103 protein-coding genes, 9 tRNA genes, 1 rRNA gene, 1 pseudogene and 2 riboswitches (2 of these 116 only partly in view) are annotated in these 95,029 nt (G+C 43.3%); of the genes and pseudogenes, 89 read left to right on the top strand and 25 right to left on the bottom strand.

The features are described from left to right. From ANCC_RS15315 to ANCC_RS15245, 15 genes are all read left to right on the top strand, one after another. Positions 1 to 2,309: ribosomal RNA gene (locus ANCC_RS15315) — 23S ribosomal RNA — on the top strand (it extends 587 nt beyond the left edge of the window). A gap of 150 nt (positions 2,310 to 2,459) precedes the next feature. Then, positions 2,460 to 2,532 (top strand) — tRNA-Asn (locus tag ANCC_RS15310). 33 nt (positions 2,533 to 2,565) lie between these two features. Beyond that, a tRNA-Glu gene (locus tag ANCC_RS15305) sits at positions 2,566 to 2,637 on the top strand. A gap of 16 nt (positions 2,638 to 2,653) precedes the next feature. After that, positions 2,654 to 2,726 (top strand) — tRNA-Thr (locus ANCC_RS15300). Between the two features lie 34 nt (positions 2,727 to 2,760). Beyond that, a tRNA-Ile gene (locus ANCC_RS15295) sits at positions 2,761 to 2,834 on the top strand. Between the two features lie 19 nt (positions 2,835 to 2,853). Further along, positions 2,854 to 2,927, top strand: a tRNA-Asp gene (locus ANCC_RS15290). A 33-nt stretch (positions 2,928 to 2,960) separates the two neighbouring features. Then, positions 2,961 to 3,033: transfer RNA gene (locus ANCC_RS15285), tRNA-Val, on the top strand. A 24-nt stretch (positions 3,034 to 3,057) separates the two neighbouring features. Further along, positions 3,058 to 3,144: transfer RNA gene (locus tag ANCC_RS15280), tRNA-Leu, on the top strand. Positions 3,145 to 3,180: 36 nt separating this feature from the next. After that, positions 3,181 to 3,254 (top strand) — tRNA-Arg (locus tag ANCC_RS15275). 218 nt (positions 3,255 to 3,472) lie between these two features. After that, positions 3,473 to 4,147 (top strand): C40 family peptidase, encoded by a 675-nt coding sequence (locus tag ANCC_RS15270; RefSeq protein WP_006566400.1) that lies wholly within the window; start codon positions 3,473 to 3,475, stop codon positions 4,145 to 4,147. Positions 4,148 to 4,224: 77 nt separating this feature from the next. Next, positions 4,225 to 4,812 carry an NAD(P)H-dependent oxidoreductase gene (locus tag ANCC_RS15265; protein ID WP_006566399.1) on the top strand — a complete coding sequence of 196 codons (588 nt, stop codon included), beginning with the start codon at positions 4,225 to 4,227 and terminating at the stop codon, positions 4,810 to 4,812. Positions 4,813 to 4,925: 113 nt separating this feature from the next. Continuing rightward, positions 4,926 to 5,651: an ABC transporter ATP-binding protein gene (locus tag ANCC_RS15260; protein ID WP_006566398.1), complete on the top strand. Its 726-nt coding sequence runs from the start codon at positions 4,926 to 4,928 to the stop codon at positions 5,649 to 5,651. Between the two features lie 12 nt (positions 5,652 to 5,663). Further along, positions 5,664 to 6,587 (top strand): SufB/SufD family protein, encoded by a 924-nt coding sequence (locus ANCC_RS15255; RefSeq protein ID WP_006566397.1) that lies wholly within the window; start codon positions 5,664 to 5,666, stop codon positions 6,585 to 6,587. A gap of 40 nt (positions 6,588 to 6,627) precedes the next feature. Continuing rightward, a complete protein-coding gene (locus tag ANCC_RS15250; protein WP_006566396.1) occupies positions 6,628 to 6,999 on the top strand; it encodes a metal-dependent transcriptional regulator in 372 nt (123 codons plus the stop codon). Between the two features lie 59 nt (positions 7,000 to 7,058). Next, positions 7,059 to 7,823: an SDR family NAD(P)-dependent oxidoreductase gene (locus ANCC_RS15245; RefSeq protein WP_039946466.1), complete on the top strand. Its 765-nt coding sequence runs from the start codon at positions 7,059 to 7,061 to the stop codon at positions 7,821 to 7,823. 87 nt (positions 7,824 to 7,910) lie between these two features. On the opposite strand, the gene ANCC_RS15240 is transcribed toward ANCC_RS15245, so the two are convergent. Next, positions 7,911 to 8,843, bottom strand: coding sequence for a GGDEF domain-containing protein (locus ANCC_RS15240; protein WP_006566394.1), 933 nt, complete (start codon positions 8,841 to 8,843; stop codon positions 7,911 to 7,913). 212 nt (positions 8,844 to 9,055) lie between these two features. Further along, positions 9,056 to 9,661, bottom strand: coding sequence for a recombinase family protein (locus tag ANCC_RS15235; RefSeq protein WP_022260958.1), 606 nt, complete (start codon positions 9,659 to 9,661; stop codon positions 9,056 to 9,058). Between the two features lie 167 nt (positions 9,662 to 9,828). Between ANCC_RS15235 and ANCC_RS15230 the strand changes: the two genes are divergently transcribed. After that, the gene (locus ANCC_RS15230) at positions 9,829 to 10,650 is read left to right on the top strand and encodes a formamidopyrimidine-DNA glycosylase (RefSeq protein ID WP_006566391.1); all 822 of its coding nucleotides are present in this window, start codon (positions 9,829 to 9,831) and stop codon (positions 10,648 to 10,650) included. 77 nt (positions 10,651 to 10,727) lie between these two features. Here ANCC_RS15230 and ANCC_RS15225 read toward each other — a convergent pair whose 3' ends face one another. After that, positions 10,728 to 11,615 carry a DegV family protein gene (locus tag ANCC_RS15225; RefSeq protein ID WP_039946463.1) on the bottom strand — a complete coding sequence of 296 codons (888 nt, stop codon included), beginning with the start codon at positions 11,613 to 11,615 and terminating at the stop codon, positions 10,728 to 10,730. Between the two features lie 243 nt (positions 11,616 to 11,858). Here ANCC_RS15225 and ANCC_RS15220 point away from each other — a divergent pair, with 243 nt between their 5' ends. The 19 genes from ANCC_RS15220 to ANCC_RS15130 all read left to right on the top strand — a co-directional run bounded on the left by ANCC_RS15220 (position 11,859) and on the right by ANCC_RS15130 (position 30,240). Next, positions 11,859 to 12,530: a C40 family peptidase gene (locus ANCC_RS15220; RefSeq protein ID WP_006566389.1), complete on the top strand. Its 672-nt coding sequence runs from the start codon at positions 11,859 to 11,861 to the stop codon at positions 12,528 to 12,530. A gap of 291 nt (positions 12,531 to 12,821) precedes the next feature. Continuing rightward, entirely contained in the window at positions 12,822 to 14,777 is a 1,956-nt protein-coding gene (locus ANCC_RS15215) for a BglG family transcription antiterminator (RefSeq protein ID WP_006566388.1), read from the top strand. A 39-nt stretch (positions 14,778 to 14,816) separates the two neighbouring features. Beyond that, complete coding sequence (locus tag ANCC_RS15210) at positions 14,817 to 15,701, top strand: class II fructose-bisphosphate aldolase (protein ID WP_006566387.1); 885 nt, start codon at positions 14,817 to 14,819, stop codon at positions 15,699 to 15,701. Between the two features lie 27 nt (positions 15,702 to 15,728). Further along, on the top strand, positions 15,729 to 16,196 hold the full coding sequence (locus ANCC_RS15205) for a PTS sugar transporter subunit IIA (RefSeq protein WP_006566386.1): 468 nt from the start codon (positions 15,729 to 15,731) through the stop codon (positions 16,194 to 16,196). Positions 16,197 to 16,213: 17 nt separating this feature from the next. After that, positions 16,214 to 16,519 carry a PTS fructose transporter subunit IIB gene (locus ANCC_RS15200; protein ID WP_006566385.1) on the top strand — a complete coding sequence of 102 codons (306 nt, stop codon included), beginning with the start codon at positions 16,214 to 16,216 and terminating at the stop codon, positions 16,517 to 16,519. Positions 16,520 to 16,557: 38 nt separating this feature from the next. After that, positions 16,558 to 17,607: a PTS fructose transporter subunit IIC gene (locus ANCC_RS15195; RefSeq protein ID WP_006566384.1), complete on the top strand. Its 1,050-nt coding sequence runs from the start codon at positions 16,558 to 16,560 to the stop codon at positions 17,605 to 17,607. 30 nt (positions 17,608 to 17,637) lie between these two features. Further along, positions 17,638 to 18,552: a cupin domain-containing protein gene (locus ANCC_RS15190; RefSeq protein WP_006566383.1), complete on the top strand. Its 915-nt coding sequence runs from the start codon at positions 17,638 to 17,640 to the stop codon at positions 18,550 to 18,552. 159 nt (positions 18,553 to 18,711) lie between these two features. Next, a complete protein-coding gene (locus ANCC_RS15185) occupies positions 18,712 to 19,380 on the top strand; it encodes an HAD family hydrolase (protein WP_006566382.1) in 669 nt (222 codons plus the stop codon). Continuing rightward, the gene (gene rpiB, locus ANCC_RS15180) at positions 19,377 to 19,826 is read left to right on the top strand and encodes a ribose 5-phosphate isomerase B (RefSeq protein WP_006566381.1); all 450 of its coding nucleotides are present in this window, start codon (positions 19,377 to 19,379) and stop codon (positions 19,824 to 19,826) included. Before ANCC_RS15185 ends, rpiB begins: the two co-directional genes overlap by 4 nt. Positions 19,827 to 19,856: 30 nt before the next feature. Further along, the gene (locus ANCC_RS15175) at positions 19,857 to 20,714 is read left to right on the top strand and encodes a sugar phosphate isomerase/epimerase family protein (protein ID WP_118476244.1); all 858 of its coding nucleotides are present in this window, start codon (positions 19,857 to 19,859) and stop codon (positions 20,712 to 20,714) included. Positions 20,715 to 20,726: 12 nt separating this feature from the next. Further along, complete coding sequence (locus tag ANCC_RS15170) at positions 20,727 to 21,725, top strand: dihydroxyacetone kinase subunit DhaK (protein ID WP_182483068.1); 999 nt, start codon at positions 20,727 to 20,729, stop codon at positions 21,723 to 21,725. Between the two features lie 121 nt (positions 21,726 to 21,846). After that, positions 21,847 to 22,488 (top strand): dihydroxyacetone kinase subunit DhaL, encoded by a 642-nt coding sequence (dhaL, locus tag ANCC_RS15165; RefSeq protein ID WP_039946393.1) that lies wholly within the window; start codon positions 21,847 to 21,849, stop codon positions 22,486 to 22,488. Between the two features lie 225 nt (positions 22,489 to 22,713). Continuing rightward, the gene (locus tag ANCC_RS15160) at positions 22,714 to 23,142 is read left to right on the top strand and encodes a hypothetical protein (RefSeq protein WP_039946391.1); all 429 of its coding nucleotides are present in this window, start codon (positions 22,714 to 22,716) and stop codon (positions 23,140 to 23,142) included. An 88-nt stretch (positions 23,143 to 23,230) separates the two neighbouring features. After that, positions 23,231 to 23,395, top strand: a complete 165-nt coding sequence (locus tag ANCC_RS15155) for a FeoB-associated Cys-rich membrane protein (RefSeq protein WP_006566377.1) — start codon at positions 23,231 to 23,233, stop codon at positions 23,393 to 23,395. Between the two features lie 411 nt (positions 23,396 to 23,806). Continuing rightward, on the top strand, positions 23,807 to 25,417 hold the full coding sequence (locus ANCC_RS15150; RefSeq protein ID WP_006566375.1) for a CTP synthase: 1,611 nt from the start codon (positions 23,807 to 23,809) through the stop codon (positions 25,415 to 25,417). Positions 25,418 to 25,434: 17 nt separating this feature from the next. Continuing rightward, positions 25,435 to 26,115: a TIGR00266 family protein gene (locus tag ANCC_RS15145; protein ID WP_006566374.1), complete on the top strand. Its 681-nt coding sequence runs from the start codon at positions 25,435 to 25,437 to the stop codon at positions 26,113 to 26,115. A gap of 194 nt (positions 26,116 to 26,309) precedes the next feature. Continuing rightward, positions 26,310 to 27,563 carry a zinc-binding dehydrogenase gene (locus ANCC_RS15140; protein ID WP_039946388.1) on the top strand — a complete coding sequence of 418 codons (1,254 nt, stop codon included), beginning with the start codon at positions 26,310 to 26,312 and terminating at the stop codon, positions 27,561 to 27,563. Between the two features lie 21 nt (positions 27,564 to 27,584). Next, positions 27,585 to 28,349: a DeoR/GlpR family DNA-binding transcription regulator gene (locus ANCC_RS15135; RefSeq protein ID WP_006566372.1), complete on the top strand. Its 765-nt coding sequence runs from the start codon at positions 27,585 to 27,587 to the stop codon at positions 28,347 to 28,349. Positions 28,350 to 28,386: 37 nt separating this feature from the next. After that, positions 28,387 to 30,240: a PTS mannitol transporter subunit IICBA gene (locus ANCC_RS15130; RefSeq protein WP_006566371.1), complete on the top strand. Its 1,854-nt coding sequence runs from the start codon at positions 28,387 to 28,389 to the stop codon at positions 30,238 to 30,240. A gap of 60 nt (positions 30,241 to 30,300) precedes the next feature. Here ANCC_RS15130 and ANCC_RS15125 read toward each other — a convergent pair whose 3' ends face one another. Continuing rightward, positions 30,301 to 31,080 carry a class I SAM-dependent methyltransferase gene (locus ANCC_RS15125; RefSeq protein WP_006566370.1) on the bottom strand — a complete coding sequence of 260 codons (780 nt, stop codon included), beginning with the start codon at positions 31,078 to 31,080 and terminating at the stop codon, positions 30,301 to 30,303. A gap of 179 nt (positions 31,081 to 31,259) precedes the next feature. On the opposite strand from ANCC_RS15125, the gene ANCC_RS15120 reads away from it, so the two are divergent. The 11 genes from ANCC_RS15120 (at position 31,260) to ANCC_RS15070 (ending at position 43,301) form a co-directional block, all read left to right on the top strand. Then, the gene (locus ANCC_RS15120; RefSeq protein ID WP_006566369.1) at positions 31,260 to 32,513 is read left to right on the top strand and encodes a zinc-binding dehydrogenase; all 1,254 of its coding nucleotides are present in this window, start codon (positions 31,260 to 31,262) and stop codon (positions 32,511 to 32,513) included. 3 nt (positions 32,514 to 32,516) lie between these two features. Further along, positions 32,517 to 33,299: a DeoR/GlpR family DNA-binding transcription regulator gene (locus ANCC_RS15115; protein ID WP_006566368.1), complete on the top strand. Its 783-nt coding sequence runs from the start codon at positions 32,517 to 32,519 to the stop codon at positions 33,297 to 33,299. A 322-nt stretch (positions 33,300 to 33,621) separates the two neighbouring features. Then, complete coding sequence (locus ANCC_RS15110; RefSeq protein WP_006566366.1) at positions 33,622 to 35,046, top strand: PTS transporter subunit EIIC; 1,425 nt, start codon at positions 33,622 to 33,624, stop codon at positions 35,044 to 35,046. A 63-nt stretch (positions 35,047 to 35,109) separates the two neighbouring features. Then, complete coding sequence (locus ANCC_RS15105) at positions 35,110 to 37,188, top strand: BglG family transcription antiterminator (RefSeq protein WP_006566365.1); 2,079 nt, start codon at positions 35,110 to 35,112, stop codon at positions 37,186 to 37,188. Positions 37,189 to 37,199: 11 nt separating this feature from the next. Further along, on the top strand, positions 37,200 to 37,643 hold the full coding sequence (locus ANCC_RS15100; RefSeq protein WP_006566364.1) for a PTS mannitol transporter subunit IIA: 444 nt from the start codon (positions 37,200 to 37,202) through the stop codon (positions 37,641 to 37,643). A gap of 19 nt (positions 37,644 to 37,662) precedes the next feature. Then, entirely contained in the window at positions 37,663 to 38,817 is a 1,155-nt protein-coding gene (locus ANCC_RS15095; protein WP_009290929.1) for a mannitol-1-phosphate 5-dehydrogenase, read from the top strand. Between the two features lies 1 nt (position 38,818). Next, positions 38,819 to 39,445, top strand: coding sequence for a 3-hexulose-6-phosphate synthase (gene hxlA, locus ANCC_RS15090; RefSeq protein ID WP_006566362.1), 627 nt, complete (start codon positions 38,819 to 38,821; stop codon positions 39,443 to 39,445). Between the two features lie 29 nt (positions 39,446 to 39,474). Beyond that, positions 39,475 to 40,035, top strand: a complete 561-nt coding sequence (gene hxlB / locus ANCC_RS15085; protein WP_006566361.1) for a 6-phospho-3-hexuloisomerase — start codon at positions 39,475 to 39,477, stop codon at positions 40,033 to 40,035. A 91-nt stretch (positions 40,036 to 40,126) separates the two neighbouring features. Further along, a complete protein-coding gene (locus ANCC_RS15080) occupies positions 40,127 to 41,281 on the top strand; it encodes a mannitol dehydrogenase family protein (RefSeq protein WP_006566360.1) in 1,155 nt (384 codons plus the stop codon). 134 nt (positions 41,282 to 41,415) lie between these two features. Further along, positions 41,416 to 42,834 (top strand): NAD(P)/FAD-dependent oxidoreductase, encoded by a 1,419-nt coding sequence (locus ANCC_RS15075; RefSeq protein WP_006566359.1) that lies wholly within the window; start codon positions 41,416 to 41,418, stop codon positions 42,832 to 42,834. Then, entirely contained in the window at positions 42,831 to 43,301 is a 471-nt protein-coding gene (locus ANCC_RS15070; protein WP_006566358.1) for a VOC family protein, read from the top strand. Before ANCC_RS15075 ends, ANCC_RS15070 begins: the two co-directional genes overlap by 4 nt. A gap of 11 nt (positions 43,302 to 43,312) precedes the next feature. On the opposite strand, the gene ANCC_RS15065 is transcribed toward ANCC_RS15070, so the two are convergent. Continuing rightward, entirely contained in the window at positions 43,313 to 43,855 is a 543-nt protein-coding gene (locus ANCC_RS15065) for a helix-turn-helix domain-containing protein (protein ID WP_006566357.1), read from the bottom strand. A 140-nt stretch (positions 43,856 to 43,995) separates the two neighbouring features. Between ANCC_RS15065 and ANCC_RS15060 the strand changes: the two genes are divergently transcribed. Both ANCC_RS15060 and ANCC_RS18015 read left to right on the top strand, forming a co-directional pair. Then, a complete protein-coding gene (locus ANCC_RS15060; protein ID WP_009290933.1) occupies positions 43,996 to 44,577 on the top strand; it encodes a LysE family transporter in 582 nt (193 codons plus the stop codon). 230 nt (positions 44,578 to 44,807) lie between these two features. Further along, positions 44,808 to 46,219: pseudogene (locus tag ANCC_RS18015) on the top strand (MATE family efflux transporter). Positions 46,220 to 46,247: 28 nt separating this feature from the next. Here ANCC_RS18015 and ANCC_RS15050 read toward each other — a convergent pair. Then, complete coding sequence (locus tag ANCC_RS15050; protein WP_006566353.1) at positions 46,248 to 47,153, bottom strand: PHP domain-containing protein; 906 nt, start codon at positions 47,151 to 47,153, stop codon at positions 46,248 to 46,250. A 116-nt stretch (positions 47,154 to 47,269) separates the two neighbouring features. Between ANCC_RS15050 and ANCC_RS15045 the strand changes: the two genes are divergently transcribed. After that, on the top strand, positions 47,270 to 47,620 hold the full coding sequence (locus ANCC_RS15045; protein ID WP_006566352.1) for an Hpt domain-containing protein: 351 nt from the start codon (positions 47,270 to 47,272) through the stop codon (positions 47,618 to 47,620). 15 nt (positions 47,621 to 47,635) lie between these two features. Then, positions 47,636 to 49,087: a GGDEF domain-containing response regulator gene (locus ANCC_RS15040; RefSeq protein WP_006566351.1), complete on the top strand. Its 1,452-nt coding sequence runs from the start codon at positions 47,636 to 47,638 to the stop codon at positions 49,085 to 49,087. A 65-nt stretch (positions 49,088 to 49,152) separates the two neighbouring features. On the opposite strand, the gene ANCC_RS15035 is transcribed toward ANCC_RS15040, so the two are convergent. Together ANCC_RS15035 and ANCC_RS15030 are read right to left on the bottom strand one after the other, a co-directional pair. Then, positions 49,153 to 49,953: an ABC transporter permease gene (locus tag ANCC_RS15035; protein WP_006566350.1), complete on the bottom strand. Its 801-nt coding sequence runs from the start codon at positions 49,951 to 49,953 to the stop codon at positions 49,153 to 49,155. Then, positions 49,946 to 50,707: an ABC transporter ATP-binding protein gene (locus ANCC_RS15030; protein WP_022260948.1), complete on the bottom strand. Its 762-nt coding sequence runs from the start codon at positions 50,705 to 50,707 to the stop codon at positions 49,946 to 49,948. The genes ANCC_RS15035 and ANCC_RS15030 overlap by 8 nt, the downstream gene beginning before the upstream one ends. Positions 50,708 to 50,838: 131 nt before the next feature. Continuing rightward, positions 50,839 to 50,926: riboswitch (cyclic di-GMP riboswitch) on the top strand. 179 nt (positions 50,927 to 51,105) lie between these two features. Beyond that, a riboswitch (cyclic di-GMP riboswitch) is annotated at positions 51,106 to 51,193 on the top strand. Positions 51,194 to 51,292: 99 nt separating this feature from the next. Between ANCC_RS15030 and ANCC_RS15025 the strand changes: the two genes are divergently transcribed. Together ANCC_RS15025 and sfsA are read left to right on the top strand one after the other, a co-directional pair. Further along, positions 51,293 to 52,084 (top strand): anthrax toxin lethal factor-related metalloendopeptidase, encoded by a 792-nt coding sequence (locus ANCC_RS15025; protein WP_006566348.1) that lies wholly within the window; start codon positions 51,293 to 51,295, stop codon positions 52,082 to 52,084. A gap of 147 nt (positions 52,085 to 52,231) precedes the next feature. Continuing rightward, positions 52,232 to 52,927, top strand: a complete 696-nt coding sequence (gene sfsA / locus ANCC_RS15020) for a DNA/RNA nuclease SfsA (protein WP_006566347.1) — start codon at positions 52,232 to 52,234, stop codon at positions 52,925 to 52,927. Positions 52,928 to 52,995: 68 nt separating this feature from the next. Here the strand turns inward: sfsA and ANCC_RS15015 are convergent, their stop codons facing one another. Both ANCC_RS15015 and ANCC_RS15010 read right to left on the bottom strand, forming a co-directional pair. After that, the gene (locus ANCC_RS15015; protein WP_083774636.1) at positions 52,996 to 54,414 is read right to left on the bottom strand and encodes an MFS transporter; all 1,419 of its coding nucleotides are present in this window, start codon (positions 54,412 to 54,414) and stop codon (positions 52,996 to 52,998) included. Beyond that, positions 54,356 to 55,006 (bottom strand): TetR/AcrR family transcriptional regulator, encoded by a 651-nt coding sequence (locus tag ANCC_RS15010; RefSeq protein ID WP_006566345.1) that lies wholly within the window; start codon positions 55,004 to 55,006, stop codon positions 54,356 to 54,358. The genes ANCC_RS15015 and ANCC_RS15010 overlap by 59 nt, the downstream gene beginning before the upstream one ends. Before the next feature lie 150 nt (positions 55,007 to 55,156). Between ANCC_RS15010 and clpB the strand changes: the two genes are divergently transcribed. Next, on the top strand, positions 55,157 to 57,739 hold the full coding sequence (clpB, locus tag ANCC_RS15005) for an ATP-dependent chaperone ClpB (protein ID WP_039946381.1): 2,583 nt from the start codon (positions 55,157 to 55,159) through the stop codon (positions 57,737 to 57,739). Positions 57,740 to 57,997: 258 nt separating this feature from the next. On the opposite strand, the gene ANCC_RS15000 is transcribed toward clpB, so the two are convergent. Both ANCC_RS15000 and ANCC_RS14995 read right to left on the bottom strand, forming a co-directional pair. Continuing rightward, positions 57,998 to 58,807, bottom strand: coding sequence for an HAD family hydrolase (locus ANCC_RS15000; protein WP_006566343.1), 810 nt, complete (start codon positions 58,805 to 58,807; stop codon positions 57,998 to 58,000). Positions 58,808 to 58,906: 99 nt separating this feature from the next. Then, entirely contained in the window at positions 58,907 to 59,392 is a 486-nt protein-coding gene (locus ANCC_RS14995; RefSeq protein ID WP_006566342.1) for a peptidylprolyl isomerase, read from the bottom strand. Between the two features lie 174 nt (positions 59,393 to 59,566). Between ANCC_RS14995 and mltG the strand changes: the two genes are divergently transcribed. Further along, positions 59,567 to 60,427 carry an endolytic transglycosylase MltG gene (mltG, locus tag ANCC_RS14990; RefSeq protein ID WP_233458291.1) on the top strand — a complete coding sequence of 287 codons (861 nt, stop codon included), beginning with the start codon at positions 59,567 to 59,569 and terminating at the stop codon, positions 60,425 to 60,427. A 272-nt stretch (positions 60,428 to 60,699) separates the two neighbouring features. After that, entirely contained in the window at positions 60,700 to 64,224 is a 3,525-nt protein-coding gene (gene nifJ, locus ANCC_RS14985) for a pyruvate:ferredoxin (flavodoxin) oxidoreductase (RefSeq protein ID WP_006566340.1), read from the top strand. A 66-nt stretch (positions 64,225 to 64,290) separates the two neighbouring features. Here nifJ and ANCC_RS14980 read toward each other — a convergent pair whose 3' ends face one another. From ANCC_RS14980 to ANCC_RS14960, 5 genes are read right to left on the bottom strand one after another with little or no spacing between them, the layout of a single operon-like run. Then, entirely contained in the window at positions 64,291 to 65,151 is an 861-nt protein-coding gene (locus tag ANCC_RS14980) for a MurR/RpiR family transcriptional regulator (RefSeq protein ID WP_006566339.1), read from the bottom strand. A gap of 45 nt (positions 65,152 to 65,196) precedes the next feature. Further along, positions 65,197 to 65,835: a dihydroxyacetone kinase subunit DhaL gene (gene dhaL / locus ANCC_RS14975; RefSeq protein ID WP_039946379.1), complete on the bottom strand. Its 639-nt coding sequence runs from the start codon at positions 65,833 to 65,835 to the stop codon at positions 65,197 to 65,199. A gap of 23 nt (positions 65,836 to 65,858) precedes the next feature. Continuing rightward, a complete protein-coding gene (locus ANCC_RS14970; protein ID WP_006566337.1) occupies positions 65,859 to 66,914 on the bottom strand; it encodes a dihydroxyacetone kinase subunit DhaK in 1,056 nt (351 codons plus the stop codon). A gap of 12 nt (positions 66,915 to 66,926) precedes the next feature. Continuing rightward, positions 66,927 to 67,784, bottom strand: a complete 858-nt coding sequence (locus tag ANCC_RS14965; RefSeq protein ID WP_006566336.1) for a sugar phosphate isomerase/epimerase family protein — start codon at positions 67,782 to 67,784, stop codon at positions 66,927 to 66,929. A 15-nt stretch (positions 67,785 to 67,799) separates the two neighbouring features. Beyond that, on the bottom strand, positions 67,800 to 68,996 hold the full coding sequence (locus ANCC_RS14960; RefSeq protein WP_006566335.1) for a cupin domain-containing protein: 1,197 nt from the start codon (positions 68,994 to 68,996) through the stop codon (positions 67,800 to 67,802). 305 nt (positions 68,997 to 69,301) lie between these two features. Here ANCC_RS14960 and ANCC_RS14955 point away from each other — a divergent pair, with 305 nt between their 5' ends. From ANCC_RS14955 to ANCC_RS14920, 8 genes are all read left to right on the top strand, one after another. Further along, positions 69,302 to 70,180 (top strand): ketose-bisphosphate aldolase, encoded by an 879-nt coding sequence (locus ANCC_RS14955; protein WP_006566333.1) that lies wholly within the window; start codon positions 69,302 to 69,304, stop codon positions 70,178 to 70,180. A 22-nt stretch (positions 70,181 to 70,202) separates the two neighbouring features. Next, positions 70,203 to 70,652, top strand: a complete 450-nt coding sequence (locus tag ANCC_RS14950) for a PTS sugar transporter subunit IIA (protein ID WP_006566332.1) — start codon at positions 70,203 to 70,205, stop codon at positions 70,650 to 70,652. 13 nt (positions 70,653 to 70,665) lie between these two features. Continuing rightward, entirely contained in the window at positions 70,666 to 70,971 is a 306-nt protein-coding gene (locus tag ANCC_RS14945; RefSeq protein WP_039946376.1) for a PTS fructose transporter subunit IIB, read from the top strand. 25 nt (positions 70,972 to 70,996) lie between these two features. Next, positions 70,997 to 72,079: a PTS fructose transporter subunit IIC gene (locus ANCC_RS14940; protein ID WP_006566330.1), complete on the top strand. Its 1,083-nt coding sequence runs from the start codon at positions 70,997 to 70,999 to the stop codon at positions 72,077 to 72,079. 120 nt (positions 72,080 to 72,199) lie between these two features. Next, positions 72,200 to 73,840 carry a Na/Pi cotransporter family protein gene (locus ANCC_RS14935; protein WP_006566329.1) on the top strand — a complete coding sequence of 547 codons (1,641 nt, stop codon included), beginning with the start codon at positions 72,200 to 72,202 and terminating at the stop codon, positions 73,838 to 73,840. Positions 73,841 to 73,932: 92 nt separating this feature from the next. Next, positions 73,933 to 74,589: a ribulose-phosphate 3-epimerase gene (gene rpe, locus ANCC_RS14930; RefSeq protein WP_006566328.1), complete on the top strand. Its 657-nt coding sequence runs from the start codon at positions 73,933 to 73,935 to the stop codon at positions 74,587 to 74,589. A gap of 2 nt (positions 74,590 to 74,591) precedes the next feature. After that, the gene (locus tag ANCC_RS14925) at positions 74,592 to 75,413 is read left to right on the top strand and encodes an Mrp/NBP35 family ATP-binding protein (protein WP_009290949.1); all 822 of its coding nucleotides are present in this window, start codon (positions 74,592 to 74,594) and stop codon (positions 75,411 to 75,413) included. A 320-nt stretch (positions 75,414 to 75,733) separates the two neighbouring features. Continuing rightward, positions 75,734 to 76,147: a 3D domain-containing protein gene (locus tag ANCC_RS14920; protein WP_006566326.1), complete on the top strand. Its 414-nt coding sequence runs from the start codon at positions 75,734 to 75,736 to the stop codon at positions 76,145 to 76,147. A 78-nt stretch (positions 76,148 to 76,225) separates the two neighbouring features. On the opposite strand, the gene ANCC_RS14915 is transcribed toward ANCC_RS14920, so the two are convergent. The 5 genes from ANCC_RS14915 to ANCC_RS14895 form a co-directional block, all read right to left on the bottom strand. Next, complete coding sequence (locus ANCC_RS14915; RefSeq protein WP_006566325.1) at positions 76,226 to 77,140, bottom strand: nucleotidyltransferase family protein; 915 nt, start codon at positions 77,138 to 77,140, stop codon at positions 76,226 to 76,228. A gap of 873 nt (positions 77,141 to 78,013) precedes the next feature. Further along, positions 78,014 to 79,270 (bottom strand): tyrosine-type recombinase/integrase, encoded by a 1,257-nt coding sequence (locus tag ANCC_RS14910; protein ID WP_022261348.1) that lies wholly within the window; start codon positions 79,268 to 79,270, stop codon positions 78,014 to 78,016. A 158-nt stretch (positions 79,271 to 79,428) separates the two neighbouring features. Beyond that, on the bottom strand, positions 79,429 to 80,391 hold the full coding sequence (locus tag ANCC_RS14905; RefSeq protein WP_022261347.1) for an Abi family protein: 963 nt from the start codon (positions 80,389 to 80,391) through the stop codon (positions 79,429 to 79,431). 189 nt (positions 80,392 to 80,580) lie between these two features. Continuing rightward, a complete protein-coding gene (locus ANCC_RS14900) occupies positions 80,581 to 81,441 on the bottom strand; it encodes a hypothetical protein (protein WP_006566322.1) in 861 nt (286 codons plus the stop codon). Between the two features lie 65 nt (positions 81,442 to 81,506). After that, the gene (locus ANCC_RS14895) at positions 81,507 to 82,136 is read right to left on the bottom strand and encodes a LexA family protein (RefSeq protein ID WP_006566321.1); all 630 of its coding nucleotides are present in this window, start codon (positions 82,134 to 82,136) and stop codon (positions 81,507 to 81,509) included. A gap of 149 nt (positions 82,137 to 82,285) precedes the next feature. Between ANCC_RS14895 and ANCC_RS14890 the strand changes: the two genes are divergently transcribed. From ANCC_RS14890 to ANCC_RS14880, 3 genes are read left to right on the top strand one after another with little or no spacing between them, the layout of a single operon-like run. Beyond that, positions 82,286 to 82,513, top strand: a complete 228-nt coding sequence (locus ANCC_RS14890) for a helix-turn-helix domain-containing protein (RefSeq protein ID WP_225103759.1) — start codon at positions 82,286 to 82,288, stop codon at positions 82,511 to 82,513. Between the two features lie 14 nt (positions 82,514 to 82,527). Continuing rightward, positions 82,528 to 83,226, top strand: coding sequence for an ORF6C domain-containing protein (locus ANCC_RS14885; protein WP_006566319.1), 699 nt, complete (start codon positions 82,528 to 82,530; stop codon positions 83,224 to 83,226). Between the two features lie 23 nt (positions 83,227 to 83,249). Further along, on the top strand, positions 83,250 to 83,663 hold the full coding sequence (locus ANCC_RS14880; RefSeq protein WP_006566318.1) for a hypothetical protein: 414 nt from the start codon (positions 83,250 to 83,252) through the stop codon (positions 83,661 to 83,663). Here ANCC_RS14880 and ANCC_RS14875 read toward each other — a convergent pair. Continuing rightward, positions 83,620 to 83,877, bottom strand: a complete 258-nt coding sequence (locus ANCC_RS14875) for a hypothetical protein (RefSeq protein ID WP_039946371.1) — start codon at positions 83,875 to 83,877, stop codon at positions 83,620 to 83,622. The two genes, ANCC_RS14880 and ANCC_RS14875, sit on opposite strands and share 44 nt — an antisense overlap. 140 nt (positions 83,878 to 84,017) lie before the next feature. Here ANCC_RS14875 and ANCC_RS14870 point away from each other — a divergent pair, with 140 nt between their 5' ends. Continuing rightward, the gene (locus ANCC_RS14870; protein WP_006566317.1) at positions 84,018 to 84,242 is read left to right on the top strand and encodes a hypothetical protein; all 225 of its coding nucleotides are present in this window, start codon (positions 84,018 to 84,020) and stop codon (positions 84,240 to 84,242) included. Between the two features lie 125 nt (positions 84,243 to 84,367). After that, the gene (locus ANCC_RS14865) at positions 84,368 to 84,529 is read left to right on the top strand and encodes a hypothetical protein (RefSeq protein ID WP_006566315.1); all 162 of its coding nucleotides are present in this window, start codon (positions 84,368 to 84,370) and stop codon (positions 84,527 to 84,529) included. Here ANCC_RS14865 and ANCC_RS18075 read toward each other — a convergent pair. Then, on the bottom strand, positions 84,516 to 84,719 hold the full coding sequence (locus ANCC_RS18075) for a KTSC domain-containing protein (RefSeq protein WP_083774635.1): 204 nt from the start codon (positions 84,717 to 84,719) through the stop codon (positions 84,516 to 84,518). The two genes, ANCC_RS14865 and ANCC_RS18075, sit on opposite strands and share 14 nt — an antisense overlap. A 93-nt stretch (positions 84,720 to 84,812) precedes the next feature. Between ANCC_RS18075 and ANCC_RS14855 the strand changes: the two genes are divergently transcribed. The 15 genes from ANCC_RS14855 to ANCC_RS14785 all read left to right on the top strand — a co-directional run bounded on the left by ANCC_RS14855 (position 84,813) and on the right by ANCC_RS14785 (position 91,265). Next, on the top strand, positions 84,813 to 84,977 hold the full coding sequence (locus tag ANCC_RS14855) for a hypothetical protein (RefSeq protein WP_006566314.1): 165 nt from the start codon (positions 84,813 to 84,815) through the stop codon (positions 84,975 to 84,977). Positions 84,978 to 85,024: 47 nt separating this feature from the next. Further along, positions 85,025 to 85,324, top strand: coding sequence for a hypothetical protein (locus ANCC_RS14850; RefSeq protein WP_006566313.1), 300 nt, complete (start codon positions 85,025 to 85,027; stop codon positions 85,322 to 85,324). Continuing rightward, positions 85,311 to 85,541, top strand: a complete 231-nt coding sequence (locus ANCC_RS14845) for a hypothetical protein (protein ID WP_006566312.1) — start codon at positions 85,311 to 85,313, stop codon at positions 85,539 to 85,541. Before ANCC_RS14850 ends, ANCC_RS14845 begins: the two co-directional genes overlap by 14 nt. A gap of 1 nt (position 85,542) precedes the next feature. After that, positions 85,543 to 86,118, top strand: a complete 576-nt coding sequence (locus tag ANCC_RS14840) for a Sak single strand annealing protein (protein WP_006566311.1) — start codon at positions 85,543 to 85,545, stop codon at positions 86,116 to 86,118. A 3-nt stretch (positions 86,119 to 86,121) separates the two neighbouring features. After that, on the top strand, positions 86,122 to 86,691 hold the full coding sequence (locus ANCC_RS14835; RefSeq protein ID WP_006566310.1) for a hypothetical protein: 570 nt from the start codon (positions 86,122 to 86,124) through the stop codon (positions 86,689 to 86,691). Next, positions 86,669 to 86,950 carry a hypothetical protein gene (locus ANCC_RS14830; RefSeq protein WP_022261338.1) on the top strand — a complete coding sequence of 94 codons (282 nt, stop codon included), beginning with the start codon at positions 86,669 to 86,671 and terminating at the stop codon, positions 86,948 to 86,950. The genes ANCC_RS14835 and ANCC_RS14830 overlap by 23 nt, the downstream gene beginning before the upstream one ends. After that, on the top strand, positions 86,941 to 87,300 hold the full coding sequence (locus tag ANCC_RS14825; RefSeq protein WP_006566308.1) for a putative PDDEXK endonuclease: 360 nt from the start codon (positions 86,941 to 86,943) through the stop codon (positions 87,298 to 87,300). The genes ANCC_RS14830 and ANCC_RS14825 overlap by 10 nt, the downstream gene beginning before the upstream one ends. Further along, positions 87,275 to 88,042, top strand: a complete 768-nt coding sequence (locus ANCC_RS14820) for an HNH endonuclease (RefSeq protein WP_006566307.1) — start codon at positions 87,275 to 87,277, stop codon at positions 88,040 to 88,042. Before ANCC_RS14825 ends, ANCC_RS14820 begins: the two co-directional genes overlap by 26 nt. Next, positions 88,035 to 88,826 carry a hypothetical protein gene (locus ANCC_RS14815; protein ID WP_006566306.1) on the top strand — a complete coding sequence of 264 codons (792 nt, stop codon included), beginning with the start codon at positions 88,035 to 88,037 and terminating at the stop codon, positions 88,824 to 88,826. Before ANCC_RS14820 ends, ANCC_RS14815 begins: the two co-directional genes overlap by 8 nt. 3 nt (positions 88,827 to 88,829) lie before the next feature. Continuing rightward, a complete protein-coding gene (locus ANCC_RS14810) occupies positions 88,830 to 89,243 on the top strand; it encodes a hypothetical protein (RefSeq protein WP_006566305.1) in 414 nt (137 codons plus the stop codon). A gap of 149 nt (positions 89,244 to 89,392) precedes the next feature. Further along, the gene (locus tag ANCC_RS14805) at positions 89,393 to 89,851 is read left to right on the top strand and encodes a transposase (RefSeq protein ID WP_006566303.1); all 459 of its coding nucleotides are present in this window, start codon (positions 89,393 to 89,395) and stop codon (positions 89,849 to 89,851) included. A 25-nt stretch (positions 89,852 to 89,876) separates the two neighbouring features. After that, positions 89,877 to 90,065, top strand: a complete 189-nt coding sequence (locus ANCC_RS14800) for a hypothetical protein (RefSeq protein WP_039946367.1) — start codon at positions 89,877 to 89,879, stop codon at positions 90,063 to 90,065. A 96-nt stretch (positions 90,066 to 90,161) separates the two neighbouring features. Beyond that, entirely contained in the window at positions 90,162 to 90,518 is a 357-nt protein-coding gene (locus ANCC_RS14795; protein WP_006566301.1) for a DUF3310 domain-containing protein, read from the top strand. 23 nt (positions 90,519 to 90,541) lie between these two features. Beyond that, complete coding sequence (locus tag ANCC_RS14790; protein ID WP_006566300.1) at positions 90,542 to 91,018, top strand: hypothetical protein; 477 nt, start codon at positions 90,542 to 90,544, stop codon at positions 91,016 to 91,018. A 67-nt stretch (positions 91,019 to 91,085) separates the two neighbouring features. After that, entirely contained in the window at positions 91,086 to 91,265 is a 180-nt protein-coding gene (locus ANCC_RS14785) for a hypothetical protein (protein ID WP_039946363.1), read from the top strand. 13 nt (positions 91,266 to 91,278) lie between these two features. On the opposite strand, the gene ANCC_RS14780 is transcribed toward ANCC_RS14785, so the two are convergent. After that, positions 91,279 to 91,572, bottom strand: a complete 294-nt coding sequence (locus ANCC_RS14780) for a hypothetical protein (protein ID WP_006566298.1) — start codon at positions 91,570 to 91,572, stop codon at positions 91,279 to 91,281. A gap of 101 nt (positions 91,573 to 91,673) precedes the next feature. Between ANCC_RS14780 and ANCC_RS14775 the strand changes: the two genes are divergently transcribed. The 6 genes from ANCC_RS14775 to ANCC_RS14750 form a co-directional block, all read left to right on the top strand. Beyond that, positions 91,674 to 92,690 (top strand): nucleoid-associated protein, encoded by a 1,017-nt coding sequence (locus tag ANCC_RS14775; RefSeq protein ID WP_182483069.1) that lies wholly within the window; start codon positions 91,674 to 91,676, stop codon positions 92,688 to 92,690. Between the two features lie 12 nt (positions 92,691 to 92,702). Further along, positions 92,703 to 92,990 carry a hypothetical protein gene (locus ANCC_RS14770; RefSeq protein WP_006566296.1) on the top strand — a complete coding sequence of 96 codons (288 nt, stop codon included), beginning with the start codon at positions 92,703 to 92,705 and terminating at the stop codon, positions 92,988 to 92,990. Then, positions 92,977 to 93,459, top strand: a complete 483-nt coding sequence (locus ANCC_RS14765; protein WP_006566295.1) for a hypothetical protein — start codon at positions 92,977 to 92,979, stop codon at positions 93,457 to 93,459. The genes ANCC_RS14770 and ANCC_RS14765 overlap by 14 nt, the downstream gene beginning before the upstream one ends. 547 nt (positions 93,460 to 94,006) lie before the next feature. Then, positions 94,007 to 94,090: transfer RNA gene (locus tag ANCC_RS14760), tRNA-Ser, on the top strand. A 20-nt stretch (positions 94,091 to 94,110) separates the two neighbouring features. Further along, positions 94,111 to 94,575 (top strand): hypothetical protein, encoded by a 465-nt coding sequence (locus ANCC_RS14755; protein ID WP_006566293.1) that lies wholly within the window; start codon positions 94,111 to 94,113, stop codon positions 94,573 to 94,575. Then, positions 94,572 to 95,029: the 5' portion of a macro domain-containing protein gene (locus ANCC_RS14750; RefSeq protein ID WP_006566292.1), read on the top strand. It continues 136 nt past the right edge of the window; only the first 458 of its 594 coding nucleotides appear in the window; it begins with the start codon at positions 94,572 to 94,574; its stop codon lies beyond the right edge, outside the window. The genes ANCC_RS14755 and ANCC_RS14750 overlap by 4 nt, the downstream gene beginning before the upstream one ends.

Below are 95,029 nucleotides of genomic sequence, written 5' to 3'. Positions count from 1 at the left end.
TGCGTACTTTTTGTAGAACGGTCCGGCGAGTTGCCCGTACTGGCAAGGTTAAGGACTTAAGGTCCGGAGCCGAAGTGAAAGCAAGCGTTAAGAGCGCGAAAATAGTCAGTGAGGGCAGACCCGAAACCGGGTGACCTATCCATGTCCAGGTTGAAGCTTCCGTAAGAGGAAGTGGAGGACCGAACCCACATCCGTTGAAAAGGGTGGGGATGAGGTGTGGATAGCGGAGAAATTCCAATCGAACCCGGAGATAGCTGGTTCTCCTCGAAATAGCTTTAGGGCTAGCCTCATCAAAGTCTGCTGGAGGTAGAGCACTGAATTGTCTAGGGGGCGTCAAAGCTTACCAAAACATATCAAACTCCGAATGCCAGCCAGATGATTGATGGGAGTCAGACTGTACGAGATAAGTTGGACAGTCGAAAGGGAAACAGCCCAGACCACCAGCTAAGGTCCCAAAGTACGTGTTAAGTGGAAAAGGATGTGGGATTTCAAAGACAACTAGGACGTTGGCTTAGAAGCAGCCATACATTGAAAGAGTGCGTAATAGCTCACTAGTCGAGAGATCCTGCGCCGAAAATGTCCGGGGCTAAAACACGACACCGAAGCTGTGGAATGTAGGAATACATTGGTAGAGGAGCATTGTAAGCGGGATGAAGCCATACCGTAAGGAGTGGTGGACTGCTTAGAAGAGAGAATGCCGGAATGAGTAGCGAGAGGAAGGTGAGAATCCTTCCGGCCGAATATCTAAGGTTTCCAGAGTAAAGCTGATCTGCTCTGGGTAAGTCGGGACCTAAGGCGAGGGCGAGAGCCGTAGTCGATGGATAACTGGTTGAAATTCCAGTACCACATAAAAACAGAACTGTGGGGACACAGAAGGGAAATGGGAGCCAGGAATGGAAACACTGGTGCAAGCGAAGTAGCCGTATGGGAGGCAAATCCCTCATGCAAGGCAAAGGCGTTACGCGGACCGAACAAAAGTAGGGAAGCCCAGGCCCCCAGCTGTCAAGAAAAGCCGCTATTGTTTTTTATGTGCCCGTACCGTAAACCGACACAGGTGGATGAGGAGAGAATCCTAAGGCCGACGGGAGAAGTGTTGTTAAGGAACTCGGCAAAATGACTCCGTAACTTCGGGAGAAGGAGTGCCATAGTGATATGGCCGCAGAGAATTGGCCCAAGCAACTGTTTAGCAAAAACACAGGTCTATGCAAAACCGCAAGGTGAAGTATATGGGCTGACGCCTGCCCGGTGCTGGAAGGTTAAGGGGAGGGCTTAGCGCATTAGCGCGAAGGTCTGAACTTAAGCCCCAGTAAACGGCGGCCGTAACTATAACGGTCCTAAGGTAGCGAAATTCCTTGTCGGGTAAGTTCCGACCCGCACGAAAGGCGTAATGATTTGGGCACTGTCTCAACAACACACCCGGTGAAATTGAAATACCAGTGAAGATGCTGGTTACCTGCGCCAGGACGGAAAGACCCCATGGAGCTTTACTCCAGCTTGATACTGGGATTCGGTACTGCATGTACAGGATAGGTGGGAGACTGAGAATTAAGGACGCCAGTCCTTAAGGAGTCACTGTTGGGATACCACCCTTGCAGTATTGGATTTCTAACCAACAGCCATGATCTGGTTGGGGGACAATGTCAGGTGGGGAGTTTGACTGGGGCGGTCGCCTCCGAAAGGGTATCGGAGGCGCTCAAAGGTCTTCTCAGAATGGACGGAAACCATTCGCAGAGTGCAAAGGCAGAAGAAGGCTTGACTGTGACACCGACGGGTGGAGCAGGTACGAAAGTAGGACTTAGTGATCCGGTGGTATAACGTGGGATTGCCATCGCTCAACGGATAAAAGCTACCCTGGGGATAACAGGCTTATCACTCCCAAGAGTTCACATCGACGGAGTGGTTTGGCACCTCGATGTCGGCTCATCGCATCCTGGAGCTGTAGCAGGTTCCAAGGGTTGGGCTGTTCGCCCATTAAAGCGGTACGCGAGCTGGGTTCAGAACGTCGTGAGACAGTTCGGTCCCTATCCGGCGCAGGCGGAGGAAATTTGATAGGAGCTGTCCTTAGTACGAGAGGACCGGGATGGACGGACCACTGGTGGATCTGTTGTATTACCAAATGCATAGCAGAGTAGCCAAGTCTGGAAGGGATAAACGCTGAAGGCATCTAAGCGTGAAGCCCCCCTAAAGATAAGATTTCCCATAGAGTAATCTAGTAAGACCCCTTGAAGACGACGAGGTAGATAGGGCAGAGGTGGAAGTGCGGCAACGTATGGAGCTGACTGTTACTAATCGGTCGAGGCTTTAACCAAGGAAAGGTAAGGAAGAAAGTTTGATGGAACGTTCTGTATGTAGTTTTGAAGGTATACCCACAGGGCATCCCGTATTACATGTCCTACGGACGATATGCTTTGCATTACAAGGTATATTTCAAAAGAAAAAGGAAAGAATAAAAAGAATGATCCTCGATAGCTCAGTTGGTAGAGCGCACGGCTGTTAACCGTGTTGTCGCTGGTTCGAGCCCAGCTCGGGGAGTTTAGTAAGACCGTGAAGCGGTCAAAGAAACAAGGCTCCATGGTCAAGTGGTTAAGACACCGCCCTTTCACGGCGGTAACACGGGTTCAAATCCCGTTGGAGTCATTCAGCTTCATATTTCGCCGTTGTGGCTCAATTGGCAGAGCAGCTGATTTGTAATCAGCAGGTTACCGGTTCAAGTCCGGTCAACGGCTTCATACACTTGGACGTTAAGTGGTGAGAAGATAAGGACCTTTAGCTCAGTTGGTTAGAGCAATCGGCTCATAACCGATCGGTCCGGGGTTCGAGTCCCCGAGGGTCCATTTGTATACAGTTATTTTTGGCCCGGTGGCTCAGCTGGTTAGAGCGCCGCCCTGTCACGGCGGAGGTCGTGGGTTCGAACCCCATCCGGGTCGTCTCTTTTATTTAAAAAGAGTATTTTTATATTTGGGATCATAGCTCAGCTGGGAGAGCATCTGCCTTACAAGCAGAGGGTCATAGGTTCGAGCCCTATTGGTCCCATTTTGAGAGAATTTCTCTCAGAATGCCGTTGTGGCGGAACTGGCAGACGCACAGGACTTAAAATCCTGCGGGACTTATACTCCCGTACCGGTTCGATTCCGGTCAACGGCATTGAGCACTTATTAAAAGTGCTGCTTAATTTCATATGTGGGCGTAGCTCAGCTGGATAGAGCGTCTGGCTACGGACCAGAAGGTCGGGAGTTCGAATCTTCTCGCCCACGTAAAACCCTTATAAATCATTGATTTATAAGGGTTTTTTGTGCAGTATTATTTATTATAAAAGTTCGGAAAAAATGACGGAAAAATACCTATTTTGTATGATGAGAGGTTTACTTTACAGAAATGTTGTGGTATAATTCATAACTGTGAATGAAATGTAACAATACTGTAATAAACATAAAATTAATATAAAATATCGAAGTAGGAAGGTAACATCTTTATGAAGTCAATATTAAAAAAGACAGCAATATGTCTGCTCGTCTTTTCTATGATCATTACATCAGGATTGGCAGCTCCGAAAAAAGAAGTTCATGCAGCACAGGGTACATACGGCGGACGGATATGGAAATCATGGGTAAAACTGAGAAAGTCCAAATCTAAAAAATCGAAGGTGATCCGTAAAATTTCAAAAGGAGAACCTGTGCAGGTTCATTATACGAGCGGGAAATGGAGAAAGGTTACATACAAAGGCAAGACAGGATTTGTCCTGAAAAAATATGTGTATATTAACACAAATGCTCCTGAACTGTCAGGAAGCCAAGAAGAAAAAGGACAGACAGTGGCAGCCTTTGCCCAGCGTTTTGTAGGAAACCCATATGTATGGGGAGGAACAAATTTAAACAGCGGTGCCGACTGCTCTGGTTTTGTCGGAGGAGTATACCGTTCCTTCGGATATAAGCTTCCGAGAACGTCTTCGGACCTCAGAAAAGCGGGCAGAAAGGTATCTTATAAAAACAAGCAGCCTGGAGATCTGATTTGTTACAGCGGCCATGTAGCCATGTACATAGGCAACGGTAAGATCGTCCATGCCAGCACAAGAAAAACAGGGATTAAGATTTCTCCGAGAGCCAACTACAGAAAAGTAGTAGCCGTGAGGAGAATCGTAAGAGAATAGATCAAACAAAATGTGCAAGAGAAATCCTGCACATTTTTTTTCATGTTCTCATAATGTTTTGATAGAAGGAGGAGCGTATGAAATCAATCTTATTTGTCAATGGATGTATCAGAGGAGAAGAATCCAGGACATTGCTGATGGCCAGACGATTTCTTGACTGTCTGAGAGGGAAATATGAGATCACAGAGGTGAACGGCCTTTGTCTGCCGCTGGACCGTGAGGCACTAAAAAAGAGGGACCGTCTGGCAGCTCAGGGGAATTGGGATGATCCGGTGTTTGATGAGGCCAGGACATTTCTGGAGGCGGATATCGTTGTGCTTGCGGCTCCGTTCTGGGAAGGAACATTTCCGGCTGCCGTACACGCTTATATTGAACAGATCTGTGTCACAGGTCTGACGTTTGGATACAGGGAGGACGGAACCGCAGAAGGTTACGGAAAGGCAAAGAGAGCCATATTCTTTTCCACAAGAGGAGGAATTTATTCTGAGGGTCCGAATAAGAAGGACGACCACGCCGGAAAATTCCTTGATTCTGTCTTTCGGATGCTTGGAATCCAGAGGACAGATGTGGTGACCGCAGAAGGACTTGATATCATTGGAAATGATGTGGGACTCATCATGGATCAGGCAGTGAGAGAGGCAGAACTGCTGGCAGGGACTTTTTAGGGAAATGAGAATGAATCTTTTCCAAAACATGGACGCAATAACTTGAAAAACATGATAAAATACGGTTATATAAATATAATAGAATTCAAAAGACAAGAAAAGAGGCGGCAGTTATGTTAAACGTAGAACATTTATCATACCGGATTAATGAAAACGGTGCAGATGTGCAGATACTGGATGATGTGAGTTTCTCTGTAGATGACGGGGAAATGCTTGTTGTCACAGGACCCAATGGCGGAGGCAAGTCCACCATCGCAAAGATTTTAATGGGGATAGAAAAAGCAAGCGGAGGTAAAATCTCTCTGGACGGAGAGGATATCACAGACTATACCATAGACCAGAGGGCAGAAGCAGGCATAGGATTTGCATTCCAGCAGCCTCCAAGATTTAAAGGGCTGACGGCTTCCAGGCTTCTCTCTCTCGCGGCAGGGGAGAAACTGAAGGACGAGCGGTGCTGTGAATTGCTGAGCAGTGTTGGGCTCTGCGGAATGGAATATAAAGACAGGGAAGTGGACGCTACTTTGTCAGGGGGCGAGATGAAGAGGATTGAGATCGCCACGGTATTTGCAAAAGATCATAAAATATGTATTTTTGATGAACCGGAGGCAGGAATTGATCTTTGGAGTTTTGCCATGCTGATCAAAGAATTTGAAAAGATTCACAGAGAAAACAAGGCAAGTCTCATTCTGATTTCCCATCAGGAGAGGATTATCCGGATGGCAGACCGCATCATGATCATCAGGGACGGCCGGGTAGAAGAGATCGGGACGAAAGAAGAGGTCTATCCTCATCTCATGGCAGAAGAATCTGAAGAGCAGTGTGCTTTTATGCAGGAATAGGAGGATAAGGACATGAAATTAGACCAAATAACGGCCGGAGTGCTGGAGGCTATCGACGGCCAGGGGTTTGTACAGAAAGGTGCTTATAACCTGCGTCAGAACGGACAGGCAGTATGTCACGGCGACAGTGAGAATGTCCGCATCGTAAAGAAGCAGGACAAGCCCGGGATTGATATCTTTATCAGCGGGAAGACAAAAGGTGAGGCGGTGCATATACCGGTGGTTGTTTCTGCTTCCGGCATCACAGATGTGGTTTATAATGACTTTTATATCGAGGATGGTGCAGATGTTCTTATTGTGGCAGGATGCGGCATTCACAATGACGGGGACGAGGAGAGCAGGCATGACGGCATACATGCATTCCATGTGGGCAGCCATGCCAATGTACGGTATGAGGAGCGCCATTACGGGGAAGGAAAAGGAACCGGAGGCAGGGTTTTAAATCCTGTCACGAAAATATATGTGGAGGAAGATTCTGTTTTTACGCTGGATACGACTCAGATCAAAGGGGTTGATTCGACGATACGGGAGACACATGTGGAGATGGGGGCAGGGTCCAAACTCTATGTAATGGAAAAACTTATGACACATGGAAACCAGCAGGCAATATCAAACATGGATGTACAGTTAAACGGGGAGGAGAGTTCTGCACAGATCATATCCCGGTCTGTCGCCAAAGACACATCTACCCAGGTCTTTCATCCGAAAGCCATCGGAAATGCGCTGTGCCACGCACACGTGCAGTGTGATTCTATTATCATGGATGATGCAAAGATCAGTTCTATTCCTGAGATCAACGCAAACCATGTGGATGCCCAGATTATACACGAGGCAGCCATCGGGCGTATCAATAATGATCAGCTCATCAAACTGCGCACTTTTGGAATGACTGGAGAAGAGGCAGAAGCAGTGATTATAGAGGACTTTTTAAAATAATCTTTAAAACAACAGGGGGAGAATAAGGGGGAGTATCAGGATGCTGGAATCAAGGGAAAATTATCTGGAAGCTATCTTAATGTTAAAACAGGAATTAGGGCAGGTGCGCTCTATCGATATCGCCAGAAAATTAAATTACAGCAAGCCAAGCGTCAGCCGTGCGGTCGGGATTTTGAAAAAAGGGGGGTATATTCTCGTGGATGCAAAAGGATATATATCCCTTACCTCCGAAGGGCTTAAAAAGGCCGAGTCGATCTACGAGAGACACAGGACGCTGACTTCGCTTTTTGTTCAGATTGCGGGAGTGCCGGAACATGTGGCCGAGGAAGATGCATGCCGGTGTGAACATGTTCTGAGCGCCCAGACTTTTCAGGGAATTAAAATGTTTTTAAATGAAAATGGTATATGCTGAAGAAAGGGTGTATAATTAAGAGGAAGATAAGACAAACAGCTGTGCAAGGAGGTAGCAGTATGGGAAGACTCGAAGGAAAAGTTGCAATCATTACCGGTGGGAATTCCGGCGTAGGTGAACAGACGGCAAAGCGGTTTGCAAAGGAAGGTGCCAAAGTCGTTATCACTGCCCGGAGAAAGGAAAAGCTTGAATCTGTGGCTGCTGATATAGAGGCTGACGGAGGCACAGTGCTGGCACTGCAGGGCGATATTTCTGTCCCGGGAGACGGCAAAAGAATCGTAGAAGCAGCCGCAGAGCATTTCGGTACGTTGGATATTCTGGTGAATAATGCCGGGGTGCTGGACGAAGGTCTGCTTCCCATCGATAAAGTAGCGGACAGCGAGATCGACAGAATCATTGACATCAACACAAAGGGAACGATGTATTTTATCCGTGCAGCGCTGGAAATCATGCTGAAAAATAAGAGCGGATCTATCGTCAATGTGGACAGCATTGCAGGAGTGAACGGGGGCGGAGGAGCTGCCTACGTGGCTTCCAAGGCGGCAGGCCTGGGTATTACCAAACACACGGCTATGCGGTGTGCAAAAGACGGGGTTCGGTGCAATGCCATTTGTCCGGGCATGATCAAGACTCCGATGACAGCCGGACAGACGATGGATTCTATGGACCCGGATATGATGGGGGCCATGGCTGTGCATTCTGATCTAAGGCTTCCAGCATGCTCAGCAGAAGACGTGGCAAACTCAATCTTATTTTTGGCCAGTGATGAATCTGCTCCTGTTACCGGACAGTGTATCGTGCTGGATTACGGCGCAAACCTCTAAGAATTATATGGGCCTGGGATTTTCTCATAGGAGAAGATCCCAGGCCCTTTTTCATTCCATAGGAAAGCTGCAAAGCTGTCAAGCTCCTCAAAGCTTGCCTGCTTTGTTCTTCAAAGCAGAAAGTTCAGAACAATAGCAGACGTGATTGTTCTCATTATTTTTCGCAGAGTACAGTGCCTTGTCAGTATTGGACCATAGAGTTTGAAAGTCTTTTCCGTGCTCAGGATAAAAACCGATTCCCACAGAGACACATACATTGCCGTCAAGGTTCAAGTCCTCCTGGCGGGAGTTCCAGTTCTCAAAAAACAGTGCCAGTAATTCTTCAAGTCTGTGTTTATGTATAGAAAGACAGGATATATAAGTAATAAACTCATCACCGCCTATCCTTCCGTTGACTGCTTTTGGAAAAGTTTTTTGAAGACTCTTGGCGAGGGATACCAGTATCTTGTCTCCAAAAGGATGACCGTACTGGTCGTTGTAGATCTTAAAGTTATCAATATCCATGGCAATCAGGACGCCTGAAGGTCTTTGCTTCATCTGCTTATCGATATGATCCTCCATGCAGCGGCGGCTCATCAGTCCGGTCAGATAGTCAAATTGGGAATAATAAATGGTCTTTTTGTCTATACGGCTGAAATCCGGTACAGAGCGGTGAAGATGAAGTAGCTGCCATCCACTGTCCGAATACTCCGTAATCATGCTGAAACGAAGATGGACAGACGGCAGATTTGTTCCGCTGTTCCTCCTGCTGAGTTTAATTTCGCCGGTTATGAGAAAAAGATTCTCGCGCAGGCAGGAAGATTCATACCATTCTTTGTCAATTAAAAAAGTATGTTCAGCACGGGGAGCTCCAAAGGTTTTGAGAAACTCAAGGGAACTTTGACAAAATTCTCCGAGGCCTGTGCCAATCTCTGTCATACGAAGATCCAGAAATTTGTCAATTCCCTCTTTCTTATTGTCTATGAGATAACTATGCCAGAGAAAGCGGCAAAACTCCTCTGCAGATTTCAAGTTTTTCATTCACTCCGACCTTCCATACATTACCAGCCATGAAATGGGCAGAAATGTAGACTTTTTTCGTCGTTAATGATATTATTTTTATAGAGTGAATCCGAGACAGCAAACGTACCGGATTCAAAGATTGTTCCGCATTTATTTTTTTACGGGATGATCCGGATACTATAAAAAACAAACGGGTAAAAAAGTCTACTTTTTTTACCACATTTCTGTGTTTATGAGCGGCCTTCTTCTGCCTGCCGGACCCATTTAAAAAATGTGTTGTGAGTGGTTCCGAGTTGTTTAGCAGATTCCCGGCCGCTTATTTTTTCTGCCTTCCAGAGTGTATAAATGCGGTCAAACTCCTTTGGTATTTCTTTGGGAGGACGTCCAAAACTGACGCCTCTGGCTTTGGCTACGGCAATCCCCTCGGCCTGCCGTTTTCTGATCTGTTCCCGTTCTGTCTGTGCAACGTAAGAAAGGATCTGCAGCACCAGATCCGATATAAAGACACCTGTTAGGTCCAGAGCATTTTTACCGCGGGTATCCAGCAGCGGAAGGTCAGTGACAACGATGTCGGCCTTCTTGTGTTTGGTAATAGTACGCCACTCTTCGATAATCTCTTCATAGTTCCTGCCCAGGCGGTCAATGGACTTTACAAAAAGAGTATCTCCCGGCCGCAGCTTTCTTAGCAGTTTCTTATAAAGAGGACGGTTAAAATCCTTTCCCGACTGCCGGTCAATAAAAATGTTTTGTTTAGGTATTTTCAGGTCCTTCATCACTGCGAGCTGCCGTTCCACATTCTGATCTTTGGACGATACCCTGACATATCCATAATCCATTTCTCTCCCTCCTTCTGCAAAATGTGACAGAATCATTATCCCATATGGAACAGCATAAATAAAAAGGTAATATATGCCGCAGAAAAAATAACTGGACTCTGTTTTCTCTCCGTGTGTTAAAATATTATTAAAACTGTACAGTATATGAAAAAGGAGGTGCAGGAAAAATGATAGAATTACCGGAAGCTCTGGCAAGGGCAGATGAATTGAAGAGTGAACTCAAAGGAAAGAGGGCAGAGAAAGTCTGGCCGCCGTCTTCTCCGCACAAGTTCTGCTGGTTTAACGGGGAAGCGTCATCTTATGACGATATGCTGAGTGGAAGGAAGGTGGTCGATGCACAGGGGTTCGGGATCTTTGCCGAGATTATTTTTGAAGGAGATCTAAGAGTTTGTTTCAATGACGGTGTGAATGTAAGGATCTTCGGGGAAGGGGATAACATACCCGGAAAGTATCAGCTTAGGATCGACTTCTCGGACGGAACTGTTCTTGTTTTTACAGTAGCGATGTATGGGAGCATTGCATGTGCAGACGGAAGTTATGACAATGAATATTATATTGTAAGTAAAAACAGCATATCGCCCATCTCACCGGAGTTTGACCATACCTATTTTTTCGGGCTTCTGGATTCAGCCAAACCGAACTTGAGCGCAAAGGCTTTTCTTGCTACAAAACAACGGATACCGGGGCTGGGAAACGGTGTCCTTCAGGATATCCTGTTTGAAGCGGGAATTCATCCAAAGAAAAAGATCGGCAGTTTTACAGAACATGAAAAGGAACTCCTTTTTGTGAGTATAAAAGAAGTATTGTCTGAAATGGTGCGTCTCAGAGGAAGAGATACAGAGAAGGATCTCTGGGGTAATCCCGGGGGCTATAAGACGAAACTCTCCAAGAACACATATAAAGACGGATGTCCGAAGTGCGGCGGAGAGATTACAAAGGCTGCTTATCTGGGAGGTACAGTATATTTCTGCCCTGAATGCCAGACATAAAAATACCTGAGACACCTTTTGAATCAGGAGTCTCAGGGAAGTATGATATTTGATGAGAATAGACTGCAGACACGTGTTTAGTCCGTCCGTTCATCTCCTTCAAAGAACAGGGCAACGGTTCCCGCACCCGTATGGGCTCCGATGACAGTTCCCACGCTGTTGATTACTACAGGGCCGTTCAGCTTAGGAAATGCAGCTTCGATCAGGTCCGCAACCTGTCTGGCATCTTCAAAGCAGGCGGAGTTGGAAATGAAACACTTGCCGCTGTAGTCTGTGCCGTCTTTTGCGTGCTCTTCCATTTTCTTAACGATTTCTTTAATGGCCCGCTTTTTTGTCCGAATCTTAGCGCGGGGGATCAGGTGTCCCTCAGAATCCATATTCAGCAGAGGACAGATGCCGAGCATCGTGCCGATAAAGCCTGAGGTCTTGGAAATCCTTCCTCCGCGGATGTAGGATGTGAGATCTGTGGAGAAAAACCAGTGGTGGATCTTCAGTCTGTTGGAGACAGTCCATTCATACACATCCCGGATGCTGTCCCCGCGGTCTCTCAGATCTGCGGCCATATCTACGAGCAGTCCATAGCCAGAAGATGCGCCCAGAGAATCCACAAGAAGGATTTGACGGTCTGGGTAGATTTCTAATAGTTCCTCTCTGGCAATATTGGCAGAATTAAATGTACCGGAGATTCCGGAAGACAGGCTGATATGCAGGATATCCTGACCATTCTTTAGGAACGGTTCGAAAAATTCGATATATTCTTCTACATTTACCTGGGAGGTGCCTGCCAGAGCACCTTCCTGTATTTTCTTATAGAACTCTTCAAACGAAATACTTTTTCCCAGATCATCCATGTAATCCTTGCCGTCTAAATTAACATGAAAACATACATAAGGAATATTACGCCGTTCAAAATAATTTTTTTCCATATCTGCTGTGGAACAGCAGGTCAAAACAAATGGTTCCATAGTAATCCCTTTTCTCTTTCTTTAAGTCATTTATCTGTTGTTTCCTATTATAAAGGAAATTCCAGAAATTATCAAACCGGTGCCTGTATACAGCGAAAACTTGTCTTGTTAATAAAATATGAATAATTATTACGAAAATATTACAAAATGCTTTACAATATTATTACGACGTGCTATAATTCATAAATGTAAACGAAATGTAATAATTACGTAATATATAGAAAGAAATTGAGTGAGGATACAATGAAAGCAATCGCAAAGAGAACCGCAATGTTTGCAGTTGCATGTTTAATGATAACAGGTACGGCGGCAGCATCACTTCCGGAAAAAGAAGTGCAGGCAGCCTCGGGTTATACCGGATATATTAAAAGTGCGACTACAAGTTTAAAAAGGAGCAAATCAAAAAAGTCAAAGACATTGGCCAGAATCAAAAAGGGAAAGAAAGTCACCGTTTATTATACAAGCGGTAGCTGGAGGAAGATTTCCTATAAGGGAAAGAAAGGATTTGTCCCGAAAAAACGTGTAAAGATAAGCACAAAAGCACCGAAGCTCAAGGGAAGCAAAAAAACAAAAGGAAAGACAGTGGCAAGTTTCGCCAAAAGGTTTGTAGGAAATCCTTACCGCTGGGGCGGAACAAATTTAAATACAGGAGCAGACTGCTCCGGCTTTACAAAAGCCGTCTACCGTTCTTTTGGATATAATATCCCGAGAACTTCCTCCTCTCAGAGAAGAGCGGGGAAAAAGGTTTCTTATAAGAAGGAACAGCCGGGAGATCTGATCTGCTACAGCGGACATGTAGCCATCTATATCGGAGGCGGAAAGATCGTACATGCAAGTTCCAGAAAGACCGGCATCAAGATCTCACCAAAAGCGAATTACAGGAAAGTCGTCTCTGTACGGCGGATTGTAAGATAAATACCGGGAGATAAATATCAAACCGGCTAAAGAAAAAAAGCCCATGGAATCATTACCCCCTATCCTAAACTTATGATTCCAGGGCTTTTTTTCCATGTTCAGAAAGGGTTAGGCGTAGTAAAATAGAGAAAACATTCGCTAATTTTAAAAATTATACTAATTGTACCGATATAAGTGCAAAAACTGATTTTATGAGATATATACAAAACCGGTGAAGGATATTATGATTAATACATAAGCAAGACGCTTGCTTAACTTCATCGGTTTTATTCATTGAAGGAGGCCTACGAGATGAATAATTTACAGGAAAAAGTAATACGTAGAATGATTGATACGTATGGTTTTTTCACCACTGATGAACTTTCTGAAATGACAGGAGTTTCTGTCAGCAGCATCAAACACTCTTTAAGCGATATCAGCCGTGAGATAGAGAAGTATGAAGCAAAACTATTGACGGCACCGCGAAAAGGACTGTGTTTGGTCGCAACGGAAGAACAGAGGGAAATGATCCTGGATGACCTCAATGAATATGCCAACAAAGATCCGGAATCATTCTACTACCGAAAGAACTACATATTAGATACGTTATTTTACTATCCGGCCAAATATACGATTCAGCTTTTCTCCGAAGAGCTGTGTGTGAGCAGGAATATCATTCAGAAAGATCTGAAGCATATTGAAGACTATTTAAGTGAGTTTAACCTGACACTTACAAAAGTAAGGAATCAGGGGATTCAGATCAAGGGAGATGAATTTGATCTAAGACAGGCAATTGTGGATTCTGAAAACAAAAAGTATTGGAAACACGCCTATATTGAAAAACTGCCTGAAAACTTAGACTACCGAATCAGCAAACGGGCCTACACCTTTTTTACCGACCATTATCCAAAAGAAAACATTATGAAGGTGCAGGACAGCCTCCGGAAGGCAGAGGAGTTTTTAAATCAAATCTTTGTGGATATCTCTTTTTGCCGGCTGACGGAATATTTATTACTGACAATCAACCGTATCGGGGAAGGGAAAATCCTCCAAAACGCGGGAAGCCGAAAGATGACCAAGTTAGATACTTCTTTCCTCGATGCGGCTCGGTTGATATTAGATGAAATTATTCCTCAAGACGGAGACATGTCATTAGAATACCAGTTTCTGGCCGCTAAGCTGATGGTTGCAAAGACCTGCGGACACGGAATACGCCCTAAGGATGAAAAATATGAGAACATCGCACTGGACTATCTTTCCATTGTTCTGGCCGTGATGAAGAAAGAGAATGTATTAAAGAATGAAGTTCTTATCAATGACATCAGTTCATTTTTAGAAAAGATCACAATCAAACGTGATTACAAATTAGTGGAATGGGACGACCTGCACAGAGATGTGCAGCATCAGCTGCAGGATGTATATGCGGCATGTATGACTTATATTTTTGACATTGAAGGTAAGCTTTCTGTGATATTGACCCAGGACGAGATTGCATGGATCGCACTGCTGATCCACAATGCGATGATGGACAGCAGGGAGGGACGTGAGGCGGTGCTTCTTACTGCCACAGACCCTCACACCGCAAGGTACCAGAAGATTAAGATTGAGAATGCAGTTGAAGGGCTTGAGATTATAGACAGCATTCATATACGGGACTTTCACCCGGAAACAATGAAAGGACAATTATTGATTTCTACGGTTCCCCTAAAGGAGCCGAGGGAAAATACAATCGAAGTGACAAAACATATCGATCAGGCGGATATCAACAAAATCGCCGTGAGTCTGGATGAGCTTGAGCACGACAAAAAAATGACGGATGCGCTGGAGACGACAAAGAAATCTTTCAGAGAATCTTTGATCTTAACCGACGTTAATGTCATGGAAAAACAGGACGTGATACAGCTCGCAAGCGACCTTTTGTATGAACAGGGTTTCATAGAGAAAGGATTCAGCCAGGAAGTGTGGAAACGGGAATTAAAAAGGCCGTCCACCGTCGGGAGGGGCATCGTAATGCCGCATATTTACAAAGATTATGTGAAGCAGAGCGGCGTTGCGGTTGTAAGGCTGAAATATCCGATTTCATGGACACCCAACGAAAAGGTACGGCTGATGTTCCTGATTGCGATTGATTTTGAAACTTCGGAGGAAATTCTAAGGTTTTTCCAGTATTTCTATGGGATGATCGGCAATAAAGAACTGATCGGACATCTTCTGGATGCGGAGGGACCAAAAGAGTTTTATGAAATTTTAATGAGTGAAGCAGGGTAACAATGGCCGAAAGGCATCTAATTTAAAGGAGGAAGCACTATGTTAGTAAACATGAAAGAAATTTTAGAGATCGCAGAGAAGGAGCAGTATGCAATTCCATGTATCAATACTCCGAACGTGGAAACCATCCGTGCAGTCATTGGTGCGGCAGAAGAATTAAACACACCGATCATCATTGACCATGCACAGGTACATGATCCGCTCATTCCGATCGAGAGAATCGGGCCGGAAATGTTAAAATATGCGAAGGCAGCATCTGTACCGGTTTGTGTACATTTAGACCACGGCAGTGACTATGATTTCGTACTGAGAGCTTTAAAAGTTGGATTCCCATCTATCATGTACGACTGCAGCGCACTTCCTTACGAAGAAAACTTAAAGAGAGTAAAAGAATTCGTAAAGATTGCACATCCGGCAGGTATCACAGTAGAGGCTGAGCTTGGAGTTATGGCATCTACAGCGGAAGATACTCATGGAGAAGAGGACGCAGAGAGCCGTGTCCTGACAAACGAAGACATCAAAGAATTCTTCACAGAGCCGGAAGAAGCAAAAGCATTCGCTGAAGAGACAGGATGTGATGCACTGGCTGTATGCTTCGGAACGATGCACGGAATTTACGCAGAGCCGCCGGTACTGGACATTGACAGAGTGAAAGCACTTCGCGCAGCGATTCCGGATACATGCCGTGTCGTAATGCATGGGGCTTCAGGAGTAGAATTCTCTCAGGTACAGGAAGCGATCACAGCAGGATGCTCAAAAGTAAATTACTACTCTTACATGGCAAAGGCAGCAACAAAATTCGTAGCTGACCGTGTTGCTGAGACAGACGGAAAGATTGCATACCATGAATTACAGGAAGAAGCTTTCGAATTCATGAAAGGATATGCAAAAGACGTTATCAAAGCGTTTAAAAACGGGAAATAGGATTCCGTAAAGGGAGGGAAACATTTCATGAACAGTGTGGACTTATCCGAAGTGCTGCTCGATGAGATGGTGATCCTTGATCGGGAACCGTTTAAGGACAAAGATGACATGTTCAATGTAATGACCAGGCAGTTTGAAACGGCAGGGCTCGTTTCAGACGCCGGGGCATTCAAAAAGGCTTTGGAATTTCGGGAGACTTTGGGGCCGACTTACATGGGCAATATGATTGCCATCCCTCACGGGAAATGTAAAGAGGTCCTGACACCCGGAATCGGGTTCTGCAGATGCAGAGAGCCGTTCATTTATGAGTCTGGCGGGGAGTCAGGCGAAGTAAAGTACATCTTTGTTCTGGCGATTTCTGAAAATCAAGAGAATGATTACCATTTAAGAGTGCTGGCAACTTTGGCAGGATTTCTGGCTCACGACGAGTTTTTGGCATTATTAGAAAAGGCTGAAAGTTATGATGACTTGATCAAAGGGATCAAAGAACTCTAGAGAAGGAGGGATGTATCATGAAAGTTGTAGCAGTGACATCGTGCGCGACAGGGATTGCGCACACCTACATGGCGGCAGAGGCGATTCAAAAGATCTGTAAACAGAAAGGATACAAGTGTAAGGTTGAGAAACAAGGTGCACTTGGAATCGAAGACAAGTTGAGGGACCGTGACATCAAAGAAGCTGACCTGATCGTATTTGCCAATGATGTAGGAATTACAAAGGCAGAACGTTTTACACCATACCAAGACAAGATTTTTCAGACAAAACCACATGCAGTGATCAAAGACCCGAGTATTATTTTTAGTGAAGTAGAAGAGTAGTAGAAGAGAGAATTAAAATATGAAGGGATGGATGAAAAATGAGAGACGTAGTAGATGATATTAAAGAAGCGTTTTTAACCGGTGTTTCCTATATGCTGCCGTTTGTAGTGGCAGGAGGTATTTTAGTAGCTTTAGGGTTCCTGCTGGGAGGATACGATATCCCCAATACAGTAGAACCGGGAAGGAATTTTGCATCAACCATTTTCTGGATTGGTAAGATTGGTCTGGGAACTTTCATGGTGCCGATCTTAGGTGCGTATGTAGCATTCTCAATCGCCGACAAACCGGGAATCTGTGTCGGAATGTTCGGTGGCTGGCTGGCAACTGACCCTTGGGGAATGGGTTATTCCTCAGGATTTATCGGAGCGCTGATTGCAGGTATTATCGCGGGCTATCTTGTAAATGCGTTAAAGAAGATTCCGCTTCCTAATGCAGTGAGATCCCTGCTTCCAACCTTAATTATTCCGGTTATCGGATGTGCGGGCATTTGTTTATTGATGCACTATGTGATTGGAGGACCTTTAGGAGCATTAACAGGAGCGTTGACAACAATGTTAAACAACCTGGGAACAGGAAACCTGGTGCTCTTAGGAATTGTTCAGGGATGTATGCTGGCATTTGACATGGGAGGCCCATGTAACAAAGTTGCTTACGCATTTGCACTGGCATGTATGGAAACAGGAAACTATGCACCGATGGCAGCAAACTTTGTAGCCTGCTGTGCACCACCACTTGCAATGGCATTTGCTATGTTGATTGCACCTAAGAAATTCACTAAGGAAGACAGAACAGGAATCGCAGGATGTTTTGCAGGAGCATTATGCATGATCACAGAGTTTGCGATCCCATATGCTGCAAAGAACTTAAAATACATTCCGTGCTTTATGGTTGGATCCGCAGTCGGATCTGTGATGTCTTACTTATGGGGAATTACAATCCGTGCACCTCACGGCGGAGTCTTCGTAGTATTTGCAATGAACAAAGTGCTTCCATTCTTTATCTGCTTAATTGTGGCAGGAGCTGTTTCAGCTGCACTGATCGTACTTGTTTCTAAAACGAAAACGGAAGAAGAATTAGCAGCAGAGTAAATAAAATTAAAACAAAACAGGAGAAATAAAATGGCAAAGTTATTTGATATTATGGGAAAATTCCCTTTTGCACCAGACGACAAGAAACCGATGTTAATCCGCAAGCAGGATTACTCTACAGCACTGTATCCGCCGGATAATGCATTTACATCCGACAATACATTTACAATGATCACAACGGATACCTTCATGCTTGGTATTTATGAGTTGGGACCGGGCGGAGTATTTGCACCACTTGACATTCATCCTGGAGATGAGTCTTACTACATCTTAAACGGACCGGTTGTTCAGAGAAGCGGAAACGGACAGTTTGCTTACTTAGAGACAGGAGAGGGACTGTTTATGCCGGAAGGTGCTTGGCACTGCTGCCATAACTTCTCAGACCAGAAGGCAAGAATCCTTTACTTCATCACTCCAAAAGCATGGAGCGAGTCCATTCCTCCGGCAGTTATCCCGACAGAGGAAGAGACAAAGTTCTACAAAGGACCGAACAATGATAACCTTCCGGATATGAGAGACAAGATCCAGGATATCTCCCGTCAGGGATGCACCGATGATATCGGATGCTGGCCGGTAGATCCGACAGAAGCAAGAAAAACCGGAGCTGTTTACGCAGTGCGTGATTTTGAGAAATTAAACAACGTACACGGAACAACTCATCCGATGCTTATGAGATTTATCACAAGCAACGATTACGGACACTTCGGCGAGATGATCCTTCCGGCAGGAGGATACGGACCGAGATGTTCAGATCCTGACACACATGCAGGAGACGGAGCACTCTACTGTGTTGACGGACCGGTAACCGTAAACCTGGTTGACGCTCAGGAAAGCTTCGTTATGGAACCGGAAGATACGTTCTTCCTTCCTGCAGGAACGAAATATCAGTTAGTGAACTTTGAAGCAAAACCAGTAAAAGTTGTATTTGCAGTAACTGAATTATAATCCCATCCATGAAATCACGATAAGATATACATAAATCATCCAGGCATAGAACCGCCGCAGTGATTGGTGTATAATTAAGAAGAACACATGGTGATTTGCCTAGAAAGATTCTTTGCGGCATGCCGTGAAGAATCTTTTTGGCAGGAAAGGGGATAAACGATGGGACAATACAAAGGCATAATTTTTGACTTGGACGGGACGCTTCTTGATACGATCGGAGATCTTACAGACTCCGTCAATGAGGTGATGGAGAAGTTTGGATTTCCTCTCCACGGGCCGGAAGACTACAAGAAAAAAGTAGGAAATGGGTTTAAAAAGCTTGTGGAGAGAAGCCTTCCTGAGGATGCCAGGGATGAGAAGACCATTGATGACGCGGTGTCTGCCTTTGTAGAAGCCTATGACCGGAGGTATCTGGATAAGACTGCTCCCTATGAAGGGATTTTGGAACTGCTGGCGAAGCTTTGTGAGAAAGGGATCGCCCTCGGAGTCAATTCCAACAAGAGATCGGACTATACCAGTGCACTGATCAAAAAGTATTTCGCGCATATTCCGTTTGTGGATGTGTACGGAGAAAGAGAGGGAATACCCAAGAAGCCTGATCCGGCAGGGGCGCTGAAGCTTTTGGAGCTTATGGGTCTTGAAAAGGAAGAGGTGCTTTATATCGGGGATTCCAATACGGATATGCTGACAGGAAAAAACGCAGGCCTCGATACGGTCGGCGTTTCCTGGGGATTCAGGGGAAGAGAAGAACTGGAAGCATATGGGGGAACTTTTGTGGTAGACAGGCCGGAGGAAATACTCGGTCTGCTGGAAAGGAGCGAGCAATGAAAATTTCTTTAGGATGTGACGAGGCAGCATTTGACTTGAAAGAGGCGATTAAAAAGCATCTGGAAGATGCGGGACATGAAGTGGTAGACAACGGCGTGGGACCGGGGGAAGTGGAACTTTACCCGGATGTGGCAGTGCGTACCTGTGAAAAAGTAACAAGCAACGAATGCGACAGGGGAATTCTTGTATGCGGAACAGGAATCGGTATGGCGATGACAGCCAACAAGGTGCCGGGCATCCGTGCGGCAGTCTGCCACGATCCATTCTCAACAGAGCGCTCTATCCTGAGCAACGACGGAAATGTGATGTGTATGGGAGCAAGAGTCATCGCACCACAGCTGGCATTATATTTACTGGATATCTGGATGGGACTTACCTTCAAAGACGGACCGTCTACCGAGAAAGTAGAACGGATTACATATTACGAAAAACAGTTCAGCAAATAAAGCCAAGTACATAAACAAGGAGGGTTTTCTATGAATTTTAAATTTGGAGTGGATACGTTTATCTGGGCAGAAGCATATGGAGAAGAACATCTCTGGATCATCCCTAAGGCGAAAGAACTGGGATTTGAAGTCATTGACTTTGCGATCTCCAACCCATTCACATTTCCTGTAGAAAAAGTGAAGGCAGAGTTAGAGAGAGTAGGCATCGACTGTGTCTGCACTACCACGCTGACACCTGAAACCAATCCGATCTCTCCGGATGCTGAGATTCGTGCAGAAGGTGTAAAAGCCATGAAAAAATGTGTGGATATCTGCAACGAACTGGGTGCACCGATTTTAGGCGGTGTAAATTATGCAGGCTGGGGATATCTGACGAAGAAGCCAAGGACCGAGGAAGAGTGGAACTGGGGCGTAGAGTGCATGAGGGAAGTTGCCGAGTACGCAAAGGAAACCGGAGATGTTACCATCTGTGTGGAATGTGTCAACCGTTTTGAAACACATTTCCTGAATATTGCAGAAGATGCAGTTGCATTCTGTAAGGATGTTGGAACAGGAAATGTCAAGGTTCATCTCGACTGCTTCCACATGATCAGGGAAGAAAAGAGCTTTGCAGGGGCAGTAAAGACCTGCGGCAAAGAATATCTCGGATACATTCATGTCAATGAAAATGACAGAGGTATTCCTGGAACAGGGCTTGTGCCGTTTAAAGAATTTTTCAATGCATTAGTAGAGATCGGGTATGACGGACCTTTGGTGATCGAATCTTTTGATCCGAGCTTTGAAGAACTGTCCGGCAACTGTGCGATCTGGAGAAAATTTGCCGATACCGGAGAAGAACTTGCGATTGAAGGGCTGAAAAATCTGAAAGCCATCGCTGCTGAGATATAGGAGGGAGAACAGATGAATCGAATTGTAAACAATCCTGATTATGCTGTTGAGGATATGCTGAAAGGATTTGTAAAGACACATAAAGACATTGTGGCACCTACGGAAGATCCTCGTGTCCTGAAATATAAGGATGCACCTGTGGAAGGAAAGGTAGGAATCGTCACCGGGGGAGGCTCCGGGCATAAACCTGCATTCATCGGTTATATCGGTAAGAATATGTGTGATGCAGTAGCCGTGGGAGAAATTTTTTCATCACCGACAGCAAAGGCTTTCTTAGATGCCATGAAAGAGGCTGATTCCGGAAAAGGTGTTGCGTGCCTTTACGGAAACTATGCAGGCGATAACATGAACGTCAAGATGGCTATGAGAAAAGCAAAGAAGCTTGGAATTGAAGTAAAGACTGTTGTGGCAAATGATGACTGTGCGTCTGCACCGAAAGATGAACTGGAAAAACGCCGCGGTGTTGCGGGCGAAGTGCTCATGTGGAAAGTCGGGGGAGCGAAGGCTTCTATGGGTGCTGATCTGGACGGAATCATCGCAGCGGCACAGAAAGCGATCAACAACACGAGATCCGTAGGAATCGGAACTGCACCGTGTACCATCCCTGCTGTGGGGCATCCGAACTTTGAGATCAAGGACGGAACGATGGAAGTTGGAATCGGACACCACGGGGAGCCGGGAATCAATGTACAGCCATTAAAGACTGCAAGTGAGATCGCAGACGAGATGCTGGATATTATCCTTCCGGACCTGCCGTTTGCAGAGGGAGACGAAGTGGTAGTGCTTCTGTCAGGCCTGGGGGCAACTCCGGTGATGGAACAGTACATCGTCTATGACCGTGTGGAAGAAGTTCTCGCAGAAAAAGGAATCAGTGTTCACAAGGCATATGTGGGTAATTACTTTACTTCCCTTGAGATGATGGGTGTGACACTTACTGTGATGAAGCTTGACGATGAACTGAAAGAATGCATCGACATGCCCTGCGACTCTGTCGGTTTAAAACAGCTGTAAGTCCGGCGTTTTCCATAAATTTGGAGCATCACTGGACCCAAAACAAATTGAAAAGTGTGATCCTTATGTTACAATAAATAACAGAAGGAAGCAGTCTGAGTTTAAAGTGAGGAGAAGAATTATGTCAAGTTTTAAAAATGCAGAAGCAGGAATCATCGTAGATAAGCTGATCAAGACGATTCAGGAGCAGAGAGATTATCTGAGCGAGATTGACGGAAAGATCGGCGATGGTGACCACGGCATTAACATGAATAAAGGTTTTACCATGTGTGAGGAAAAGCTCAAGGGACAGACCTATAATATGAGTGAAGGACTCTGTACTCTCGGTGAGACTTTACTGGAGGATATCGGCGGTTCTATGGGACCTCTTTATGGTCTGTTGTTTGATGAACTCTCTGCGGCAAGCGAAGATAAAGATGAAATCGATGCTGAAGTATTCGGAGAGATGATCAGCGGAGCCGTGGAGGGAATCCAGGAAATCAGTCCGGCAAAGGTCGGCGACAAGACTCTGCTGGATACTCTGATTCCGGCAAAGGATGCTTTTATGGAAGCGAAAGATGCAGGCAAAGACTTTGCTGAGTGTCTGGATGCTATGAACGAAGCGGCAAAAAAGGGATGGGAATCTACGAAAGATCTGGTAGCTAAGATCGGACGTGCAAGCCGCCTTGGAGAACGTTCCAGAGGGGTTCTGGATGCGGGAGCTACAAGCTGTTACTTTATTGTGACCACGCTTGGAACAGCTGCAAAAGAGCTGTTGGGTTAATCAGAATTTAAGAAGAATGTGAACTGTTATAGAAAATGCACTGGATTTTGCCAGTGCATTTTTTGTGCAGAGAGATAGTTTATAATGTATAATATAGTTGGGTTAAAATAAATAAGATTAGAAGCATTTACGGAGACGATTTTAAAAGAGGAAGCGAAGGGAAAAGTGTTTATAAACTCATCACTGCTTGTATTACCAGCCAAAGACGGAAGAAAGGAGATTTCTATGAGACAAAAAATTACTGTTTTTTTCTTGATTGCTGTGTTGCTGCTTGCTAATACAGGGTGTCAGAAAAAGGAAACAGCGAAGTCAGAGACTACCACAGAAATCAGTATAAGAGATCAAATTCCAAAGATTTCAAAGAAGGAATTGCCAGCTATGAAAAAGAAAGCAGCAGAAGAGCTGAAACATAAGTGGAGAGATAGTGTCTATGATTTAGACAGAATAGTGTTTGAACCTGAATATTATAAAAAAATAGGGTATGATTCATGGGAAGAATTTATAAAAAAAAATACGGCAGATGGAGATGTAGAAAAATATTCTTTAGATAATATTGTGATCTTAGAAGGATATGAGAAGGGATCCACCGTGGCAGATTTCGCTGTATTCGCTAAGGAAAAAGGGAAATGGAAGTTTTTATATATTTTTAAATAAGGTAAAAACCGATAAAGCCTATTTGACTTATGATTTTTCTCGTGATATGGTAATTAAATGATAGTAATTATCAAAAAAGGAGGAGCCTATGAGTTTAACAGACGGAGTTATCCTGATTTTAGCGGCGGGAATCGTTCTTTTTGTGCTGTGGAGATTTATTTCACGTATCCGCAGGGGAGAAACGGGGTGCGGCTGCGGATGTGACGGCTGCTCTAAATCCTGTGCATCCAGACAAAAAGAAGACTCAAAGTAAGTGAGTAAAAGGCTGTGAGTATTATCACAGCCTTTTGTAATTTATATCTTGACATGTAAAAATATGTATGATATATTATCAACATAGAAAGCACCATACGGTTTCTCTTTTCTGAACCTCATTCAGCAGGATCTATTTCATCTTTCCTTTGGCATTCGCCAATCATACCCCGGTGATAGACCTTTAGAACCAATAGTCAGTTAAGAAAACAACGATTCCTTATTTATTTTTCATCAAGAGGAGAGGAATACTGTACCTGGTGCTTTCTTTTTGTGGTATAATATCAATGTCTGAGTAAAAATATATTTTAAATTTTTACTTGTTTTCAGCAATGAGGAAGTGGGCTTGTCCACTTTGTTTAAATATGATATTATAACATTTTGTAATTATTAGAACTTAGGAGGAAAAATCATGCCAGTAAAATACGTGTTTGTCACCGGCGGTGTTGTTTCAGGTCTTGGAAAAGGAATCACGGCAGCATCTCTGGGACGATTACTGAAAGCGAGGGGTTATCACGTAACCAGCCAGAAGTTTGATCCATACATCAATATTGACCCGGGAACTATGAATCCAATCCAGCACGGAGAAGTTTTTGTGACAGATGACGGAGCGGAGACAGATCTTGATCTGGGACATTATGAGAGATTCATCGACGAAGGGCTGAACAAAAAATCAAACGTGACGACAGGAAAGGTTTACTGGAATATTTTACAGAAGGAACGGCGCGGTGACTACGGCGGGAATACCGTACAGGTGATCCCGCATGTGACCAACGAGATCAAGAGCCGTTTTTATAGAAATGAAGAGGCGACGGAGCAGGAGGTAGCCATCATAGAGATCGGCGGTACGGTGGGAGACATTGAGAGTCAGCCGTTTTTAGAGGCACTGAGGCAGTTTCAGCATGAAGTGGGACATGAGAACTGTATTTTGATCCATGTGACCCTGATCCCTTATTTAAAGAGCTCAGGAGAACTGAAAACAAAGCCGACCCAGGCCAGCGTCAAAGATCTTCAGGGCATGGGAATTCAGCCGGATATTCTTGTTTGCAGATCAGATTATCCTCTGGATGACGGCATTAAGAGAAAGATTGCACAGTTCTGCAACGTGGAAAAAGAACGTGTCATCCAAAATCTCGATGCAGAAGTTTTATACGAAGTACCTCTGATGATGGAAAATGAACATCTGGCACATGAGGCCTGTGCCTGCCTTCATCTTCCGTGTCCGGAACCGGATCTTTCAGAGTGGCGCAAGATGATCGACAACTGGAAACATCCAAAGCATAAAATAGAAGTGGCTCTCGTCGGAAAGTATGTATCACTCCACGATGCCTATATCAGCGTGGTAGAATCTCTGGAACATGCGGGTGTTGCCAATTCGGCAGATGTCACCATCCGGTGGGTGGATTCCGAGCGTGTCAGCTCTTACAATGTGGACGAGATGCTGGGCGGTGTCCAGGGTATCATTGTTCCGGGAGGATTTGGAGACAGAGGTATTGAGGGCATGATCTGCTCCATTCAGTACGCAAGGGAACACAAAATTCCTTATCTGGGACTGTGCCTTGGCATGCAGCTTACCATCGTGGAGTTTGCGAGAAACGTCCTTGGCTACGCAGATGCCCACAGTAAAGAGTTTAATGAAAATACGGAACATCCGATGATTCATATCATGGCAGATCAGGATGGAGTGACCAACATCGGGGGTACACTGAGACTCGGATCTTATCCTTGTGTACTGGCAGACGGTTCCAAAGCCGAAGAACTTTACGGAACAAAAGAGATTTCAGAGCGCCACCGCCACCGATACGAGGTAAATAACAAGTACAGGGATGTACTTCAGGAAAACGGTATGATGCTTTCAGGGTGCTCACCGGACGGGCGTATTGTAGAGATGATCGAGATTCCGTCTCATCCGTTCTTTTTGGCAACACAGGCACATCCGGAGTTTAAATCAAGACCAAACAAGGCACATCCTCTGTTCAGAGGATTTATTGAGGCGTCACTGAAAAACGGAGGAATGATCTGAGAAAGGGGTGCGGCAGTATGAAGCATGAAATCATCGGACAGACAGTACCAGCAGTAGAAGTGGAACTTGACAAGGGGGAAGCAATGTTCACCCAGTCAGGAGCTATGGCATGGATGGACCCCTCGATCAAAGGGGAGTCTAAGATGGAGGGTGGATTTTTAAAAGGGATCGGAAGGAAGTTTGCCGGAGAGTCACTCTTCATGGTAACTTACTCTTCTGAAAAAGATGGAGCAAAGATTGCTTTTGCATCAACTGTTCCCGGGACGATCCTTCCGCTTCAGTTTCAGGGAACCGGAGGAATGATCTGTCAGAAAAAGGCTTTTCTGTGCGCTCAGAGGAGCGTTTCTCTGGAGACTATTTTTACCAAAAAGCTGTCAGCAGGAGCCTTAGGAGGAGAGGGCTTCATACTGCAGAGACTTTCCGGAGACGGCATGGCATTTCTGGAAGTCGACGGAGATGCGGTGACGAAGGAACTGGCTCCGGGAGAGACCATACTCGTTGATACCGGAAATGTAGTAGCTTTTGAAGACGGTATCAGTTATGAGATTGAGCGGATCAAAGGCGTTAAAAATATCTTTTTCGGGGGCGAGGGATTATTTCTCACAAAGCTCACCGGTCCTGGAAAGATTATATTACAGACACAGAATTTCAATGATTTTGCAGGAAGGATCGCATCGCTGATACCTTCCGGCAGCTGATCAGAGCATACAGAAGACAAAAACTGCCCGGTTAATTTACAGGGCAGTTTTTTTGTGGTTTAAAGGAGCAGCAGTGTGGAAATGGAAAAGTTTTATAATATATTAAAATTGTATTGCTAAATGAAAATAAAAGTGTTATGATATTTTCATAATAAAAAGAAATGAAAACACATGAAAATCTCAAGGAGGGCATTATGCAGGTTAAGGGTGTAAGATTGTACGGAGTAGATGACATCAGATTAGAAGAATTTGAACTGCCGGAGATCAAAGATGACGAGATCTTGGTAAAAGTTGTAAGTGACAGTATCTGTATGTCAACATGGAAGACAGTAAAACAGGGAGCCGGACACAAAAGGGTGCCGAATGACGTAGCAGATCATCCGGTTTTGGTAGGACATGAATTTGCCGGTGATATTGTGAAAGTTGGTAAGAAGTGGCAGGATCAGTTTAAGCCGGGGCAGAAATTTGCTCAGCAGCCGGCGATCCCGGGACAGATGGAGTCTCCCGGATATTCTTATCAGTACTGCGGCGGTGCTGCAACCTACTGTATTTTCCCAAATGATATCATTGAAAAGGGATGTGTATGGACATTTGAAGGAGACAGCTACTTTGATGCTTCCGTGGCAGAGCCGATGTGCTGCGTCATCAGCGGTTACCATACAAATTACCACACGGTTCCGGGAAGCTATGAGCACGTGATGGGTACAAAAGAAGGCGGAAATATCCTGATCCTTGGCGGATGCGGACCTATGGGGCTGGGCGCCGTAAGCTATGCGTTGGCTTTTGAAAATAAACCGAAACGTGTTGTAGTTACAGACATCAGCGATGACCGTGTAGAACGGGCAAAACAGGTGATCTCTATTGAAGACGCAAAGGCAGCAGGCGTAGAACTTCACTATGTGAATACTGCGGCTATGGAAGATCAGGAAAAAGAATTGATGGATATTACAGAAGGGCATGGATATGATGACGTATTCGTATATGTTCCGATCACTGGCGTTGCAGAACTTGGAAATAAGCTGCTCGCTTACGACGGATGCATGAACCTGTTTGCAGGACCGACAGATTCAAAGTTCTCAGCGAACATGAATCTGTATGACTGCCATTACTCCAGAACCAAAATTTTGGGAAGCACCGGGGGAACCATTGAAGATATGAAAGAGGCGATCAACAAGGCGGCATCCAAGGAAATTAAGCCGGCGGTTATGATCACACATATCGGAGGTATCGACGCTGTTGCTGAGACAACCAAGAATCTTCCGGACATCCCGGGAGGAAAGAAACTTACTTATATGCAGTTTGACATGCCGCTCACAGCGATTGATGATTTCAGAAAACTTGGAGAAACAGATCCTCTTTATGCTAAGCTTGCCGATGCATGTGACAAACACAACGGCCTGTGGAATGCAGAAGCAGAGAAGATCTTATTCGATCATTTCGGGGCATAAGAAAAGATATGAGGGGTGCCAATGTTTGCAGAGGAAAGAAGAGAACAGATTCTATTATATTTGAAAAAGCATAAGCGGGCTGAGGTGAAAGAGCTCATCGAAGAGTTTCAGGTTACCGGGGCGACCCTGCGGGCTGACCTGCGGGCGATGGAAGAAGAGGGGTCCATCGTCCGTACCCACGGCGGTGCATTGCTGAAAGAAGATGTTTTACAGAAAGAAGACTTCTTATCACTCAGAAGAGGGCACGAAGAAGAAAAGAAAGCCATTGCCAGAATCGCCAGAGCTTATGTGAAAGAGGGAGACGCGGTTATCTTGGACAGCGGAAGCACTACGCTGGAGCTTGCGCTGCTGTTAAAAGATGCGAAAAACATCAAAGTTATCACCAACGATCTTCAGATTGCGTTGGAACTGCAGGAAAATCCGTGGATTGAACTCTATATTGTCGGGGGAAAAGTGAGAAATAATTTTCGACTGACTCAGGGAGCCATCGGTACTGACTTTCTTAAGAGTATAGCAGTGAATAAAGTATTTTTGTCTCCGAATGCTCTGTCTGTCTTTGAGGGGGCGACTACGAGCAATGAAGAGATGAAAGAGCTCAAGCGGGCTATGATGAAAGCGGCAGGAGAAATCTATATGCTCTGCGACAGCTCAAAGATTGGGCAGAGAGCTTTTTGTAAGTTTGCCAGGCTGAGCGAATTTAAATTAATGCTCACGGATTCCGGAATTTCCAAATTAGATAAAACAGCGATCGAAGAACAGGGACTTGAAGTAAAGATCTGCAAATGAGGGGGAACATTTGCACGGAAATGAAGGAGATGGATATATGAAAAACGCAGTACAAAAATTTGGGAAATTTTTGAGTGCAATGGTTATGCCGAACATCGGTGCATTCATTGCATGGGGACTGATTACAGCACTGTTTATTGAAAAGGGCTGGTTCCCGAACGCAAAACTTGCAACAATGGTCGATCCGATGCTGAAGTACATCCTTCCGGTTCTGATCGGTTATCAAGGCGGTAAGCTTGTGGCCGGAGAACGGGGCGGAGTCATCGCAGTTATCGCTATTTTGGGTGTTATCTGCGGAAGCAACGAAGTTATGTTCATGGGAGCCATGGCTATGGGTCCGTTTGCGGGATGGGTCATTAAAAAGTTTGACAAGGCAGTGGACGGACATATCCCGGCAGGGTTTGAAATGCTGGTCAACAACTTTTCCGTCGGTATCATCGGAATGATATTAGCAATCATCGGATATTACCTGATCGGGCCTGTTATGACAGCGATCCTTACAGTGCTTACAGCCGGTGTTGATTTCCTGATCGGGCACAGCCTGCTGCCACTGGTATCCGTATTTGTGGAACCGGCAAAAGTATTGTTCTTAAACAATGCGATTAATCATGGTATTTTCACTCCGATCGGAGGAGAGCAGGTACAGGCCGCCGGAAAATCCATTATGTATATGATCGAGGCAAACCCTGGAGCAGGACTCGGAGTGCTGTCCGCATACTGGGCATTCTCTAAAGACAAAAGGACAAAGGATTCCGCACCGGGTGCGATCATCATCCACTTTTTCGGAGGAATCCATGAGATATATTTCCCTTATGTACTGATGAATCCTGTTGTTATCATAGCATCTATTGCAGGTTCAGCATGTGCAGTATTTTATTACTCTTTATTTAACATCGGACTTACCGGACCGGCATCACCGGGATCCATCATTGCTTTCCTGACGATGGCACCTAAGGGATCAACGCTGGCCGTATTGCTTGGAGTCGTGATTGCTGCGGTTGTTTCTTTCCTCGTGGCTGCTCCGATCATCAAGATGTCGAATGGAAAGAGTTTGGAAGAAGCCTCAGACAGTGTTCAGAATATGAAGGCTGCCAGCAAAGGCATTGCAAAGAAAGCAGGAGAGATCAAAAAAATCGTCTTTGCCTGTGACGCAGGCATGGGCTCCAGCGCTATGGGGGCAACAAAGTTCAGAAACAGGATTAAGTCTCTCGGACTTGGCATTACAGTGATCAATTCCTCTGTAGATACGGTTCCTGCAGATACGGATGTAGTTGTATGCCAGGAAGTTTTGGCTGACCGTGCGGCAAAGAGTGCACCAAATGCACAGCTGGTAACAATTAAGAACTTTCTTCAGGATGAGGCGATCGACGATTTGTATGACAAACTGGCGCAGCTTCAGAAAGAAAGAGATTTACCGGCAAAAGATGCTGTACAGGAAGCAGAGAAGTCGCCATCGGAGGATGAGGCAAACCCGATGGTCATGGTAAAAGAGGGAATCAAACTCGGACAAAAGAGTGTTTCCAAAGAAGAAGCCATTGAGGCAGCAGGAAATTTACTCTATGAGCTCGACTATGTAGAAAAAGATTATATTGAGGCTATGCAGGAGAGAGAGCGGACAGTTAGCACCTACCTTGGAATGGGAGTTGCGATCCCTCACGGAACCGGAGATGCCAAAAATAAGGTTAAGAAAACAGGTATTGTTCTGGTACAGTATCCTGACGGTGTGGATTTTGGAGATGAAAAAGCACAGTTAGTATTCGGAATCGCCGGAATTGGAAATGAACATCTGGAACTGCTGGGTAAGATCACTCAGGTGATCGATAACCAGGATAACCTTGAAAAATTAAAGACTGCGGGCAATGTTCAGGATGTACTGGATATGCTGAAATAAAAAGCAGGAGCTTCTGAAAGACAGTTTATAACCCACAACTGTTTTATCAGAAGCTCCTTTTTATTTGACTGCGCTGACTTTTAATCTCCGAAATGGCTGAAAGCATGTGCCGTCCGGCTGTATGGCTCTTTTCAGTGTAGCGTCTATAACCTCGTTTCGGAATGCTTCTTTTAATTCTTCGGGTACATACTGCATAAAAGGGACAAGGCTGGGCTGGTCGATCCAGCCAATCATTTCTTCGGCATCAGTGAAAAACCGGTCTGCATTTTCTTCTGTGACCACGATGTTTTTAAACTCTGTGAGGTTCATTAATCCTTCATATTCAAATTTTGAAGGCATATACCAAGGCCATTGAAAAGATTGAAAATACTTTTTATATGGTTCCGTTTGAATCATGTTACGGATGATTTCAAAAAAATCCGAGCAGTTCCCTTCGCCGGCGAAATTCCATAGGATCTTTCCTCCAGGTTTTAGAGCGGAGTAGGATTGGTTTAAGAGACGAGAATGATCTTTCACCCAATGCAGTGCGGCGTTGGAATAAATGACATCAAATTGATTCATAAAGTTCATGTCTGCCATATCCATATTAAGAAACTGAAGATTCTTTTTTTTATGTTTTTTTGCAGTATTGATCATTCCGATTGAAGCATCGATTCCAATAACACTGCCTTCGGGCACCAGCATGGACAACTGTTCCGTCAGGACCCCGTCCCCGCAGCCCAGATCTAAAATAGATTCATTGCCGTTAAGATGAAGGTCCGAAAAAAGTTTTTGACCCCATTCTTTTTGATGTCTGGAAGCCTGTTCATATTTTTTGCCGTTAAATTCATAGATACCCATCTGTATTCATCTCCCTGCTTATTTAATCGTTTTTTTGAGTATACCATGATGGAGACTGGTACGCACAAATAAATTGCCTGTTGCCAAATGTGAGAACCCGTGGTATGATATTTGTGAAATGAAAAAAATACGAAATTTTTAAAAAATAATAAAAATTTTTAAAAAGCCAGGAGGGAATTATGAAGGCTAAAGGTGTGAGAATGTATGGGGCAAAGGATATTCGGCTGGAAGAGTTTGAACTGCCGGAGATCAAAGAAGACGAGGTGCTTTTGAAAGTCATGAGTGACAGCATCTGTATGTCTACATGGAAAGAAGTCAAGCTGGGAAGCGGACATATCCGCGTACCGGATGACATAGCAGAACGTCCGGTCATCATCGGCCATGAATTTTCCGGTGTGATCGAGCAGGTCGGAGAAAAGTGGGCAGACGAGTATAAAGTGGGAGAGAGATTTGTAGTACTTCCGGGGATTCCGGATCAGATGGGAGCACCGGGGTATTCCTATGAACACTTCGGAGGCGCAGTGACATACTGCATCGTTCCTAATGATGTGATTGAGAAGGGTTGTCTGCTCCACTATGACGGGGATGCTTTCTATGAAGTATCTGTGTCAGAGCCTATGTACTGTATCATCGGCGGATATATGGCGAACTATCATACGAAGCCGGAGACACACGAACATTTTATCGGCGCAAAAGCGGGAGGGAACATTGCTATCCTCGGAGGATGCGGACCGATGGGACTGGGCGCAATCAGTTATGCACTTGCCATGGAAAACAAACCGAAGACGGTTGTTGTCACGGAAATCAACGACGACCGAATCAACCGGGCCAGAGAAGTGATCTCTGAGGAAGATGCAAAAGCAAGAGGTGTGGAATTACATTATGTAAACACAGCAAAGATGGATGATGAGGTCAAAGAACTGATGGATCTCACCGGAGGAGAGGGATACCATGACGTATTTGTTTACGCTCCGGTAAAAGCGATTGCAGAGACAGGAAACAAGATCCTTGCATTCGACGGCTGCATGAACCTGTTCGCAGGCCCTTCTGACAGTGAATTTTCCGCAGACATGAACCTGTATGACTGCCATTACAGAAATACGAAGCTTCTGGGATCTTCAGGGGGCATTAAGGCAGACCTTCTGGAAGCGCTCGATTTGATCGCGAAGAAAGAGGTCAATCCGGCTGTTATGATCACTCATGTGGGAGGCATTGACGCAATCGTTGATACAACTCTTCATTTACCTGAGATACCGGGGGGAAAGAAACTTACCTATACACAGTTTGATATGCCTCTGACAGCGATTGAAGACTTCAGAAAACTGGGTGAGACCGATCCTCTGTTTGCGAAGCTTGCCGATGCATGCGACAAAAATCAGGGATTGTGGAACAAAGAAGCAGAAGAAATTTTACTGGATCATTTCGGAGTATAACTTATGTTTGCAAGAGAGCGGAAAGAAGAACTGCTGGCTTATATGAGGGTACATAAGAGGGCTGGCATCCATGAACTGTCGGAAGAATTCCATGTGACCGGCGCCACCATAAGGTCCGATTTAAGTGAATTGGAGAAAGAGGGACACCTGATTCGGACCCACGGGGGCGCACTGCTAAAGGAAGAAGAAGTCACAAAGGAGGCATTTCTTGCCTCCAGGTGGAACTTAAATCCCGATAAAAAGAGGATCATTGCACAGGGTGCCAAAGAGTTCGTCAGGGAAGGAGATATTATCCTGATCGACAGCGGTTCTACCATGCTGGAATTTGCAAAGGTTCTGACAGACTTTAATGACCTGAAGGTAGTGACCAATGATCTGAACATCGCTCTTGAACTGCAGAAAAAGCCTTCTATTCAGGTGATACTGATCGGAGGAACTGTGAGGAACCAGTTTGAATGTACCTTTGGTTCCCTGGGGATTGAATTTCTTGAGAGGATTTCCGTGGATAAACTGTTCTTGTCACCAAACGCTTTGTCAGTTTCCAAAGGGCTGACCACGCCCAATGAGGAGACAGCGGCGATGAAGCGTGCGATGATGAGGACCGCAACAGAAGCATATATGCTGTGCGACAGTACGAAGATTGGACGGAAGACCTTTTGCCGGTTTGCGAGGAACAGTGATTTTAAATATCTGATCACTGATGAGGGAATCCAGACTGCCGACAAAAAAGAACTTGAGAAGCAGGGAATCAAGGTCAGGGTGTGTAAGATGAAAGGTCAGGAATAACCTGGAAATTATCTTACCACCGGTTATAATTTAAAAAATTGTCAAGCAAAAAGGGAAGAAAATTTATTGAGAATTTTTCTTCCTTTTTTGCGTTGGATAGAACTGACAAACCGCGTATTTATGCGGTTTATAAGGTTATTAAAAGGAGGAAAATGTAAGAAAATCTTGTCAAAAAATCTTCTGCAAAATTTACCACTGGCAATAGTGGACGTATGGAAATACAATCAATATAATGGAATTATAGATAAACGTTTATCAGATATGAACCATTAACTGCAGCAAAAAATTATACCAAAAAGAGAAGGAAAAAAGGAGGATTATTATGGCAAGTAGTTTCAAAGCTAAAGTCCAAAAAATGGGCGGATTCCTTTCAGGAATGGTAATGCCTAACATTGGTGCCCTGATTGCATGGGGTATTATCACAGCATTATTTATTCCGACAGGATATTTCCCAAATGAAAAGATGAACGAACTCGTAGGCCCGACACTTAAGTTCTTGATCCCGTTGTTATTTGGATACACCGGAGGTCATACAGTATATGGAAGACGTGGTGCCGTTGCAGGTACACTTGCAACAATCGGTGTTGTCATTGGTTCAGAAGCAACCATGATGATCGGTGGTATGGTCATGGGACCTCTCGGTGCATGGATCATCAAGCAGTTTGACAAATTGTTAGAAGGACGTGTAAAACCAGGTCTGGAAATGTTAGTAGACAACTTCTCCATGGGTATCATTGGAGCACTGATGATGATCGCGGGATTCGTTGTAATCACACCGCTTTTTGCAGGTATTACAAGTGTCTTAACAGTCGGTGTTAACTTTGCGATCGATCACAGCATCCTTCCATTCACACCAATCTTCGTTGTACCAGGACAGGTATTGTTCTTAAACAACGCGATCAATCACGGTATCTTTACTCCGCTTGCGATTGAACAGGCTGCAGAGACAGGAAAATCTATTCTGTATCTTGTAGAGGCAAACAGCGGTAACTGGGCAGGACTTGTACTTGCATTTATGTGCTTTGGAAAAGGTATGGCAAAGAAATCTGCACCTGGTGCAGCGATCATTCAGATCATCGGTGGTATCGGTGAAGTATCTTTCCCTTATGCTTTGATTAAACCTGTTACTATTCTTGGACCGATCTGCGGTTCCATCGCAGCGTTATTCTGGTTCCAGATCATGGGCGGTGGTGCCGTTGCAGCAGTATCACCTGGATCAATCATTGCCTTGGCAATTATGTCACCGAAAGGAAAGCTGTTCGTCAACCTGGCCGGATATGTCATAGCCGCGATCGTATCGTTCGCTATCGTTGCATTCTTCCTTAAACGCGATAAGACGCCGGAAGATGAGGTCGGAGAAGTAGGCGGACTAGATATGAGCCAGTTTGTTGAAAGTCACAGCGCTCCTGGAGAAGAAAAGAAAGCTGTTGTAGCAGACGATGCAGAGCTTCCAAAACGCCAGGTTAAAAAGGTAGCATTTGCATGTGATGCAGGAATGGGATCCAGTGCCATGGGAGCTTCCATGCTGAAGACACAGCTGAATAAGATCGGAATGTACATAGATGTAAATCATGTATCTATTCATCAGATACCGGCAGACATCGATGTTATTGTTACAAACGAAAACTTATATGAAGCTGCGAAGAGTGCGGCTCCTGCGGGAGTACCGGTCATTGCGATCGAAAACTTCCTGGATGCTGCTGAACAGGCAGCAATTGCCAAGAAGATTAAAGACATGGCTGAATAAGTCAGACTGCGGCGCCATAATTGAAGAATTATGGCGCCTTCTAAGTAAAGGAGCTGCAAAATTATGCTGATGTCTAATCGTGTAAAAGATATCATACAGATTGTCTTAAGCAGCCGTGGTTTCGTAACCATGAAAGATATTGCCAACAAGATGAATGTCTCAGAGAGGACCGTATACCGGGAAATCCCTGAGGTGACAGAAGTGTTAAGGCAGTATCAGATTACGTTGGAAACGGTGAGTAAAAAAGGAATCTGGGCTGTCGGTCTGCCTGAACCTATTCAGAAACTCCAGACAGAATTAGGGGAACATAAAAAACTCCAGGTAGTAGACCCTAAGGAACGAATGTATTTGGTTCTCTTAGAACTGCTTCATCAGGATGACTTCATGAAGACAGAAGCATTGGCAATCGATATGGGTACATCCCTCCCGACAATCAGGAATGATCTGAAAAAGATTGAGAAAATTCTTCCGGAGTACAATATTAAATTAATCTCAAAAAAGGGAGATGGAATCTGCCTGAGCGGTGAGCAGGTGGCGAGGGATCATCTGATGGTCAATATCATCATGAAAAACACAGATGTGGATGTGATCGTACACTGGCTTGCAGGGAATGTCAGGCAGTTTCATCCTTTTATGCAGAAGCTGGATGAATATGGTTATATGGACCTGTTTCAGACATGTGAAAAAATATTAAGAGATATCAGCCATAAACTGATCCAAAAAAATTATCAGATACTTGACCAGAACTATGCAGAATTAGTCATGCTGGTGTCACTGCTGATCCGCAGACACAAGATCGGAAACAGGAAATACAGTACAGATTTTACTGTGGAACAAGTGGACAAGAACCAGAAGAAGGTTGTCGCCGCATTGATCCGGATGCTGGAAAAGAAATATTCCATTTCCCTGGACGAGGCAGAAAAAGAATATCTTCTGTGGGTTATGGATATCAGTGTCGGAAAAAGGAACAATGAAAATGTGTTTGTCAAAAATTTTGTGCTCAAGCCAAAGATTGAAGAGTTTGTAGAACTGGTGGAAGGGCGTATGGGCATTACTCTGAGCCAGGATACAAAGCTTATGGACGGACTGCTGACGCATATCGATAAAGCCCTGGTGCGGACAAGGAGCGGAATGAGTATCTCGAATCCAATTATCCGCGACATTGAAAAAGATTATTCGCAGCTGTTTTCCATTATAAAAGATACGGTCAGAAAAGTATTTCCGGATGATTATTTTCCGGATGATGAGATAGGGTATCTGGTATTATATTTTGCGGTATCATTGGACAACATTACAAAGAAGACATTCCGGGTGCTGGTGGTATGTTCCAGCGGTATGGGATCTTCCAAGATGCTGGCCAGCCGTCTGGAGAGGGAGATACCCGAGATTTATGTAAGAAAGATTGTATCTTTGGTAGGGCTGGGAGAAGAAGACTTAAACGATTATGACTTGATCCTGTCAACCATCCCGCTGTATTTAAAAGACAGGGAGTATCTGAAAGTTTCTCCGCTCCTGAACGATAATGAGCTGGAGATTGTAAAAGAAAAAATTAGAAGGCATAAGCATCAGACTTTAAGGAAGATTGAGGAACAGGAAAGAAAGGCGGCGGAGTTAGAAAGCAGCAACAGTATTGTATCTTTAAAACAGTTAAAACAATTAACTACGTGGGCAGTAGACTTATTGGCTGAATTCCATGTGTATGAAATTAATAATCTGAAGGATGAAAACCACTTATTTTCAAATTTGGAACACACGATCTGGGAAGCCGGAATCTTTATCGGTGAACAGGAGATTAAGAATTATGTGATCCGGCATGGAAATGAATGCCGTTTTACCATACCGACGACGGAAATCAGTTACTTTGAGTGTTATTTAAAGAAAATAAAAAAACCGCTTCTTTTCGTCTACCATTTAAAAGAGAAACGAATGGTCGATCCTCAGGAGGGTGATGCGGTCAGTAACATTATATTTTTCTTCTATCCAACGGAAATGGAAGAAGTACAGCAGATGTTTCTGCGATATATTACTGAATTGATCATCGAAGACCGGGATGTCATGAAGTTAATAGAGAAGGGCGACGAAGAAGAAATCAGGCAATGCTTTGGACACAGGTTCAGACATTATATAGGAGAATCAATTTAGGAGGTTTCATTATGGCAGATAAGAAGAGTATTTTTAACGAAGACAACATCAGATTGAACGCATCCTTTGCTACGAAGGAAGAGGCTATCCGGGCTGCGGGACAGATCCTTGCAGACAATGGTTACGTAAAAGAAGAATATATAGATGATATGCTGAAGAGGGAAGAAGTGGTCTCTACCTACATCGGCAATCACATTGCGATTCCGCACGGCATCGTAAAATCCGAAGAAAGGATTATGGCTTCAGGAATTTCCTTTATCCAGGTTCCTGAGGGCGTAGACTATGAAGGAAAAACTGCAAATGTCATCATTGGAATTGCAGGTAAGAACAATGAGCATATTGAGATTTTAGGAGATATCGCAGTGGCATGCTCAGATCTTGACAACGTAGAAAAACTTAGAAATGCAAAGACCAAAGAAGAAATACTGAATGTATTTAAAGATGTGGTCCGCTAAAACAGACGGAGGGAATAAAATGAAAGCAGTACACTTTGGGGCTGGCAAGATCGGCCGCGGGTTCATCGCAGACTTGCTGCATGATACAGGATATGAAATCGTATTCGTGGACGTAAATGAGAAAGTCAACGAGGAACTGAACAAATACCATAACTACTACTTATACGTGATCGAGGAGGATTACAGGAGAAAAGAAATCGACAAGGTTTCCGCTCTCTCTCCGATCACAGAAGAAGACAAAGTCGTGGAGGCAATCGTGGAAGCAGACGTAGTCACTACGGCAGTGCTGGCAGACAATTTCCCTAAAATTGCAGGTACTCTCGCAAAAGGGCTGAAAGCCAGATTGGAAGCAGGCAAAGAAAGAGTCAATGTAATTCCTTGTGAGAACGCATTGTTCAACGGAGATCTGCTCTTAAAGGAACTTGTCAAAACTGAAATTGCTTCTGAGGATGACTTCCTAAAAGCAGCGGCATTCCCGAATACGGCAGTAGACCGTATGGTATTCGGTACCGACAAAGACGGCAGAGACGGAATTGACATCGGAAAAGATCACGAGCTGGCAGTGGAAGTGAATAAGCTGGTAGACCCAGAGAAACTTCCGATTGCCGGAGCAGAATATACCGATAATCTTCAGAAGTTCCTGGAGAGAAAACTTTATACAATCAACTGCGGACACGCATGGTCCGGTTATATCGGAAAATTGATGGGATATGAGATCATCCAGGATTACTTCGCGGTGCCGGAAAACATTGAAATGACAAGAGAAGTCATGAGAGAAGTTGCGGCTCTGATGGTTGCAAAACACGGATTTACCGAGAAGGAAATGGAAGACTACATTACGTTTGCATTAAACCGTTTTTGTACTCCTGGTATCAAAGACACGATCACACGTATCTCCAGGGCGCCGATCAGAAAGCTTGCACCGAATGACCGTCTGGTAGGACCGGCTGTACAATGTGAGGAGAGGGGACTCAAAAATACACTTCTCCTGAGAGGTATTGCAGCGACATTCCTGTTCGACGTCAAAGAGGATGAGCAGTCTGTTGAGATGATGCAGTATGTGGCTGACAACGGCATTGAAGATGCAGTGACTCATTTTACAGGTATTGAAGCGGGAACCAGGATGTTTGATGAGATCGTCAAAGATTACAACGAATTAAAGGAAGGAAAATAATATGAAATTACAGTTAGCTTTAGATGAAATGAACCTTGTAGATGCACTGCGTTTCGCTGACAAGGTTGCGGAGCATGTCGATATTATCGAAGTGGGAACTCCTTTCGTTATGGACGAAGGAATGAGGGGTGTGCGTGAATTCCACCGTTTCTTCCCGGACAAAGAGATCCTGGCCGATTTAAAGATCATGGACGGCGGATATCTGGAAGCAAGCTATGCCTATGAGGCAGGTGCTGCTTATGCTACAATCCTGGGTGTTTCTGATAACCTGACCATTGAAGGCGCTTTAAAAGCGGCAAGAGACTATGACAGAAAACTCGTTGTGGATATGATCTGTGTGGAAGATCTTCCGACTAGAATTGCAAAGATGGAAGAAATCGGAGTTGACATCCTGGCAGTTCATACAGGGGCTGACCAGCAGGCAGCAGGCAGAGAGCCGATCCAGGATCTTCAGGTTATGACAGAACATGCAAAGAAGGCTCAGATCGCTGTGGCCGGAGGTATTAACAGTAAGACCATCGATAAATATGTTGCCTTAAAACCGGAGATTATTATTGTAGGATCTGCGATCGGACATGCAGAAGATCCGGTTGCGGAAGCAAAAGCGATCAAAGACGCGATGCTTTAAACCACAAATTGAGACTGGAGGGAAAGATTATGACAGAATGTAAAAATATGATGGCGATTCTCGGAGAATTAACCGACAACGCAAAAGAAGTAGATAATGAACAGATCGAGGCAGTGGAAAAACTGATCACAGAGGCAAAAAGAATCTTTATAAGCGGTGCGGGACGTTCCGGATTTGCTGCCAGAGGATTTTCTAATCGTCTGATGCATCTTGGGTATACCGTATACTTTGTTGGCGAGCCGACCACACCGTCGATTCAGGCAGGAGATCTGCTGATCGTCGGTTCCGGTTCCGGAAATACCGCGAGCCTTGTGTCTAATGCCAAAAAGGCAAAGAGCCAGGGAGCAAAGGTAGCGACCATTACAATGTTCCCTGAGAACACGATCGGATCTATGGCAGATGCGGTAATCACTCTTCCGGGAGTTACGAAGAAGTGTGACAATCATGAGGGTGCGGGAACTGTTCAGGCTGCCGGTTCCGGATTCGAGCAGTTAAGCTGGATTACATATGACTGTATGGTTATGGATCTGATGAGGATTACAAGTCAGTCAGATGACGATCTGTTTGCAAGACATGCAAATATGGAGTAATAACAAATATGATATAAAAGGGGCTCTTTCCGGAGCCCCTTTTATATAACACAATACCAGAAGACATGACAGTAGGGAGGAATTTCAGACTATGAAACAGGTTATGATTGTAGGAGCAGGACGCCTTGGAAAAGGATTTTTTGGAGAAACATTCGATAATGCCGGATGGAAAATCGCTTTTTTAGACAAGGATCCGAGGGTGGTCGAGGAACTAAAGAGGACAGGGAGTTATCACGTGGAAGTCCACAGGGTAGATTCTATTGAGAACCGGACTGTCTCAGGGTATGAGGCTTATGTCTGTGATGAAAATTATTCCTGCATGGATGCGTTTTTGAATACGGATGTTATTATGCTGCCGCTTTATCCAAAAGATTTTAGGGAAGCAGGACATTATTTATCTAAGTGTTTCACTGAGTTTTATAAAAAGCAGCCTGAGAAAAAGCTGACCGCTATCTGTGTGACAAACAAAAATTATCTGATCCCGGAAATTATAGAAAGTTTTAAGGAAAAACTCCCGGATGATGTGAAAGCGTGGTTTGATACGAATGTAGCAGTCAGAGATTCTATTATCCGGAGAGGAACAGATGCACAGACTCACTATGCCACTGAGATAGTGACGATGGCGGTTGCTTCGCTTCTGATTCAGACTCCTGTATATAATGATTTCAGCGATGTTGAATGGCTGGAACTGAATGACCAGATAGAAACTCTGAAGGATTTAAAAGTGTTTGCAATCAATGGACCTCATGCGTCAACTGCTTTCTGGGGTTATCTGAAAGGTTATAAAACGATACCGGATGCCGAAAAAGATGAGGAGATTGCCGGCATTATTTATCAGGCGCATAAAGAGATTCTCGATATGATCATGGAAGAATACGATATTACAAAAGAGGAGCTGGATCATTTGGAAAATCTTCCGACGCCGATGGGAGAGATTCCGGATTCCATCTACAGAGTAGCATTTGATCCGATAAGAAAACTTTCCAGAGGAGACAGGCTTACCGGAGCTGCACAGAGGTGCCTTAAACATGGTCTCCCTTATGAAGCGATTGCAAAAGGTATGGCAGCCGGCTTTGGATATACGGAGCCAGAGGATGAAAATGCGGTAAAGCTTCAGGAGGAAATCAAAGAATTGGGGATCGAAGAGACTGTGCATAAATATACGAAACTTGAAAAAGACAGCCCTATTCTGAGAAAAGTAGTGGAAGAATATGAAGCTCTGAAAGACAGAGGACTGATAAAATAAGAAGAATAATTTTGGCAAAAAAGCTGTGTTCCTTTTCATTGGGGAGACAGCTTTCTTTGTTATTTATCCTGATCCTATGTTACAATAAGTCTGTATTTTATGTTTAACAACAGTGGAAAAATACAGGAAAGGGTGTGTATATTGTGGAAAATAAATTTGACGTCATTATTATAGGAGCAGGGCCTTCGGGGATTTTCTGTGCGTATGAACTCTCACAAAAGAAAGCGGATTTAAAGATCTTAATGATAGAGAAGGGAAGAAGGATTGAAGACCGGTCCTGTCCCAAAAGGAAAACAAAAGTGTGTGTGGGCTGTAAGCCATGTTCCATTACGACCGGATTTGCAGGTGCAGGAGCTTTTTCTGACGGAAAGCTTTCCCTCTCTCCGGATGTGGGCGGAAATCTGCCGCAGATCCTTGGATACGAAGAAACAGAGCAGCTTCTGAAAGAATCGGACCAGATCTATTTGAAATTTGGAGCGGACACAAAAGTGTATGGATTGAATGAAGAAAAAGAAATTGCAAGGATCAGAAAAAAGGCAATTAAAGCCAATCTGAAATTAATCGAGTGTCCGATTCGGCATCTTGGCACGGAAGAGGGATATAAGATATACCAAAGGCTTCAGGAGCACCTGCTTGGCGTGGGGGTCAGGATGGAATTTAACACCATGGTTGATAATATTCTGACTGCAAAAGGACGGGTGAGGGGTGTGGTCACCGATAAAGGAGAGACATTCTATGCAGAGGAAGTTGTTGCCGCCGTGGGCAGGGAAGGATCTGAATGGCTCAGCAACCTGTGCCGGGAACACGAGATTGCGACTGAGGTGGGAACCGTAGACGTAGGCGTCAGAGTGGAGGTTCGGGATGAAATCATGGAAGAACTGAACAAGAGCCTGTACGAGGCAAAGCTGGTATATTATACGCCGACCTTTGACGATAAAGTCCGCGTGTTCTGTACCAACCCTTCAGGAGAAGTGGCCACAGAATATTATGAGGACGGACTTGCAGTAGTAAACGGCCATGCATATAAGGCAGAAAAATATAAGACAAAGAATACTAATTTTGCAATTCTTGTATCGAAAAATTTTACGAAGCCGTTTAAAGAGCCCATCCAGTATGGAAAACATATCGCGCAGCTCAGCAATATGCTCTGCGACGGAAAGATCCTTGTCCAGAGGTTCGGAGATTTTGTCCGGGGACGCAGAACGACAGAGGAACGCCTTCTCAGAAACAACATCACGCCGACGTTAAGGGATGCGGTGCCGGGGGATCTGTCATTGGTATTTCCTTACAGAATTATGAAAGCGATTGAAGAGATGATCTATGCACTGGATCAGGTGACGCCGGGGATGGCCAGTGATGAAACGCTGCTCTATGGAGTGGAAGTGAAATTTTATTCCAATAAAGTCGTCACAGACCAGGCGTTTGAAACCAACATCAAAGGCCTTCGGGCAATCGGTGACGGAGCCTCAGTCACAAGGGGCCTTCAGCAGGCATCGGCTAACGGGCTGAGCGCAGCCAGGAGTATTTTAACTGCGAAAGGAGTATCTATATGAGATATATATGTACCGTCTTATCCGTATCGGACATTAAGAAATCCAGAAAGTTTTATGAGAATTTATTCGGATTGGAGCTTTACCAGGATTATGGCATCAATATATCCTTTACTTGCGGACTTGCACTGCAGCAGGACTTTGACTGGCTGGTGAACATACCAAAAGAGGCAGTTCTGAAAAAAACAAATAACATCGAGATCTGCTTTGAAGAAGAGGACTTCGATGGATTCTTGAAAAAACTGAAAACTTATCCGGATGCTGAGCATTTGGGAGATGTGATTGAGCACAGCTGGGGACAGCGTGTCATCAGGTTTTATGATCCGGACGGGCATCTCATCGAAGTGGGAGAGTCAATGAAAATGGTAATTACCCGTTTTCTGGATTCGGGACTTACTATGGAAGAAGTTTCCAGCAAGATGGATGCCTCGGCAGAAGATCTGCAAAAACTTTTAGATAAGGAAGAGTGATCCTTTGAGTTCTATGGATAAAATAGGATCATATATAAGACGACAGTATCGTTTCCGGTGTTGCGGTAAGAGTGAGCAGTATCTCCCGGAAATCGTATACTTTCGTCTTTTGTTAAGGTAAATTTGTGACAATCAGCGCATATTTCAAGATCTCCGTGAAATACAGTGATAAATTCTGTCGTTCCTTTCAGATGTGCTTCGGACTCCCAGCGGCTGTATGGTTCCAACTTCAGATAGTATACGGCGAATTTCCTGTCGGCGTCATCCGGAAAAAGCGGATAATTTTTAACCCTTCCCGAATCTTCCAGCAGCGGTTCTATGTCTGCTGTCTTAATGATTTCGTATGGAGTTTTTGGACGGACAGTCAAGGCATCAAAGGGTACCTTCATGCCATTTGATATTTTCCACAAGGTTGATATCGTTGGGTTCCCGTCCCCGCGCTCAATTTGGGCCAGCATACTTTTACTGACACCGCTTAATTTTGAAAGTGCCTCCATGCTGAGTTTCTGCTTTTCACGGAGACGTTTAATGTTTTTGGCAACAATTAAATTCATTGTATCCAAAGAAAGACTCCTTTCTATTGACAATATATTGTACAAATTGTATTATTATATCATACGAGTGCAATATAATAACTGTTTTGTATTATTATATTATTTTGAAACGGGATTGTAAATAGAAAAGGAGGTTTCATTTGCTGCATCTATATGATTTTGTAATTTATTGTTTTATAACTGCTTATACTCCGGGGGCAAATAATCTGCTCTCTATGAGCAATGCCATACGCCTTGGATTTCGCCGCAGCGTACGTTTTAATCTTGGGATCTTGGCCGGCTTTACGGCAGTTATGACAATTTGTACGGTTTTCAGTACGGCACTTTATTCTTCTCTTCCAAAAATTAGATTTGTCATGCAGTTTCTTGGGGCTGCCTATATGCTGTTCCTGGCATGGAAATTGTGGAAGAGTTCCAATGATATGACTTCAGACGGAGGAAGTGAAGCCAGCTTTCTCTCGGGAATGATCTTACAGTTTGCTAATCCTAAAATATACATTTATGCTATAACAGCCATGTCACTTTATATTCTTCCCGCCTATCAGTCGACAGGCGCTTTAGCAGCATTTACGATTATGTTATCATTGATCGGTGCGTCAGGATCTTTTGTATGGGCATTGTTTGGGTCGGCTTTTTGCAATTTTTTCTCAAAACATTTCCGTGCGGTCAATCTGGTGATGGTTCTTCTGCTGATCTACTGTGCAGTCTCACTATTTATGTAAATTCACAAAAAAACAAAGATTCATTCAGCTGTTTTTGGGCAAATGGGCAAAAAATAAAAAAAGACTTATGAAGCTTTGAATGACCCTGCTATACTAAATATTAGAAAATAAATATATGACAGAAATGAAAATGGTAGCGAGATTATAAGACTCTAATCGCAGCGAAAGTTACAGTCTTATAGTCCCGCTATTTTTTTCTGTATGAATCAATGAAAAGTTTGGAGGAATTTATGGAAAAGAATCATTTTATGGAACGGGAGAGTATTGGGAAACTCATGCTGAAATTTTCTGTTCCGTGTATTATGTCACTGCTGGTGTCATCTCTTTATAATATTGTAGACCAGATCTTTATCGGGCAGGGGATCGGATATCTGGGAAATGGAGCTACCAATGTGGTGTTCCCGGTTACGATCATTGCACTCGCGATGGCACTGATGGTTGGAGATGGATGTGCAGCAAACTTAAGTATCTGCCAGGGGTGCAAAGATCAGAACAGAGCCAGAAAGAGCGTAGGAAATGCGATTGTGCTGCTTGTGGCAGCAGGTGTGGTTTTTACTGTTTTACTTTTTCTGTTTAAGGATCAGTTTCTGAAGGCTTTTGGCGCGACAGAGAATAACTTTGCATATGCCAGGGAATATTTTGTGTATATCATGATTGGAATTCCGTTTTTTATGTTTTCCAATGGCATGAACTCTATTATCAGGGCAGACGGCAGCCCTCAGTTTGCAATGATATCATTGGTGCAGTTATCAATGTGATCCTGGATCCGATTATGATTTTTGTATTTCATTGGGGAATGATGGGTGCAGCCCTGGCTACGATTACCGGTCAGATTGTGTCAGCGATTCTGGCAGTTTATTATCTTTGCCATATGAAATCTATAAAGATGGAAACAGAATGTTTTCGAGTGAACCCCATAATTTCTAAAAAGGTGCTTTCTCTGGGGATCAGCAGCTTTCTGACACAGATTTCGATCGTAGCCATTATGGCGGCAATGAACAATATGCTCGTGATTTACGGAGCACAGTCCAGGTTTGGGTCTGATATTCCGCTGACAGTGGTGGGAATTGTTATGAAAGTATTCCAGATTGTGATTGCTTTTTCTGTAGGCATCGCAGCAGGCTCCCAGCCAGTGATCGGGTTTAACTACGGAGCAGGACTGAACCACAGAGTGAAGAAGATATTTAAGCTGATGATGGCGGCGGAAGCCTGCGTAGGTGTGTTTTCCATGATCATATTCGAATGTTTTCCTATGGAGATCATCAAACTATTTGGAAATGAGAGTGTACTTTACAATGAGTTTGCGGTTCTTGCTTTCAGAACTTATCTTTGTACCATAGTATTATGCTGTATCCAAAAATCAGTCAGTATTTTTCTGCAGGCATTGGGGAAGCCAATTCTCTCAATGGGGCTCTCCCTGCTCAGAGACTTTATTTTAAGTGTACCGCTGGTTCTATTTCTTCCAAAATTATTGGGGATAAAAGGGACTCTTTATTCTGCGCCGGCGGCAGATATGATCTCATTCATCGCTGTGATTGCCGTAACCCGGTATCTTTTCGGACATTTAAAAAAAGATGAAAAGGAGGAGAGAGAAACAGCTTTTAACAGAGGAGAAGAAACAATAAATCTGGTGTCAGAGTAGATTATGAAATGTCTGAAGCAGGGTCCCTTTATTCCGGGATTCCTGCTTCTTTTTCGTCCGCGGTATCAGCATCATCATGTCTGGAGGAGTGTAGATAGGATTCATTTGCTTCTTTGCCTGCAGCTATGAGACGTTCCAGCCCCTCTTCAGGGCACAGAAAAGAGCCGATCGGATAAGGTGTCTTAGTATATATACCATGGAAATCCGTGCCGCCGGTCATAAATAAATCATGTTCTTTGGCCAGAGATCTGACATGGTCCTTTGTGCGCTCATCATTTCTCGGATGATTCAGTTCGATACCGTCGATGAGTTTTTCTTCAATGAGCATCTCCATGAGCATGGGATTTTTATATTCTCCCGGGTGGGCCAGGACTACGACACCGCCGCAGGATCGGATCAGGCCGACTGCTTCGTGTGTTGTCAGATCCTTCTGGGTCAGTTTGTATTTAGAACCGGAAGAAAAAAGCTCTTGGTGGAGTTCACCGATAGGGGTACCTGTATATCCCAGAGAAGCCAGGACCTGCATCATATGTACTTCATACAGGGTAGTACTTTTCCGGGCAGCCTCAAAGAGCTGTTCTTTCGTGATCGGATAATCTTCCATGAGCTTTTCGTACATGGCAAGCTTCGTCTGCCGCTGATATTCCAGATAACGGTCAAGCTTTCTCTGAAGCTTCTTTACATCGGCGGGATAGTAGCAGAGAAGATGAGGTTTTGTATCGGAAGCCTCGTGAACAGAGTTGATCTCGACCCCAGGGATGACATTGATCCCAAGTTCTTTTCCTAGAGCAAGTACAGCGGGAATAGAGTGGGTGGAATTGTGGTCTGTTACGGCGATATAATCCAGGCCGACGCGTTTTGCCTGGGAGATCAGCTGGTCGACGTTTAAAGCGCCGTCGGACAGCACAGTATGTGAGTGAAGATCTGCTTTCATTTTTAAATTCCTCCTAGTAATTTGGCTGATTATATTATATCATGAAGATAAGCGGATTTAACAGAAATACTTATTAAAATAAAAGACTGATCAGACAGAAAAAGGGGGCTATCGATATGAATTTAGAAGACTTTTATAGAGGAAGAGGCGAAGATTATCCGGTTATCATCGGAAGGTTTATGGGAAATGAAAATCTTTTAAAGAAGTTTGTCAAGAATTTTCCGGATGACCCGACCTATGGACGGCTTTGCGAAGCGATGGAGGCAAAAGACTGGCCGCAGGTGGAAATGTCGGCGCATACATTGAAGGGGGTAGCGGCGAATCTGAGTTTTTCAAAACTATTTCAGGCATCGGCGGACCTGGTCAGCGTCATAAGAGAACAAGAGACAGAGAAGGCAGATGGATTATTTTCAGAAGTGCAGAAAGCTTACAAAGAGGTAGTACAGGGAATATCCGGGCTGGATTAAATTTGGGGAAAGAGTATGGAAGCAGAAAAGCGGACGCTTTTGATCGTTGACGACGTGGAATTAAACAGAGCAATCTTGAATGAGATTTTCTGTAAAAATTATTATATTATTGAAGCTGCCAATGGAAAAGAAGCTCTGGATATTATTTTAGATGCGAGGAAAAAAGTAGACTTGGTTCTGCTTGATTTAGTCATGCCCGTCATGGACGGTTTCGTACTGATGGAGATACTGAAAGAAAAGGGGGTACTGGAGCATCTCCCGGTGGTGGTCATCACGGTGGACGGTTCAGAACAGATTCTGGAGAAGGCATACTCCATGGGGGCGGAAGAGATCATCATCAAACCGTTTAACCCCGATATCATCAGGGAAAAAGTAAAAAATATTTTGTCCATGTACATAAGGATGGAACTGATCAGCAGCATGGGGAAGCTTCAGCACCTGACTGAGGAAGATACAGAGGATCAGCTTTCTGCGGATACCGGCACAAAAACACGGATCGATGCCCTTTCTACTCGGACGCTGTATCTCCTTGAGCTGGAGAGGGAAAAGAACCGGGTGCTGGCAAATCTCTCCGGGGATATTATGTTTGATTATGATGTAAAGTCAGATACGCTTTCTTTTTCAGAAAAATATTTTGAGGTATTCGGGCGGGATACTGTGATCGAGGAAGTGAGCCGGAAGATCAGGAGAACGGATATCATCTATGACGATGACAAGCAGGTATTGGTGAACAATCTGGAAGGGCTGAGTACGGACAATACAACGATGCGTGCACAGATCCGGCTGATGACAAAAGACAGCGGATATCTTTGGTATGAGTGTTTTATAAAGTCTATCTGGGATATGGACGATGGAATGTGTTTGTCTCTGATAGGGAAATTCGTCAATATAGATCAGCACAGGAAAGAAATCTCCCGATGGAAAGAAGCGGCCGACAATGATGCCTTGACAGGAATCAATAATCGTAAAGGGCTGGAAGAAAAGATCTTAAAGATTATGAAAGAGAATGGGGATTCTTCAGGCGTACTGCTGTTTCTGGACCTGGATGACTTTAAACAGATCAATGACAGCAAAGGTCATGCTTTTGGCGACAAAGTGCTGCGGACCGTAGCAGAGAAGATTAAAAGCTGTGTCAGATCAACCGATGTGGTAGGCAGGATTGGGGGAGACGAGTTCATTGTTTTTCTCAACGGGATCGGAGGAAAGGATGCGGCACTCAAAAAGGCAGAAGAGATAGAACAGAAGATTCAGGACGGCTTTCATGGATATCCGGTAACGGTCAGCATAGGGATCGCACAGTTCCCGGAAGACGGAGCAGAATTTGATGTATTGATCAAGAGGGCAGATCAGGCACTTTATTACTCTAAAAATAAGGGAAAGAATCGGTATACATTTTATGATAAGAAGACAAAAGACATGCCGTTTCAGTCACTGCTCTCCAAGATGGACAGCGATGAAGATTTATAATATGAGATCATCGGAAATCAACGGGCAAAGATCGTTTGATTTCCTTTGGTCTCATTTGTTTTGGATCAGATTTTTCTCTGATACATTTTCTTTATAAATCCGGTCAGGGCGTACAGAAGCATAGCGATGATGCATAAGAGAACGATAGACATTAGTACCCAATCCATTTTAAATACCTGGCTTCCGTAGATGATCAGGTATCCAAGGCCGGAGCGTGCTGCCAAAAATTCTCCGATGATCACACCTACAAGAGAAAGCCCGATGTTTACATTCATAATGCTTAAAAGCAATGGAATACAGCTGGGTATGACTGCCATGGTCAGGCAGTCTTTTTTTGTTCCTCCGAGAGTCCGGATGAGTGTCAAGCGCTCCTTATCTACGTGGAGAAATCCACTGTATAAATTCAGGATACTTCCGAAAACCGCAATGGAGATGGCGGTGATAATGATCGTCTTCATATTATTTCCGAGCCAGACGATCAGGATCGGAGCAAGGGCTGATTTCGGAAGACTGTTTAAGACTACAAGGTATGGGTCGATGATCTTGGCAGCCGTGGGGAACCACCATAAGATAGTCGCGATCAGCACTGAAAATAAAGTGATCAGCGCAAAGCTTACGAGCGTTTCAGCCAGAGTAACCCCAATATGAAGAAAGATGGAATGGTCTGTTACCATGCCGTAAAAACACCGGATGATCCTGCTTGGACTGCTGAAAATAAATCCGTTCAGTATATTTTTTGAAACCGCTGTTTCCCAGGCAAATAAAAGAAGGAGAAGCAGAAGGACCTGGGCAACCCGGATCCAATATTTTTTCCGTTGTATTTGGTTTAAATACTCGGACTGTTCTTTAGAAATTGGATCAGTCATTGATTTCCCTCCATAATTGATTAAAATAATCTTTAAATTCTACTGCATTTCTTGCAGCCTGCGGTGTTTTTTTCTCACATGTAAGGTGAATAGGAACAATGGTCTTGACAGTTCCCGGACGTTTGGACAGCACGATGACACGGTCGGCCATACTGATCGCCTCAGAAAGATCATGGGTGACGAGGAGAGCAGTTTTTTTCTTCTCTTTTATGATGGTGCCTATATCATCGGATACCCGGAGTCTTGTCTGGTAGTCCAATGCAGAAAATGGTTCATCCAGAAGAAGGATATCCGGGGACAGGGCGAGTGTACGAATCAGAGCAGCCCTCTGGCGCATACCTCCGGAAAGCTGGCTCGGATAAGAGTTTTTAAAGTCTTTGAGTCCGTAAAGTTCCAGCAGACGGTCAACCTTATCAAATGCCTCCGGATCTTTGATGTTTTGTATCTTGAGTCCCAGGGTAACATTTTCATAAATAGTGCGCCAGGGAAGAAGCTGATCCTTCTGGAGCATATATCCGATATGGTCGGTGGATTCCTCGATCGGTACGCCGTTGATTTTGATGGTGCCGCCAGACAGAGGGAGCAGTTTTGCAATTAAATGCAGCATGGTCGATTTTCCGCATCCGCTTGGGCCTACTACCGCGACGAATTCACCGCTTAATACATCAAAAGTGATTGAGGAAAGAGCCGTAGTTTCTTGCTTCATAGTATGGTAAGAGTAGGAAACCTGCTCTAAGGAAAGGGCAGTGGTCATTCTCATATCTCCTTTCTTGGGGATTATAGTATAGATTATGCTGGAAAGAAAAAAGGTGATATTATTCCTTGACATAAGAGAGATTAGCAGACTATAATTAAAGCGTAGACAAAAGTGGTTTGTCTCGGATAAATTTTCATCGGTAAAGCTGCCGAAAGGCAGTGACACAAAGCCAAGGGTCTAAAGTCTTACATAAGACTATGACAGCCGGTTGCCACATTATTTATTTAATGTGTATGAATATAGGTATCTGACTTATATTTGAAGCTGTAAGCGCAACCGTTTGTGAAGGAAACTTCACGGACGGTTTTTCTTTTTAAAGAAGCACTCTGTATTTCAAAAGCTGGATGATTGTATTCATCACATGGTATTCATATCCACAGCGATGAATGAAACAATTACATATTCAGTAAAACTGTCAAAAGGCAGTGGCACAAAGTCAAGGGTCTAAGATCTGATTACAGATTATGACAGCCGATTGCCGTATGATGGGGATCATGTGATTTGAAAAACAGATTAGGGAACTGCTTTTTCACCGGTCATCCGCCGGATTTGTGCCTTGGGATAAGAGGAGGCGCATCAGTTATGAAAAAAGCAGTTTCTAAGTTGATAGCTGTGGCATTAGCGGTCATTGTGATTGCCGCAGGCGTTGGGATGGGGGTCCCGGCTTCGAAAAGTGTCGAAGCATCAAGCAAGGTTTCAGTAAAGGTCAGCACAACCAGAAAAGTCAAAACAAAAAAATATAAGTTAAAGAAAAAAGTATGCAGAAAAAAGACAACCACAAAAAAGAAAATGAAAACTACAAAGAAACTGACAAAGAGTGTTTCAAAAAAAGTTGAGAAAGTCATTCGACAGAATACAGTAGTTAAAACGACTATGAAGGCAAAGCGCAAGACAGTCAAGACTACGATTACGACGAAGACTACAACAAAGACGACAAATCTGGCCAGATCAGGAAGTGCTGACATTAACCAATTGAAGGGGATCATTGATACAAGGGTAATCAATTCATTTAAGAAGACCGGAATGACGATTGAAACGAATCCGCGTTCCTCCGTCTTAAAGGGAGCAGACGGAGTGTTCAGCCCATCCAGAAAGAGAATTTACCTGAAAGCCAACGTAGACCGCGTGCTTGTCCATGAAGTGGGACATTTCGTGGCATACAGGCAGGGAAGAGCTGATTCAACCAAAGAGTTCCAGGCTATCTACAAAGCAGAGAAGAATAAGTTCAAAGGAGACAATAAAAAGTATGCTGTTTCCTCCAACAAGGAGTTTTTTGCAGAATGCTTTAAAGAATACTCTATGAACAAGTCTTCCTTAAAGAAAAATTGCCCGCGCTCTTACAAGTACATACAATCTGTGATCAGCAGAATGTAATCATCGTAGGAGTCATAAAGGAAGTCTCAAAACTGTAAGTGCAAACTATGGTTTTGAGACTTCCTTTTTTTGCTGTCTGAAAAAACTTTTTCATTGACATCAGAAACTTCCGAAGTTATCATTAGGGGCGGAAAAGGAGACAGGAGCATGCATTATGATCATATTATTTCAGGTACATTTTTAAAGCGCCCCAATCGGTTTATAGCCATTGTACTCGTCGGAGGACAGGAAGAAGAGGCACATGTTAAGAATACAGGAAGATGCAGGGAACTGCTGATTCCCGGAGCCAGGGTTTACCTGCAGCAGCATAACGATCCTAAGAGAAAGACAAAGTATTCTCTGATTGGTGTGAGCAAAGGAAATCTAATGATCAACATGGATTCCCAGGCGCCCAATAAAGCTGTGGGAGAATGGCTGAAAAGGGGAGGGATTTTTCCTTATATAGAAGAGATCAGGGCGGAAAAAAAGTATGGAAATTCCAGATTTGATTTCTTTGTCAGAGGAGGAGAACTTATGGCGGGAACCAGAGAGGCCTTCGTGGAAGTAAAAGGAGTGACCCTGGAGGAGGATGGAACAGCATGGTTTCCTGATGCGCCTACCGAACGCGGAGTCAAGCATATAGAGGAACTCATACACTGCGTGGAAGAAGGTTATGATGCATATATTATCTTCGTCATTCAGATGAAAGGCGTGCACTGCTTCAGGCCCAATGACCGTACCCACAGGGCCTTTGGAGATACTCTGAGGAAAGCAGCAGACTCTGGAGTGCATATACTTGCACTGGACTGCCTTGTAACAAAGGACACAATGGAAATTGATGAGAAAATTCCGGTGATTCTGTAAACAAACCACCGGATAAGGAAGAGGGAGCAGACTATTTTTACTGCTTCCTCTTCCTAGTTATGAAGTTTTTATTCAGCAGCCGGTTCTGCCAGCGGAATAGTACGGAATATTTTTCTGGATTCCCAGGAAATCAGACAGCAAATCAGGCAGGCACCGTAGACCGCAAAATAAGACTGGCTCTTCAAAACATCAAACAGAACTCCGTATACGGCCTGGCCAAGAGGCTGGGAACACATGGACAGTGCCATGATACAGGAGATGACTTTGCCGATCAGATGATGCGGTGTAAGAGCCTGCACGAATGAGAGCATCTGCACGGTAAACATCGTGGAGCAGGCCATCATAAAGAAACTGCACAGGGTGATTACAATGTAGGCTGCCATCGGAGGAACATCCAGATTCAGCACGAGTCCGATTGGAAGGAGAGACGCTCCGCTGAGCAAGAGCAGAACATGGACCCCCTGGATATTCAGCCGTTTTGCAAAGACTCCGGTGAGGATACCGCCCAAAAGGCCCCCGAGGGCTAAGGCTCCCTGGGCATACCCATAAAGCTGGCTGGACATATGGAGAAACTGTGTGATGATCACAGGCAGGCCTACGATGAGCAGGGCGCTTAAAAATAAGTTAAATGCGCAGACAATCAGGATTCCTTTCCCTATAACAGGCTGTTCTGTACGGATAAACCGGAAACTTTCTGAAAGATCCTGTTTTACTACTGCAAATACACTGGTTCCCTTTTTTGGCTTTTTAAATGGGATATGGATAAACAGTTCCATTGTGGCAGAAAATATAAAGCAGATGATGCTCACATATAATATCGGGCGGATTCCGTAGAAGCCGTATAAGGCTCCGCCGGCCACCGGACCGATTAGATTGGCCAGAGCATTGACCTGATTGATGACTGCATTTCCGGAAAGCAGACGGTCCGGAGTCAGCAGAGCCGGAAGGCTTGCCTGGACTGCCGGCTGGTATGCACCCTGTATGCCATAAAGGATCATAAGGGTTATGACCAAAAGCATCACCAGGGATACATGGCCGAGAGCGGCGGTAAACAACAGGATCAGAGCGCTGGTTGCATAGTCAAGAATGACCATGATATTTCTTTTGTTGATCCGGTCCGCAACTATACCTCCTGCGGGTGAGAGCAGGATCATAGGAATAAAGGAACAGGCGGTGACAATGCCGAACAGGGATGCGGACCCTGTTTCATTTAACAGATACAGAGGAAGTGCAAACCTCAGGATGGAATTGCCGAACAGAGAAATGATCTGTCCGATCACTACCAGAGAAAAATCTCTGGTAAATAGTTTATCTTTCATAAAAACTCCTTTCATACATTCGGTTGGTATGTAAAATTGATAAAAAAATTTGTAGTTCTCACCAATCTCCAAGACCGGACTGTATGAGTCCAGTCTGAGGATGAATGAGTCAGCTTTTTTCTTCCAGCTGTTTTCGGTAAGATTCAAGAACAAGGAGTGCTTCGTCATCCAGCAGAGGCATTCCGAGCCGGTCAAGCAGATCTTTCATAAACTGGGTTTTGCGGATGAGTTCTTCCGCAGTATTTTGGATAATAAATGGGTTCATCCAGAAGTTGCACAAAATGAGAAGTGCTTCTGACAGTTCTTTTGGATATTTAGTTTTTACAGAACCATCCTGAATCCCCTGCTCTATCAGCGGCAGTATCAGGTGGGGCACTGTATTGTCCAGGCTTTCAAACAGCTGCTTGGTCAGGAATCGTGGATTTTTCATAATATGAGGAGCGGCATTAATCATCATTTGATTACCGGGACTTTTAATTGATACGATGAGAAGTTTTCTTAATTTTTCAAGTCCTGTCCCCGGTCCGTTCAAAATATCCTCATAGTCCTTTTCCTGCCCGCTGTACAATTGGTTCATGACGGCTTCTATGATATCACTCTTGGATTTAAAGTGGTGATATATGGCGCCCTTCGTCAAATCACCCAGTTCGTCGATGATATCCTGAATCGTTGTGTGTTCGTAACCTTTTTCCAGAAATAATTTCAGCGATGCATCCAAGATCCTCTGCTCTGTAATCTCGGGATATTTATTTCTTGCCATGGAAAATCATCCTTTCTTGCATACATACTAATAGTATGTATTTAAAATAGCAGATACATGGAAGAATGTCAAGAAATTAAAAATAATACTTGCTTTTTATATGCTAGATGTTATACTAGATATAGAACAAATAAGATTGGAGGAGTGAAGATGAATATTAATAAGTTTACTCAAAAGTCAGTCGAAGCAGTAAATCAGTGTGAAAAGATTGCTTATGACTGCCAAAACCAGGAAATTGACCAGGAACATTTATTATATAGTCTGCTGACCATAGAAGATAGTTTGATTCTTAGCCTTTTGGAGAAGATGAATGTCAATAAAGATTCTTTTTTAAGCCAGGCACAGCAGCTGCTCCAGAAGAAACCGAAGGTTTCCGGCGGACAGGTCTACATGAGCCAGGCGCTGAATCAGGTACTGCTGGCAGGGGAAGATGAGATGAAGGCCATGGGAGACGAGTATGTCTCTGTGGAGCATCTGTTTCTTGCTATGATCAAAAAGCCGAACAATGCAGTGAAAGAACTGTTCAGAGGTTATGGAATCACCAGAGACCGTTTCCTGGAGGTTTTGTCCGAAGTAAGGGGAGATAAGAAGGTAACCACGGACAATCCCGAGGCAACCTATGATACGCTGGAGAAATACGGATACGATCTGGTGAAGCGTGCCAGAGAGCAGAAACTGGACCCTGTGATCGGAAGAGACAGCGAGATCCGGAATGTTGTCCGTATTCTTTCAAGGAAAAGCAAGAATAATCCAGTGCTCATCGGAGAGCCCGGTGTTGGTAAAACTGCGGTCGTAGAGGGACTTGCCCAGAGGATCGTCCGGGGGGATGTGCCGGAACAGTTAAAGGACAAGACGATTTTCTCACTGGATATGGGATCTCTTGTGGCAGGCGCCAAATACAGAGGAGAATTTGAAGAACGACTGAAAGCGGTTCTCGAAGAAGTGAAAAAGAGCGAGGGACAGATTATCCTGTTCATTGATGAGCTGCACACGATCGTGGGAGCGGGAAAAACAGAGGGCTCCATGGATGCAGGCAATATGCTGAAGCCGATGCTGGCCAGAGGAGAGCTTCACTGTATCGGAGCGACGACTCTGGATGAGTACCGTCAGTATATTGAAAAAGATGCGGCTCTGGAGAGAAGGTTCCAGCCGGTCATGGTGGATGAGCCTACCGTGGAAGATACGATTTCTATCTTGAGAGGTATCAAAGAGCGCTACGAGGTTTTCCACGGAGTAAAAATCACAGATGGATCTTTGGTGGCTGCTGCGACCCTGTCAAACCGCTATATCACGGACCGTTTTCTTCCGGATAAAGCCATTGACCTGGTGGATGAGGCATGTGCCATGATTAAGACAGAAATGAATTCCCTTCCTTCAGAACTGGATGAGGTTCAGAGGAAGATCATGCAGCTGGAAATTGAGGAAGCGGCACTGAAGAAGGAAGACGATAATCTGAGCAGAGAACGCCTCCTGGAACTTCAGAGAGAATTGGCAGAGATGAGGGAAGATTTCAATGCCAAGAAGGCCACATGGGAGAATGAAAAGTCTTCCGTGGAGAGGGTTTCCAAACTGAGAGAAGAGATTGAATCTGTAAACAACGAAATACAGATCGCACAGAGAAATTATGATTTGAATAAGGCTGCGGAACTCCAGTACGGGCGTCTTCCGGAGTTGAAAAAACAGCTAGAAGAGGAAGAAGAGAAAGTACGGAAAGAGGACCGCTCTATGGTCAGGGAAAGCGTCACAGACGAAGAGATCGCCAAGATCATTTCCCGCTGGACGGGAATTCCTGTGGCAAAGCTTACAGAGAGTGAGAGAAATAAGACACTCCATCTGGATGAGATCCTTCACAAGAGAGTTGTGGGGCAGGACAATGCAGTGCAGCTTGTGACGGACTCTATCATCCGTTCCAAGGCGGGGATCAAAGACCCGAGCAAGCCGATTGGTTCTTTCCTGTTCCTTGGGCCGACGGGTGTAGGAAAGACGGAGCTTGCCAAGGCACTGGCAGAGAGCCTATTCGACAACGAACAGAATATTGTCCGTATCGATATGAGCGAATATATGGAGAAACACTCCGTAGCCCGTCTGATCGGAGCGCCTCCGGGATATGTAGGATATGAGGAGGGCGGACAGCTGACGGAAGCAGTCAGAAGAAAACCTTACTCTGTTGTACTGTTTGATGAGGTGGAGAAAGCTCATCCGGATGTGTTCAATATCCTTCTCCAAGTGCTGGATGACGGAAGGATCACAGATTCCAAGGGAAGGACCGTGGACTTTAAAAATACGATCCTTATCATGACATCCAACATTGGTTCCACCTATCTGCTGGAAGGCATCGACCAATCCGGTAATATTACAAAAGAGGCGGAAGACATGGTGATGGCAGACTTAAAGAACCATTTCAGGCCGGAATTCTTAAATCGTCTGGATGAGATGATCCTGTTTAAACCGCTGACGAAGGAAAACATTACGAACATTATTGACCTGTTAGTTGCAGATTTGAATAAACGTCTCAGTGACAAAGAGCTTGCCGTAGAGCTCACACCGGCAGCGAAAATCTTTGTGGCGGACAACGGATATGACCCGATGTATGGTGCCAGACCGTTAAAGAGGTATCTGCAGAAGAGCGTGGAAACATTGGCTGCAAGGCTGATCTTAGGTGATGGGGTCAATATGGAAGATACGATCCTGATTGATGAACAAAACGGGGAACTGACGGCAAGGGTGAAATAAGAAGATATATAAAAAGGCTGTTTTGAACAACAGCCTTTTTATTGCAACACTGCTTGCCTGCATAGATAGGAAAAACAAGCGTAAATAAATAAGCCTACCTTGAACTTGTCGGTCTGGGTAGGCTTATGCACAAACCGGAGGCTAACCACCTCAGTGGGCGATATGCTCCTTTCTTTACTTATACTATGCTGTTTTTTTGGTATTTTTGTAAGAGGTTTCGGAGATTTCGCTGAAGATTCTCTATTCAAAATTCTCCGTTTACAAAAAACCATAATGGTCCAGCCCATTCCAAATTCCATGTGCGTCAATGTCGGTTGTTACATACTCTGCTGCATCTTTTACACAGTCATATGCATTCCCGAGAGCGATGCCGTGTCCTGCGGCTTCAAACATGGGCAGATCGTTAGGGGCATCTCCGAACGCATAGCAGTCATCGATCGGGATGTTAAAGTGTTCCGCAATAAAAGTAATGGCAGTTCCTTTAGATGTGCCTTCCGGGATAACTTCATAAAAATCTTCACCATTTTTGATGCACTTGAACGGAAAGTCCAGGGAGTGAACATCTTCAATAAAGGCGGCCATATTCTGAGGCGTATCCGGGCTGGAAAAGCACACCAGTTTATCAAAAGATTTTACATTGTCCCAGTTAAATTCGATCACCATGCCGTCAGAACTTCTGCATACCTGGATCATAGAAGCGTAATAGGGATGGAACGAGGTATCATCGTCAGTGTAATAGGAACAGCGGCTTCCTTCCAGACAGGCACGGATGTTGTGGATGCGGCATAACTCTATGATCCGGGATTGGATATCTTTCGGAAGCTCACGGTGGTATAGGATATCTCCCCTGTAGCGCAGATCGGTGCCGTTGCCGCAGAGGTAGCCGTCGAAATCCAGGGAAAAGAAGTCATTCCCTATATATGCATAAGGCCTTCCAGTATTCAAAAAGATTTTATGGCCGTTCGTCTGGGCCTGCTTTAATGCCTTGGCTGCACTCGGCGGGATCTGACCGGTTTTGTTGCTGTATAAAGTCTCATCCACATCGAAAAATAAATATTTATGTTCCAAAAGTGTTCCTCCCTGTCTGATGTATTATCTTTACTGTGCCAAAAGAAATGCTTAGAACCGCACGGTGTCCTAAGCATTTCAAGTAAGTCTTCTAATATTTTATTCTTCTACGGTCACAGATTTCATAACCTGTTTTTCCAACGGCGCGTCAGAGTAGTCCGTTGCCACCTCAGCGAGTTTATTGACGACATCCATGCCCTCGATAACCTGTCCGAATGCGGCATATTGTCCGTCCAGATGCGGAGATGTTTTGTGCATGATGAAGAACTGAGAACCGGCAGAATCCGGAGCCATTGATCTTGCCATGGATAACACGCCCGGCGTGTGTTTTAAGTCATTCTTTACTCCGTTCATGCTGAACTCACCTTTGATGGTGTGTCCTGGTCCTCCGGTTCCGTTTCCGTTCGGACATCCTCCCTGGATCATAAATCCGGAAATAATGCGGTGGAATGTGAGCCCGTCATAAAAACCTTCCTTCACCAGCTTCACAAAGTTTTCTACTGTGATCGGAGCGATATCCGGATACAATTCTGCCTTGATCGTATCTCCGTTTTCCATTGTAATTGTTACGATTGGGTTTGCCATAATTCCTATTCCTTTCTATATCTTCCTATATAACTGATTATATAGGAAACCAAAAGAATGTCAATGAAGTTACAAATGTATTAAAAATATTAAAAAAATCTAATAAAAAGGGTGGTATTTCAGAACAATATCAGTATAATGAGAGATAATCAGTGTCGAATTATGGAGGAATTTATGGGGTTAAGTTTTTACGAAAAGAAAAAGAAATCAAAAAAACTATGGATTTTGCTGCTGGTTCTGGTCATTGCTGCACTGGGTGCGGCCTGCTGGATGTTCAAAGTGAAACAAGAAGAGCGGGAACTGGCCGCGAGAAAAAAACAGGAAGAGCGGACGGTCAGGATCACGATACCGGAGGGCTATACGGCAGAACTTGCGGCGAAGAAATTTGAACAGAAAGATATCTGTAAGGCTGAAGATTTTTTGAAGGCGGCCGGTGATCTCGACGGTTATTCTTATGAATGGCTGGAATCGGTGCCAAAAAAGGCACAGGTAAGCTATAAACTGCAGGGATTTTTATTTCCCGATACTTATGAGGTATACAAGCATACCGATGCCAAAAAGATCGTGGCTATGATGCTTAACAATTTTAATACCAAATGGGAGCAGATATCCAAAGAAAAAAAGACCGGTCTCACCCCGTATGAAATCGTGACTCTTGCGTCTGTTGTTGAGAGAGAAGCTAAGGTGGATGCTGAGTATGCCAAGATTTCCGGTGTGATCTACAATCGCCTGGACAAAAAAATGAAGCTCCAGATCGATGCAACCGTGCTCTATCCTCTTACAAAAGGGAAATATAATAAGAAAAGAACGCTGTATAAAGACCTGGAAGTGGATTCTCCATATAATACGTACAAAAATCAGGGGCTCCCGGCGGGACCGATCTGCAATCCGGGGATCAATGCTTTGAAGGCGGCAGTTTCTCCACAGAAACATTCTTATCTCTATTACCATACAGATAAGACCGGAAAGGGAACTCATATTTTCTCAGAAACCTTCAGTCAGCACGAAGAATCTCTAAAAAATCAGGCAAAATAGACAAAAGACACTGTTATTTTTTGGACAAGATTTTTTCTGGAAAAAAAGATTCATAAAGTACTAAAAAAAATACGAAGAAATTTAGTTAAAATCCTTTAAAAACCCGTTCTAATGATGTAAAATAAGGCTGTATGCATGATTGTATACAGTTTTATTTTGTTCTAAACAACGGTCCCGTTGTTGTGATAACATCCTGTCTCCTCTGTAAGGAGAAGGGAAAAACTTAAGTGTAGATTGTTAATATTTACACAAGATTTTTAGGAGGAAGAAACATGGCAAGAAAAATGAAAACCATGGATGGTAACACAGCCGCAGCACACGTATCATATGCGTTTACTGAGACAGCTGCAATCTATCCGATCACACCATCCTCACCAATGGCAGAATCAACAGACCAGTGGGCAACACAGGGAAAGAAAAACATTTTTGGACATCCTGTAAAATTAGTTGAAATGCAGTCTGAAGCCGGAGCAGCAGGAACAGTACACGGTTCTCTTGCAGCAGGTGCACTGACAACGACTTACACTGCATCTCAGGGATTACTGCTTATGATCCCGAATATGTACAAGATCGCAGGTGAATTAATGCCTTGTGTATTTGATGTATCTGCACGTGCAATCGCATCTCATGCACTGAATATCTTTGGTGATCACTCTGACGTTTACGCTTGTCGCCAGACAGGTTTTGCAATGCTTTGCAGCTCCAGCGTTCAGGAAGTCATGGACTTAGGCGCTGTTGCTCATTTATCTACAATCAAGGGAAGTGTTCCTGTATTACATTTCTTCGATGGATTCAGAACATCACATGAGATCCAGAAGATTGAAATGTGGGACAACGAAGATCTTGCAGATATGGTAGATTACGAAGCACTTGAAAAATTCAGAGCAAACGCATTGAATCCAGAACATCCGGTTCTTCGTGGATCTGCTCAGAACCCAGACATTTTCTTCCAGGCAAGAGAAGCATGCAACAAATACTACGATGCATTCCCGGCGATCGTTGAAGATTACATGAACCAGGTAAATGCTAAGATCGGTACAGATTACAAATTATTCAACTACTACGGAGCTGCTGACGCTGAATCTGTGATCATCGCTATGGGATCTGTATGTGAGACCATCGATGAGACTATCGATTACTTAACAGCAAAAGGCGAAAAAGTCGGTGTCGTTAAAGTAAGACTTTACAGACCGTTCGTAGCTGAAAAATTAGTGGAAGTGATTCCGGAAACTGTTAAGACAATCAACGTTTTAGACAGAACAAAAGAACCGGGATCTCTTGGAGAGCCATTATACTTAGATGTTGTTTCTGCATTAAGAGGAACAAAATTCGAACAGGTGACAATCAACGGAGGACGTTACGGATTAGGTTCCAAAGATACAACTCCTGCTGATATCATCTCTGTATTCAACAACAAAGACAAGAAAGAATTCACAGTTGCGATCAATGATGATGTGACAAACTTATCTCTTGAAAGAGGAGAAGCTGTTTCTTCTACACCGGAAAGTACAGTAAGCTGTAAGTTCTGGGGACTTGGAGCAGACGGTACTGTTGGTGCCAACAAGAACTCTATCAAGATCATCGGTGATCATACAGATAAATATGCTCAGGCATACTTTGATTATGATTCTAAGAAATCAGGCGGTGTTACAATTTCCCACTTACGTTTCGGTGATGACCCAATCAAAGCAACATACCTGATCAACAAAGCTGACTTTGTAGCTTGTCACTGTGCTCCGTACATGACAAAATACAACATGGTTCAGGACTTAAAAGACGGCGGTACATTCCTGCTTAACTGCAGCTGGCCGGTAGAAGAGATCGGAGATCACCTTCCGGGACAGGTAAAAGCCTACATGGCAAAACATAACATCAAATTCTATGTGATTGATGGTATCAAGATCGGTAAAGAAATCGGACTCGGCGGACGTATCAATACAGTTCTTCAGTCTGCATTCTTCAAGTTATCAGGAATCATTCCGGAAGCAGACGCAATCCAGTACATGAAGGACGCAGCTACCGCTTCATACAGCAAGAAGGGTGACCATATCGTTAAGATGAACCATGATGCGATCGAAGCTGGCGCTAAGAGCGTTGTAGAAGTACCAGTTCCAGCTGAATGGGCTGACTGCGGTGAAGAAAGCTTACTGCACCCAGTATCCGGGGACAGAAAAGATCTTGTTGATTACGTTAACAATATCCAGAATGCTGTCAACGGCCAGATCGGTAACTCCTTAAAGGTAAGCGACTTAGTTCCTTACGCTGACGGACATATGCCTCAGGGATCTGCAGCATACGAAAAACGTGGAGTTGCAGTAGACGTTCCTACATGGAATCCGGACAACTGTATCCAGTGTAACTTCTGTGCTTATGTATGTCCTCATGCAGTCATCCGTCCGGTAGCGATGACAGAAGAAGAACTGGCAGCAGCACCGGAAGCTACAAAATCTCTTCCGATGACCGGAATGCCGGATTATAAATTTGTTATGACAACCACTGTTCTTGACTGTACAGGATGTGGTTCCTGTGCAAATGTCTGCCCAGGAAAGAAAGGCGAAAAAGCCCTTACTATGGTATCCTTAGACAGCATGAAAGATCAGCAGGAAGTTTACAATTACGGACAGTCTTTACCGATCAAAGAAGATATCTTTGACAAGTTTAAACCGGAATCTGTTAAGGGAAGCCAGTTCAAGAAACCTCTCCTTGAGTTCTCCGGAGCTTGTGCAGGATGTGGAGAGACACCATATGCGAAACTGATCACTCAGTTATTCGGTGAGAGAATGTACATTGCCAACGCAACAGGATGTTCTTCTATCTGGGGCGGTTCTTCTCCGGCAACACCTTACACAGTGAACAGAGAAGGACAGGGACCGGCTTGGTCAAACTCTCTGTTTGAAGACAATGCTGAGTTCGGTTTAGGTATGTTCACAGGACAGACTACACTGAGAGAGCAGACAAAAGAAAAAGTAGCTGCCCTGGCAGAAACAGCAGAAAATGCAGATGTAAAAGCAGCTGCAGCAGAGTATTTAGACACTTACACAGACGGCAAGAAAAACGGAGCGGCTACCAAGAAGTTAGTTGCAGCGTTAGAGGCATGCGGATGTGATGAAGGCAAAGAGATCCTTAAGATGAAAGATTACTTATCTAAGAAATCTCAGTGGATCTTCGGCGGTGACGGATGGGCTTACGACATCGGATTCGGTGGTGTTGACCACGTTCTTGCAAGCGGCGAGGATGTTAACATCTTTGTATTCGATACAGAAGTTTACTCTAACACCGGTGGTCAGGCATCCAAAGCTACGCCGGCAGGAGCGATCGCTCAGTTCGCAGCAGCAGGTAAAGCTGTGAAGAAGAAAGACCTTGCGGCAATCGCAATGAGCTACGGATATGTATATGTTGCTCAGATTTCTATGGGTGCTGATTACAATCAGACAGTCAAAGCAATCGCAGAGGCAGAAGCTTATCCGGGACCTTCACTGATCATTGCTTACGCTCCATGTATCAACCATGGTATCAAGGGCGGTATGAGCATTGCTCAGTCTGAAGAGAAGAAAGCAGTTACATCAGGATACTGGAACTTATTCCGTTTCAACCCTGAATTAGCTGAAGAAGGAAAGAATCCATTCTCCTTAGATTCTAAAGAGCCTACAACAGAGTACAACGACTTCATCATGGGAGAAGTTCGCTACAACGCATTGGCTCGTCAGAACCCTGAGAGAGCAAAAGAATTGTTTAAACAGGCTGAAGAGAATGCAAAAGAAAAATATGCTCGTTTGAAAGAATTAGCAGATAAATAAAATATCTTTAGCAAAGACGAAGAAACCGGGACACTGATCAACAGTATCCCGGCTTCTTTTTTTATTCTACAATTTTGTTGTTGATAAGTAAACTTCCATCTCATCCGTTCTCTTTTTGAGATTGGGGGAAGGTTTTGGAGTCTGCGTCAATAAACATATTTTGACCGCATAGAGGAGCGTATCACATATGGCCATAGAACATAAATGTGATAAAGGTTCTTTTGTCTCATTGAACAAAGGGTGTTCTTCGCTGCTGGACAGAATATGATCAGAGACCCTTGCCAAAGGTGAGTCACTGTCCGAGGTAATCGATATGATCGTCATTCCGATATCTTTTGCGATATCAGCAGCCTGAAGCACTTGTTTTGAAGTTCCGGAACCGGAAATTGCGATCACAACGTCTTCTTTGCTGCCGAGGCTGACATTGTTCAAGTAGTACTCGGAAATGGAACTGCTAAAAGACTGAACACCAAACCGGGAAAGCCGAAAACTTAAATCCAACGCAATCGGTGTCGTGTTTCCTGTGGCGATGATATGAACCGCAGGAGCTTTAAGCAATATAAGAGCACATTGCAGCAGTACATCTTTGGACAGATTGGATGAGAGGTTTCTTAAGTTTTGAATATTGCGCTCAAACGTATAAGAAACAAAGTCCGTATCTGCATCAATGCCAATATCATTGGATTTTGTGCCAATATCTCTGGATAAAATTAAACGCAGCTGATAGTATCCCTGATACCCCAGATGTTTGCAGGTTCTTACAACCGTTGCCTCGCTGGTGCCGCTGGCTTTGGCAAGTTGGGACACGTTCATCATGACAACTTCATCCGGGTGGTCTTTTATATAGTCGGCAATTTGCTTCTCCTTTGAAAATAACTGTTGATAAAGGTTGTCGATGCTGTCTAAAACATTGGTTTCGCTTGACATACAACCTCCTTTCGTTGTTGGTGGACTGCCATGCATATAAGCTAATTATAGTATAGACTGGATAGAAGACGCAAGACAATCCAAAATAAAATAGCAGCTGGTTGCGCCTGCATCAAGAACACCGCGGCTTCGCTCTCCCAGACGGCTTGCCCGTCCGATTTTAGCTGTCATGTTTTTGGTGGATTCCCATCCTTTTTTAGCGGCATTCCTCATGGCATCCAGACATTCAGAAAAATCTTTCCCTGCTTCTTTTTCTGCCATGAAGGCTTCTTTTGCAGGAATCAGAGTATCAAGAAGAGTCTTGTCTCCAGGCTTTGCCGGGCTGATTTCCTGGATTCCTTCCACGGCTCCGGTGATCATCTCTCCGAATATCTCTGCATCAATCTCCTCTTTATCTTCGCTTGCCGCAGAAAGCTCATCAAATAAAAGTCCGTATAGCGGCCCCATGGAACCTCCAATGTCCTCCAGCAGAGTCTCTCCAAGAGTACACAGGCCTTGGCTCATGTTATAGGTCTGGCCTTTCAGTTTATCACCACACATGGTAAACCCTTTGTTCATATTGATGCCGTGATCCCCGTCACCAATCTTTCCGTCAATCTCGCTTAAATAGTCTCTTTGTTCCTGGATCGTCTTGATTAAATGATCGACGATAACGCCTGCATCTGCATTTTTAAAACTTGACATAATCTTTCTCCTTATTATCATTCTTATCCTCGCCAACAGGAATAGCTGTACAGTTCATTCTGGATTCTCATGTCAGTTCCCTGCAGCTGTTTTAAACCGACAGAGTCGCAGGGCATGTCGATGCATTCCTTCAGTTCATCGTCAAGCTTCATCACAGTAAGTGTCACACCCATCATCTCAAGGGAAGTAAAGTAATTACCCACATATGCCTTGTGAACACTGATTCCTTTTTCTGCGAGAACTTCTTCCACACGGTCATAGACGATGTACTGTTCCATCACCGGAGTTGCCCCCAGGCCTGACAGAAGCACTACCACTTCGTCTCCCTCTGCAAACGGCAGGTCCGGAAGGATAATATCCAGCATCTCGTCTGCGATCTCACTTGCAGTCTTTAATGGCTGTACATTGATTCCCGGCTCCCCGTGGTGTCCGATTCCAACTTCCATCGTTCCGTCCTTGATCTCAAAGTTCGGATGCCCCACAGCAGGGATGGTACACGGTGCAGTTCCGATTCCTACGGATCTCGTGTTGTCGATCGCTTTCTGTGCCGCTGCGATGACTCCGTCCAGATCAGCACCCATAGAAGCCTTCGCTCCCCCGACTTTCCACATGAGCACTTCGCCCGCAACACCGCGGCGTTTTTCCAGTTCATCTTTCGGTGCAGACGCACAGTCATCATTTGCCACAACAGTCTTTACTTCAATTCCAAGCTTCTTTGCTTTTCTCATAGCCATCTTGACGTTCATGTTATCGCCTGCATAGTTTCCGTAAAGGCACGCAACACCTTTTCCGGAATCAGCCTCTTTCATGGCATCTAAGAAAGCCTTTGCAGTCGGTGATGAGAAAATTTCTCCCACGGCTACTGCATCACACATATTCTTACCGATATAACCGATGAATGCAGGTTTATGCCCGGAGCCACCCCCGGTGACGATTCCTACCTTTCCTTCCACTGGTGCATCCTTATATTTCAGGACACGAGGATCTTCCGTAGGTGCCACAATATCTTTATGTGTCTTTACAAATCCTTTCAGCATATCCTCAACAGCGTAATCAGGATTGTTTACAATTCGATTCATCTGTTCTCCCTCCTATATCTCAGCAGCGATGGCTTTCAGATTTTTCAGCCCTTCAATCGCAAGTTCTTCTCCAGTATCGGCAAGTTTTCTCCAGATCGCACAGTTGCCGGACAGTTCTTCAAAGCTCGGATCAAAAGATTCGATCACCAAAGGTCCGTCATACCCGATCTCTACTAATGCATTGAAAAATTCTTTAAACGGTACAAGCCCTGTTCCAGGAATACCTCTGTCGTTTTCATTGACATGAATGTATCCGAGATATTCTTTGCCGCAGGTCTTTACTGCCCCTGCAAAGCTCTTTTCTTCTCTGATCATATGGAAGCAGTCGAGATGAACCTTGACATTTCCTGTTCCAACATCCTTACAGAAGGCCACTGCATCTTCCGCAATGTTTAAGAAGTGGGTTTCAAATCTGTTGACACATTCCACACAGATGGTAACATCTCCGGTTTGCTTTGCGTACTCGGCAACTTCCCTCATGCACTCTACGCCCCAGTTCCACTCTTCCTCGGTCCTTGGCTTCTTCGTCAGATATCCCCAGCCTGCATAATTTACACCGCCTAAGATCGGTGCACCCAGTTCGTTGCAGATATCCACACATTTTTTCATGGCTTTTACGCCTGCCGCACGGATCTCGGCATCCGGAGAAATCGGATTGGTTTCAGGTGTCAGCGTGGTAGTGCAGACACAGTCGATTCCCACTCTCTCTAGCTCTGCCTTCACTTTCTCTACAGGGAATGTGAATGGGTTGGAGATCGCAAAGTCGATGACTTCAAATCCCAGTTCTTTTGCCTTGGGGATGATCCATAAATCTTTTTTAGAAAAGGATTCAGTCCAAATAAAACTGTCAACTCCGAATTTATTTTTCATAAGAGCTCCTTTCAGTTAGATGCTGGCTGGTACTTCAGGATTGTTATTTGCATAGTTCTGAAGAATTACTAGAGATTCATAAGAACTGGTGTTTTTAACCATAACGCCTTTTTTTGCGGCTTTTTCAGAAACAAAAAATTCATCACCGGAAATATCGTCAAAATGGAGCAGCCCCGGAGCCTCGCATTCAAAACAGCCGAAAGTTCCGTGGCCCTGTGTGATCACAGCACCGTATGCAGCCTGATCAGTGATAGTATAAGTTTGTCCGGGGAGTATGGTGACTTCTTTCGCAGCGACAAAATCATTTGCATAGGCAACCCACTTTTCAATAGCTTTATTTGATTCTGTCTTGATTTTCGGCAAACGGAAGTAGGTTTCTTTATAATCAGGGCGTGTGCTTTCCTCCCAGTCGATCTGAGCAAAAATAGCATCCAGGTCATTTTTTTCTTCTTTCGGAGCGCAGTCGGTCAGAAGATTATGCGGGTTTACTTCACCCATAGTTACATTTTCCATAATAGTATTTACATCACTGTTCCACTGGGGTTCAAAGGTTACCACAGAGGCCGGGGCATGGATAATACCGGCCGGAGTATACCATCCTGTTCCTAACTTAACGCGGTAGGCTCTGGAAAGTTCTGTGATTCTTGTGTCTTTTATGTCATAATTTTTCAGGCATTCCATAACATCCTCTTTGGTTGTGGACGGATCAAAACCAAAATAAGTCAGAGGAAATCTTCCCAGATAAGAAGCGTTATATTGCGGCGGGAAGTAGTAGGCTTCCGGCTTTCCGTGCATTCCGATTTTATTTGCGCGCTCTTCTGTCAAATGGAGATGGTGGAATAGAGGCTTGTCATAGTCATACAATTTTGCAAAGACAGGCCAGGTTCCGTACTTTTCCATCAATGTTTCCCCGATCAGAGAAGAACCCAACTCCTCTACAAACTCTGAGAGAAGTATTTTTTCTTCTGTTTTTTTATCTGCAAGCACGTAGCTCATGCCTTCTGTCTCTCCGGTCTCAGGACCATTGAGAGCCTTTGTTATGGAACCGAGCCAGCGTTCGCAGATTCCTCCCCGGCTCATGCCAAGTGCATAATAGTCATCGGGATGAAGGCGAAGCCTGTGTCCTGGTTCGTTGAATCCCCTTGGCACCCAGGTTGGTGTAAGCTGTAAAATACCTTTTCCCGCTTCAAATACTTTCTTAATTGTTGACATTCTCATTACCTCCTTAATATATTTAAAGTGATATTAACCAAATAAAGGATGTATAAGAAATAATATTTTCTATATAAGAAATAATATTTCATAAAATCCTAAATTTAAATGAATATTAGCATATTTTTTGCAATTTGTATATAGAAAAACGAAAAATACAAAATAATATTTCATGAAATGATTGACAAACATCATAAGAAAAGTTAATATAATAATATCAAAATTAACAAGGGCAAGATGTATCTATAAAATTCCTTTGTGAAGAGTAGCTAAAACATCCATTAAATTTAAAAGGAGATTTCATTATGTTATTGAACATGAAAGATTTATTGGCAGTCGCGAATGAAAAGAATTTCGCTGTACCGGCATTTAATATTGGTACCGGACAGATTTTGAACGCAGTTGTTGAATGCTGTGAGGAAAAGCAGGCGCCCGTTATTCTGGCGATTCATCCGAATGAATTGGAATTTCAGGGCGACAGCTTTATTGAAATGTGTAAGGACAAGGCTAACAAATCCCGTGTTCCTATGTGTATCCATTTAGATCACGGGGAGACGATGGAGCAAGTACAGAGAGCTATCCGCTGTGGATTTACTTCTGTTATGATTGATGCATCAAGCAAATCATTTGAAGATAATATTTCCATTACAAAAGAGGTGATTAAAGTCGCCCACCCGTTAGGCGTATCTGTAGAAGCTGAGCTTGGAACCATCGGGGATATCAAAGAGGATTCAGGAAACCGTGAGATCGGAGCAAAAGAGATCGTATTTACACAGCCGAAAGACGCAAAGAAATTTGTTGAGGAAACAGGATGCGATACTCTGGCCATTGCAATTGGTACGGCTCATGGCATTTATCCGAAAAATTTTGTGCCACACTTGGAGCAGAAATTGCTGACGGAGATCAAAAATATAGTTTCTATTCCATTGGTACTTCACGGAGGTTCAGCAAACCCGGATTCAGAAATTGCAGAAGCAGTAAAACGGGGAGTAAATAAAATTAATATATCTTCTGATATTAAAGATGCTTTTTATCAGCAGACAAGAAAAACTTTGGCGGATGATGCTGTCATCAGAGAACCTTTCGATCTGTATGTAGAAAGTATTGCTGCCATGAAGAAGGTTGTAAATCAAAAAATCGACTTGTTTGATGATGCGGATAAAATGAAATATTACAAATTATAATCTTTTTTGAAAGGAAGAAGCCATGGATATTAAGAGTGTTTTAGACGACAGAGTGATCCGTTCCGATCTTTTCGCAGTCAATAAGGAAGATGCGCTGGAAAAAATGACAGAAATGCTGCAAAAGGCAGGATATGTTGATGATGCAGCCGGATTTATTGCAGATGTTATGCAAAGAGAAAGTCTGGGTTGTACAGGGATTGGGAATTATGTGGCCATCCCCCATGGAAAAAGTCCGTCCGTATCGAAAGTTGGGATCGCCATCGTAAAGCTTCAGAATGAGATTGAGTGGGAAACCAATGATGGAAGAGGAGTCAGAGTCATCTTTTTGTTCGCAGTTGGAACTGATAATGAGAATGCTATGCAGCATTTAAAACTGCTTGCACAAGTAGCAGGAAAACTGGGAAATGACGAAGTTGTTGAAAAACTCTTAAATGCAGGTTCTGTTGAAGAGATCAAAACGATATTTGAATAAGAAAGGAGCACCTATGAACATTGTTGGAGTAGCGGCATGTACGGCTGGAATCGCCCATACATATATTGCCAAAGAAAAGCTTGAGAATGCTGCCCGAAAGAGAGGGCACAAGATTCACATGGAAACACAAGGGGTGATCGGAGTTGAGGATGCGTTAAGTTCCGGGGAGATTGAAACAGCTGATGTCGTCATTCTGGCAACGGACGTAAGCATTTCCGGGAAAGATCGGTTTGAGGGAAAAAAGGTGGTAGAAGTGCCTACAGAGACAGTGGTTATGTCTCCGAATAAATTAATAGAAAAGATAGAGGAGCTTGTATAAAATATCATAGAAGGAGATATATAATATGAAAGAATTGCAAATAAAAAAACATATGCTCACGGCAATTTCATATCTGATCCCATTTGTATGTACTGCAGGTATGCTGATGGTGATCGGTAACATTGCAGGAGGAAACTCTGTAGAAGACTTTACAAAACAGCTTGCTTTCCCTGACTTTTTGACAACTATCGGCGGAACTGCACTGGGATTTCTTCCAATCGTTATTTCCACAGGGATATCTTTTAGTATAGCAGATAAAGCCGGTATTGCTCCCGGTATCATCCTTGGACTGCTCTGTAAAGATGCGGGATTTGGTTTTTTAGGAGGGCTGGTCAGTGGTTATCTGGTTGGATATCTAACCGTTTATCTGTTAAAGGTTATGAAAGTACCCAGATGGGTTGCAGGGTTGTTGCCTCAGTTAATCCTTCCTCTGATCGGATCCCTGGTGGTAGGGCTGGTCATGAAATATGTGATCGGAATTCCGATCAATGCGCTGACCAATGCGATTACAAATCTTTTGGTGAATATGCAGACCAATGCGGGAATGATCATCCCGTTTGGAATATTGGTTGGAATATTGTCGGCAGTTGATTACGGCGGCCCGATCAACAAAGTTGTGTTTGTTTTTGCATGCGGTGTTATGGCAGAGGGAATCGGTGGACCCATTGCGATTTTGATGCAGGCATCAATGATAGCGCCGTTTGGCCTGACGATTGGATATTTCTTATCTAAGATCATGAAGAAAGATATTTTTTCTAAGGAAGAAGTGGACAACTTGAAATCAGCATTTGTCATGGGGTGCTGTATGATAACAGAGGGATCTTATCCCATCATTTTAAATGACTTGATTCGGATTACAATTTGTACCGGTGTAGGTGCCGGCGTGGGCGGTGCTGTATGTGCGGCTTTGAACGTTACATCCAAGGTTCCCACGGGAGGGCTCTTTGCACTTCCGGGATTTAACCATCCGCAATACTGGCTTTTGGCATTATTAATCGGTTCCTGTGTATTCGCGGTACTGCTTCAGTTCCTTAAAAGAAAACCTGTCAAAGGAAATGTTGAAATTGAAGAAAAAGAAATTGATTTGTCATCATTAAAGATCAGTTAGCCAAATAAAGTTTAACCTTGATTTTACAAGGATTTAACATAATTCTCCACGAAAATCATGTAAAATAAAATTGCTGTTAAATTTTATAGAAATTTATGTGAGACAAAGGAGAATTAAAATATGAATACAACGATTGTAATGGGCCTGCTTGGGGGACTTGCCCTGTTCCTGTACGGAATGCAGATGATGGGTGCGGGACTTGAGGCGGCCGCGGGAAACCGGATGAAACGTATCTTGGAGAAACTGACATCCAACCGATTTCTGGGAGTAGCTGTAGGTGCGGGCATCACGGCTGTCATTCAATCATCTTCGGCTACAACGGTCATGGTTGTGGGATTTGTAAATTCCGGACTGATGACGCTCAATCAGGCGGTTTGGATCATTATGGGAGCCAATATCGGGACAACCATTACCGGACAGCTGATCGCACTTGATGTAGGAGCTATGGCACCGATCTTTGCATTTGCCGGGGTAGCAATGGTATTGTTTCTGAAAAAACCCAAGATTCAGTACATAGGACAGATCATTGCCGGGCTGGGCGTCCTGTTTATCGGTATGGATATGATGAGTACAGCGATGATGCCGCTTAGAGATGCACCTGCATTTATTAATCTTATGACGAAATTCTCGAATCCGATCGTCGGTATTCTTGCAGGAGCGGGATTTACGGCATTAATCCAGTCATCTTCTGCATCCGTAGGTATTCTTCAGGCCCTGGCAGCCAGCGGGCTGATCGGGTTTAACAGTGCAGTGTTTGTATTATTCGGACAAAATATAGGAACATGCATTACTGCGATTCTTGCGGCTATCGGAACAGGGAGAAGCGCAAAACGGACCACAGTGATTCATCTGCTGTTTAACATTATTGGTACAGTCATTTTCACAACAGTGTGTCTGACCCTGCCGCTGAGTGATTTCGTGGCAGCATGGACGCCTGGAAATGCTCCGAGACAGATTGCCAATATGCATACCCTGTTTAATCTTGCCACAAGCTTTCTTCTGATCCCATTTGGAAATCAGCTGGCATCTCTCGCAGTAAAGATTCTGCCGGAAAAGGAGGCAGAAAAACAAAAGCAGAAGCATCTAAAGTACTTAAGAAGCTGGGATGCAGGGCTGGACCCCAGAATTGGAGGTGCTGCCATCCACATGGAGGAAGTGGGAAAGGAAATCCGCAGGATGCTTGAGATGGCAAAGGAAAATGTGGATGAAAGCTTCCAGTCTTTTCTGGTTGGGAACAGCCATAAATTGAAGGAAGTGGAGGAGAGGGAAGAATATATTGATTACCTCAATAAAGAGATCTCAGGGATTATTTCAAAGATGATGGTATCTGAGACGAACGAGAAAACTTCCGAGCTCATCAGTCTGTATTTTAAGATGACAGGAAATATAGAGCGCATCGGGGATCATGCAGTAAATATTTGTGACTATACAAAGATTATCGAAGAAAAAGAGATTAAATTCTCACGTCAGGCAAGAGCAGAGTTAAAGGAGATGAAGCAGATCTGCCACAACATGTTCCGCTATTTTCAGAGAGAGATCGAGGACACAAAGAAATGGCTTGAGGATCTCCATGAGATGGAGCGCTTTGTGGATACGAAAACCCAAGAATTTTACAACAGTCATCTAATGAGGATGAAACGGGGAGAATGTAATGATGAGGCATGTATCATTTATTCCGAAATGCTGGTAGATTTTGAGCGTATCGGTGATCACCTGTGGAACATGGCCAAAGCTATGAGGGAAATTGCAGAGGAAGTTTAGTGTTAAGGGGAAGAGCTTTTCTTCCCTTTTTTTGTTTCAGTTATGATATAATACAACTGTTAGTGTATTAGAGGAAAAAAGGAGAAGGTAGCATGGAATACATTTTATCGCCGTCGATTTTATCGGCAGATTTCAAGACACTTGGTGACGATATCAAAAAAGCGGACGCTGCTGGGGCACAGTGGGTTCATATTGATGTGATGGACGGAGACTTTGTTCCCAATATTTCATTTGGAATGCCGGTCATCAAGAGCATCCGCAGTGCAACGGACAAAGTATTCGATGTCCATCTGATGGTAGAGGAGCCGGGCAGATTCATTGATGAATTTGCGGCATGCGGGGCAGACTATATTACAGTACATGCAGAGGCGTGCACCCATCTCGGGCGTGTAATCCAGCAGATCAAGCAGAAAGGCTGCAAAGTGGGAGTTTCACTGAATCCTGCAACTTCGCTGAGTGTCCTTGACTATGTGCTGGATGATCTTGATATGGTACTTATCATGTCGGTGAATCCAGGTTTCGGAGGACAGTCTTATATAGAAGCAATGGATCAGAAGATCAGGGATCTGAGAAAAATGATTACAGACAGAGGACTCGATGTGGACATTCAGGTGGACGGAGGAGTGACAGCTGATAATATCGCTCATATCAAAGACTGCGGTGCGAATGTATTCGTAGCCGGATCTGCCGTATTCAACGGAGATATTGAACAAAATATAAAGAATTTATTTAAAGCAATGGAGGTATAGAGATGAGTGAGTGTACTCACGACTGCAGCAGCTGCGGGGAAAGCTGTTCTGACAGAACGCAGTCACAGACAGATTTTATGGAACCATTATATAAAGACAGCAGTGTAAAAAAGGTGATCGGAGTAGTGAGCGGCAAGGGAGGTGTGGGGAAATCTTTGACCACAGCCCTGCTTGCGGTGGCGGCAAACAGAAAAGGCCTGCACACAGGTATTCTGGATGGAGACGTGACAGGACCGTCGATTCCCCAGGCTTTTGGTCTGCATGAAAGACTTTTGGGCAATCAGGAAGGGATTATTCTGCCTGCGCTCACAAACTTGGGTATCGAGGTGGTGTCAGTCAACCTGATGCTGGAAGAGGAGACTCAGCCGGTGATTTGGAGAGGTCCGGTAGTGGCCGATGTGGTCAAGCAGTTTTGGGGCAGGACATTATGGCGTGACATCGACGTGATGTTTGTGGATATGCCGCCGGGAACAGGGGAAGTGCCTCTGACAGTATTCCAGTCCGTGCCTCTGGATGGGATCGTTGTGGTAGCTACCCCTCAGGATTTGGTTGGAATGATCGTTGAAAAAGCGGTCAATATGGCTAAGATGATGAACATTCCAATCCTCGGAATCGTGGAAAATATGAGTTACATCAAATGTCCTGACTGCGGAAAAGAGATTTCTATTTTTGGAGAGAGTCATATCGACGGAATTGCCGAAAAGTATCAGATCCCAGTATTAGGAAAACTTCCGATTGATCCGAAACTTACAAAGGCATGTGATGAAGGTTTGATTGAAGATGTAGAGGAACTTTATTTGGACGGAGTGATCGAAACTCTGTAAAATTTGTTGTACACATAATGTCGAATTATTTTTTGTATTATCAGATTAGAATGAAATAAAGAAAAATATTAATGAAAAAAGAGATGAATCCGATGGATTTGTCTCTTTTTTTGTAATGAATTTGTAATATTATATTGGGGAAATTTGGTAAAAACATGTTCTTTTTTTAATACAACGGTTGACAAATCGTCAAATGTTAAGTAAACTAGCACTAAGTTGTTACAAAAATATTTCAAATATTTAAAAAGTAAGAATAAATTTTAAAAAACTATCATAGGTTATACAGTAACCGAAATGATTTGATTTAGAAAGAGGACATTATGAAATTTTTAAAAATAGCAGCAAAGAAAAAACTTTTACTGCTTGCCATGATGGCAGCAGTAGTGACGGGTGCACTGTTCACCGGTTCATCATCCACAGAGGCAAAAGCTAAAAAAGTACAGTACTTAGGAAAATATAAATTGACAGCATACTGCGGATGCAGAAAATGCAGCGGAGGATATGGAAACAAAACTGCTACGGGAAGAAGAGCCAAACAGGGGCGTACGATTGCCGTGGATAAGAGAAAGATCAAACTGGGAAGCAAGGTTAAAATTAAGGGTAAAACTTATGTTGCCGAGGATGTAGGCGGCGGAGTAAAAGGAAAACACATTGATGTTTACTTTAAATCCCATAAAAAAGTAAAACAGTTCGGACGTAAGAACAACGTCAAAGTATACAAAATTAAAAAATAAGTGAGAAACTGCTGTACATCGTATCCAAATGTACAGCAGTTTTTTTGTTGCTTAGGAATGATTTTGTCCTATTTTTCTTTAAAAATGTTCCGGATACAGCCCTTCAGATCTCATGGTCTTAAGGGCATCCATGACATGCTGTTTATCTTCCTTATAGGTCACACCGTACCATTGGTCTTTGGAGACCAGAACGTCCATTGTAGCTTTTCCTTCCTCCATCAGCTGGCTGGCCACGCTTGGAATAAAGTATTCACATTTTAATGGGTTTTCTTTTAGGGAAGCAGAGAGGAATTTTGAAAAACCAGTCTCCAATTCATCCATGATCATAGGGCGGAAGCCAAAAAAGTTCATTGATACGAGAGTGTCAAACGGGAGGGATGTCCATGAGTTTCCGTCATCTTCCGTAAACTCAGCATGATCCCCGCGTTTTTCAATATGAGTCCGCTCTGTGATAGAGACTAACTGATGGTTTTTATCTACCTCACAGATTCCTCTGGAGACATATCCGCTGTCTGTCACGGTATTTCCAAGATGGTATCCGACCATTGCAAATTTTGCTTTGGCGGAAGAAGATTCTTTCATAAGAAACTGGGCCATAGCCTGATAACCGTGTATGCCGTAATAATCATCGGCATTGATAACGGCAAATGGTTCCGCAATAAATGGCTTGGCACAGAGAACCGCATGGGCAGTACCCCATGGTTTTACCCTGCCTTCCGGGACAGAGAAGCCGGCAGGAAGGCTGTCTACTTCCTGAAAAGCATAGCAGACTTCCATTCCGTCCGGTATCCTGGAACCCACTGTCTCCTTAAAATCTTTTTCAATCTCTTTTTTTATCACAAACACGACTTTTCCAAAGCCGGCCCGTTTTGCATCATAAATAGAATAATCAATGATTGCATGTCCCTGGTCATCCATAGGATCCATCTGCTTCAGCCCGCCGTATCGGCTGCCCATGCCGGCGGCAAGAATGACTAACGCTGGTTTTTTCACTTTTGATACCTCCAAATCAATTTCTGAACAACATTATACCTTATCGTGCGAAGCACGTCCACCCGAAGGGTATTGAAATACGGTGTGCCCTGTGGGTATACCTTATCGTGCGAAGCACGTCCACCCGAAGGGTATGAAATACGGTGTGCCCTGTAAGTATGACATTTTCCACATGATTTCCGTTCGGCTCTTAGAATGCCTCACTCCAATCATGTAGAAAATGGACATAATATCTGCTGGAGCAGGCTGCTTAGAAACCAAAGGTGCCACTTTTCGAAAGTTATTTACCACTATTGGAGGAGCGCATTTCAAAAGCGCGACGGAAATAGTAGTGAATAACTCATGACATTTTCCACACGATTTCCGTGCGGCTCTTAGAATGCCTCACTCCAATAGTGTAGAAAATGGACATAATATCTGCTGGAGCAGGCTGCTTAGAAATCAAAGGTGCCACTTTTCGAAAGTTATTTACCACTATTGGAGGAGCGCATTTCAAAAGTGCGACGGAAATAGTGGTAAATAACTCATACCTTATCACAGGAAGCAGGTTCATTCGAAGAGTATGAGAAGTGATATGAAACGTACAGAGAGGCCGTTTGAGTTTCCCAACCCCGGAACAGGCAGAAAACCTGATAAGCGGCGTGAAATGGCGGATTAGAGATAGTTTTCGCTGAGAAGCGAATAAAATTAAAATCGTTGGTACTAAACAAAGGAAACGTTGATTTTATCAGGAAAACTGGCTATAATAAAAATCAGAAATGGCTTAAAAGCGTTGGATAAACAAAAACGTTTTAATGTAGATGTGTACGCAGAAATGGCTTAAAATGGTCGTTTCTGCATTTTTTAATAGCGGTAAAAACCCGTCCGAAGTGGTTAATTTGTCGAGTATTTGTCGACAACAATTTTACACATCTCTTTATAATACCACTCCGGTTTCCGGTCCGTGTAGATCCGCTCAGTTATGTCCGTAATGGAGTGCCCGATTATATATTTCAGGGCATATTCGTCTACGTCTGCCTCTTTCGCAACAGTGGCGAACGTATCCCGGGTATCGTGCGGACGGTGCTTTTTATCAAGGCCCAGATCATTAATAATTTTGTGAAACCGGGTTGAATAGATTGCGTATGTAATCGGACGTATCTTACCACGAGAGACCACATTAATTAATCGGTCGCTGCCAAGTTCCTGTGCCTGCTGGTACCTAGCAATAAGAAGCGGTTTTATCCCTGGGTGGATCGGGACATACCGGTCTATTCCTGCGTCTGTCTTGCTGCCGCCTTTCATGCGGTTATTGTTAAGGTCTATGTCCTCTAAGGCAAGCTCACATAATTCGTTGGGCCGCCAACCAGAATAACAAGAAATTATGAGTAGGTCCACGTTCTCCTTGTCCCGATTTTGCCAAAGAGTTTTGCGTTCGGCAGCAGAGAAAGAGAAGTGTGGGTTTTCTGCTTTCGCCGCATCTTTCACAGTCGGCTTGGACAGATTACACTCCCTGGCACAATTCCTGTCTACGATCTCCATTTCTTTTGCATAGTCCAGCATCATAGAAAGCGTAGATTTCATGTTTATCTTTGTTTTTGCAGATGCCTCTTTAGGATTTCCCTTGTTTTTTCCTCTTGTCTCTATTGCCATTCCATTTTCGATACAATTCTTTATGTCCACAATACGGAGAGATTGCACAGACTTCTTATAAATGGACCGGCAGTAAGAAAATGCACTCTTTGCCCCTCTGGCAGTTACGGGCTCCACCTCTTGCTCATATTCCGCAAACCAGAGCCTGTATAAGGTCTCTACGGTCATATCCTTAGATAAGTCCACCTTGCCCTTGTTATACTTAATAAGAGCCTCCATGGCATCCTCATAGGTAGGAAAATACGCCTCCGGCTTGAGAGGCTTTAGGATCGGTCTATTGTATCTGTCTTTTCCGCAGTTGGCTCTAGCGTAAAAAGGATTTTTCAGATCTGTGTGACGTATTTCTGTTATGCTGCCAAAACCGTTCGGCAATTTACGCCTGCGGTTCGGTTTCGGCTTTTTCCGTGGTGTTTTCTTTAGAGGGTATCCGCAGTGTGGGCAAGTTTCCGCCCGGTCAGATACCTTCCCGGCGCATTCCGGGCAAGTCGTGAGTGCCATTCTATCATCCTCCTTACACAAAATGGGTACAAAAATAACAGCCATCAAGGAACTGATGTTCTTCTTGTGACAGCTGCCCGAAGATGATACAATATTTACGAGTTAGCGTATCTCTTCGGAGTTATGTAGTTGCCGTCCGGTTGCAGCCGGGCGGTTTTTTATATTCTTGTTATAGTCACCATTGATGCTATACCAACAGAATCTAATAAGTATTCTAAATCGTCAGGATAAGCAGAACAGTGTCGTTTAATTTCTTTTTCAATAACTTGTTGTAATGAGTGAACATATTCTTGCTTTTTAAATAAAGATAGTGCATATATTAATGTTCCTAATGAATGGGAATTGTTTATATGATTAAAATTTGGTATCAATTCACTTAATTCCTTTTCCGAATCAGAAGTAACACGAATTATAGATTTTGGAATATGATTATATATTCTGTCTCCATGTGCAGCTAAATTTCTGTATTCAAGACACATAAATAATGTATCTGTAAAAAAATTTTTTAAATGAGTATCAATTAATTCTACCGGGATGCTATATATTTTATGTATTAGTTTTTCTTTTTCATTTGGTTTCAGTAATCTGATAAAATTCACCAAGTCACTCAAATATATACCTTTGAATAAAACCCATGGAGGGACATTCCCGTAAGTATCCATGTGGTATTTAATCGGCTCCTTGCTTGAATGAGCAACCTTGTTAAATTTGTCAAGAATAGAACCAAGTGAAAATCGTTTGTATTTTGTTGAACGATTTTGATAATTAGAAAATTTCAAATATTCACTCTGGGTAGATGAAAATGATTCTGCTATCACGTATGAAGTTGCCGCCCTTAAATGACTTTCCAAATCAAGTAGAGTAACTATTAATTGGTTTCTGATTGAATGGTCTAGGGAATAAAGAGATGCAATTTGCTCAAATGTAATACCATCTCTGTATCGTTCTGTAGAGTTAGTTTTTTCTACATAAAAATCTTTGTAGCCATTGATAATTTCATAATATCCATAAGATTCTAAAATAATTTTTGCATTTTTCTCTGATTTGAACACTAGATTTCTTGATTTTAATAATTCTATCTGTTGCTCAATGGTTGTAAATTCTTGTGGTTTTTTCTCCATATACATTCTCCCAAAACAAAAAGAGTCTCAAAACCGAAGTTCCAAGACCCTTTATTGTGACCGCCCAGCAGTCATTCACTAATTAGCTACATTATATCATATCCAAGAGTCTTGTCAAGTATTCACTTTTTATATAATTTATAGGTTCTGCCGTCCGGTTGCAGCCGGGCGGTTTTTCTATTAACTGTTTTATTTGTCATTAAAAATATAAATTGGAGATTCGTTTGCGTCTACACATTCGTATCCGTCATATGTAAAATGTTCTCCAATTAAACTTACCTTATCCCCCTCCTCTGGAAGTGTTCCGTTTCTTTCATTCACAAAACACATTAAATGCTTGCCATCTGCTAGTTCAAAATTAACAGAGTGTGTTCCGTATCGGTAAGCACTTACAAACTGAAATTCCCCATTGACCGAAGAATTATAATTATCCAGCATTTCTTGTCGTTTTTCTACGGTTTCAGGAATTTTTATCACAGATGATACTGTCCCCATGATTCTATGCTGCGAATATTCTGTTGATATAATATCTGATATATTATCGTTAAACTCTATGCTCTCCATTTCTTTTAACGATGGTGATTTTATTTTGCAATCATCAAAATAAATAGATACATAAGGTTCCCCCTTTTCTGTACCTGAATTAAAAAGCGTTCCCTCAACTGTAATATTTTCGCCAGGTTCCAACAAGGCTATTTTTGGAGGGAGTTTAAACTTGGCGAATGAACACATAAACGAATCAGATTTTTCTGAATTTGCCTTTAAAAAAATAGACCCTCCGAGTATTGATTCTAGTTTTCCTCTTACAATAATTTTTTGATTTAGTTCAAAACCGTTCTTTTTGGCGTATTTTTCTACAATATCTACATATTTTGTACTTTTCTTTTCATCATCGCTCCAATATTGTGTTTCTTTTTCGATACTTTTTTCTACCTTAGAATAATTTTTTAATAGATCATCAATGTTGTATTCTTTTACTTCCTTTGAACACCCGCCAGATAGGATTGCTAATGCAAATATAGCAACAATAAACAACAGTCTCTTTTTCATTTTATCCTCCTTATTGTAAAAAAGTTAAAAGCTACATCCCTCTTTATTATTAAGTATATTTAAGTTTAAAATTTTGCGCGTAATTCCTTTACGACCCCTATTATTTTTACAGGCTTGTCCATTATTTCTTTGTTTGAAAAATACATAGGTTCATATGCAGGATTTGTTGAGATAAGAACAATACCATCATTATACTTCTTTAATTTTTTGCAAGTAGCCTCATCACCGTTTACGATAGCAATCACTATATCGTCTGTTTCTGCATCATCTTGTTGTCTAACAATTACAACGTCACCTTCACTAAATTTTGGTTCCATGCTATTTCCGTGTATTTGAAGTCCGAAAAATGTTCCTGTTTTTGCCATATCTTCGGTTATTTCTTCTGTATCAATAATTTCTTCTACTGCATCGATTGGGATTCCAGCGGCAACACGCCCCAAGACATTTATTTCTACGGCATTATGTTTGCGGTTTACAGATCTTTGTTCAACCAAATCGGATTTTTCAATACCAAAGTAATTTGCCATTAATTCTATTTTATCAATCCTTGGATATGTATTCCCCTTAACCCAGTCGGTAAAAGTTGTATATTTTACCCCCAGTGCCTCACACATTTCGTTTCTTGTTTTTCCATTTAGATTCATATAGTATTTTATATTATTCGCCATTATATCCTTGTTTCCTAGTCCACCCATATTCGTCTCCTTTCTTTCAATATTAATGTATTTCTATTATAAGTTTTTACCGTAAAAAAATCAATAAAATTTTAAAAAAATACGATAAAAACGTTGACATTACGTTTAAATCGTAGTATAGTCTAATTAAGCAGAAAGGAGGGATAAGATTGGAGTCAAGAATGACATTAAAGAATGCGAGAGAATTGAGAGGGCTAAAACAGTATCAAGCCGCTAAAATGCTAGGAATATCTGTAGATACGTTAAGTAACTATGAAAGAGGAAAATCATATCCAGATATACCTGTTCTAAGAAAAATTGAAAAATTGTATGGCATTAAATATGCACAGATTATTTTTTTACCTCTAGATTACGATAAAACCGTAAATTCATTATAAAAAGAAGGTGAAATATGAAAGATTTAATGATTTTTGAAAATGTTGAGTTCGGGCAGATGCGAACAGTAACTATTAACAACGAACCTTGGTTTGTAGGAAAAGATGTGGCAACTGCACTCGGATACGCTGATTATTTTGGGGCACTAAAAAAGCATGTAGACCTAGAAGATAAGCAAAACTGCCAAAATAACAGTTTTGATTCTCCAAGAGGAATGACTGTTATAAATGAGTCCGGTTTATATGCTCTGATCTTCGGAAGCAAATTGGAATCAGCGAAGAAGTTTAAACATTGGGTGACAAGCGAAGTCCTCCCATCTCTCCGTAAAACAGGCTCCTATGAAATGAAGAATTACTCAACAGAAATGAAAGCGATTTTAATGCATGATGAAAAAATTGTAAAGATTGATGGAAGAGTGACAGATCTTGAAAATAACATGGTGATTGATTACGGACAGCAACTGACTTTAAGAAACGAGGTAAACAAGGTCGTAGTTAATGCTCTAGGTGGAAAAGAATCAAATGCTTACAAGGAAGTGAGCAAAAAGGTATTTTCTGAGATCAATCATGATATTCAAGAAAAATTCACTGTAAATAGTAGAAACAATGTTCCAAAAAAGAGGTTTGACGAGGCGATTGTTTTTGTTAAATCGTGGAGTCCGAGCCAGGGAACAAGATGGATGATTGATGGATGCAATGCGCAGATGTCTTTGTAAATAAAAGGTAGGTGATATAAAAGATGAATTTGCAAAGAGAAATACAGCAAATAGAAGAAGCAGAAAAAGGGTGTGAGGTTAAAAATGCTTTGGCAGGCGCACTAGAGAAGGTAGAAAGAGAATTTAACAAGTCAGAAGAAATCGTATATATACACGAAAGGATTACCAATATCAATGTGCTTGAATATCTCATTGGAAATGCCAGGTTAAATTTTTCAATTCTTGAAAATGAACTCGAAAAAGCCACACCGTCAACAGCTATCATTGAAAGTGCGGCTTGTCAAATTAGAGATTCATTAAAAAAAGCGGAATCGTTTGAATTTTGCATTGAAGAAAGAAAATGCAGAACCAAAGACTTTTCCGTGAATCCCGTATCTGTTGATATAAAAGAAATTAATCGTCAACTCGCAACAGATTTTGAGAGTACAAGAGTTTGATTGTTTCTTTCATTGAAATTGAAATAGCTGTTTTCAAGACGTTTTCATCCATGAAATTTACTAACAAGGTAAAACCTGGCTCTTCGTTTTTAGATTTGCAATATTCGTTACATTTATTAACAGAATCGTTTTTGATTGCATCGTAGAATGAATAGTCTGAAAACATAGTGTCAACTTTACTATCTATTTCCTTCATTAATTCATCAATAGTCATAATGTTCTCCTTTCTTATGTACTCGGTGCTGCAACACCTGTACTTAAATTATAAGGAGAAAAGGAAATATTTACAAGAGAAATGAGGTGATAAATGTGAGCAATAAACAGGTGTTAAGACTACTTACATCCTATATAAACATGCCAAAGTTCCCGGCCTGCAACGTACCTGTTGCGTTCGTCGCCAAAGTAATGAAAAAGGACGCTACATTTATTCGGGCTGGGATCGAACAAGGATGGCTGCCCATCGGGTATGCAAAGCCGTCAGAGAAAACCGGAAAGATGAGCTATTACATTAGTCCAAAATTACTTTGGGAAGTAACAGGGATCTTATATCAACCGGAAAAGGAGGGATGTGATGGATAGAGCATATGGAAACATCATCTTGCTTTTAGGCTGCGCGTTTGCCTTAGCAGGAGAAAAATGGCTTGCCATTTCTTTCTGGGCGGCAGGGGTAGCATGGAAACGAAAATTGTAAGGAGGAGTGAAATTTGAACGAAGAAGAAATTAAGAAAATTGAAAAGGCATGTGAAAAAGCTGTTGAGTATTTAAAAGATAACAAAATGCCATATGTATCTTTGATTATAAAAGAGGATGGAATAAAAGTGGTACAAGACCAGGCTTTTATCCCATCAAACACTAAACAATCCTAGCGTATCTATGGTGCTTATCTAACCGTGACAATTCGGAACCTAAAGAGCTGGAACTCATAAAATTTCGATACTCATCATATGACACGCCGTAGTATTGGTAGATTGCTCCATTATGGAATTGCACTTCCAGTGTGGAGTTTTCCCAGCCAACACTACTGATACGACTAGATGAAACAGCAGTTCTGTTCATGTAACACCTCCTTTTATGTACTTGGTAAATAATACCTGTACTTAAATTATAGGAGATATATGGGAAGAAAACAATAGAAAGAAGGTGAGATAAATGGCAGATAAAAAAGATGCGCAGGTAATGCTTGCAGCACTCCGGGAGGAGATTCCGATTCCATACGCACAAGAAAAGTATGTTTTAAGAGGGATCATGAAGGGATTGGAGCGTTTAGAAAAACAAAAAGCCCCGGAAGCTGGCACTTCCAAGGGCAAACACTAAAAATATATGTCTATGTGCATTATAGCACAGATCGGAGGTTTTTGAAAATGGTGAAAGATAAATATTTATACCTTTGCCAACTCTGTATGGATGTGCAGAGAGGGGAAGACGGGACAATAGAAAAACGACAGAGAGGAGAAAAATCTGGACCTACAGTATTTTTTCGATTTTCAGGCCATGTGGCGGTGTTAGAAATTGAAGTCTTTTTGAATGGGTGGAGTTCTTTTGCTAGTCCGACATTTGCTTATGATTTTCGCCTTGACGAAGAGCTGGATAATGAGGAGTTTACGAAATGTCGTGATCTATTGCTATCTTTATTAAAGGAGAATAAGAATGGGATTTTATGAAAAAGACGGGAAACGGATACCGGAGAGTGAGGCGTTTGAGTACGCTCTGGAATCCGTGGAAACCGGAGATGCATTAATGGAAGATGCTTTCCTGGACTGGTTTTACAGATGGGAACAGGGATGGCATTACTACCCGGACGGGGATGAGATGGAAAGTGTAGACGAGATTACACAGCAACATATAAACCGGGAGATCCATTATTTAAGGAGGGCATAGCATGAGCACTTTTGAGACATTAAACAATATAAATGTGAACGATTATACAGAAATGAAAGGGCACCTTACATATCTTTCATGGAGCAAGGCCTGGGAAGAAGTGAAAAAGAGATATCCAGATGCTACATATACTGTGGTCAAAAACGACAGAGGACTTCCATACTTCCTTGATAAAGAAGTAGGTTGTATGGTTATGACCAATGTGACCATCGAAGGAGAAACTTTAGAAATGTGGCTTCCAGTCATGGATCATCGAAATAAGACGATTATGCAGCCGACAGCAACTGATATTAATAAAACGATCATGCGATGCCTTACTAAGAATCTGGCGATGTTTGGCCTTGGATTATACATTTATAGTGGTGAGGATCTCCCAAACAAAGGGAAAGATCAGGAAGGCGATGAACCGATTGACGAAATAAAAATAAACGTATTAAAAAAAGAAATGGCTCGTACCGGAGTGACCGAAACTAAAATGTTTTATGCAATCGGCGTTAAAAGCTGGAGCGAAATAAGAACATCTGGATTTAAGAGAGCTATGGATTTATTTAAAAATACGCCAGATAAAGAGAAGTAGCTTATGGAATGTACTGGGAAATTAGGTGGTCTGGCAATAGACTATGTGTCAGGCCGCCAGAAGATTGAAATTGAACTAAATGAGGATGTGAGGCAAGAATATGACCGACTGAAAGACAAAGATAAGTTGTCTGTGAAGATCGTACAATACAGAGAAAAAAGGAGCCTTAATGCAAATTCTTATTTTCATGAGCTGATCGGGAAAATTGCAGATGTCACAGGGCAAAGCAACGTTTACATAAAGAACCGTCTTATTTCCGAGTACGGAGAATATGAACGGATTGGTGGTAATCTTGTGAGCTTGCCGCTGGACGATGATATAAACGCCTATGATGTAGAGTTTGCGCACCTACAACCGACGACAGAGACGCATATAAACAGTGCAGGAAAGGTGTTTCGTGTCAATCTTGTCATGCGAGGTTCGCATACATATAACACAAAAGAAATGTCACGGTTAATTGAAGGAACCGTACAGGAGGCAAAGGCTCTTGGCATAGAGACAGCAACGCCGGAAGAAATCAGGCGGATGGAAGAAAGGTGGGGGATGAAGTTTGAAAAGCGTACTACAGACTGAAAAGGTGTGTTATGTCTGCGGGGCAGAACAAGACCTACATTGCCACCATGTTTTTGAAGGAACTGCAAACAGGCGAAAATCCGAAGAACACGGCATGAAGATCTGGCTCTGTGCCTGGCACCACAACATGAGTAATTATGGCATACATTTTGATCCGGTCCTCGACCTTGCAGTTAAGATGGCAGCACAAAAGTATTTTGAAGACCACATAGGCGACCGTGAGGCATTCAGGAGGGAGTTTGGCAAGTCATGGCTATAAACAGTAGGAGTAAAGGGAAAAAGGGAGAATTAGAGCTTTCTAAGATTCTCCGGGAGCATGGATACGACACCCGCAGGGGCCAGCAATACTGCGGGGCTAACGGGGACGCTGACGTGGTCGGCCTACCGTACATACATATCGAATGTAAGCGGGTAGAGAAATTGAATCTGGATGCCGCAATGGCTCAGGCACGTAGCGATGCAAAGGAGAGCGAAAAGCCAGTTGTAATGCACCGGAAAAACCGAGAGCCTTGGAAAGTTACCATGTTGCTCGATGACTGGATAGAACTATACCGGGAATGGGCGGCAGGAAAGGAGTTAGAGGATGGCGAAAAGGAAAACACTGAGTAAAAAAATAAGATTTGAAGTATTTAAAAGGGATTCATTTACTTGCCAGTATTGCGGAAGAAGTGCCCCTGATGTGATTTTAGAAGTAGATCATATCAATCCGGTAGCGAACGGCGGAGACAATGACATCATGAATCTGATTACATCCTGCCGAGATTGTAACCGTGGAAAAGGTAAAACAGAATTATCTGATTCAGAGACAATCAAAAAGAAAAAGGAACAGCTTGATGAGCTAAATGAAAGAAGAAACCAGCTAGAGATGATGCTGGAGTGGGAGCAGGGATTACATAACTTTGTTGAAGATCAGATAGATGCAATCGAACAGTTTCTACAAAGTACTTGCGGTCAAGGATTTTCAGAATACGGGAGAAAATGGTGCAAGGGCTTGATAAACAAATTTGGCTTTGAAGAAGTGTATGAGTCCTCTAAAATTTCTATGGATCGGTACTATGACGGTGACGATGAGAGCACGACAAAAGCATTTAATTATATAGAAAGAATCTGTTATTCCAGAGAAAAAGAAAAGAACAATCCATATTTGTATTATATCAACTATATAAAAAAGATCTGCAGAACCAATTTTTCTTATGTGGATGAAAATAAATTATTCAAATGGCTTACGCAGCTGATCCATTCCGAGAGTGATTTTCAGGAGATAAAAGGAATTGTTATTGACTGTGCAAATTGGACTCAGTTAAAACGCCGGATAGAACCCTTGTTGGAGGAGCGTGGTATAGATGCCTAATCGCATTATCAAGGAATCCATCAGGACCAGCGACAGTATTAACGACCTTACATGGTTTGAAGAAGTGCTGTTTTATAGGCTGATGGTCAGTTGTGATGATTACGGAAGGTTTGATGCGAGGATACCAATCATAAAAGGCAGTTGCTTTCCATTGAAAAATGTCACTGATAATCAAATTGAAAATGCTCTTAATAAGCTATCGTCGGCAGGTATTGTGACCACCTACACGGTTGAAGAGAAGCCGTATCTGCAAATTGTAGCTTGGGAGAAACATCAGACCATACGGGCAAAGAAAAGCAAATACCCGTCATTGGATGAAGCTGACGCACAGATTATTACACATGAAAGCACTTGCAAGCAGATGATTTCAGATGTCCCCGTAATCCAATCCAATCCGAATCCTAATCCAAATACAATAAATACATTGTGCAAGGCTGACGCCAACGCACTGTTTGAACGCCTGTGGAAAGCATACCCGAATAAACGGGGAAAAGGCCAAGTGTCCGATGCAAAGAAACGAAAGATCGCTGAGATTGGCGAGGAGGAAATGCGACGGGCTATGGCGAGGTACATCGAGGATCTCAAACAGGACGATTGGAGAAAACCGCAGAATGGATCAACATTCTTTAATTCCGGGTATGTAGATTACCTTGATGGGAACTATGAGAAGCCAAAGGCGGTTGTGAAGAAGCAGACAAATAACCAGTTCCACAACTTTGAGGAACGTGACTATGACTATGACGAGCTGGAAAAACAGCTCTTTAAACGGCAGATAGGAGGTTAGAGCATGGAGCAGATAGGATTTTTTGAGGACATCGGCTGTAAGGAGCCGCCGGAACCGAAGCCGAAGAAAAAAAGCCGGCCGATTCCGGAGGACTTGCCGGAAAGTGCAAAGAAATATTTTGCAGAGAAGACGGCGAAAGAGTGCCGTAGAGCAGGTTTAAGTGCCGGAGACAAGAGAAGCATGGAGAACCGGATTTATGCGTGGCTTAAGGAGCAGGGGCAGGACTTGACAGCACATCAGATCGCAATAGGCATGTGTCTAGCGGGGATACATTACAGCAAGGAGCGGCAGTCCGTTGCACCCCGGTTAAAAGGCTTAGAGGAGCGTGGGTTGATCGAGAAGACCGGGAAACGTGTCTTTGACAAGGAAACCGGGGCCAGTGCCGGGACATACAGGGTGGTGGCAGAAAGTGATTAGGATCATGTGTAACGAGGAAGAGAAAGAGCTATTACAAACTCTCTTTCGATTCGCAGAATTTTGCCTGCTGGGCGTGGCCTGTATATTCAAACAAGAAGTTCATCATTTCAATTACCGTGATATAAAGTGGATCATGGAGGATAAAAAAGATGAATAGAAAGAGGTACACAGATGCTTTTAAGGAGCAAGTCGTAAAGGACCGCAAAGAAAACGGTATGTCCGAGAGAGAAGTTGCAGAGAAATACGGCATAGCAAAAAGCACCGTACACTCTTGGACCACGGCGTATTATTCCAAAGGGCAAAAGAAACAAAATAACGGTGCACTATTCACAAAAGAACAAAAGGAAAAGGCTGTATTAGAGTATGTATACGGCAAGACAAAGAAGGAGATCGCCAACGAGCAAGGCATTTCCCTCTGGCTTTTAAATGAGTGGGTAGAAGATTATTTTGAACGCAAGGAACAGGAAATAGCCCAGGAAAAGAAAATAGAGAAAGAAGAGAAAAGGCCAAGAATCTTCCGGGATAGGAACCACAGGGATAGAAAAGGAAATTTGCTTAAAACAGTATATCCATCGTCATCCGCTGCATACGTTACCTGGGCAAAATAAAGCCAGGGAAGGGAGGAATATGACAATGACAAACCACGAAAAACTAGAGCAGATAACAGGAATATCGCAGCCCGTAGAAACAGAAGCAGTAGAAATGCTCCTGGGGAAAATAGACAATGATTTAGAAACAGGAGTATACGAAAAAAACAAAGAAATGTATCTAGATTTATACAAAAGACAGTTAAATTGGCTAAAAAGCCAGGAAAAGAATTAGGTATTTACCCATTGGGTCTATATATATCACACGTAACTTAGAAACCAGTAGGCATCCTGTTTTACAGCCCGCTCCGGCGGGCAGGAAGGAGGGAATATGAAAATACAAGATAAATGGTGCGGAACATGCTATTTTTACGATGCTATAGAGAAAACATGCCGAAATTGTGAAAGTGTAATAAGCGGGGCTATTACAGAGAATCATAAATGCAAATATTGGGAGGGGAACGAGGCGGATCCGGTAAACCATCCAGATCATTACACAAGCGGGGAAATTGAATGTATAGATGCACTAAAGGCAAGCATGTCGCACGCCGAATTTTGCGGCTTCCTAAAGGGAAATGCAATGAAATATTTGTGGCGGTATGACAAGAAAGGAAAGGCAACAGAGGATCTGGAAAAGTCAAGGTGGTACTTGGATCGGCTGTGGGCAGAAACTAAGTCAGAGGTGTAAGTTGAGATTTAAGGAGGTACAGAATGAGTAAGCGACCAGAGATAACAAAAATGTTATCTTTAGCTATTAGAAAACATATAAATCAACGCAATGATCCAAGGGTCTATATGGCTGCCGAAGTTACATTCGACTATGGTACAAGTGCTGCGGTTCGAGTGGATTTCATGCGGTTTAAGCCCCTGAACAATACTGTCTCAGGGATTGAGAAAGGGGATTTTTATTGTTATGAAATTAAATCTTCCGTAGAAGATTTTCATTCAAAAAACGGACATAATTTTCTGGGCGACTTCAACTATTACATTATGCCGGAAGGCGTTTATGAGCAGGTGAAAAATGAAATACCGTATAAAGTAGGCGTATATGTACCTGGACAAAAAAATTACCGAGGCGATTGGTATGATCTAAAATCTGTAAAAAAAGCAGTAAGACAAAACAGAAAGAGACCTGTATCAGAAATGCTGCTCATGATGTTTAGATCGGCGGCAAGAGAAATTGTTTAATTTAAGATTTGGTGGTTATTTCCATTTTGGAAAAAACCATAATTATGTTTTAAAAAAGGAGAAAACAATGAAAATAAAAATAATACGGTGTGTGCCGACAAATCCAAGCCCTGCGATCGGTCAGGAATATGAAGTTATAAGAATAAATGAGAGATGTAGAAACGATGGCGGAAATGTATATTTTGTTAAATGCGAAGGTCAAGAAGTCGGTGTATTGAAACATGAAATGAGCATAGTTGAAGAGTAATAAAACTGAGATTTTACCCAGGAGGCAGAAGAAACCACCGATCTTCCCGCTTCATATAGCGCAGGATGACAGTATTCTGCCTGTCTCCTACCATAACGGTGCAGGAAAAGTCAGAACCGACAAGGGGTAGAGGATTTACAACCTTTACATCTTCAATTTTTACGTCCATTGTCTGTGTGGGCGTATCGTAGCGAAAGTAAAGCGGTTTTACACCACCGTCTTTGCTGAAGCTTGCGATTACGGAGATCGGGGTCCCCGGAGGAGTAAAAGGTTCTTCATATTCAATTTTGTTATTTGTAAACGGCATATCAAACAGCTCCTTTCTATCACTATTATAAGAACGTGAGTTCTGAATGTATAGAATGTAATAATGGAAGTAAAGGAAGATTTATGAAGGAGGAAAATAGAATGGAATTACAGAGAGACGATATTATTATCAGAAAAGGGATCATTCACATTTTGGACAGCCATAACGGATACCTTGGCCTGTCCAATGATCTGCTGGACATGGGACCAGACTTAATGGAATTTATCAGGGGCCATATATTTAAAATACTGGATAGCGATGATACAAAGAAATGTCAGTTTGACGGTAGTATTTCCCCAATCCCGGCACTGCTGGAAGATATGCAGGAAAAGGAAGACGATAGTTTTATAGCGGTTAGCCGGGTGCTGGCGGAAAGCCTTTTTGACATCATGTGCGATAGCGTGACGATTCCTGCAGCTGATCTTGTCGTGGTTAGTTTCCAGCTACACAGCGTCGTTCATCTGGCACTTCTTAAGATGAATTATAAGGAGACATATGTACATAAAGAGGCAGAGAATGAGGTCAACGACATCGTAAAGCAGCGGATTATGCCTATGGGCGGGGCAAAGCTTACAGAGGCAGTCATCGTGGATCTTTTAGAGCACAAGGTACAGCTGGTAGAAAAGAAGTATGAAATGCTGACAGGTGATAAAATCAATTATATTTCAGAGCGTTTTCTGCAGTGCCATGCGGATATGGCTCCAAAAAAGAAGTTCCAGATTCTAAATAAGGTTATTACAGATATCAATAACCGGTATGAGAACGAACCGTTAAGAAACCGGATGGATGCCAGGAGTAAGTTAAGAGAAGAGTTCGCCGAAAAAAATGAGTTTCGGGTCAACGAGATCGGGGACCGGATCTTTGGAGACGATGCAGAAAAAAAGAGCTTTTTTGACTATCAGATGGAACGGAATGACATGCAGTATGACAAGTTCACGGTTGGAAAAGAGAACACGGTCAAGGGCTTAGAATACATCACAATAGAGACGGATGCCGGGATCGAAATTAAGATACCTATTGAGGAATACATCACGAAAGAGAATATAGAGATTGTAGAAGAACCGGGCGGAGGGAGCACGGTTATTATCAGAAATATAGAACAAGCCAGGGTGAAATAAGGAGGGGATACGATGTGGCTAATTAATTTTCATTTAGGATTTTCAGCGCTGCTTTTGGCGGCAGATGTCGGAATCTATTGCATGTTCCGCAAGAAGATTAAAAGAAAGGTCGGCGGGATCAAGACAAAGAAAACGGGCAGATTAAACTGGGCGGCAAGCAGAATCAAGCTTTTGCTTTTTCTGTTTATACCAGGAGTAAATATTATTGCTTTGCTTTCTCTGCTGATTGTCATTACGGCAGATAAAAATGAGCTTGAGATGTTATATCACTACGGGGAGGAACAGGGTGACGATCAGTAAAAATATACTTATCCAGTACAGCGATATGAAAGAAGAAATAAAAGACCTTCACCGGAGAATAGAGCAGCTAGAGAGGGAATTATACAAAATGGAAGAAGAGGGAACTGTAAAAGATACCGTCACCGGGGGCCTGGGCGGCACACAACACTTTGTTGTAGAAGGATTGCCAGCGCCAGCATTGCGCAGAAAGGCGTTGCAGATCAAAGCCAGGAAAGAAAAAGCAGCGAAAATGGAAGGGGAGCTGTTAGAGCTTGTGTGCCAGGTGGAGGACTATATAAATTCTATTACATCCAGCGAGTTACGGATTATTTTTCGCCTATACTACATAGACGAACTGACGTGGCCCAAGGTAGCACTTACCATGAACCGGATGTTTCCAAAAAGAATATACACGGAGGAAAGCTGCAGAAAAAAACATAGCAGATTTTTAGAAAAAGTTGAAAAGTGTCCGACACCGTCCGGTAAATAAATGATATAGTTATTATAGAACGAATAGGTCAATCGTTCATTTTGTTAGCTGGATGTCACGGCGGCGCCGCTGTGGCAACCAAGCTAAACAGGATAAACCAAAACGCAAGGCGTATTGAAACTTTAATTGTTTTGGCATTACTCCGGTATCTCTAAGGTATCGGGGTATTTTTATGTGGATGTTATGTCAATGGCAGACGGAAGGGTCGCTCCCTTCATCTCGGTTCGATTCCGGGACATCCGCTTTTTACACCTAGACGGCGGCCCAATAAAGTTCCACGATGCGGGTCGCAAAAAACTCATTCGCAAAAAAGTTGTATTTACGTGGAAGATGCAATGTGCGAATGGCTCTGGAGTAATTAAGGAAAGTGCGTGAACGATGGGAAACGTGAGTACGAAACGAGGGCGCACAGGTGGTTTTTAAGGAGCAAAACTTTACAACCGTAATGGGTCTTCTGTGTTCTGTCCTATACAAAAAATAATTATTCGAAGAACACGGTGTGCCCGGCATGGCACATAAAATATATTGCTACGGGCTAAGCCCGTATGGAGAATTGGCAGAGTTGGAAATGCAGCCGGTTGCTAACCGGTACACCCTCCGGGGTGCGGAGGTTCGAGTCCTTCATTCTCCGCTATAGAAAAGGAGGCAAGTATGCAGAAAGTAAATGTTTTAGGAACAGAATATACAATTAAGCTCGATGTACCATCAGAAAAAATGCCGTTTGGTGGAGATGGATGTATGGATCAGAGCATTAGAGAAATATGGATTGCAGACTTTGGTGAAAGCGATAGAGACAGTATCAAGGACCTTGATTCTTACAGGAAAAAGGTATTACGGCATGAAATTGTTCATGCGTTTCTGTACGAAAGCGGGTTATGGAACAATAGTGGAAATGTGAAAGCATGGGGACAGTCAGAGGAGATTACAGACTGGATCGCATTGCAGTTTCCGAAGATGTTGCAGGCATTTATTGATGTGGACGCTATTGACCTGCCGGAGGGCAATATTGTAACGAAAGAAGTCACAGTTGATTCAAGCAAAGTTGCTAAAGCTGTAATGGAAAATGTAAAGAAGCAACTTGAAGAACGCACATATTATCCAAGAGGGTGTTCATGAAACTGTATTTATTAGATTTGAATAGACATATGACAGAAGCATGGAAAAAAACATTTCAATACCAAAATGTTGAGATTGTTACTAGTGATTTTCAAGTTTTCATAAAAGAGTATAAACCAGAGGCAATCGTAGCGCCTGGAAATAGTTTCGGAATTATGGATGGCGGGCTGGATTTAGAAATAAGAAATTATTTTGGAATGAAGGCTCAAGAAGACTTGCAAAGAAAAATACAGAAAGATTGGTATGGAGAACTGCCGCCTGGAAGTGCAACAACAGTCAAAGTTGGAGGTAAGTATCTCGTATACTCCCCGACAATGAGAATACCAGAAATAGTTGTAGATAAATCCGTTATCTACAACTGTATGAGAAGCAGCCTTATTGAGCTGAAAAAACTCGGAGTACAGACAGCCATGATCCCAGCGTTTGGAGGGGCAACAGGGGCTGTGATGTATGA

Origin of the sequence: Anaerostipes caccae L1-92, assembly GCF_014467075.1 — a bacterium.
Lineage (GTDB): Bacteria > Bacillota > Clostridia > Lachnospirales > Lachnospiraceae > Anaerostipes > Anaerostipes caccae.
The sequence above is the reverse complement of the archived record's forward strand: the minus strand, read 5'-3'. Positions and strand labels throughout refer to the sequence as shown.

Coding starts and splice junctions, on each gene's coding strand:
- ANCC_RS15270 (WP_006566400.1), top strand. CDS start 3,473: ATGAAGTCAATATTAAAAAAGACAGCAATATGTCTGCTCGTCTTTTCT.
- ANCC_RS15265 (WP_006566399.1), top strand. CDS start 4,225: ATGAAATCAATCTTATTTGTCAATGGATGTATCAGAGGAGAAGAATCC.
- ANCC_RS15260 (WP_006566398.1), top strand. CDS start 4,926: ATGTTAAACGTAGAACATTTATCATACCGGATTAATGAAAACGGTGCA.
- ANCC_RS15255 (WP_006566397.1), top strand. CDS start 5,664: ATGAAATTAGACCAAATAACGGCCGGAGTGCTGGAGGCTATCGACGGC.
- ANCC_RS15250 (WP_006566396.1), top strand. CDS start 6,628: ATGCTGGAATCAAGGGAAAATTATCTGGAAGCTATCTTAATGTTAAAA.
- ANCC_RS15245 (WP_039946466.1), top strand. CDS start 7,059: ATGGGAAGACTCGAAGGAAAAGTTGCAATCATTACCGGTGGGAATTCC.
- ANCC_RS15240 (WP_006566394.1), bottom strand. CDS start 8,843: ATGAAAAACTTGAAATCTGCAGAGGAGTTTTGCCGCTTTCTCTGGCAT.
- ANCC_RS15235 (WP_022260958.1), bottom strand. CDS start 9,661: ATGGATTATGGATATGTCAGGGTATCGTCCAAAGATCAGAATGTGGAA.
- ANCC_RS15230 (WP_006566391.1), top strand. CDS start 9,829: ATGATAGAATTACCGGAAGCTCTGGCAAGGGCAGATGAATTGAAGAGT.
- ANCC_RS15225 (WP_039946463.1), bottom strand. CDS start 11,615: ATGGAACCATTTGTTTTGACCTGCTGTTCCACAGCAGATATGGAAAAA.
- ANCC_RS15220 (WP_006566389.1), top strand. CDS start 11,859: ATGAAAGCAATCGCAAAGAGAACCGCAATGTTTGCAGTTGCATGTTTA.
- ANCC_RS15215 (WP_006566388.1), top strand. CDS start 12,822: ATGAATAATTTACAGGAAAAAGTAATACGTAGAATGATTGATACGTAT.
- ANCC_RS15210 (WP_006566387.1), top strand. CDS start 14,817: ATGTTAGTAAACATGAAAGAAATTTTAGAGATCGCAGAGAAGGAGCAG.
- ANCC_RS15205 (WP_006566386.1), top strand. CDS start 15,729: ATGAACAGTGTGGACTTATCCGAAGTGCTGCTCGATGAGATGGTGATC.
- ANCC_RS15200 (WP_006566385.1), top strand. CDS start 16,214: ATGAAAGTTGTAGCAGTGACATCGTGCGCGACAGGGATTGCGCACACC.
- ANCC_RS15195 (WP_006566384.1), top strand. CDS start 16,558: ATGAGAGACGTAGTAGATGATATTAAAGAAGCGTTTTTAACCGGTGTT.
- ANCC_RS15190 (WP_006566383.1), top strand. CDS start 17,638: ATGGCAAAGTTATTTGATATTATGGGAAAATTCCCTTTTGCACCAGAC.
- ANCC_RS15185 (WP_006566382.1), top strand. CDS start 18,712: ATGGGACAATACAAAGGCATAATTTTTGACTTGGACGGGACGCTTCTT.
- rpiB (WP_006566381.1), top strand. CDS start 19,377: ATGAAAATTTCTTTAGGATGTGACGAGGCAGCATTTGACTTGAAAGAG.
- ANCC_RS15175 (WP_118476244.1), top strand. CDS start 19,857: ATGAATTTTAAATTTGGAGTGGATACGTTTATCTGGGCAGAAGCATAT.
- ANCC_RS15170 (WP_182483068.1), top strand. CDS start 20,727: ATGAATCGAATTGTAAACAATCCTGATTATGCTGTTGAGGATATGCTG.
- dhaL (WP_039946393.1), top strand. CDS start 21,847: ATGTCAAGTTTTAAAAATGCAGAAGCAGGAATCATCGTAGATAAGCTG.
- ANCC_RS15160 (WP_039946391.1), top strand. CDS start 22,714: ATGAGACAAAAAATTACTGTTTTTTTCTTGATTGCTGTGTTGCTGCTT.
- ANCC_RS15155 (WP_006566377.1), top strand. CDS start 23,231: ATGAGTTTAACAGACGGAGTTATCCTGATTTTAGCGGCGGGAATCGTT.
- ANCC_RS15150 (WP_006566375.1), top strand. CDS start 23,807: ATGCCAGTAAAATACGTGTTTGTCACCGGCGGTGTTGTTTCAGGTCTT.
- ANCC_RS15145 (WP_006566374.1), top strand. CDS start 25,435: ATGAAGCATGAAATCATCGGACAGACAGTACCAGCAGTAGAAGTGGAA.
- ANCC_RS15140 (WP_039946388.1), top strand. CDS start 26,310: ATGCAGGTTAAGGGTGTAAGATTGTACGGAGTAGATGACATCAGATTA.
- ANCC_RS15135 (WP_006566372.1), top strand. CDS start 27,585: ATGTTTGCAGAGGAAAGAAGAGAACAGATTCTATTATATTTGAAAAAG.
- ANCC_RS15130 (WP_006566371.1), top strand. CDS start 28,387: ATGAAAAACGCAGTACAAAAATTTGGGAAATTTTTGAGTGCAATGGTT.
- ANCC_RS15125 (WP_006566370.1), bottom strand. CDS start 31,080: ATGGGTATCTATGAATTTAACGGCAAAAAATATGAACAGGCTTCCAGA.
- ANCC_RS15120 (WP_006566369.1), top strand. CDS start 31,260: ATGAAGGCTAAAGGTGTGAGAATGTATGGGGCAAAGGATATTCGGCTG.
- ANCC_RS15115 (WP_006566368.1), top strand. CDS start 32,517: ATGTTTGCAAGAGAGCGGAAAGAAGAACTGCTGGCTTATATGAGGGTA.
- ANCC_RS15110 (WP_006566366.1), top strand. CDS start 33,622: ATGGCAAGTAGTTTCAAAGCTAAAGTCCAAAAAATGGGCGGATTCCTT.
- ANCC_RS15105 (WP_006566365.1), top strand. CDS start 35,110: ATGCTGATGTCTAATCGTGTAAAAGATATCATACAGATTGTCTTAAGC.
- ANCC_RS15100 (WP_006566364.1), top strand. CDS start 37,200: ATGGCAGATAAGAAGAGTATTTTTAACGAAGACAACATCAGATTGAAC.
- ANCC_RS15095 (WP_009290929.1), top strand. CDS start 37,663: ATGAAAGCAGTACACTTTGGGGCTGGCAAGATCGGCCGCGGGTTCATC.
- hxlA (WP_006566362.1), top strand. CDS start 38,819: ATGAAATTACAGTTAGCTTTAGATGAAATGAACCTTGTAGATGCACTG.
- hxlB (WP_006566361.1), top strand. CDS start 39,475: ATGACAGAATGTAAAAATATGATGGCGATTCTCGGAGAATTAACCGAC.
- ANCC_RS15080 (WP_006566360.1), top strand. CDS start 40,127: ATGAAACAGGTTATGATTGTAGGAGCAGGACGCCTTGGAAAAGGATTT.
- ANCC_RS15070 (WP_006566358.1), top strand. CDS start 42,831: ATGAGATATATATGTACCGTCTTATCCGTATCGGACATTAAGAAATCC.
- ANCC_RS15065 (WP_006566357.1), bottom strand. CDS start 43,855: ATGAATTTAATTGTTGCCAAAAACATTAAACGTCTCCGTGAAAAGCAG.
- ANCC_RS15050 (WP_006566353.1), bottom strand. CDS start 47,153: ATGAAAGCAGATCTTCACTCACATACTGTGCTGTCCGACGGCGCTTTA.
- ANCC_RS15045 (WP_006566352.1), top strand. CDS start 47,270: ATGAATTTAGAAGACTTTTATAGAGGAAGAGGCGAAGATTATCCGGTT.
- ANCC_RS15040 (WP_006566351.1), top strand. CDS start 47,636: ATGGAAGCAGAAAAGCGGACGCTTTTGATCGTTGACGACGTGGAATTA.
- ANCC_RS15035 (WP_006566350.1), bottom strand. CDS start 49,953: ATGACTGATCCAATTTCTAAAGAACAGTCCGAGTATTTAAACCAAATA.
- ANCC_RS15030 (WP_022260948.1), bottom strand. CDS start 50,707: ATGACCACTGCCCTTTCCTTAGAGCAGGTTTCCTACTCTTACCATACT.
- ANCC_RS15025 (WP_006566348.1), top strand. CDS start 51,293: ATGAAAAAAGCAGTTTCTAAGTTGATAGCTGTGGCATTAGCGGTCATT.
- sfsA (WP_006566347.1), top strand. CDS start 52,232: ATGCATTATGATCATATTATTTCAGGTACATTTTTAAAGCGCCCCAAT.
- ANCC_RS15015 (WP_083774636.1), bottom strand. CDS start 54,414: ATGACGAAGCACTCCTTGTTCTTGAATCTTACCGAAAACAGCTGGAAG.
- ANCC_RS15010 (WP_006566345.1), bottom strand. CDS start 55,006: ATGGCAAGAAATAAATATCCCGAGATTACAGAGCAGAGGATCTTGGAT.
- clpB (WP_039946381.1), top strand. CDS start 55,157: ATGAATATTAATAAGTTTACTCAAAAGTCAGTCGAAGCAGTAAATCAG.
- ANCC_RS14995 (WP_006566342.1), bottom strand. CDS start 59,392: ATGGCAAACCCAATCGTAACAATTACAATGGAAAACGGAGATACGATC.
- mltG (WP_233458291.1), top strand. CDS start 59,567: ATGGGGTTAAGTTTTTACGAAAAGAAAAAGAAATCAAAAAAACTATGG.
- nifJ (WP_006566340.1), top strand. CDS start 60,700: ATGGCAAGAAAAATGAAAACCATGGATGGTAACACAGCCGCAGCACAC.
- ANCC_RS14980 (WP_006566339.1), bottom strand. CDS start 65,151: ATGTCAAGCGAAACCAATGTTTTAGACAGCATCGACAACCTTTATCAA.
- dhaL (WP_039946379.1), bottom strand. CDS start 65,835: ATGTCAAGTTTTAAAAATGCAGATGCAGGCGTTATCGTCGATCATTTA.
- ANCC_RS14970 (WP_006566337.1), bottom strand. CDS start 66,914: ATGAATCGAATTGTAAACAATCCTGATTACGCTGTTGAGGATATGCTG.
- ANCC_RS14965 (WP_006566336.1), bottom strand. CDS start 67,784: ATGAAAAATAAATTCGGAGTTGACAGTTTTATTTGGACTGAATCCTTT.
- ANCC_RS14960 (WP_006566335.1), bottom strand. CDS start 68,996: ATGTCAACAATTAAGAAAGTATTTGAAGCGGGAAAAGGTATTTTACAG.
- ANCC_RS14955 (WP_006566333.1), top strand. CDS start 69,302: ATGTTATTGAACATGAAAGATTTATTGGCAGTCGCGAATGAAAAGAAT.
- ANCC_RS14950 (WP_006566332.1), top strand. CDS start 70,203: ATGGATATTAAGAGTGTTTTAGACGACAGAGTGATCCGTTCCGATCTT.
- ANCC_RS14945 (WP_039946376.1), top strand. CDS start 70,666: ATGAACATTGTTGGAGTAGCGGCATGTACGGCTGGAATCGCCCATACA.
- ANCC_RS14940 (WP_006566330.1), top strand. CDS start 70,997: ATGAAAGAATTGCAAATAAAAAAACATATGCTCACGGCAATTTCATAT.
- ANCC_RS14935 (WP_006566329.1), top strand. CDS start 72,200: ATGAATACAACGATTGTAATGGGCCTGCTTGGGGGACTTGCCCTGTTC.
- rpe (WP_006566328.1), top strand. CDS start 73,933: ATGGAATACATTTTATCGCCGTCGATTTTATCGGCAGATTTCAAGACA.
- ANCC_RS14925 (WP_009290949.1), top strand. CDS start 74,592: ATGAGTGAGTGTACTCACGACTGCAGCAGCTGCGGGGAAAGCTGTTCT.
- ANCC_RS14920 (WP_006566326.1), top strand. CDS start 75,734: ATGAAATTTTTAAAAATAGCAGCAAAGAAAAAACTTTTACTGCTTGCC.
- ANCC_RS14910 (WP_022261348.1), bottom strand. CDS start 79,270: ATGGCACTCACGACTTGCCCGGAATGCGCCGGGAAGGTATCTGACCGG.
- ANCC_RS14905 (WP_022261347.1), bottom strand. CDS start 80,391: ATGGAGAAAAAACCACAAGAATTTACAACCATTGAGCAACAGATAGAA.
- ANCC_RS14900 (WP_006566322.1), bottom strand. CDS start 81,441: ATGAAAAAGAGACTGTTGTTTATTGTTGCTATATTTGCATTAGCAATC.
- ANCC_RS14895 (WP_006566321.1), bottom strand. CDS start 82,136: ATGGGTGGACTAGGAAACAAGGATATAATGGCGAATAATATAAAATAC.
- ANCC_RS14885 (WP_006566319.1), top strand. CDS start 82,528: ATGAAAGATTTAATGATTTTTGAAAATGTTGAGTTCGGGCAGATGCGA.
- ANCC_RS14880 (WP_006566318.1), top strand. CDS start 83,250: ATGAATTTGCAAAGAGAAATACAGCAAATAGAAGAAGCAGAAAAAGGG.
- ANCC_RS14875 (WP_039946371.1), bottom strand. CDS start 83,877: ATGACTATTGATGAATTAATGAAGGAAATAGATAGTAAAGTTGACACT.
- ANCC_RS14870 (WP_006566317.1), top strand. CDS start 84,018: ATGCCAAAGTTCCCGGCCTGCAACGTACCTGTTGCGTTCGTCGCCAAA.
- ANCC_RS18075 (WP_083774635.1), bottom strand. CDS start 84,719: ATGAACAGAACTGCTGTTTCATCTAGTCGTATCAGTAGTGTTGGCTGG.
- ANCC_RS14855 (WP_006566314.1), top strand. CDS start 84,813: ATGGCAGATAAAAAAGATGCGCAGGTAATGCTTGCAGCACTCCGGGAG.
- ANCC_RS14850 (WP_006566313.1), top strand. CDS start 85,025: ATGGTGAAAGATAAATATTTATACCTTTGCCAACTCTGTATGGATGTG.
- ANCC_RS14845 (WP_006566312.1), top strand. CDS start 85,311: ATGGGATTTTATGAAAAAGACGGGAAACGGATACCGGAGAGTGAGGCG.
- ANCC_RS14840 (WP_006566311.1), top strand. CDS start 85,543: ATGAGCACTTTTGAGACATTAAACAATATAAATGTGAACGATTATACA.
- ANCC_RS14835 (WP_006566310.1), top strand. CDS start 86,122: ATGGAATGTACTGGGAAATTAGGTGGTCTGGCAATAGACTATGTGTCA.
- ANCC_RS14825 (WP_006566308.1), top strand. CDS start 86,941: ATGGCTATAAACAGTAGGAGTAAAGGGAAAAAGGGAGAATTAGAGCTT.
- ANCC_RS14820 (WP_006566307.1), top strand. CDS start 87,275: ATGGCGAAAAGGAAAACACTGAGTAAAAAAATAAGATTTGAAGTATTT.
- ANCC_RS14815 (WP_006566306.1), top strand. CDS start 88,035: ATGCCTAATCGCATTATCAAGGAATCCATCAGGACCAGCGACAGTATT.
- ANCC_RS14810 (WP_006566305.1), top strand. CDS start 88,830: ATGGAGCAGATAGGATTTTTTGAGGACATCGGCTGTAAGGAGCCGCCG.
- ANCC_RS14805 (WP_006566303.1), top strand. CDS start 89,393: ATGAATAGAAAGAGGTACACAGATGCTTTTAAGGAGCAAGTCGTAAAG.
- ANCC_RS14800 (WP_039946367.1), top strand. CDS start 89,877: ATGACAAACCACGAAAAACTAGAGCAGATAACAGGAATATCGCAGCCC.
- ANCC_RS14795 (WP_006566301.1), top strand. CDS start 90,162: ATGAAAATACAAGATAAATGGTGCGGAACATGCTATTTTTACGATGCT.
- ANCC_RS14790 (WP_006566300.1), top strand. CDS start 90,542: ATGAGTAAGCGACCAGAGATAACAAAAATGTTATCTTTAGCTATTAGA.
- ANCC_RS14785 (WP_039946363.1), top strand. CDS start 91,086: ATGAAAATAAAAATAATACGGTGTGTGCCGACAAATCCAAGCCCTGCG.
- ANCC_RS14780 (WP_006566298.1), bottom strand. CDS start 91,572: ATGCCGTTTACAAATAACAAAATTGAATATGAAGAACCTTTTACTCCT.
- ANCC_RS14775 (WP_182483069.1), top strand. CDS start 91,674: ATGGAATTACAGAGAGACGATATTATTATCAGAAAAGGGATCATTCAC.
- ANCC_RS14770 (WP_006566296.1), top strand. CDS start 92,703: ATGTGGCTAATTAATTTTCATTTAGGATTTTCAGCGCTGCTTTTGGCG.
- ANCC_RS14755 (WP_006566293.1), top strand. CDS start 94,111: ATGCAGAAAGTAAATGTTTTAGGAACAGAATATACAATTAAGCTCGAT.